General features: G+C 44.9%; 102 protein-coding genes, 7 tRNA genes, 4 pseudogenes and 1 riboswitch (1 of these 114 running past the window's edge). Of the genes and pseudogenes, 49 read left to right on the top strand and 64 right to left on the bottom strand.

From position 1 onward, the window contains the following. Positions 1-331: 331 nt before the first annotated feature. On the bottom strand, positions 332-526 hold the full coding sequence (locus OKC24_RS07095; protein ID WP_005011685.1) for a hypothetical protein: 195 nt from the start codon (positions 524-526) through the stop codon (positions 332-334). A gap of 560 nt (positions 527-1086) precedes the next feature. On the opposite strand from OKC24_RS07095, the gene sbmA reads away from it, so the two are divergent. Both sbmA and OKC24_RS07085 read left to right on the top strand, forming a co-directional pair. After that, on the top strand, positions 1087-2283 hold the full coding sequence (gene sbmA / locus OKC24_RS07090; protein WP_130146573.1) for a peptide antibiotic transporter SbmA: 1197 nt from the start codon (positions 1087-1089) through the stop codon (positions 2281-2283). Between the two features lie 278 nt (positions 2284-2561). After that, positions 2562-3539 carry a hypothetical protein gene (locus tag OKC24_RS07085; RefSeq protein WP_131276379.1) on the top strand — a complete coding sequence of 326 codons (978 nt, stop codon included), beginning with the start codon at positions 2562-2564 and terminating at the stop codon, positions 3537-3539. Between the two features lie 133 nt (positions 3540-3672). On the opposite strand, the gene OKC24_RS07080 is transcribed toward OKC24_RS07085, so the two are convergent. Continuing rightward, positions 3673-4251 (bottom strand): DJ-1/PfpI family protein, encoded by a 579-nt coding sequence (locus OKC24_RS07080; RefSeq protein WP_131276378.1) that lies wholly within the window; start codon positions 4249-4251, stop codon positions 3673-3675. A 230-nt stretch (positions 4252-4481) separates the two neighbouring features. Between OKC24_RS07080 and OKC24_RS07075 the strand changes: the two genes are divergently transcribed. Both OKC24_RS07075 and OKC24_RS07070 read left to right on the top strand, forming a co-directional pair. Then, a complete protein-coding gene (locus tag OKC24_RS07075) occupies positions 4482-5000 on the top strand; it encodes a hypothetical protein (RefSeq protein ID WP_131276377.1) in 519 nt (172 codons plus the stop codon). Positions 5001-5497: 497 nt separating this feature from the next. Further along, positions 5498-5722 carry a toxin-antitoxin system, toxin component, PIN family protein gene (locus tag OKC24_RS07070; protein ID WP_130146565.1) on the top strand — a complete coding sequence of 75 codons (225 nt, stop codon included), beginning with the start codon at positions 5498-5500 and terminating at the stop codon, positions 5720-5722. 249 nt (positions 5723-5971) lie between these two features. Here OKC24_RS07070 and OKC24_RS07065 read toward each other — a convergent pair whose 3' ends face one another. Next, the gene (locus OKC24_RS07065; protein WP_131276376.1) at positions 5972-6550 is read right to left on the bottom strand and encodes a hypothetical protein; all 579 of its coding nucleotides are present in this window, start codon (positions 6548-6550) and stop codon (positions 5972-5974) included. Between the two features lie 817 nt (positions 6551-7367). Between OKC24_RS07065 and OKC24_RS07060 the strand changes: the two genes are divergently transcribed. Continuing rightward, a complete protein-coding gene (locus OKC24_RS07060; protein WP_130146561.1) occupies positions 7368-7997 on the top strand; it encodes a DUF4145 domain-containing protein in 630 nt (209 codons plus the stop codon). A 48-nt stretch (positions 7998-8045) separates the two neighbouring features. Here OKC24_RS07060 and gatB read toward each other — a convergent pair whose 3' ends face one another. Genes gatB through gatC form a run of 3 tightly spaced genes read right to left on the bottom strand, consistent with a single transcriptional unit; the run spans position 8046 to position 11373 of the window. Next, a complete protein-coding gene (gene gatB / locus OKC24_RS07055) occupies positions 8046-9527 on the bottom strand; it encodes an Asp-tRNA(Asn)/Glu-tRNA(Gln) amidotransferase subunit GatB (protein WP_131276375.1) in 1482 nt (493 codons plus the stop codon). Further along, positions 9527-11005, bottom strand: coding sequence for an Asp-tRNA(Asn)/Glu-tRNA(Gln) amidotransferase subunit GatA (gene gatA, locus OKC24_RS07050; protein WP_131276374.1), 1479 nt, complete (start codon positions 11003-11005; stop codon positions 9527-9529). The genes gatB and gatA overlap by 1 nt, the downstream gene beginning before the upstream one ends. A gap of 53 nt (positions 11006-11058) precedes the next feature. Then, positions 11059-11373, bottom strand: coding sequence for an Asp-tRNA(Asn)/Glu-tRNA(Gln) amidotransferase subunit GatC (gene gatC, locus OKC24_RS07045; RefSeq protein ID WP_130146556.1), 315 nt, complete (start codon positions 11371-11373; stop codon positions 11059-11061). 132 nt (positions 11374-11505) lie between these two features. Between gatC and OKC24_RS07040 the strand changes: the two genes are divergently transcribed. The 6 genes from OKC24_RS07040 to OKC24_RS07015 all read left to right on the top strand — a co-directional run bounded on the left by OKC24_RS07040 (position 11506) and on the right by OKC24_RS07015 (position 16255). Next, positions 11506-12552 (top strand): rod shape-determining protein, encoded by a 1047-nt coding sequence (locus OKC24_RS07040; RefSeq protein ID WP_005011659.1) that lies wholly within the window; start codon positions 11506-11508, stop codon positions 12550-12552. Between the two features lie 16 nt (positions 12553-12568). Continuing rightward, positions 12569-13426, top strand: coding sequence for a rod shape-determining protein MreC (mreC, locus tag OKC24_RS07035; RefSeq protein ID WP_005011656.1), 858 nt, complete (start codon positions 12569-12571; stop codon positions 13424-13426). Then, entirely contained in the window at positions 13413-13904 is a 492-nt protein-coding gene (mreD, locus tag OKC24_RS07030) for a rod shape-determining protein MreD (RefSeq protein ID WP_265464908.1), read from the top strand. Before mreC ends, mreD begins: the two co-directional genes overlap by 14 nt. Then, a complete protein-coding gene (locus OKC24_RS07025) occupies positions 13892-14458 on the top strand; it encodes a Maf-like protein (RefSeq protein WP_265464907.1) in 567 nt (188 codons plus the stop codon). The genes mreD and OKC24_RS07025 overlap by 13 nt, the downstream gene beginning before the upstream one ends. A 41-nt stretch (positions 14459-14499) precedes the next feature. Next, a complete protein-coding gene (gene rng, locus OKC24_RS07020) occupies positions 14500-15954 on the top strand; it encodes a ribonuclease G (protein WP_131276371.1) in 1455 nt (484 codons plus the stop codon). Positions 15955-16081: 127 nt separating this feature from the next. After that, entirely contained in the window at positions 16082-16255 is a 174-nt protein-coding gene (locus OKC24_RS07015) for a PA1571 family protein (RefSeq protein WP_086211437.1), read from the top strand. A gap of 101 nt (positions 16256-16356) precedes the next feature. On the opposite strand, the gene OKC24_RS07010 is transcribed toward OKC24_RS07015, so the two are convergent. Beyond that, positions 16357-17736 carry a WS/DGAT/MGAT family O-acyltransferase gene (locus OKC24_RS07010; RefSeq protein ID WP_265464906.1) on the bottom strand — a complete coding sequence of 460 codons (1380 nt, stop codon included), beginning with the start codon at positions 17734-17736 and terminating at the stop codon, positions 16357-16359. 166 nt (positions 17737-17902) lie between these two features. Further along, positions 17903-18637, bottom strand: a complete 735-nt coding sequence (locus OKC24_RS07005) for a phosphoadenylyl-sulfate reductase (protein WP_131276369.1) — start codon at positions 18635-18637, stop codon at positions 17903-17905. A gap of 196 nt (positions 18638-18833) precedes the next feature. On the opposite strand from OKC24_RS07005, the gene thrH reads away from it, so the two are divergent. After that, on the top strand, positions 18834-19451 hold the full coding sequence (thrH, locus tag OKC24_RS07000; protein WP_005011640.1) for a bifunctional phosphoserine phosphatase/homoserine phosphotransferase ThrH: 618 nt from the start codon (positions 18834-18836) through the stop codon (positions 19449-19451). An 84-nt stretch (positions 19452-19535) separates the two neighbouring features. Here thrH and OKC24_RS06995 read toward each other — a convergent pair whose 3' ends face one another. Next, positions 19536-20690, bottom strand: coding sequence for an OmpP1/FadL family transporter (locus OKC24_RS06995; RefSeq protein WP_130146545.1), 1155 nt, complete (start codon positions 20688-20690; stop codon positions 19536-19538). A gap of 309 nt (positions 20691-20999) precedes the next feature. Further along, on the bottom strand, positions 21000-22259 hold the full coding sequence (locus OKC24_RS06990; protein WP_265464905.1) for an OmpP1/FadL family transporter: 1260 nt from the start codon (positions 22257-22259) through the stop codon (positions 21000-21002). A gap of 314 nt (positions 22260-22573) precedes the next feature. On the opposite strand from OKC24_RS06990, the pseudogene OKC24_RS06985 reads away from it, so the two are divergent. From OKC24_RS06985 to OKC24_RS06955, 7 genes and pseudogenes are all read left to right on the top strand, one after another. Continuing rightward, positions 22574-22714: pseudogene (locus OKC24_RS06985) on the top strand (IS3 family transposase); the annotation flags it as partial. Further along, a pseudogene (locus OKC24_RS06980) lies at positions 22704-22890 on the top strand (undecaprenyl-diphosphate phosphatase); the annotation flags it as partial. The pseudogenes OKC24_RS06985 and OKC24_RS06980, both read left to right, overlap by 11 nt. 177 nt (positions 22891-23067) lie before the next feature. Further along, positions 23068-24765, top strand: a complete 1698-nt coding sequence (gene kdpA / locus OKC24_RS06975) for a potassium-transporting ATPase subunit KdpA (protein ID WP_265464904.1) — start codon at positions 23068-23070, stop codon at positions 24763-24765. A 16-nt stretch (positions 24766-24781) separates the two neighbouring features. Next, a complete protein-coding gene (gene kdpB / locus OKC24_RS06970) occupies positions 24782-26794 on the top strand; it encodes a potassium-transporting ATPase subunit KdpB (RefSeq protein ID WP_265464903.1) in 2013 nt (670 codons plus the stop codon). 9 nt (positions 26795-26803) lie between these two features. After that, complete coding sequence (gene kdpC, locus OKC24_RS06965) at positions 26804-27439, top strand: potassium-transporting ATPase subunit KdpC (protein WP_130146537.1); 636 nt, start codon at positions 26804-26806, stop codon at positions 27437-27439. A 12-nt stretch (positions 27440-27451) separates the two neighbouring features. After that, on the top strand, positions 27452-30100 hold the full coding sequence (locus OKC24_RS06960; RefSeq protein WP_130146535.1) for an ATP-binding protein: 2649 nt from the start codon (positions 27452-27454) through the stop codon (positions 30098-30100). A gap of 11 nt (positions 30101-30111) precedes the next feature. Continuing rightward, a complete protein-coding gene (locus tag OKC24_RS06955) occupies positions 30112-30816 on the top strand; it encodes a response regulator (protein WP_265464902.1) in 705 nt (234 codons plus the stop codon). 96 nt (positions 30817-30912) lie between these two features. Here OKC24_RS06955 and chrA read toward each other — a convergent pair whose 3' ends face one another. The 4 genes from chrA to OKC24_RS06935 form a co-directional block, all read right to left on the bottom strand. After that, the gene (gene chrA, locus OKC24_RS06950) at positions 30913-32262 is read right to left on the bottom strand and encodes a chromate efflux transporter (protein ID WP_130146531.1); all 1350 of its coding nucleotides are present in this window, start codon (positions 32260-32262) and stop codon (positions 30913-30915) included. Between the two features lie 2 nt (positions 32263-32264). Further along, positions 32265-33185 (bottom strand): chromate resistance protein ChrB domain-containing protein, encoded by a 921-nt coding sequence (locus OKC24_RS06945; RefSeq protein ID WP_130146529.1) that lies wholly within the window; start codon positions 33183-33185, stop codon positions 32265-32267. 403 nt (positions 33186-33588) lie between these two features. Continuing rightward, positions 33589-33664: transfer RNA gene (locus tag OKC24_RS06940), tRNA-Arg, on the bottom strand. Positions 33665-33746: 82 nt separating this feature from the next. Next, positions 33747-35099 (bottom strand): amino acid permease, encoded by a 1353-nt coding sequence (locus OKC24_RS06935; protein WP_130146527.1) that lies wholly within the window; start codon positions 35097-35099, stop codon positions 33747-33749. Between the two features lie 328 nt (positions 35100-35427). Between OKC24_RS06935 and prpF the strand changes: the two genes are divergently transcribed. Next, complete coding sequence (gene prpF / locus OKC24_RS06930) at positions 35428-36618, top strand: 2-methylaconitate cis-trans isomerase PrpF (protein WP_265464901.1); 1191 nt, start codon at positions 35428-35430, stop codon at positions 36616-36618. A 407-nt stretch (positions 36619-37025) separates the two neighbouring features. Continuing rightward, positions 37026-37934: a polyprenyl synthetase family protein gene (locus OKC24_RS06925; RefSeq protein ID WP_265464900.1), complete on the top strand. Its 909-nt coding sequence runs from the start codon at positions 37026-37028 to the stop codon at positions 37932-37934. Positions 37935-38004: 70 nt separating this feature from the next. Here the strand turns inward: OKC24_RS06925 and putP are convergent, their stop codons facing one another. From putP to OKC24_RS06900, 5 genes are all read right to left on the bottom strand, one after another. Beyond that, positions 38005-39495, bottom strand: coding sequence for a sodium/proline symporter PutP (gene putP / locus OKC24_RS06920; protein WP_265464899.1), 1491 nt, complete (start codon positions 39493-39495; stop codon positions 38005-38007). 213 nt (positions 39496-39708) lie between these two features. Further along, positions 39709-40563, bottom strand: a complete 855-nt coding sequence (locus OKC24_RS06915; protein ID WP_130146519.1) for an SPFH domain-containing protein — start codon at positions 40561-40563, stop codon at positions 39709-39711. Further along, a complete protein-coding gene (locus OKC24_RS06910) occupies positions 40564-41046 on the bottom strand; it encodes an NfeD family protein (RefSeq protein WP_265464898.1) in 483 nt (160 codons plus the stop codon). It lies immediately after the preceding gene. A gap of 93 nt (positions 41047-41139) precedes the next feature. Next, positions 41140-42063: a patatin-like phospholipase family protein gene (locus OKC24_RS06905; RefSeq protein WP_130146515.1), complete on the bottom strand. Its 924-nt coding sequence runs from the start codon at positions 42061-42063 to the stop codon at positions 41140-41142. 65 nt (positions 42064-42128) lie between these two features. Continuing rightward, entirely contained in the window at positions 42129-42755 is a 627-nt protein-coding gene (locus OKC24_RS06900; RefSeq protein WP_131276356.1) for a 1-acyl-sn-glycerol-3-phosphate acyltransferase, read from the bottom strand. Between the two features lie 167 nt (positions 42756-42922). On the opposite strand from OKC24_RS06900, the gene OKC24_RS06895 reads away from it, so the two are divergent. The 5 genes from OKC24_RS06895 (at position 42923) to OKC24_RS06875 (ending at position 48893) form a co-directional block, all read left to right on the top strand. Further along, a complete protein-coding gene (locus tag OKC24_RS06895) occupies positions 42923-44200 on the top strand; it encodes an MFS transporter (RefSeq protein WP_131276418.1) in 1278 nt (425 codons plus the stop codon). A 54-nt stretch (positions 44201-44254) separates the two neighbouring features. Then, positions 44255-45025, top strand: a complete 771-nt coding sequence (locus tag OKC24_RS06890) for a sulfite exporter TauE/SafE family protein (RefSeq protein ID WP_131276355.1) — start codon at positions 44255-44257, stop codon at positions 45023-45025. Between the two features lie 172 nt (positions 45026-45197). Beyond that, entirely contained in the window at positions 45198-46862 is a 1665-nt protein-coding gene (locus OKC24_RS06885; RefSeq protein WP_131276354.1) for a phosphoethanolamine transferase, read from the top strand. A gap of 15 nt (positions 46863-46877) precedes the next feature. Further along, positions 46878-47552, top strand: a complete 675-nt coding sequence (locus OKC24_RS06880) for a response regulator transcription factor (RefSeq protein ID WP_005011581.1) — start codon at positions 46878-46880, stop codon at positions 47550-47552. A 21-nt stretch (positions 47553-47573) separates the two neighbouring features. Next, positions 47574-48893: a sensor histidine kinase gene (locus OKC24_RS06875; RefSeq protein WP_130146507.1), complete on the top strand. Its 1320-nt coding sequence runs from the start codon at positions 47574-47576 to the stop codon at positions 48891-48893. Between the two features lie 14 nt (positions 48894-48907). On the opposite strand, the gene OKC24_RS06870 is transcribed toward OKC24_RS06875, so the two are convergent. After that, on the bottom strand, positions 48908-49633 hold the full coding sequence (locus OKC24_RS06870; protein ID WP_131276353.1) for a phosphatase PAP2 family protein: 726 nt from the start codon (positions 49631-49633) through the stop codon (positions 48908-48910). A 179-nt stretch (positions 49634-49812) separates the two neighbouring features. On the opposite strand from OKC24_RS06870, the gene OKC24_RS06865 reads away from it, so the two are divergent. After that, complete coding sequence (locus OKC24_RS06865; RefSeq protein WP_130146503.1) at positions 49813-50508, top strand: HAD family hydrolase; 696 nt, start codon at positions 49813-49815, stop codon at positions 50506-50508. A 95-nt stretch (positions 50509-50603) separates the two neighbouring features. Here OKC24_RS06865 and OKC24_RS06860 read toward each other — a convergent pair whose 3' ends face one another. The 6 genes from OKC24_RS06860 to OKC24_RS06835 form a co-directional block, all read right to left on the bottom strand. After that, positions 50604-51791 carry an ammonium transporter gene (locus tag OKC24_RS06860; RefSeq protein ID WP_130146501.1) on the bottom strand — a complete coding sequence of 396 codons (1188 nt, stop codon included), beginning with the start codon at positions 51789-51791 and terminating at the stop codon, positions 50604-50606. A gap of 616 nt (positions 51792-52407) precedes the next feature. Continuing rightward, positions 52408-53133, bottom strand: a complete 726-nt coding sequence (locus tag OKC24_RS06855) for an amino acid ABC transporter ATP-binding protein (RefSeq protein WP_171457736.1) — start codon at positions 53131-53133, stop codon at positions 52408-52410. A gap of 14 nt (positions 53134-53147) precedes the next feature. Beyond that, positions 53148-53831 (bottom strand): ABC transporter permease subunit, encoded by a 684-nt coding sequence (locus tag OKC24_RS06850; protein ID WP_005011568.1) that lies wholly within the window; start codon positions 53829-53831, stop codon positions 53148-53150. Further along, a complete protein-coding gene (locus tag OKC24_RS06845) occupies positions 53831-54574 on the bottom strand; it encodes an amino acid ABC transporter permease (RefSeq protein ID WP_005011567.1) in 744 nt (247 codons plus the stop codon). The genes OKC24_RS06850 and OKC24_RS06845 overlap by 1 nt, the downstream gene beginning before the upstream one ends. A 68-nt stretch (positions 54575-54642) precedes the next feature. Then, on the bottom strand, positions 54643-55590 hold the full coding sequence (locus OKC24_RS06840; RefSeq protein ID WP_130146497.1) for a transporter substrate-binding domain-containing protein: 948 nt from the start codon (positions 55588-55590) through the stop codon (positions 54643-54645). A gap of 402 nt (positions 55591-55992) precedes the next feature. Beyond that, a complete protein-coding gene (locus OKC24_RS06835) occupies positions 55993-56529 on the bottom strand; it encodes a hypothetical protein (protein ID WP_130146495.1) in 537 nt (178 codons plus the stop codon). Positions 56530-56666: 137 nt separating this feature from the next. On the opposite strand from OKC24_RS06835, the gene OKC24_RS06830 reads away from it, so the two are divergent. Both OKC24_RS06830 and OKC24_RS06825 read left to right on the top strand, forming a co-directional pair. Next, positions 56667-57737: a molecular chaperone DnaJ gene (locus OKC24_RS06830; protein ID WP_130146493.1), complete on the top strand. Its 1071-nt coding sequence runs from the start codon at positions 56667-56669 to the stop codon at positions 57735-57737. A gap of 162 nt (positions 57738-57899) precedes the next feature. Then, positions 57900-58256: an endonuclease domain-containing protein gene (locus tag OKC24_RS06825; protein ID WP_130146491.1), complete on the top strand. Its 357-nt coding sequence runs from the start codon at positions 57900-57902 to the stop codon at positions 58254-58256. 117 nt (positions 58257-58373) lie between these two features. On the opposite strand, the gene OKC24_RS06820 is transcribed toward OKC24_RS06825, so the two are convergent. Both OKC24_RS06820 and OKC24_RS06815 read right to left on the bottom strand, forming a co-directional pair. Beyond that, the gene (locus tag OKC24_RS06820; protein ID WP_265464897.1) at positions 58374-59621 is read right to left on the bottom strand and encodes an SH3 domain-containing protein; all 1248 of its coding nucleotides are present in this window, start codon (positions 59619-59621) and stop codon (positions 58374-58376) included. Positions 59622-59681: 60 nt separating this feature from the next. Further along, a complete protein-coding gene (locus OKC24_RS06815) occupies positions 59682-62576 on the bottom strand; it encodes a valine--tRNA ligase (RefSeq protein ID WP_131276350.1) in 2895 nt (964 codons plus the stop codon). A gap of 204 nt (positions 62577-62780) precedes the next feature. On the opposite strand from OKC24_RS06815, the gene OKC24_RS06810 reads away from it, so the two are divergent. The 3 genes from OKC24_RS06810 (at position 62781) to OKC24_RS06800 (ending at position 65113) form a co-directional block, all read left to right on the top strand. Continuing rightward, entirely contained in the window at positions 62781-63452 is a 672-nt protein-coding gene (locus OKC24_RS06810; RefSeq protein ID WP_130146488.1) for a hypothetical protein, read from the top strand. 52 nt (positions 63453-63504) lie between these two features. Continuing rightward, positions 63505-64311 (top strand): SDR family oxidoreductase, encoded by an 807-nt coding sequence (locus OKC24_RS06805; protein ID WP_131276349.1) that lies wholly within the window; start codon positions 63505-63507, stop codon positions 64309-64311. Between the two features lie 121 nt (positions 64312-64432). Then, the gene (locus OKC24_RS06800) at positions 64433-65113 is read left to right on the top strand and encodes a hypothetical protein (protein WP_131276348.1); all 681 of its coding nucleotides are present in this window, start codon (positions 64433-64435) and stop codon (positions 65111-65113) included. A 185-nt stretch (positions 65114-65298) separates the two neighbouring features. Here the strand turns inward: OKC24_RS06800 and OKC24_RS06795 are convergent, their stop codons facing one another. The 8 genes from OKC24_RS06795 to sdsA all read right to left on the bottom strand — a co-directional run bounded on the left by OKC24_RS06795 (position 65299) and on the right by sdsA (position 75955). Beyond that, positions 65299-65733, bottom strand: a complete 435-nt coding sequence (locus OKC24_RS06795; protein ID WP_130146485.1) for a YbjQ family protein — start codon at positions 65731-65733, stop codon at positions 65299-65301. 4 nt (positions 65734-65737) lie between these two features. After that, positions 65738-66094: a YbjQ family protein gene (locus OKC24_RS06790; RefSeq protein WP_130146484.1), complete on the bottom strand. Its 357-nt coding sequence runs from the start codon at positions 66092-66094 to the stop codon at positions 65738-65740. A gap of 114 nt (positions 66095-66208) precedes the next feature. Beyond that, positions 66209-67663: a multidrug efflux RND transporter AdeIJK outer membrane channel subunit AdeK gene (adeK, locus tag OKC24_RS06785; RefSeq protein ID WP_130146585.1), complete on the bottom strand. Its 1455-nt coding sequence runs from the start codon at positions 67661-67663 to the stop codon at positions 66209-66211. Further along, complete coding sequence (locus OKC24_RS06780; RefSeq protein ID WP_265464896.1) at positions 67663-70842, bottom strand: efflux RND transporter permease subunit; 3180 nt, start codon at positions 70840-70842, stop codon at positions 67663-67665. The genes adeK and OKC24_RS06780 overlap by 1 nt, the downstream gene beginning before the upstream one ends. 12 nt (positions 70843-70854) lie before the next feature. Then, a complete protein-coding gene (locus OKC24_RS06775) occupies positions 70855-72111 on the bottom strand; it encodes an efflux RND transporter periplasmic adaptor subunit (protein WP_131276347.1) in 1257 nt (418 codons plus the stop codon). Positions 72112-72148: 37 nt separating this feature from the next. Further along, the gene (locus OKC24_RS06770; RefSeq protein WP_131276346.1) at positions 72149-72748 is read right to left on the bottom strand and encodes a phosphatase PAP2 family protein; all 600 of its coding nucleotides are present in this window, start codon (positions 72746-72748) and stop codon (positions 72149-72151) included. A 161-nt stretch (positions 72749-72909) separates the two neighbouring features. Next, entirely contained in the window at positions 72910-74952 is a 2043-nt protein-coding gene (locus tag OKC24_RS06765; RefSeq protein ID WP_265464895.1) for a site-specific recombinase, read from the bottom strand. Positions 74953-74977: 25 nt separating this feature from the next. Continuing rightward, positions 74978-75955, bottom strand: a complete 978-nt coding sequence (gene sdsA, locus OKC24_RS06760) for an All-trans-nonaprenyl-diphosphate synthase (protein WP_131276344.1) — start codon at positions 75953-75955, stop codon at positions 74978-74980. A gap of 452 nt (positions 75956-76407) precedes the next feature. On the opposite strand from sdsA, the gene rplU reads away from it, so the two are divergent. The 9 genes from rplU to OKC24_RS06715 all read left to right on the top strand — a co-directional run bounded on the left by rplU (position 76408) and on the right by OKC24_RS06715 (position 84816). Beyond that, the gene (rplU, locus tag OKC24_RS06755) at positions 76408-76719 is read left to right on the top strand and encodes a 50S ribosomal protein L21 (protein WP_005011534.1); all 312 of its coding nucleotides are present in this window, start codon (positions 76408-76410) and stop codon (positions 76717-76719) included. A 19-nt stretch (positions 76720-76738) separates the two neighbouring features. Further along, entirely contained in the window at positions 76739-76993 is a 255-nt protein-coding gene (gene rpmA, locus OKC24_RS06750) for a 50S ribosomal protein L27 (RefSeq protein ID WP_005011531.1), read from the top strand. Positions 76994-77219: 226 nt separating this feature from the next. After that, complete coding sequence (locus OKC24_RS06745) at positions 77220-78920, top strand: YadA C-terminal domain-containing protein (protein WP_265464894.1); 1701 nt, start codon at positions 77220-77222, stop codon at positions 78918-78920. A gap of 207 nt (positions 78921-79127) precedes the next feature. Then, positions 79128-79820 (top strand): outer membrane lipoprotein periplasmic chaperone LolA, encoded by a 693-nt coding sequence (gene lolA, locus OKC24_RS06740; RefSeq protein WP_130146473.1) that lies wholly within the window; start codon positions 79128-79130, stop codon positions 79818-79820. Positions 79821-80029: 209 nt separating this feature from the next. Beyond that, the gene (locus tag OKC24_RS06735; protein WP_130146471.1) at positions 80030-80815 is read left to right on the top strand and encodes an RsiV family protein; all 786 of its coding nucleotides are present in this window, start codon (positions 80030-80032) and stop codon (positions 80813-80815) included. A 119-nt stretch (positions 80816-80934) separates the two neighbouring features. Further along, positions 80935-82206: a serine--tRNA ligase gene (serS, locus tag OKC24_RS06730; RefSeq protein WP_130146469.1), complete on the top strand. Its 1272-nt coding sequence runs from the start codon at positions 80935-80937 to the stop codon at positions 82204-82206. A 73-nt stretch (positions 82207-82279) separates the two neighbouring features. Beyond that, a complete protein-coding gene (gene cysG, locus OKC24_RS06725; RefSeq protein WP_131276343.1) occupies positions 82280-83656 on the top strand; it encodes a siroheme synthase CysG in 1377 nt (458 codons plus the stop codon). Positions 83657-83696: 40 nt separating this feature from the next. Further along, positions 83697-84176, top strand: coding sequence for a tRNA (cytidine(34)-2'-O)-methyltransferase (locus OKC24_RS06720; RefSeq protein ID WP_130146465.1), 480 nt, complete (start codon positions 83697-83699; stop codon positions 84174-84176). Between the two features lie 175 nt (positions 84177-84351). Further along, positions 84352-84816 carry a hypothetical protein gene (locus OKC24_RS06715; RefSeq protein ID WP_130146463.1) on the top strand — a complete coding sequence of 155 codons (465 nt, stop codon included), beginning with the start codon at positions 84352-84354 and terminating at the stop codon, positions 84814-84816. Between the two features lie 117 nt (positions 84817-84933). Here OKC24_RS06715 and OKC24_RS06710 read toward each other — a convergent pair whose 3' ends face one another. The 6 genes and pseudogenes from OKC24_RS06710 to rpoD form a co-directional block, all read right to left on the bottom strand. Next, the gene (locus OKC24_RS06710) at positions 84934-86331 is read right to left on the bottom strand and encodes an APC family permease (RefSeq protein ID WP_130146462.1); all 1398 of its coding nucleotides are present in this window, start codon (positions 86329-86331) and stop codon (positions 84934-84936) included. A 266-nt stretch (positions 86332-86597) separates the two neighbouring features. Continuing rightward, positions 86598-87782, bottom strand: coding sequence for an iron-containing alcohol dehydrogenase (locus OKC24_RS06705; protein ID WP_130146460.1), 1185 nt, complete (start codon positions 87780-87782; stop codon positions 86598-86600). A 3-nt stretch (positions 87783-87785) separates the two neighbouring features. Beyond that, positions 87786-88319, bottom strand: a complete 534-nt coding sequence (locus tag OKC24_RS06700; RefSeq protein ID WP_130146458.1) for a hypothetical protein — start codon at positions 88317-88319, stop codon at positions 87786-87788. Positions 88320-88394: 75 nt separating this feature from the next. Then, positions 88395-89054 (bottom strand): lipoyl(octanoyl) transferase LipB, encoded by a 660-nt coding sequence (lipB, locus tag OKC24_RS06695; protein ID WP_130146456.1) that lies wholly within the window; start codon positions 89052-89054, stop codon positions 88395-88397. Between the two features lie 148 nt (positions 89055-89202). After that, the gene (locus tag OKC24_RS06690; protein WP_130146454.1) at positions 89203-89490 is read right to left on the bottom strand and encodes a YbeD family protein; all 288 of its coding nucleotides are present in this window, start codon (positions 89488-89490) and stop codon (positions 89203-89205) included. Between the two features lie 115 nt (positions 89491-89605). After that, positions 89606-91510: pseudogene (gene rpoD, locus OKC24_RS06685) on the bottom strand (RNA polymerase sigma factor RpoD); the annotation flags it as partial. Between the two features lie 405 nt (positions 91511-91915). On the opposite strand from rpoD, the gene OKC24_RS06680 reads away from it, so the two are divergent. Both OKC24_RS06680 and OKC24_RS06675 read left to right on the top strand, forming a co-directional pair. Further along, on the top strand, positions 91916-92122 hold the full coding sequence (locus tag OKC24_RS06680; RefSeq protein ID WP_005011498.1) for a PA3496 family putative envelope integrity protein: 207 nt from the start codon (positions 91916-91918) through the stop codon (positions 92120-92122). A 67-nt stretch (positions 92123-92189) separates the two neighbouring features. Beyond that, positions 92190-92714 carry a YecA/YgfB family protein gene (locus OKC24_RS06675; RefSeq protein ID WP_131276342.1) on the top strand — a complete coding sequence of 175 codons (525 nt, stop codon included), beginning with the start codon at positions 92190-92192 and terminating at the stop codon, positions 92712-92714. Positions 92715-92782: 68 nt separating this feature from the next. On the opposite strand, the gene OKC24_RS06670 is transcribed toward OKC24_RS06675, so the two are convergent. The 4 genes from OKC24_RS06670 to trhO form a co-directional block, all read right to left on the bottom strand. Then, on the bottom strand, positions 92783-93208 hold the full coding sequence (locus OKC24_RS06670) for an ABZJ_00895 family protein (RefSeq protein WP_131276341.1): 426 nt from the start codon (positions 93206-93208) through the stop codon (positions 92783-92785). A gap of 115 nt (positions 93209-93323) precedes the next feature. Next, on the bottom strand, positions 93324-93935 hold the full coding sequence (locus tag OKC24_RS06665) for a DedA family protein (protein WP_131276340.1): 612 nt from the start codon (positions 93933-93935) through the stop codon (positions 93324-93326). 174 nt (positions 93936-94109) lie between these two features. Beyond that, a complete protein-coding gene (locus OKC24_RS06660) occupies positions 94110-94400 on the bottom strand; it encodes a hypothetical protein (RefSeq protein WP_130146446.1) in 291 nt (96 codons plus the stop codon). A 201-nt stretch (positions 94401-94601) separates the two neighbouring features. Then, positions 94602-95534: an oxygen-dependent tRNA uridine(34) hydroxylase TrhO gene (gene trhO / locus OKC24_RS06655; protein ID WP_130146444.1), complete on the bottom strand. Its 933-nt coding sequence runs from the start codon at positions 95532-95534 to the stop codon at positions 94602-94604. 180 nt (positions 95535-95714) lie between these two features. On the opposite strand from trhO, the gene OKC24_RS06650 reads away from it, so the two are divergent. Then, complete coding sequence (locus OKC24_RS06650) at positions 95715-96203, top strand: DUF1289 domain-containing protein (RefSeq protein ID WP_130146442.1); 489 nt, start codon at positions 95715-95717, stop codon at positions 96201-96203. A 45-nt stretch (positions 96204-96248) separates the two neighbouring features. Then, entirely contained in the window at positions 96249-96860 is a 612-nt protein-coding gene (locus OKC24_RS06645; protein ID WP_130146440.1) for a LysE family translocator, read from the top strand. Here the strand turns inward: OKC24_RS06645 and OKC24_RS06640 are convergent. Beyond that, positions 96842-97420 (bottom strand): TetR/AcrR family transcriptional regulator, encoded by a 579-nt coding sequence (locus OKC24_RS06640; protein WP_130146438.1) that lies wholly within the window; start codon positions 97418-97420, stop codon positions 96842-96844. The two genes, OKC24_RS06645 and OKC24_RS06640, sit on opposite strands and share 19 nt — an antisense overlap. 139 nt (positions 97421-97559) lie before the next feature. Here OKC24_RS06640 and OKC24_RS06635 point away from each other — a divergent pair, with 139 nt between their 5' ends. Continuing rightward, a complete protein-coding gene (locus OKC24_RS06635) occupies positions 97560-98096 on the top strand; it encodes an HPP family protein (RefSeq protein ID WP_130146436.1) in 537 nt (178 codons plus the stop codon). 91 nt (positions 98097-98187) lie between these two features. Here OKC24_RS06635 and OKC24_RS06630 read toward each other — a convergent pair. Both OKC24_RS06630 and ribB read right to left on the bottom strand, forming a co-directional pair. Beyond that, positions 98188-98823, bottom strand: a pseudogene (locus OKC24_RS06630) (Bax inhibitor-1/YccA family protein). A 132-nt stretch (positions 98824-98955) separates the two neighbouring features. Then, on the bottom strand, positions 98956-99615 hold the full coding sequence (gene ribB / locus OKC24_RS06625; RefSeq protein ID WP_005011472.1) for a 3,4-dihydroxy-2-butanone-4-phosphate synthase: 660 nt from the start codon (positions 99613-99615) through the stop codon (positions 98956-98958). A gap of 103 nt (positions 99616-99718) precedes the next feature. Continuing rightward, positions 99719-99871, bottom strand: a riboswitch (FMN riboswitch). Between the two features lie 171 nt (positions 99872-100042). Between ribB and OKC24_RS06620 the strand changes: the two genes are divergently transcribed. Together OKC24_RS06620 and OKC24_RS06615 are read left to right on the top strand one after the other, a co-directional pair. Further along, positions 100043-101860 carry a DUF2157 domain-containing protein gene (locus tag OKC24_RS06620; RefSeq protein ID WP_131276339.1) on the top strand — a complete coding sequence of 606 codons (1818 nt, stop codon included), beginning with the start codon at positions 100043-100045 and terminating at the stop codon, positions 101858-101860. Continuing rightward, positions 101857-102438, top strand: coding sequence for a GDYXXLXY domain-containing protein (locus OKC24_RS06615; protein ID WP_130146432.1), 582 nt, complete (start codon positions 101857-101859; stop codon positions 102436-102438). The genes OKC24_RS06620 and OKC24_RS06615 overlap by 4 nt, the downstream gene beginning before the upstream one ends. Before the next feature lie 56 nt (positions 102439-102494). Here the strand turns inward: OKC24_RS06615 and panD are convergent, their stop codons facing one another. The 13 genes from panD to OKC24_RS06550 all read right to left on the bottom strand — a co-directional run bounded on the left by panD (position 102495) and on the right by OKC24_RS06550 (position 108803). Continuing rightward, positions 102495-102875 (bottom strand): aspartate 1-decarboxylase, encoded by a 381-nt coding sequence (gene panD, locus OKC24_RS06610; protein WP_265464893.1) that lies wholly within the window; start codon positions 102873-102875, stop codon positions 102495-102497. Positions 102876-103018: 143 nt separating this feature from the next. Then, positions 103019-103600: an aminoacyl-tRNA hydrolase gene (gene pth, locus OKC24_RS06605; RefSeq protein WP_005011462.1), complete on the bottom strand. Its 582-nt coding sequence runs from the start codon at positions 103598-103600 to the stop codon at positions 103019-103021. Between the two features lie 9 nt (positions 103601-103609). Then, a complete protein-coding gene (rplY, locus tag OKC24_RS06600) occupies positions 103610-103903 on the bottom strand; it encodes a 50S ribosomal protein L25 (protein ID WP_005011459.1) in 294 nt (97 codons plus the stop codon). 98 nt (positions 103904-104001) lie between these two features. Then, positions 104002-104955 carry a ribose-phosphate pyrophosphokinase gene (locus OKC24_RS06595; protein WP_005011457.1) on the bottom strand — a complete coding sequence of 318 codons (954 nt, stop codon included), beginning with the start codon at positions 104953-104955 and terminating at the stop codon, positions 104002-104004. Between the two features lie 36 nt (positions 104956-104991). Further along, positions 104992-105066, bottom strand: a tRNA-Gln gene (locus OKC24_RS06590). A 91-nt stretch (positions 105067-105157) separates the two neighbouring features. Beyond that, positions 105158-105232, bottom strand: a tRNA-Gln gene (locus OKC24_RS06585). Between the two features lie 21 nt (positions 105233-105253). After that, positions 105254-105328 (bottom strand) — tRNA-Gln (locus OKC24_RS06580). Between the two features lie 32 nt (positions 105329-105360). Further along, a tRNA-Gln gene (locus tag OKC24_RS06575) sits at positions 105361-105435 on the bottom strand. A gap of 32 nt (positions 105436-105467) precedes the next feature. Then, positions 105468-105542, bottom strand: a tRNA-Gln gene (locus tag OKC24_RS06570). A 32-nt stretch (positions 105543-105574) separates the two neighbouring features. Continuing rightward, positions 105575-105649 (bottom strand) — tRNA-Gln (locus OKC24_RS06565). A 1-nt stretch (position 105650) separates the two neighbouring features. Beyond that, the gene (ispE, locus tag OKC24_RS06560) at positions 105651-106478 is read right to left on the bottom strand and encodes a 4-(cytidine 5'-diphospho)-2-C-methyl-D-erythritol kinase (RefSeq protein WP_265464892.1); all 828 of its coding nucleotides are present in this window, start codon (positions 106476-106478) and stop codon (positions 105651-105653) included. Positions 106479-106499: 21 nt separating this feature from the next. Next, positions 106500-107081, bottom strand: coding sequence for a lipoprotein insertase outer membrane protein LolB (lolB, locus tag OKC24_RS06555; RefSeq protein ID WP_130146428.1), 582 nt, complete (start codon positions 107079-107081; stop codon positions 106500-106502). A gap of 9 nt (positions 107082-107090) precedes the next feature. After that, positions 107091-108803: a tetratricopeptide repeat protein gene (locus tag OKC24_RS06550; protein WP_130146426.1), complete on the bottom strand. Its 1713-nt coding sequence runs from the start codon at positions 108801-108803 to the stop codon at positions 107091-107093. A gap of 78 nt (positions 108804-108881) precedes the next feature. On the opposite strand from OKC24_RS06550, the gene hemA reads away from it, so the two are divergent. Continuing rightward, the gene (gene hemA / locus OKC24_RS06545; protein ID WP_130146424.1) at positions 108882-110165 is read left to right on the top strand and encodes a glutamyl-tRNA reductase; all 1284 of its coding nucleotides are present in this window, start codon (positions 108882-108884) and stop codon (positions 110163-110165) included. 222 nt (positions 110166-110387) lie between these two features. Here hemA and OKC24_RS06540 read toward each other — a convergent pair whose 3' ends face one another. Beyond that, positions 110388-112319, bottom strand: a complete 1932-nt coding sequence (locus tag OKC24_RS06540) for a DNA primase (protein WP_130146422.1) — start codon at positions 112317-112319, stop codon at positions 110388-110390. A 216-nt stretch (positions 112320-112535) separates the two neighbouring features. Continuing rightward, a protein-coding gene (locus tag OKC24_RS06535; RefSeq protein ID WP_130146420.1) for an outer membrane protein assembly factor BamD crosses the window boundary here: on the bottom strand, positions 112536-112663 show its final stretch. It continues 886 nt past the right edge of the window; 128 of the gene's 1014 nt are visible here — the last part of the coding sequence; the start codon falls outside the window, past its right edge; its stop codon occupies positions 112536-112538.

The raw sequence follows: 112663 nt of genomic DNA, 5'->3' as shown, positions 1-112663 counted from the left end.
GCTTAGGGAAACTCTATCTTTAAAGCCTTTATGCAACAAAGCCTATTGTATTTAAAATCGGGAAATTACGGCCTGTCCAAAATGAGGGGGGAAAGAAAATTAATGCTGAATAATATGCAGAGGAGGGAATAAATATTGTGAAATTAAAAAATAACTGCGCCCGGATTTGTCTATCCCTATTATTGGGTATATGGTTTAAAACATGAAGTTAATAAACTTTAAGTGAATAAAATAGGTAATGGTAGAAAGTTAGATGTAAAAGCGAGGCATACTGCACCTATTTAAGGGAATGAAAATTACAGATGCAGTATATCTATTTTAGAAAAACAGCTTAGATTTCGCGCCAAACAGTGTTTTGGTCTTTGAGTGAAATCATGAAGTTAAACTTATCATCATTGCTGACCAATAAGCCCTTAGGTGTGTGCATGACGACTTTCAGGACTGTGCCTTGTTCAAATGTCAGCGGTTCGCAGTTTTCTTTTTCCAATGTAACTGGTTTAAGCAGTTCTATAATTAAGTTGTCCATTTTAATCCCCTTTAAATTTATATGGTTTGTTTTATGATATTAGCACATTCTATTGTTTTTTAACTATTGTTGTAAATACTGCTGATCATGTCATATAAAAAACCATAAATGAAGGGTAGTTAATATAAAAAATTATTCAATTTTTAAGCCCCGCTTCATTTTAGAACTTTAGATTGAATCATAATGAATTTATTTTTGAACTGAATAGCGCTGGAATTCCACGGCTATTTTGAAAGCGCTATACGTGGCATGATCAGCCCAGTCCGTGCTGATACTTTCGCTGGCCGCAGACCGGGGCTGTTCTTATTCATACAATGCAGGAAGCATCCAAGCGAAAACAGGCAAAGGATGCAGTTTGAGAAAATGGCCTGCTCAGTCAGCTAATTTTTCATAGTTTAGATAAGCAACACCTTTTAAAAGCGTAATATCAAGCGCATGATGCAGAACAAACGCAACAAAATATCTGACAAAATTGCAAATTTTTAAAAGAAAAATTAAGGTTTAAGTTTTAAGATCGATTCATATTCTTCATAGCAATAATAAAGGACACCAGCAGCAGAATGTTTAAATCCTTTTTTCCTCATCCAAAATGGTTTTTTGGATCGTTAATCCTATGGTTCGTCATTAATATCGCGCTTTGGTACAGCGGAGGCAACAGCTGGGGAACATTTCTAGGGATGCCGCAGGGCTATGCCTCTGCAGAATTGCCAATCGGGGTGAGCCGCTTTTGGGCGCCATCTTTCCTTTGGTTTTATTTATGGTTCTTTATTTCGACCGTTATATTTGCCCTTTTTTGGCAATTCAAGTCCAATAATCCATGGCAAAGATGGTCTGTTTGGGGCTCGGCATTCATTCTGTTCAATATCTGGTTTGGCGTTCAGGTCAGTCTAGTAGTGAATGCATGGTATAACCCGTTCTATGACCTCATTCAAAAAATGCTCAGCAATGGCGGCGGGGATGTCATGCTGCTGTACAGCGGTGTAATGACATTCTTATATGTGGCAATGGTTTATGTAACGACTGCCGTATTTAACCTATTTTTTGTCAGCCATTATATATTCCGCTGGCGCACGGCAATGAATGATTACTATACGGCCAATTGGGACAAGCTGCGCCATATTGAAGGGGCTTCACAGCGTATTCAGGAAGATACCATGCGTTTTGCCAGAACCATGGAAGGGCTGGGGGTCAGCTTAGTGGAAGCGCTGATGACTTTATTGGCCTTTTTGCCAGTTCTATTTTCGCTTTCCTCTCATGTGAAGGTCTTGCCGCTTGTTGGTGAAATCCCGCATGCCTTAATGTGGGCGGCAGTAACTTGGTCTGTTGCCGGCACTGTCATATTGATGTTGGTTGGCTATAAGCTGCCGGGCTTAGAGTTCAATAACCAAAAAGTGGAGGCGGCTTACCGGAAGGAACTGGTTTATGGTGAAGATAATGCTGAGCGTGCAGATCCAGTAACCTTGAAAGAATTATTCAGCAAGGTGCGCTTTAATTATTTCCGGTTATACTTCCATTATGCCTATTTTAATATGGTGCGCATCTGGTACATGCAGCTGGATAATTTGTATGGCTTATTTGTACTGTTTCCAAGTATTGCCGCAGGGATGATTACTCTGGGCCTCATGATGCAGATTTCTAACGTATTCGGCAAAGTGCGTGAATCTTTCCAATATTTAATTGCTTCTTGGCCAACCATCATCGAACTGCTGTCAATCTATAAACGGCTAAAAGCCTTTGAATCCACCTTGGATCAATAGGGGATTTATTTCTTAAGATTCCATCTGATGATTGCTAAAAAAGCCCGCGACGAGCGGGCTTTTTATTGGGCGGCTCAGCAACGCATTTGTAAAAGAGATTTAAATTGCTGCTTTTTAAACAAATAAAAAGGATGCATGGTTCAGGTAATTAGATAAATGGCCTGCTTGCTTGGCAGTTGCCTTTTAAAAACATAGATTGGTTCAATCAAAAAACACATGAAAAACAAAGTGTTGTATTTGAGATTTAAGGGTATTTGGTATATGTTCATTTTCTCAGCATGATTGAGAATATATGCGTGAATTTCAAAACATTATTGTTGATGTTTAGTGCAGTCATGGCGCTGCATGGCTGCGCCACTGTTGGAAAAACAGGTTCAGAAGCCTTTGAAAAATATGCTTCGGCACAGCAAGTGATTGATCAAAAAAATATTAACGAAGCCAATGGCAGCGCCAAAGAATATGTCTATGCATGGGGAGCCAAGCATGGTGATGCTGAACCGCAGTCTCTGTATCCCCGCAAGTATTTAAGCAACTACTGCCATAGCCAAAATGGCAGCTTTTCATTGCTGTATAAAAGCACGCTAAGTTTGGTTAAAGAGGCGAAATCTAGAAATACTTTAGCTGCGCATGCCAATATTAAGCAAGGCATTGGCGCTTATCAGTGTGTGCAGAAAAATGGCCAGCATTGGATCGTATCGATTGAGCCTGTATCTGAATTGCGGTCATCACAATTTGCAGATGCACGAGCTGTGCGCTTAAAGACCGATATGATGAGTGCAGATGAAGCGCGGCGCTTTTATAAAAACAGCAGCGCCAACGTGAATACAAGTAAAAAAATGCCTGCCGCGCCTGCAGCAAAAAGCAGTACGGCGAAAGTTCCTGCCAAAGAGGTTGAAGAGAAAAAAGATACTGTTGCCGCAGAACCTGTGAAGCGGGTAGCGCAACCTGCACTGACTGAGCAGCAGCAGCAAATGCAATATTATGTGGCTGCACGCCGTGATTTAGGGAAAGGGCAAAATCAGGTCAATGCATGTAATAATGCGCAGCGTGCATATAACTATGGCAAGCTGCAGGGAACTGACGGCACGAAAGTCTATACAGAATCCGGCATGCTGGTAGCGCGCTGCTTAACCAGTGTACCCGCGTATAAAAACCGTTTTTCCAACTCAAAAGTGCAGGCAACGCGCATACTGCAGAATTTGTCCAATAATTACAATCATGCAGGCGCAAAGCATATGCTGGGCCAAATGAAGTAGTGTGAATGACGCAGCATCAATGAAGCCATCGAATGGTTCAGATGGCCTGAGGTGAATGTGCGGATCAGCAGATAAACGCTAAGCGCAGAAATGCTTAGCGTTTTTTAATTTTTGGATTTAAAAGCCTGATGGTTTAGATGCTGATTGAAGCGCCTAAGGCTTTTGCAAATTGCGCCATCCATGCAGGATGTGCAGGCCAAGCGGGCGCTGTCACCAAATGGCCATCGGTTACAGCTTCAGTCACGGCAATATCCGCATACGTTCCACCCGCCAGTTTTACTTCCGCTGCACAGGCCGGATAAGCAGAACATAGGCGGCCTTTTAGGACATCGGCTGCAGCCAAAAGCTGTGCGCCGTGGCAGACCGAGGCAATCGGCTTTTCCGCAGCGTCAAATTCACGAACAATCTCCACCACGCGGTCATTCATGCGTAAATATTCTGGCGCCCGTCCGCCCGGAATCACCAAGCCGGCATAATCCTGAGTGTTGACTGCGCTAAAATCATAATTGATAGCAAAGTTGTGGCCTCGTTTTTCGCTATAAGTTTGCTCACCTTCAAAATCGTGAATGGCGGTGGCAATACTGCCGCCGGCTTTTTTATCCGGACAAACTGCGTGTACGGTATAGCCAAGAGCCGTCAGGAACTGAAAAGGCACCATGGTTTCATAATCTTCGGCATAGTCGCCCACCAGCATTAAAATTTGTTTGGCCATGTTTTTTCCCTCTGTTTAGATGTGATTTATATTGCTTTTTCAATGACCATAGCACATGCGGGAGGTTTAGAAAATTCAGCGGGCATAGCTCTTTAGTCGAAGCAAGTAGCTGCATCAAATCATCAGGTTTTTATGCAGGATGCATCTCGGGTTTTATTTTACAGAGTCGTAACAGGTGTATAGCCATACTTTGTGATACAAAGAGGTGGATATTCACTGGAGTTTGCTTTATGTCACGCGATGTTTTCACTGCTGTACGCCCAAAAAAATCCCGCATGGGCTGCCTGAGCTTGATGGCTGTATTTTTATGTGGAGTCAGCCAAATTGCCGCAGCAGGGCCAACAGTGGATCAGCTCAGCGACTGTTTGGTGAAATCAACTACAGCGTCGGATAAAACTGCCGTGCTGCAATGGACATTTAGCGCTTTGTCGGCTCATCCAGACTTAAAGGCATACAGCCAGGTGACAGATGCGCAGCGGACTCAGCTGGATAAAAATTTAGCGCAGACTTTGCAGCGGATTTTGATGGAGCAGTGTTCAGCTCAGGCCAAAGCGGTGATTAAGGCTGAAGGCATGCAGGCCGTGGGTGAGAGTTTTCAGGAACTTGGCAGCATCACGGGCGAAGAAATTTTGAAGAATCCTGAAGTGAAATCGCAGTTGCAAGGCGTGCTGCGCTATGTGGATATGAATAAATTGGTGATGACCTTTTTGACGCCTGAGCTTTGGAATAAATTAGGTTCGGCTCGATAATAAATCCATCGGGTTATTTAAAGATTGAAAAGATAATTTTGAATAACCCAAAATAGGATAGAAGATCACCTCTATTCCATTGGGAAAATCTAATCCACGTTGTTTTCTGCGAGGCTCAGGTTGCATTTCAGATAGCCACTTACGGGTTTTGGGAATAATAAGCAAAATTACAATGACCACTGCGAATATGCCAATTGCAATTTGAATGATACTGAGTAAGCGTTCGGGCGTCATTTTTGTTTTTATTTGATATTTATTTAATTATATAACATCAAAAATAATCCTCTCCCTAGTCCTCTCCTAAAAGGAGAGAGAATATTAAATTCACGCCAGTATTTAATTGCTAGTGAAAGCTCCTTCTCCCATAGGGATAAGGCAGGGGATGAGGGGGCAGAAACCATGCACAAAGAAAGATTTTGAAAGCTTAATATGTCCTAAGTTTTCAAGTTTGATGATAGAAGATATTATTTTTTCAATCTGAGTTTTTAATGTGTTAGGTGAAGATTTCTATTGATCATGTCGGGGTATCTCAGGATTTACAGTCTAAGTTTTCGAATTTTGAAAATGCAATTCAGCCCTTTTCGGGTTTGAGTTTTGGCCGCGGTAAGACTGTGCTAAGGAATGTTCAATATTATACATTTGCTGAAATCAGTGTTGTTTTGCCGATTGAAGTAATTGAGAAAAATCGCAACACAAGATGGCAAGCTAAAGCGAAATTATGAAAATTCTGCAGTTTTGGCCTGCATATTTATTTGATGACTTCATGAAACCTCAACACGCCTTATTTTAAAACAATTTGAATTTCAGCAGCCATTTAACAGGCCGCTGAAAGGAGAGATGGTATATTTTCTTGCGATGGCCGATAGGCCTCTCTCAATCACAGCAGCTGGCACAGGCTTGTTTGGCCAGTCACAGGCAGAATCCCTTGATGCTTTATGCTTGGGCCGGAGCTGTGATGTGGATGTTGAGGCTCACTTTACCGGAATCATTAAGTGCTGATAAGGCGTTCCGGGCCACATGATGTACGGTATGCTGGTGTCCGGCTGGGCACTCTTAGGATACATATCATAAAAGCCGGGTTCCGCACCGACAATCATGACATGGGGGCCGGTCTTGATCCAATGGTTGCCTGCGGTTGGTTTTTGAGCATAAGGATCAACATTGCTGGCATCGGTTTCGCCTTCCAGCATGTACATAAAGCCAATTTTACCGGCTTTGGGCGGCTGGTGACCCATCCAGGCTTCTGCCCATTCCAAAGCCGCCTTGTCCATGCACATCGGGTCTGGGCCTGGGGTTGCTGGATTATCAGGCATGCAGGTAAAGTTGTTATGGCCTTTACGTAAGGTATGCATCTTGCCATCTTTGCCCATGGCCACAATGGTTGCTGCTGCAGCCACTTTTTTTGGCGCTGCGCTCATTGCGCTCGCAATAGCTTTTTGGTCAGTTGCTGCGGTGCTGCCGTGAGTAGCAGCCTTGGTCTGCACTGCAAAGAGGTTAGGTGCGGATAGGACAATACAACTGGTAAGAATTAATATTTTAGGGAAATTCATGGTCTGTTCTCCAAATAGGAGGTTATGTTTGTGACCCCTGACTCAAGTGATATGACACATTTGCCCTATAGTTAAAAATGAAATTAAGCGGCGCATCATTATTCTTGTTTGCTGGATTATTTTTAACCATATTCGGTGGTTTCAGCAATATGATGTACAGCAATGCACAAAATTCATAACAAATAAAATCACGAGGACACAAGAAGTTACCAACATAGAAAACTGCGGTTTTGCTCAGTTGGGCAAGCATCAAACAGCATTGCGTCAATTCAATGTTTTAGAATCTATTTTATGCCTATGAAATAGTTAACTTTTGAATCTAAAAAAAGGCGAAATCGAGTTGTGGGTAGATGTAAATGGAAGCCCTTCTCTTTTTGGGAGAAGGCGGGGGATGAGGGCTAAAGTTTTCATCTTTTCAATATAATCCTCTCCCTAGCCCTCTCCTTTGTTAAAGGAGAGGGAACAAAGCGTATTCAATTAATCACATGACAAAGTCTCCCTTTCTTAAAGGGAGATTTAGAGGGATTTAATAGTCACGCATAAAAAAGGACTCTGAAAGTTGAATAAGCCCTAAGTCTTTAAGCTTGGCGATGGAGAATACTTATTAGATATCAATTTATTTTTTGGTAATTATATAAACAAAATATTCTATTAATTTTCATAAGAATAATAGTTTTTAAACTTACTGATTTCTATGTAAACTTGTTAAATAAATAAAAAATTCAAGTTAGTAAACGTTATGAAGATACCAGAGTTACCAAAAACAATTCTTGATCAAAAAAGTTTTAAATGTCCCCATTGTGGAGCATTTTCATATATGAAATGGGATAATTTATCTTTACTTGTATATGATGACCAAGGTGCTGAACATAATGTTCTAACTAGGGTTCATCAAGCAAATTGTGCATCATGTAATAAGGATAGTATTTGGTACAACAATCGAGAAGTTACTGGTTGGTTAGCTTTACAGGGTATACCTAGACCTAGTGATGACACTGAGGTGCTAAGATTATTTCCAATTCAGGAAATCAATAATCAAGATATTCCTGATTATTTACCTGATACGCCAGAAGAAGTAAAAAAATTATATAAAGAGGCTGCTTTGATTTTTGAATTGTCACCACGTTCTGGTGCTGCTCTTATACGCTTGGCTTTAGAAAAATTATGCGAGCATTTAGGTGTTAAAAAGAAGAATATTAGAGAGTCAATTGAAGAGTTGGCAAAACAACAAATTATTCCATTAAGAGTTGCACAAGCTGCTGATAATATTAGATTGATTGGAAATGCAAATGTACATCCAGGGATTATCGGTGATGAAGTTTTAGAAGATATTAATGCAGCTATTTTCACTTATATTAATTTAATAGTGGATTATGCTATTACAAAACCAAAGGAAATTGATGAAATTAACTCCTTATTTCCAGAACAAAAAAGAGCTTCATTATAAGTATAAAAAAACCCGCTTTCGCGGGTTTTCTTTTAAAGAAAGATCAGATCAACCAATCAATTTCTTCATTAATTCATTCACTTGAGCAGGGTTAGCTTTGCCTTTCGCTGCTTTCATCACTTGACCCACAAGACCGTTGAAAGCTTTCTCTTTACCAGACTTATACTCTTCAACCATCTTCTCATTGGCAGCAAGCACGTCTTTAATAATTGCTTCAACTGCGCCTGTATCAGTTTCCTGTTTCAAGCCTTTTTCAGCAATAATTTCGTCCGCAGTTTTGCCTTCTTCCCACATAAAGCCGAACACTTGCTTCGCGATTTTACCGTTAATTGTGTTGTCCACAATACGCGCGATCATACCGCCAAGTTTTTCTGCTGTTACAGGAGAATCTTGTAGTTCTAAGCTTGCTTTGTTTAAAGCGCCCGAGAATTCGCCCATCACCCAGTTGGCAGCCACTTTACCTTGCGCAGCGCCGCCGGCAGCGTTTACAACGGCTTCGTAAAACTCTGACATTTCACGAGTCAGCGTTAAAACGTGCGCATCGTATTCAGTTACGCCAAAGTCAGCAACAAAGCGTTCACGGCGTGCAGCAGGCAACTCAGGAAGGGCAGCGCGTGCCGCTTCAATTTGCGTATCTGCAATCACAACAGGCAATAAGTCAGGGTCTGGGAAGTAGCGGTAATCGTTTGCTTCTTCCTTAGAACGCATAGAACGCGTTTCCATCTTCACAGGGTCGAACAAACGCGTTTCTTGGTCAATGGTGCCATCCCATTCTAGGATTTCCATTTGACGTTCAATTTCAACGTTAATTGCTTGTTCAATGAAACGGAATGAGTTGAGGTTTTTCAGCTCACAGCGTGTACCAAACTCATTGCCCGGACGGCGTAAAGACACGTTGCAGTCACAGCGGAACGAACCTTCCGCCATGTTGCCGTCAGAAATGCCTAACCAGCGTACCAACGTGTGAATCGACTTAATATAAGCCACAGCTTCTTCAACTGAACGCATATCCGGTTCAGAGACGATTTCAAGTAAAGGTGTACCTGCACGGTTCAAATCGATGCCTGACATGCCTTCAAACTGGTCATGAATTGATTTGCCTGCATCTTCTTCAAGGTGTGCGCGTGTCACGCCAATGCGTTTTACCGTGCCATCTTCAAGCTGGATGTCGATATGGCCCAAGCCCACAATCGGGTTGTCCATTTGGCTGATTTGGTAGCCTTTAGGTGAGTCTGGGTAGAAGTAGTTTTTACGCGCAAACACAGACGCTTGGTCGATGTACGCATCAATCCCCAAACCAAAGCGAATCGCAAGATCAACCACTTCTTTGTTCAATACTGGCAATACACCCGGCATCGCCAAATCGACAAGGCTGGCTTGAGTATTTGGGTCTTGGCCGAAAGTGGTAGAAGAGCCGGAGAAAATTTTGGTATTGGTGGCAAGCTGAGTGTGAATCTCGATGCCAATCACCACTTCCCAGCCATCAATCAGGTTAGATTTTGGTTTAGCCGCTTTTTGAGCTTGAGCCATTATGCATTCTCCTCAGCAATTGCCGCGCGTTTTGTATGCCAATCGGTTGCTTGCTGGTACTGATGCACCACAGACAATAATTGAGATTCTGACCAGTAGTTGCCAATCAGCTGTAAGCCCACAGGCAGGCTGTCTTTGTCAAAACCGACTGGGGCATTGATTGCAGGAAGGCCTGCAAGGTTGACTGCGATGGTATAAATGTCGCCTAAGTACATCTCAACCTGAGACAGGTTTGCACCGATTCGATAAGCCGTCGTCGGTGCAGAAGGCGCTGCAATCACATCGACAGATTCAAAGGCTTTTAAGAAGTCTTGCTGAATTAAACGGCGTACTTTTTGCGCTTTTACATAGTAGGCGTCGTAATAGCCAGCCGATAACGCATAGGTGCCGATCAAAATGCGCTGCTGAACTTCTTTACCAAAACCTTTAGAACGTGAGCGCTTGTACAAATCCATCAAGTCCACAGGATTTTCTGCACGGTAGCCGTAACGCACGCCGTCAAAACGTGACAAGTTTGAAGAGGCTTCAGCAGGGGCAATCAGGTAATACGTCGGCACATAGCTTTCAGTCATGTTGAGGTCAATTTCAACCAAAACGGCGCCCATGTCTTCCAATTTTTTCAAAGATTCTTCAACGCGCGCTTTTACGTCTGCATCTAAACCAGCAGCATTGAAGTACTGTCTAGGAATGCCAATGCGCAAGCCTTTTACTGATGTGCTGTTCAAGTTCGCCACATAGTTGTCTGCGTCTTTTTCAATTGACGTTGAATCTTTGGCGTCATGGCCCGCCATCACGTTCATCAGGTAGGCACAGTCTTCAGCCGAACGCGCCATTGGGCCGCCTTGGTCTAAAGAAGATGCATAAGCGATCATGCCAAAACGAGAAACACGGCCATAAGTTGGTTTCAGGCCTGTCAAACCGCAGAAAGATGCAGGCTGACGAATAGAACCGCCTGTATCTGTACCTGTTGCAAACGGAGCAAGGTCAGCTGCAACGGCTGCAGCCGAACCGCCTGAAGAACCGCCCGGAACGTGGTCCAGCGCCCAAGGGTTTGCCGTTGCGCCAAAGTAAGACGATTCAGAGGTAGAGCCCATGGCGAATTCATCCATGTTCACTTTACCCAACGTCACCAAACCGGCAACTTTGCCTTTCGCTACAACGGTGGCGTCGTAAGGAGAGATAAAGTTGTCCAGCATTTTAGAGCCGGCTGTAGTTTTGATGCCGTGTGTACAGAAAATATCTTTATGCGCAATCGGCACGCCAGTCAGTACCGTTGCGCCGCCAGCTTTACGCAAAGCGTCGGCTGCATTTGCTTCAGCCAAAGCCTGTTCAGCGGTGACGGTGACATACGACTGTACTTGTGCATCGATTTTTTCAATGCGTTTTAAATAGTGTTCAGTAAGTTCGCGAGAAGAAAATTTAGCCGCAGCTAAGCCTTCTGTCAGTTCACGAACGGATAAGCGGTGTAAATCGGTCATGAGAAATAATTCTTTACGTTTAATTTTGAGAAAATAGATGAACTGAGCAGTAATTACTCAATTACGCGCGGAACAAGGTATAAGCCGTCTTGCGTTGCAGGTGCAACAGCTTGATATTCCTCACGATGATTTTCTTCAGTCACCACATCTTCACGCAATGGCTGCGGGTTGTCGAATGGACTTTTCAGTGGTTCAACACCGTCAGTATTGATGCCTTTTAAAGTTTCCATCATGCCTAAAATTTTATTTAAACTTTGAGCATATTCAGCAGATTGCGCTTCATTCAGCGATAATCGCGCCAAATGGGCAATTGCTGAAACTGTTTTTGCATTGAGATCTGCAGACTGCTGTGCATCCGATGTAGACATAACATTACCTAATCAGTATTAAAAAATTTCAAATTATCGTGCGTTATAATAAGCGATTGACTTGTTCAAATCATCACATTTAGTTAAAGTTGCGACCTTGCGTCCACATAAAGTTTAATCGAGAACGTCTCCGTGATTCTAAAAAGACTAATTGGCTTGTTTTCGCCCGATCTAGCCATTGATTTAGGTACAGCAAATACACTTATTTATGCGCCAGGACGAGGCATTATATTAAATGAACCGACGGTTGTGGCGATTCGTCACAGCGGCTCACAAAAAATTGTTTCGGCAGTCGGCCTTGATGCAAAGCAGATGCTTGGCCGTACACCCGCAAATATTTCTGCAATCCGCCCAATGAAAGACGGTGTGATTGCGGATTTTGAAGTGACGGAAACCATGCTGAACCAGTTTATTGGCAAAGTGCATGAAAAACGCCTGTTTCCGCCTGCGCCGCGTGTCGTAGTCTGTGTGCCGTGCAAATCAACCTTAGTAGAGCGCCGCGCGATCCGTGAAGCGGTCTATAACGCAGGCGCGCGTGATGTGCGTTTAATTGAAGAGCCGATGGCGGCGGCGATTGGTGCCGGCATGCCAGTCGAGCAGGCTTGCGGTTCGATGGTGGTTGATGTGGGCGGCGGTACAACAGAAATTGCCATTATTTCATTGCAGGGCTGTGTCTATGCAGACTCATTGCGTATTGGCGGCGATGTCTTTGATGAACAGATTATTAATTATGTCCGTAAAGCGCATGGCTGTGTCATTGGTGAAACTACGGCTGAAACCATTAAAAAAGAAGTAGGCATGGCGCTTCCTGAAGAAGGTGCAAAAGCGCTGGAAATCGAAGTCCGCGGCCGCAACCTAGCAGAAGGCGTGCCTCGCGCAATTACCGTCACTTCGGATGAAATTACCCAAGCGATTTCTGATCCATTGCAAAGCATTGTGTCCGCAGTAAAATCTGCGCTGGAACAGACGCCTCCTGAACTGTCGTCAGATATTGCAGAGCGCGGTATCGTATTGACTGGCGGCGGCGCATTGCTTCGCAATCTGGATAAACTGCTAGCAAAAGAAACAGGCTTGCCAGTAGTGGTTGCCGAGGATCCATTAACTTGCGTCACTCGCGGCGGCGGTAAAGTACTCGATTTCTTCGATAATCCAAATCACGACATGCTGTTTGTAGGCTAAGACAAGGACTGGGCGGGTGCAAACTCAACTGTTTTCAAGACAGCCGCCATCTTTTCGCTCATTTATCATTGCGGTGATTGCATGTCTGGTGGTGCTTTTCTTTGATTGGCGCATGCCGCATGTAATTCAACCGGCAAGAGACGTTTTGTATGCAGCCTATAATCCCATTTATGCTGCTGCAAGCTATCCAGTGTTATCGCGAGAATGGCTGAATCAACAAACCAAGTCAGAAGCTCAACTGCGCCGTGAAAACACCGCGATGCAGGCTGAACTGCTTCAGGCGCAAGTCCGACTGCAAAAACTCTCTGAGCTCTCTGCAGAGAATACCCGTTTGCGCGGCTTATTAGACACGCCTTTAATTATTGACGGCCGCATGGAAATTGCAGAAGTCATTGGCACTGATGCAGATCCGCTGCGCCATATTATTGTGATTAACCGTGGAGCCAGCAGCCAGCTGAAAGTCGGGCAAACGGTGCTGGATGATAAAGGCATTATGGGGCAGATTGTCAATGTCTACCCGCATAGCAGCCGAATTATGTTGCTGTCTGATAAGGAACATTCTTTATCTGTGCGTTTGGAACGTACGGGCATGCGCGCAATTGTAACCGGCACAGGTGATCTTGGGCGCTTAAAAATGGAATATGTTCCAACCAGCGCCAATATCAAAGTAGGTGAAAAAGTGTATAGCTCTGGCCTAGGGGCACATTTCCCGGCAGGCTATTTAGTCGGTACGGTGTCTAAGGTGCAGCGTCATAACTCAGGTGAATTTTCACAGATTGATGTAATTCCTGCTGCGCAATTAGCGGGCGGACACCATGTGGTGGTACTGTTTTCAGACTCATTAGCGATGGAGCAGCCGAATGCCGATCGCTAAACTGAACCGTCCGACAAGCAGGGATCCGCTGTTTGCTATTATTATTTCGGTGATCATGGCATCGGCGCTGATGGTTTATCCATTGTCCTATGAGCTTTCAGGCTGGCGTCCGTTATTCATGCTGATGATTACGCTGTTTTGGGTGCTGTGCCAGCCTACGTGGTGCGGGGTATGGTTTGCTTTCGGCACGGGTCTTTTTGTTGATCTATTGGTCGATGCGCCATTGGGCATGAATGCGCTGAGTTTTGTGCTGATCACATTTATAGCCAGATTTTTGACGCGTGAACGCCGCATTTTAACCTTCAGCAATCTATGGGTTATTTCGTCGATTGCAATTCTTGCGCATTTGTTTTTTATTTGGATCGCGCAAGTGATGAGCGGCGTGCATTTTTCTTTTGCGCGTCATTGGCAGCCGCTGCTAAGCAGCGTATTGGTCTGGCCTGTCATTTATTATTTGCTGAAAAAATGGCGCATTTAATTCTGGCTTCCAGTTCGCCTCGGCGCAATGAGCTGCTCAGCCAGCTGGGGCTGACATTTGATATTTATAGTCCGGACATTGACGAGTCTATACTGCATGGTGAAACTGCCGCGGTATATGTCGAGCGTTTGGCCAGAATGAAAGCCAAAGCTGTACAGGTGCGCTTTCCAGATGCAGTCATTGTGGCTGCGGATACCAGTCTTGGTGTTGACGGGCGTATTTTAGGCAAGCCTGAATCCAAACAGCATGCCTTTGAAATCTGGGCGCAAATCTCAGGCCGAAAACATGATGTTTTTTCAGGTGTTTGCGTACGTACAAAAGAACAAATTTGCAGTATAGTAGTGCGTACACAGGTTGAATTTCAGGTGCTGAGCCTCAGGGATATGGAAGATTACTGGGCCACGGGTGAACCTTTGGGCAAGGCGGGAGCCTATGCGATTCAAGGTATTGCCGCCCGCTATATTCCGCGCATTGACGGCAGCTATTCAAATGTTGTCGGATTGCCTCTGCATGAAACCGCACAGTTATTACAGACAGTTAAAGCACTAAATTAACTGCTGAAAAAAAGAATTTTTATAATGCTTTGAGTTTTATTATGTCTGACGAGTTGCTGATTAACGTCACACCGATGGAGTGCCGTGTCGCGTTAATCGAAAATGGTACAGTCAATGAATTATTTGTTGAGCGTACTGTTAAACGCGGTTTAGTGGGCAATATTTACAAAGGAAAAGTGGTTCGCGTGCTGCCCGGCATGCAGGCGGCTTTTGTTGATATTGGGCTGTCACGCACTGCATTTTTGCATATCAATGATATGGTATGGCCAAAAAATCAGCCGACGCCCAATGTCTTTGAACTGCTGCAGCCTGGTCAGGTTCTGACGGTTCAAGTCATGAAAGATATGCTGGGCACGAAAGGCGCCCGTTTAAGCACCGATCTTTCCATTCCGTCCCGCTATTTGGTTATGATGCCTTTTGGCAGTCATACAGGCGTGTCGCAGCGGATTGAATCTGAAGAAGAGCGTGACCGCCTGCGCAGCATGATTGAGCGCATTCAGGCAGAGCATAAATTGCCAGGCTCAGTCATTGTGCGGACTGCAGCGGAAGGCATTGCTGAAGCCGAAATTGCTCAGGATATGGCCTATTTGGCGAAATTGTGGGAATTCATTCAGCGCAAGCAAAAAATTATCGCGGTGCCTTCCTTGATTTTTGAAGAATTGCCGTTGCCGCAGCGGGTGATCCGCGATTTAGCCAATGCAGAGACCTCTAAGATTCATGTCGATTCGCGGGAAATTCACGCCAAGCTGACCGAGTTTGTCGAAGAATTTGTGCCGACTATGCGCAACCGCCTGATTCATTATCCGGGTGAGCGTCCAATCTTTGATTTATACAATGTTGAGGAAGACATTCAGAAGGCTCTGCAGACCCGTGTTGCGCTGAAGTCTGGCGGTTATCTGATGATTGATCAGACCGAAGCGATGACCACCATTGATGTGAATACGGGCTCTTATGTCGGTGGCCGCACATTAGAAGATACTGTTTTCAAAACCAACATGGAAGCGACACAGGTTATTGCGCGCCAGCTGCGCCTGCGCAATTTGGGCGGCATTATCATCATCGATTTCATTGATATGCAGGAAGCGCATCATCGTGAACAGGTGATGAGCCAGTTTGACAAAATGCTGGAACGGGATCATGCCAAAACCAAGATTACCCAAGTTTCAGAGCTGGGTTTGGTGGAAATGACCCGAAAGCGTACCCGTGAATCTTTGGAGCATTTGCTGTGTGAATCATGCCCGACCTGTCAGGGACGGGGCTATGTGAAAACGGCCGAGACAGTGTGTTACGAAATCTTTCGGGAAATCCTGCGCTATGCGCGGGCTTTTGAAAATCAGAGTGGCTTTACTGTCGTTGCGCATCCATCTGTGATTGACCGCTTGTTAACGGCGGAAGCGCCCGCTGTCTCTGATTTAGAGCACTTTATCAGCGGCGTGATTAAGTTCCAGGTGGAAAATCTATATACGCAAGAGCAATACGATATCATCTTGAGCTGAAATTGTAACAGAATGTCGTTAAACACTTGTTACAACTGAAATTTTACTTTTGAACTGTATTTTTTATACTTAACACATCGAATAGCCAAAACCTTTTTTGAACAGGTTTAGCAATGTGAGGTGTGATATGGGTGTAAGTAAAGCAGTAATGAGTACAGGTTTAAAGCACATGCTGGACGCTAAAACAATGCATTCAGCTTATATCGTAGATGAGCGCGGCAATGAAGTGCAAATCACTGCATCGATGATCCGCACAGCATGCCATCAATTATTAAAACAATGCCGAAATATTAAAAATTAAGGGGCAATTTAAAAGCCCCTTTTTTTTTAATCAATTTTTTGAAATATTAATGACAATATTCTGCCAAACCTAATTGGCAATTTATTCCAGCGGGGCTGCGGTCAGCTGACCGCCTGAAGCTTTGGGTTGTTTTTATTCACGATTTCTTCAAATCTCTGAATTTCTTCTTCCAAATGTGTCAGCAGGTTTTGCATTTTCGGCAATGCATTGCGGCATGCTGTGAGGCCCACTTCCAATTTGTCCAAGTAGCTGGTCATGGTAATGTTCAGCGCTTGACCGTCTAAAACAATAGAGGCAGGGTAGAGCGCATCCAGTCGCGCGCCATTCCAGTATAAAGGTTCACGCGGTCCCGGCACATTAGAAATCACCAAATTGAATGCCTGGCGTTTTGGTATTAAGCCGGAAGCGATATTTAAGCCGGCAGCGCCATAAACAAAAGCGCTGTAATTTAAAATCTGATTGGCATTCATACGCTTAAAACGTTCTTTGGCATTCAGTACGCTGCGGCGCACAATTTTAAGGCGCTCAAGCGGATCCTCTTTGTGAGTGCCTAAGTTTGCCAGAATCATGGTAATGCGGTTGGACAGATCTGAATCATCCGTACGCACAGACGCGGGAACCATGGCAATCAAAGGTTTTTTCGGCAGTGCATTTTGGCTGATGAGATATTCACGCAATGCGCCTGAACAAATGGCCAAAACAATATCATTAATGGTCACGCCCAATTCTTTGGCAATATGCGCTAATCTTGCAAACTCAAAGGATTGAGCAGCGAAACGGCGCGACGAACTGACACGCTGATTCAGAATGGAACTCGGCGCCTGAAAGCTGGAGACATAATCAGGATTGCGCCCCATGTCTTTCATGACAGTCTGAGACAGTTCATAGATCACACGCGGTGTCGATTCCAGCTGGCCTTTTAGTCCATCCATTAAGCCCTTGATACGGCTGACTTTGGGTGCTTTTAAACGTTTAGCGCGCGGGCCTTCGACACACCAGGGCGGAACAATGCGTTTCGCATTCGGGTCATCTGAAAGCGATTTTTCCACTAAGCGCATGCCTGCAATGCCGTCGACCATGGCATGGTGGATTTTAAAATACATGCCAAAACGGTTGCCTTCAATGCCTTCAATAATATGGCAAGTCCACAGCGGCTTAGCGCGGTCAATCAGCGTACTGTGCTCTTGCGATATATAAGTCAAAAGCTCACGAATGCGGCCCGGGTGCGGCAGGGCAATGTGGCGGAAATGGTGATCTAAATCGAACTCTTCATCTTCATCCCAAAAAAAGCCATTTAAGCGGTTATTGAAGGGCGGGATTGGAATTGATTTAGAATTTCGGATATCTGTAACCAGATCTTGAATAAAACTGGATGGCGCATTATCTGGAATCGTAAATAAAAATAGTCCGCCAACATGCATCGGCTGCTGACGCTTTTCTAAAGTGAGAAATATAAAATCAATCGGATGTAATGGACGCATAGCGTGGATTGCCTCACTGCAATGTCTAGGGACGCTCCTATATGAGCTGCCTTGTTAGAATTATAAATTACTCTGAAATTATAGCTGTTTTCCATCAGAATAAAACTGCTTTATATGTATCAATACGTTGAAAAAAACCACTGCTCAGGCAATGGTTTAGGCTTGATTATTTCTTTAAGTTTCCAGCGTGTAAACCGCATTCTTTATGTGTGGCGTCTTCCCACCACCAGCGGCCTTCGCGTTCATGCTGATTTGGCAATACAGGCCGGGTGCATGGTTCACAGCCGATGGAAATAAAGCCGCGTTCATGCAGTGGATTATAAGGAATTTCCATCAGGCGGATATAGTTCCAGACATCGGCGCTAGACCAGTTGGCTAAAGGATTATATTTAATCAGCTGCTTGCCTGGGCCTGAAAAACCTGGGTCAGCTTGCACGACCGGAATCTCATTGCGGGTGCCTGGGCTCTGATCTTTACGCTGGCCGGTAATCCAGCCATCTAAAGTCGCCAGTTTTTTACGCAGAGGCTGAACTTTACGGATGCCGCAGCATTCTTTATGGTCATCCTGATAAAAGCTGAAGAAGCCTTTTTCAGTCACTAATTGCTGAATCGCTTCAGTTTCAGGGAAGCAAATCTCAATATCAATATTATAGTGTTTACGCACTGCATCAATGAATTGATAAGTTTCGGCATGCAGGCGGCCTGTATCTAGGCTGAAAACACGAAAAGGCTTGCCTAAATGCGAGGCCATATCAATAAGAACCACATCTTCTGCGCCTGAAAATGAAATGGCAATTTCGCCTTCTTGGCTCAGTGCAAGTTCAATAATTTCGTTTGGAGATTTATCTGCATATTCAGCTGCAAGTGCATCTACAATATCGATCGTTGGGATTGTTGTCATGATTGTCCTGGCGATAGGCTTGGAAACATTAAGCCTATATTAATTTATTTCACAACTATTTTAATAGAATTGATAAATACGACTTATCACTAAAAAATAGATACTTATGAAAAAAATAGATTTAAAAAAGAACAAGGCAAAAGCTATTTCTTAAGCTATGATAGTGCAAATTTTTTCACTGAGATTGGGAGAGTCCATGGAAATCGTATGTCTTGATTTAGAAGGTGTTTTAGTTCCGGAAATCTGGATTAATTTTGCTAAAAAAACTGGAATTAAAGAGTTGGAAGCAACTACACGTGATATTCCAGACTACGATGTGCTGATGACTCAGCGTTTGAATATTTTAAAAGAGCATGGCTTAGGCTTAAATGATATTCAAGCGGTTATTGCAGATATGGGGCCATTTGAAGGCGCGAAAGAATTTGTAAAATGGGTGAGCACGCATTTCCAGCTGATTATTCTTTCTGACACATTCTATGAATTTGCGCATCCGTTAATGAAGCAGCTAGATTGGCCAACGATTTTTTGCCATAAATTAGAAACAGATGAAAACGGCATGATTACCGATTATAAGCTGCGTCAGCCGGATCAAAAGCGTCAAGCAGTAAAAGCATTGCATGGCTTAAACTTCCGCGTTATCGCTGCCGGTGATTCTTATAATGATACAACCATGCTGGGCGAGGCTGATCATGGCTTCTTGTTTGATGCGCCTGAAAATGTCATTGCAGAATTTCCGCAGTTCCCGCCGATTCATGGCTATGAAGCACTGAAAGAAGCAATCCGTAAATCATCTGTGCGCAATATTCCTGCTTGATTTAACCCTGCAGACATTTTATTGCTGAAAAAGAGAAGGGCGCCGTTGGCGCCCTTTTTTGTATTCTAATTTAAGCAATATCAATTAGAAACGGTAACCGATTTTCATGCCGTAAGCGATTGCACTGTTGTCTTCAAAGCTGCCAACGACATTTCCGCCTGTTTGTGCTTTAGCATCACCTAACCACAGGTATTTGACACCAGCGGCGATGAAATAGCTTTCAGCAGGGCTGTATTGACCGCCTAAGCCTACACTCCAAAAGCCTTCTGTTGGGCCAAGTGTAGTTACAGGGTTGCCTGCGCCAGAATCATAACCGACTGAAGCAGTCCCGGCCCATTTGTCATTAAACTTGCGGGAAATACCTGTGTTAATAGACCATTGGTCATCAGAGTAGTCGATCAGATTTTGCGCTTGGCCTTTGGCTAATGTCGCTGCTGCTAAATATGCAGGTTTTACAGCAAATTGATCCCAATGTACCCAACGGATATTAGCAAAAGCCAAAGTGTTTTTTGCGATACCTGACTGTAGGTCTAAATTGACAGATTGAGGCGTAACAACTTCCGTCTGGCTATTTGGATAAATGACAGAACCAAAACCGAATGTTTCAGATGACTCTAATTCATGTTTGATTTCAGAACGGTAAGTGACGGCGGCTTTCAATGCAATTTCAGGAATAGAGTATGCTGCGCCTGCAATCCAGCCGAATGCATCATCTTCTTTAAGGTTAATGTCATAGCCGCCTAGCTTAGCTGGGCCGCCGTAGGCTTGACCGCGCAGTGACACTTGGCCTTTAACTGTTTGGTAAACAGGGCCTGCATAAAAATTCCAATTTTCATTTGGCTGGTAGCCAATTAATGCCGTGATGTTATTAGTTCTAACTTCTACATGTGTTCCTTGGTTTTTTGACTTTTCTGCAAAAATACTGTTTTCGGTTACATAAGTTGCATCGGCGCCATAAGGCTGATCATAAATTAAACCTAATGAAATTTTATCAGCTGCCTGCACTTTGATTGCAGCAGATGGAAAGTAGTAATCATCGCCCATATCACTTACTTTATTGCCAGCGATGTCTTTACCTTCTACTGTCGGGTCAAGGACAGTAAAACCTGCCTCAGCATAATTTCCAGGTTGAAGGAATGCTGAAATAGACTGACCAGAGCGGTCTAATCCTGCTGCAAAAACAGAAGTGGCTGGCAATAAGCTGATGAGAATCGCTTTAGATAACTGGCTGAGCTGCATAGTTTTCCCTGTTTGTAACTTTTAGTAATCGATCAATGCAGGGAAAGTAACATAATATAAAAATGAGTAAATACTCAGGAGTGCTCTAGAAATGAACGCGGGAATGCAAAAAAAGTAGTTGTATAGAGTAAAAAGTCTATTTGGAGTAATCTATCTAAATGATTTTTAATAGGAAAATAGAGTATTTATTTTAATTGTTATATTTCATTATCAAAATTTTTAAATGGGTATTTTTAAAGCAATTGATTCGCTGTGAAGAAATGAGAAGAAAACCCTAGCAAACTAGGGTCTTCTTACGATTTTAATTAATTAGAATTTATAACCGATTTTTAAGCCATATGCCAAAGCATGGTTATCTTCAAATTCTGCAATAGCATTTGCTGTATTAAACATAGATGCTGGTTGTGCTGCTGCATCACCTAGCCAGAAGTATTTAACACCGCCTGCAATAAAGTAATTTGGAGCAGGGCTAAATTGCACACCTAAACCTACATTCCAGTAACCTTCGGTTGGACCTAAAGTTGTAACAGGGTTACCAGCACCTGAGTCCCAGCCTACAGAGACATTACCAGCCCATTTTTCGCTAAGTTTACGGCCAACACCCACAGTTGCAGAAATCTGGTCATCTGTATAGGCAACTAAATCAAAGCCATTTGGGTTGTCAGGAGTTTTACCTGCGGCGCCTAATTTCTCTGCAACTTTTCCAAATTGTTCTGGGCGGATTGAAAAGTTTTTCCAGTTCACCCATCGTAAGTTTGCAAATGCGACTGTATTAGCCATGATGCCTGTCTGTAAGTCTAAATTTACAGATTGTGGTGTTGTTATTTTGGTATTTGTTTGAACATCATAGGTTGGTAATGCTGCAGGTGAACCCGGTAGAGCAACTCCTAGAATATTACTTTGACCAGATTCACGAGTACTTGCTTCATGATCAATTTCAGAACGGTATGTAACAGATGCTTTTAATGCAATTTCTGGAATTTGGTAAGCAAAACCAGCTAACCAGCCCACAGCTGAATCTTCTTTCATGCTTGCATTGTATTTACCAAGGCCATCTGCTGCACCATAAGCTGCCCCACGCAGATGTACATCACCTTCCACAGTTTGATATACAGCACCACCATAAATATTAATACTTTCGATAGGTTGGAAACCTAGAATGAATGACAAATTTTGTGTTTTTACGGCAACTTCTGTTGATTCACCATTCAAATGAAATAAACCAGTACCTGCTCCTACTAATGGATCTTGTGCTGAATAAGTTGCATCTGCACCAAATGGCTGATCGTAAATCAAACCGAATGAAAAGTGCTCAGTTGGCTGTAGTTTTAACGCGGCACTAGGGAAATAATAATCATCGCCCATATCTGATAGATTGCCACCACCATAATTTGCTTTTGCTTTACCTTCAACAGTTGGATCTAAAACTGAAATGCCTGCTTCAAAATAGTTGCCAGGCTGTAAAAATGCAGCAATGGATTGACCAGAACGATCTAGCGCTGCTGCAAATACGCCAGTGGCTGGTAATGTTGCAAGAATTAATGCTGTCGTTAGCTTTTTTAATTTCATTCTTCATCTTTCCTTGGTGTACAAATTGAAGTTACTGCATTTTTATTTGAGTTACAGGGGCATTGGGTATGGATAAATCTTTGGCTTCCAATGCCCTGAATTGTTACTCCATGTGACAAAAATAGCACAAAAAAAATAAGAGTAAATGCTCTAGATAAAAAAATCAGAATAAAAATGCGTCTGTTTGGAGTAATTACACTAATTATTTAAGGTGTGATTTTATAACTATCTGTTTTTAAATTGGAAAAAATAAATTTAAATGAGAACTAGCGAGTTATAAAAAAAACAAAAATATGTGAATTTTAATCTTAATCAATGCTGTCATTTTTGATTCTGTTGAGCGTTATGGCAATTGGATCAGAAGGCATTCTGCAAATGGCTGGCTAAGTCCTGAAGCTTTTGAGCAGAAAGATTTTAAGAATTTAGAGGGAAATGTTGTCCGCGATACTGTCTAGGATCAGTGTTCTGACTCAAGATAACTTAGGGAGCATCATATTCTGCTGTATTGCTGCATTTATTTTAGCTTTGTTTATGGTAAAAGCGCGGGTTCGATTTGTTGAAAAAACCTACCTTAAGAGTGTTTGCTTGGTACAGGATCATACTTGGGATTGTCACTATGCTTGTATCGTAAAAAACGCATGATTCTAAAAACAAAAGCAGCGATTCAGCTGCTTTTTTCTTTGGATGAAAAAATAAACTTTTTCTTTCAGAATTTACGCAAAATTTACGCTATCCGCATTTTTGAATATAGAGAATTTACGCCCTCAATTTCCATACTTACGCTGACCTATTTTAAATGGCATTTGCTATGTGGGAATTTATTTCTGTATTTGTCTTTTCATTGCTGCTGGCTTATCCGCTTGGTGCTTATCTTGCGGATGTGATGCAAGCCAAGCCAATGAAAAGTGACCATTTTTTTAAATGGATTGAACAACCGATCTACGCCGTTCTCAATGTGAAGCAGGTCGGTATGAACTGGCGGCAATATCTGGGCGCTTTTGTGCTGAGTAATGTTCTATTGCTTGGAGCGAGTGTCACTATTTTAATGACACAGGCATGGCTACCATTGAATCCTGATCATATCCCGAATATGAATTGGGATTTGGCTTTACATACCACTATTTCATTCCTGACCAATACCAATCAACAGCATTATTCAGGACAGGCCCAACTGTCTTATTTATCACAAATGACAGTGATTGTAGGTCTGCAATATTTGTCGCCAATTATGGGACTTGCCTTATTAGTCGCTATGTTAAGAGCATTATTTTTACAATCAGCTCAACAACAAGACCTAGATCAAAACAAATGGAATCGCATTAATCTGGGTAATTATTGGATGGATATCATTCGACCACTATTTCGATTTTTCATTCCTTTGGGGTTTATTTTTTCTTTACTGCTCACTTTTCAAGGTGTGCCAGCAACCTTATTTGCGGGGCCAACAGCGCAAGTTTTAGAGCAAAGCACAGAAGTCAAAACTCAACATATTCCACTCGGCCCAGTTGCACCGATGGTGGCGATTAAACAACTGGGCAGTAACGGTGGTGGTTGGTATGGCCCAAACAGTAGTGTGCCTTTAGAAAATCCAACACCACTGTCCAATGTGATTGAGATGATTGCGATTTTACTGATTCCACTTTCTGCGGTGTTTATGGTTGGGCGTTTTATTCAACGTAAAAAACTGATGTGGATGATTTTTGGCAGCATGTTGCTGATGTCACTTTCTTCAACGCTATTGACCCTGTGGGCTGAAAAGTCTTCGTTAATTTCAAACACAGCGTTGATGGAAGGGAAAGAAATGCGTTTCGGTGCGGATGCATCTGCATTATGGGGAAGTTTGACCACGCAAGTGAATAATGGTTCGGTCAATATGATGCATGATTCCGCCTCACCACTCACAGGCTTGGTTGAACTGTGCAATATGCTGATCAATGCCATTTGGGGCGGGATTGGTTGTGGGCTATTACAGTTCTTTATTTATCTGTTTCTGGCAGTATTTATCGCAGGTTTGATGACAGGGCGTACCCCTGAATTATTTGGGCGAAAAGTTGAAGTGACTGAAATTAAGTTATTGGCACTGGTGATTCTCTTACAGCCTGTGGTGATTCTTGGCTTGACTGCGATTGCTATTGCATTTCCATCGATTACAGGGAATTCAAATCCAGCGTTCCACGGCATTAGCCAAGTGTTTTATGAGTATGTCTCTGCCTATGCAAACAATGGTTCAGGTTTTGAAGGCTTAGGCGATAACACTTTATGGTGGAACCTGAGTGCCAGTGTGGCGTTATTGGCAGGGCGTTATAGCGTGCTGATCATTCCAGTCTTAATTGCAGTCAGTTTGGCAACCAAACCGCAAGCAGCCGAAAGCAAGGGTTCTTTACAGATTGAATCTCCAACCTTTGCGTTGACCTTGATCGGAATCGTGCTGATTCTGACCTTGTTGCAATTCATGCCCGTGTTGGTGATTGGACCAATTGCTGATTATTTATCGATAAAAGTTTAAGTGTGGAGCGATAACAATGAAACATTCAAATGCGACACAACAGATGGATATCTTAAATAAAGAAATTATTCAGCAAACTTTCCATAAATTGCTCCCTCAACACGCGTTTAAAAATCCAGTGATGGCATGTGTGTGGGTGGGAACAGTTTTAACCCTTGTTGCCACTTTGATGGGAAATACCAGCTTAGGTTTTGGTTTAGTCCTAAGCTTGATTTTATTGGTCACGGTCTTATTCGCCAATTATGCCGAGGCGGTTGCAGAAGCAAAGGGACGTGGACAAGCTGCATCTTTACGTCAGGCGCGTGAAAATTTAACTGCAAATCGTATTCTCGATTTAAATGCCGTACCGACAGTGATTTCTGCCAATCTCCTTAAAAAAGATGATCTTGTCGTTGTCAAAGCAGGTGAAATTGTTCCTGCAGATGGTGAAATTATTCAGGGTTTTGCGACCATCAATGAATCAGCGGTTACAGGTGAGTCTGCACCCGTACTGCGTGAAGCCAATACCGATCGTTCAGGTGTGATTGGTGGAACTAAGGTCTTGTCCGATGAAATTATTATTCGAGTCAGTAATGAGGCAGGGCATAGTTTTTTAGACCGCATGATTGCCTTGGTGGAAGGTGCTAATCGTCAGAAAACCCCGAATGAGATAGCACTGAGTATTTTACTCAATATCATGACTATCACTTTTATTGTGGTGGTGGCAACCTTACCTGTTATTGGATCAATGGTTGGGATCAAAATCAGTATGGTCTTGCTGATTGCCCTATTGGTGTGTTTGATTCCAACTACGATTGGCGGCTTGCTGCCTGCAATCGGTATTGCGGGGATGAACCGTGCTTTAAAAGCCAATGTCTTAGCAAAATCAGGGAAAGCGGTTGAAGTTGCGGGTGATATTGATGTGTTGCTCTTGGATAAAACAGGCACGATCACCTATGGAGATCGCCAAGCCACCGCTTTTTATCCATTGGCAGGCGTGACATCCACTGAGTTGCGTCAAGCAGCAATGCTCACTTCTTTTGCCGATCCAACGCCTGAAGGTAAATCGGTGGTGAGTCTTGGGAAAGAGTTAGGTGAAAGTATCCAAGAGCCAAAAGATGCTGAGTTCATTCAATTTAGTGCCTCAACTCGTCTTTCAGGAGTAAATCTAGCAACTGGACAAACGATTCGTAAAGGTGCTGTCGATGCCATTCTTAACTTTACTCATCAAGAAATCAAAGACAACATCGAGCTTAAAACTCGTGTAGAGCAAGTGGCTTCTAAAGGTGCAACACCATTGGTGGTGGCTTCAAATCACAGTATTTTAGGCGTGATTGAACTGTCTGATGTGATCAAACAAGGCATTAAAGAACGCTTTGCGCTGCTACGTGAGATGGGCATCAAAACCATTATGGTCACAGGCGACAATCCATTGACTGCGGCAGCAATTGCAGCCGAAGCAGGCGTGGATGACTATATTGCAGAAGCGAGACCTGAGGACAAATTGGCGTGCATTCGTAATGAGCAAGCAGCAGGAAAATTGGTCGCAATGGTGGGTGATGGCACTAATGATGCACCAGCTTTGGCGCAGGCAGATATTGGCTTAGCCATGAATTCGGGTACGCAAGCAGCCAAAGAAGCAGGCAATATGGTGGATTTGGATTCCGATCCAACCAAATTGCTAGATGTGGTCGAAATTGGCAAGCAGCAATTGATTACCCGTGGGGCTTTAACCACTTTTTCTTTGGCAAATGATGTATCCAAGTACTTTGTGATTTTACCTGCATTGTTTGCCGTGGCGATTCCACAACTTGGGGTGCTGAATATTTTGCAATTGAGTAGCCCGAGCAGTGCGGTGATTTCCGCTTTGATCTTTAATGCCTTGATTATTCCAATGTTGATTCCATTGGCACTCAAAGGCGTTCAATTCAAACCTGCCAGTGCGCTGCAATTGTTACGCCGTAATATGCTGATTTACGGTGTAGGTGGGGTGATCTTTCCGTTTATTGTGATCAAGCTGATTGATCTTGTTGTGTCCTTGTGGATTTAGGAGTGAGATATGAATACTTTATTGAAGCATGAGCAATTGAATCAGCAGGACTTAGCATTATCTAGTCAAGGACATTCAGTCCTACGTCCGAGTCTTGGTTTAGTTGCAGTTGGTTTCTTGATTGCCGGGGTGTTGTACGCTACAGCAAGTGTCTCCATTGCACAGTTGATTTTTCCAGAGCAAGCCAACGGCAGTGTCATTGAACTGAATGGTAAAGTAGTGGGGTCAAGTTTGGTCGGACAAAACTTTGTTAGTGAACAATATTTCCATGGACGACCAAGTGCGGTAAGTTACAATGTCGATGGCATGGCAGGCAGTAATTTGGCAATCTCTAATCCTGATTTACACAAACAAATTAAAGAGCGAACAGTGCAATTTGCCCAGAATAATCATATTACTGAGCAACACGTGCCGAATGAGATGGCGACGGCATCAGGAAGCGGAATCGACCCAGATATTTCACCTGAAAGTGCTTTATTACAGGTGAAACGCGTGGCACAGCAACGCCATTTACCTGAGCAGCAAGTGCGTGATTTGGTACAACAACAAATTCAGCCTGCACAATTCGGCGTCTATGGGCAAGCGCGAGTGAATGTGTTGCAGTTAAATTTAGCCTTAGATCAATTGTCATCTACACCTCGTTGATAGAGCGTAATTATGCAGATCGACCGTAATAACAAAGCAGATGCATGGTTGGCACATAGTCAACGTGAACAATCTGGACGTTTGACCATTTTCTTAGGTGCAGCACCAGGGGTAGGGAAAACCTATGCCATGCTGACCCGAGCGCATGAATTGACGCAACAAGGGCAGCATGTGATGGTCGGCGTGGTGGAAACTCACGGTCGATCTGACACCGAAGCTTTGATTCAAGGGCTGAATGTGATTCCAAGGAAGTCTGTGGAATATCAGGGGCGAATGTTAGACGAGATGGATCTCGACCAAATTCTTAAATTAAAGCCTCAAATTGTGCTTGTTGATGAACTTGCCCATCGCAATGTACCCAATAGTCGGCATGAATATCGTTGGCAAGATGTCAATGAGTTGTTGGATGCAGGCATTGATGTCTATAGCACCTTAAATATTCAGCATTTGGAAAGCCTCAATGATGTGGTTTTTCAAATTACGGGGATTCGGGTAACTGAAACTGTCCCCGATGCACTACTTAAACGTTTGAAAGATATTCGACTGGTTGATTTACCTGTTCCTGAATTATTAGAACGGATGAATCATGGCAAGATTTATTTCGCCGATGTTGCCTCCCATGCATTACAAGGTTTTTTTAAAGCTGCAAATTTGACAGCATTACGTGATCTGGCAATTCAAACTGTTGCAGGGCAGGTCGATATTGATTATCGAGAAAAATTTGTTGCGCAAGGGCAGATTATTCCGATTCAAAATCATGTGATGTTGGCGATAGATGGTTCTGAGTTTTCAGAAGATTTGGTACGCCGTGCCCATCGGATTGCGGAAAGGCGCAATGCAACGTGGAGCGTTATTTCAATTCAAAAAAGTAAGGTTGAAACGACCCAAGCCTTTGCAGTGACTAAAGCCTTTAATCTAGCGCGTAAGCTCGGTGCAGATACCTATTTGCTGTATAGCAATCATATTGCATCGACCATTTTACAGGCGGCTTATGATTATGGTGCATCTAATATTTTGCTCGGTAAAAGCCCTCAAAAATCGCTATGGCAACGCCTATTTTCAGATCATATTGCCGATCAACTGTTAGAGAAACAGCATCCTTTTGAAATCACCTTTGTTCAGCCTTTGAAAGCCAAAAATAATGAAAAGCGTTTGCAGACAGATGTGGCTCATTCATCTTGGCTAGAACAAGGATTGGCATTTAATCAACGTGAAGTGTTTGAAAGTATTATCATTGTGTTGCTAGGACTGATTGTGGCAGCAATCAGTGATCATTTTATTGGATATAGTGATTTAGCCTTAATTTTTATTGTGACCGTATTACTGGTTGCGATACGCGCCCGCATGTTGATCACGATTATCAGCGTATTCATCTGTTTTCTACTCTACAACTATTTTTTTATCGAACCTCGATTTACCTTTATGATTAGTGCTGAACGAGGCGTGATTACCATCATTACGTTTATTGTCTCAGCCTTACTGGTTGGGCGTTTAGCCAACCAATTACGCGCTCAGGTGCTTAGCCTGCGTGCTGCAAATTCAGTCTCGTTACAATTACAGGAATTAGAGCGCAAGCTATCGACCTGTGTAGATATTGAACAGGTGTTAAATGTCGCCAAACAACATTTGGAAACTTCATTAAATGCCACGGTTTGGTTAAAAGTTGAAAATCAGTCTTTAGGTGATCCATCCGTCTTAAATGAAAAAGATCAAATTGCCGCAGATTGGACGCAGAAGAATGCGAAACCCTGTGGACGCTTTACCAACACACTGACCAATTCTGAATGGTGGTTTATTCCACTGAATTTAGTGAAAGAATATGGGGTGATTGCAATTCGCTTTCATCAAAATGCTCAGACCATCAGTTTTGAATTGCAACGTTTAACTGAGTTGATGATTGAGGATATTGCGCAAACTGTTGCTCGGGTTCAACTGTCTTTACAGTTGGAAAACTCTCGTGTGGTGGCTGAAACGGAAAAGTTGCGTTCAGCTTTGCTTTCTTCGGTATCGCATGATTTACGTTCACCCTTAGCCGCGATGATTGGTTCAGCAGATACGCTTAAATATTATGGTGAACAAATGCCTGAAAGCGATCGGCATGAATTATTAGACACCATTCACATTGAAGGGGAACGACTGGATCGTTATATTCAGAATCTGTTGGATATGACTCGATTAGGTCATCAGGGTTTGACTTTAAGTCGCGACTGGATTGGTGTCGAGGAACTGATCGGTTCTGCGACGCAACGACTGAAACGCTATCAGCCTGAGGTGAAAATCGAGGTTGCTTTGGCGGAAGAACTTCCGCAATTGTATGTGCATCCTGCTTTGATTGAACAAGCCATTTTTAATGTCTTAGAAAATGCCGCCAAGTTCTCACCAGAGAATGTTCCGATTGAAGTGAAGATTCAGCAAGAGGAACAGTTTCTGCAAATTGACATTATCGATCAAGGGATCGGCATTCCTGAACATGAACGCGAGCAAATCTTTGATATGTTTTATACCATGCAGCGCGGCGATCGCGGTAAAACCGGAACAGGTTTAGGGCTGGCGATTGTCAAAGCCATTATTGGCGCACATATGGGCAGTATTGAAGCTTTTGCTGGAACAGGTGGTCAAGGTACTTTAATTCGCATACGATTACCGTTACATCAGGATTAAAATTATTATTTATGCCACAAACAATTTATCCGAATGCATCAATTTTAATTATTGATGATGAACCTCAAATTCGAAAATTTTTAGACATTGCTTTACGTGCGCAAGGTTATCAGGTGCATGTTGCTGAAAATGGCATGAAAGGCTTAGAAATTTTGGCAACACGAGGTGCGGATTTACTGATTTTAGATTTGGGTTTGCCTGATATGGATGGGATGGAGGTTTTACAGGAATTACGCCAGTGGTCAGATATTCCTGTGATTGTGTTATCTGCCCGTCCTGATGAAAATCAAAAAATTAAATTGCTCGATGCAGGCGCGAATGATTATGTGACCAAACCATTTAGCATTCAGGAATTATGCGCTCGTATTCGAGTGATGTTTCGCAATAAACCACAACAGTCTGAACAGAACATTGTATTTGATGATGGTCAATTATCTGTGGATGTGGCTGAGCATGTGGTGACGTTTGCCCAGGAAGAAATTGTCCTCACCAAAAAAGAATTTCAACTATTAGCACTATTGATTCGCCATCAAGGCAAGATTGTCACACAAAAACAAATTATGACTGAGTTATGGGGCATTAGCCATGAAGAAGATACGCATTATCTTAGAATCTTGGTGAAAAAACTCCGCACCAAAATTGGAGATTCTGCGGTCACTCCAAAATATATTTTTACCATTGCAGGCGTGGGGTTGCGTTTTTTGGGTGAATCCTAGCGATTAATTTCAATAGAGCATATGGGACTTAAAAATAGTGTGGGATTGATGCAATGAAATCCCACAACAGAATAGCTTTATTCAATTGATATACCATTAGAAAAAGCTAAAACAAAGCAAGCCGATGGCTGCAGAACCTGCTAGGACATACATGACTTTCAACTCAAAATAGAACAGTCCAATCAGGGCTACAAAGGCAATGAGCGCCGCAACGAAATCAAAGGAACCACCAAATCCTGCCGGCCAAAGCACATGATAGCTAAAAAATAGCGCAAGATTGAGAATCACGCCAACAATCGCAGCCGTAATGGCGGTTAGTGGCGCCGTAAATTTGAGTTCGTTATGTGTCGATTCAATAATCGGTGCGCCTGCTAAAATAAAAATGAAAGAAAATAAAAAGGTAAACCATGTAACGATGATGGCGCCTATTGCTCCAGCTAAAAATAAATGCTCACTTCCTAATAATGCATGATTATATCCGCCTAAGAATCCCACAAATGCCACCACCATAATCAGTGGCCCAGGGGTACTTTCACCCAGTGCAAGACCATCGATCATTTGCGTGGGGCTTAACCAGCTATAATAGTTCACAGCCCCTTGATAAACATAAGGTAAAACGGCGTATGCGCCGCCAAAGGTCAGAAGCGCTGCTTTAGTAAAGAACCACGCCATTTGGGTATAGGCATGATCCCATCCAAGCATTAAGCTTAGACTGATGCTCGGAATCAGCCACAGTAGAGCGCCGAACAGCACAGTACTCCCCAATCGTTTCCAGCTAAAGATCGCATGCGCCGGTGTGGGAGTATCATCGTCAATCAATGCACGCCCATAGTCTTTTTTACTCTGTTGATGCGTGTTTCCATTAGCAAAAAGGCTCGGATATTTTTTACTGGTTAAATAACCAATAATAGCGGCAGAGAAAACGATTAAAGGAAAGGGTAAGCTGAAGAAAAAAATCGCAATAAATGAGAGCGCGGCAATCAGCCACAAAAAATTATTCTTGAGTGATCGGCTGCCGATTCGGTGAGTTGCATGAAAAACAATGGCAACCACGGCAGGCTTAATACCATAGAACAGTCCAGCGATGATGGGGACATCACCAAATTTGACATAGACCCATGAAAGGCCGATTAAAATAAACAGGGAGGGCAAGACAAAAAGAATTCCTGCAACTAATCCGCCAGCGGTTCTGTGCATTAACCAGCCGATATAGGTCGCTAATTGCTGTGCTTCAGGTCCGGGCAGCAACATGCAGTAGTTCAGCGCATGCAAAAAACGTTTCTCGGAAATCCAGCGCTTCTGTTCAACCAGTTCTTGATGCATGACCGCGATTTGACCAGCGGGCCCGCCAAAACTAATAAATCCTAATTTAAGCCAAAACAGAAAGGCCTGCCAAAACGAAACAGTTTTTATTTCTGCTTCTGGGGGGATTAGTTCTTGCGCCATGATTATTCTCTAGAGAGGTTGGCATAAAGGCCATCAAAAATGTGGTTGGATAATTCAAATAATTGGTCATCATTGCTTATTTGGCTTCGGAGGCCCTGAATGACTTTCTCAATACCGATGGCTTCAGGCGGCTCAATCCCACCGACATCAAGGTAGTGAACAATTTCAGCAACCTTTTTGAGTGCTGGTGTTTCTAAATTAAAACTATGTAAAAGAACTTCAAAAGTGACCCAGTGATTCACGTGGCTGAACCTCGCGCCATCAAAATCGAAACCTAAGGCTTCTTCGGGGCAATCATCGGGAGTTTCTAACCAAATAAAGGTGGGTGTGGCATCGATAAAAGTCTTAATCAGCCATGCGGAGGCTAGCCGATCAATCCAAGGTCTTTTTCGCGTTGCCCAAATTTGGTTTTGATAATCTGTTTTGTCTAAAAGTTGAATATGAGTTTGTATTGCTTGGGGTTCGTTAGCTTCATCGAGTCGGGCAATAGAACGTTCCAATAATGAAAGTTCGTTGAGCACTTGTGCCTGAGTTTCATTAGGGTAATAGTCAATATCTACAAGCGCATTGATACTTTTTCGGAGTTTACGAACTTGCTTGAGCAGTTCTTTCTTTTCATCTTTAGTCTGGCGGTCTCTTAATGCTGTGAGCTGTTTATAGAGAGTGTCATATTCTTCTTTTCGGCTGAAAATAGTCGAAAGATCAAGATTTGAAAGGGACTCTGTATGGAAGATATAAGCAGTTCCTTGCTCTGAAACAATATCGTGAGTGATAGGGTCAAATTTCTCGCGATGAGCAATTGGGAGTACATAGACCCCATCTCTAAGGGTTGCAGCACCGCTTGCCTTAAGAGATCGCCATACCCTCATGCGCGCTGTGGTGCTTTGTGTCGGAAGTGATGAGATGAGCAAAGATATTTTCATGTTATATAATCAACATATTTTGTTAAGTATATTTTGTTTTTATAGTCAGTAGATCATATTTTCTGCAAAGAATATATGCAAAATAGATATGAACCTAATCGTTAACAAAGCTTATTTCTGATTTATTTTAGAAACGGAGATGAGCAATCGATTTGAAAACTTTGAGAATAATTTAAAGATCGCTGTATCTAAGCTTATTGTATGGCAAGAGTTGTGACCTAATGATGTCAAATGGTCATTTTATTTCATCCGAATAAAATTGTCGTGAATAGACTCTTTTCTATTTCTTAAGTGTTGTATGCGGTTAAGGGAGCAGGTTTACTGGACTCACTCAAAATATAATGTCTATTCTCTGTTTATATTTAATTTAGAGTGTTAAAGACTAAAATCCACCATAATAAAATGGTACGCCCTGCGGGACTCGAACCCACGTCGGTCGCTTAGGAGGCAACTGCTCTATCCAGTTAAGCTAAGGGCGCGTAAAACGCAGTTAATTTACTCCAATTTTTAACAAAAAAAAAGTTATTGCCGAAACAATAACTTTTTAAATGCTTAAGAAAATTACACTTTTCTATAAAGTATTTTGAATAGAATAAACATGAGCGTAATCCAAACTGGAATCATGATCACGGCGCCGCTTAAACCTTGCGTCCACATGATGTAGAGCACAATCGCAATGAAGGCAAGAACAAGGTAATTGCTGAATGGCGACCAAAGCGCAGGGAATTGCGATACCTTTGCTTCTGCTTTCATTGCTTTAATGAACTTAAGGTGCGTTAAGCTGATCATTGCCCAGTTTAAGACTAAAGCGCCAACCACGATATAAATCAGATTGCTTAAAGCATCTTCCGGTGCGAAGTAGTTTAATAATACACAGCCAAAAATAAGCAAGGCAGAGAACAGCACGGCAGGAATTGGCACACCTTGCTTATTGGTCTGCGTAAAGATTTTCGGCGCATTGCCTTGCTGCGCTAGACCAAACAGCATGCGGCTGTTGGCATACATGCCGCTGTTATAAACAGAAAGCGCAGCCGTTAAAATAATAAAGTTAAGCAAATGCGCTGCCCAGCCAATACCCAGCTGGCTGAAGATCATCACAAATGGGCTTTTGTCTAAACCACCCAGTTGCAGTTCGTTCCATGGCACAAGCGACAGTAAAATCGTCATTGAACCGACATAGAAAACCAGAATACGCAAAACGACTTGGTTAATGGCTTTTGGAATGGTCTTTTGTGGATCTTTGGCTTCAGCTGCCGCCATGCCAATCAGCTCAATACCGCCAAAAGCGAACATGAGGAAGGCCAGCATGTAAAATAAACCTTCAAAGCCGTGCGGGAAGAAGCCGCCATGCGTCCAAAGATTGCTGAAAGATGCGGTGGAATCCGGGCCTGCTGTAACCAGTAAGTAAATACCGAATACAATCATCGCGACAACAGCAGTGACTTTAACAATAGAGAGCCAGAATTCAGATTCGCCATAAAATTTTACGTTGCCAAGGTTCACTAAGGTGATAATGACAAAGAAGGTCAGCACCGATGCCCAGGCAGGGATGTGAGGCCACCAATAGTTGATGTATTTCGCGACGGCAGTCAGTTCAGTCATGGCAACGAGGACATATAAAATCCAATAGTTCCAGCCTGCAAGAAAACCGGCGAATTTGCCCCAGTATTTGTTCGCAAAATGACTGAATGAGCCTGCTACAGGCTCTTCAACAATCATTTCCCCAAGTTGGCGCATAATTAAAAAAGCAATTAATCCGCCAATCGCATAACCCAAAATAATGGATGGACCGGCAGATTCAATCACGTGTGCGGAACCTAAAAATAAGCCAGTACCAATTGCACCACCCATGGCAATCAATTGAATATGACGGTTTTTTAAGCCACGCTGAAGTTGAGACGACTCTTTATTCAAGTTATTTCAGCCCGACAATGAATATGTGATTTGGATTGTAATAGATCAAGAAGAAATAGCCTAGTAGCTCAAAAAATATGAAAAAAAGTTATATGTTTTATTAAATTTTTTTTAATAAAATTAATCATTAAACAATAAATGAATCAATAGATTAATTTTATTTTATTTATGAAAGATGAATCTGTGTTGCTGGAGGAAATCTGACAGATGCCGTTTTTTTATACTTAAGTCCTGTAGCTAATATATTTTCAGTAAAAGCCGCTATGATAATGCGTGATCAATATCGGATTGGTATTGTGCAATACAATGATAAATAAGGATTCAAAATATGCCGTTTGCTCCCCAAATTAAAATTCCAGCAACTTATATGCGTGGCGGCACCAGTAAGGGTGTATTTTTTAAGCGCAGTGATTTGCCGGAGGCCGCGCAGCAGGCAGGCGCTATTCGTGATCAGCTGCTGCTTCGTGTCATTGGCAGTCCAGATCCTTATGGCAAGCAAATTGACGGCATGGGCGGCGCAACATCCAGCACCAGTAAAACAGTTATTTTAGATAAAAGTGCGCAGCCGCATCATGATGTGGATTATTTATTTGGGCAGGTGTCCATTGACAGCGCTTTTGTAGACTGGAGCGGCAATTGCGGCAACCTAACTGCTGCTGTAGGCGCTTTTGCAATTTCAAATGGTTTAGTGGCTGCGGAAAAAATACCGGAAAATGGCATTTGCACGGTGCATATTTGGCAGGCCAATATTCAAAAAACCATTATTGCGCATGTGCCAATTACTCAGGGGCAGGTGCAGGAAACGGGCGATTTTGAACTGGATGGCGTCACTTTTCCTGCGGCAGAAGTGCAGATTGAATTTTTAGATCCAGCAGATGACGGTGAAGACGGCGGCGCGATGTTCCCGACAGGCAATATTGTTGATACTTTGCTTGTACCGGAGGTTGGCGAGTTTCAAGCGACCTTCATTAATGCTGGCATTCCAACAGTTTTTTTAAATGCAGCAGATATCGGTTATGAAGGCACTGAACTGCAGGATGCAATTAACGGTGATGCAGCCGCCTTGGCGCGTTTTGAGAAAATCCGCGCGTATGGCGCCAAGCAAATGGGTCTAATTCAAGATATTGCTGAAGCGGAAAAACGCCAGCATACGCCAAAAATTGCCTTCGTCTCTGAGCCGAAAAGCTATGTATCTTCCAGCGGAAAAGCCATTGGCGAGCAGGATACAGATCTTCTGGTACGCGCATTGTCGATGGGCAAATTGCATCATGCGATGATGGGGACTGCCGCTGTCGCAATTGGCACAGCCGCGGCGATTCCCGGCACTTTGGTGAATTTAGCCGCTGGCGGCGGCGAGCGGGAAGCTGTACGTTTTGGCCATCCGTCCGGAACTTTGCGTGTTGGCGCGCAAGCCGTACAGGAAAATGGACAATGGGCTGTGAAGAAAGCGGTAATGAGCCGCAGCGCGCGCGTGCTGATGGAGGGCTGGGTGCGCATTCCGCAAGATGCCTTGAAATAATCATCGATTGATATCGCGTGATTGCACATTGAATTAATTAAAAATATTTTAAAGCTCCTGAACAGGGGCTTTATTTTTGAGATCAGTTTAAGAACGTTCTATGAGCTGTTACGCAGAGCGCTGAATTCATCGTTTCAACAGTATAGATATAATAACAATCAGCATCGAATCACCCGCTGCAGCCTTTCACCTCCAGATCAGCTTCACGACTTCAGAGTAATTTTCGGTTCGTTTAGCAGAAAGAGCATCGATTATAGATTTAAGTTTTAAGAATTCAGTTTCGTGATAGAGAAAACAAGGCAAAAGCAGTATGATGCAACAAGACAGAAACTGATGCAGGCCAAATTTTTAAGGCCCTATGCAGCGCCAGTTTGTCATACCGCTTAGATAAAAAAATTGAGGTGAACGTGTCGTCTTTAACTGATGTGCAGGCTCATGCACTGACAGAAGCACAGAACCGCATTCAGCAGGATTTACTGACTGCGCTGGATGCCTTTGCAATTCCAGAACCGTTAAAAGGCGCAGTGCACCATGCCGTTATGCTGGGCGGCAAGCGGGTGCGTCCAGCGCTTTGCTATGCAGCCGGCGCATTAAAGCAAAATCCGAATGCCGCTGCGGTGCGCCGCGCAGCGGTTGCCATAGAGTTTATTCACTGCTATTCATTGGCGCATGACGATTTGCCCTGCATGGACAATGATCTGCTGCGCCGCGGCCAGCCGACATGCCACGTGGCTTTTGGCGAGGACACGGCGCTATTGGCTGGAGATATTCTGCAGTCGATGGCTTTTGAAATTTTAGGCAGCCGCTTGTTTGATCAGGGGCCAGCCGTTGAAGCGTCTATTGTGCTGAAACAAATGCAGATTCTAGCGACAGCGTCTTCAAAAATGGTGAATGGCCAAGTTCTGGATTTGCAGGCTGAAGGTAAACAGATTACCCAGGATGCATTAGAAAACATTCACCGCAATAAAACTGGGGCGCTGATTACGGCAGCCGTGATGATGGCTGCGGTAACGCTGTTTGAAGGGACTGATCAGGCGATTCCGAAACTGCGAGAGTATGGGCAGGCGATTGGGCTGGCTTTCCAAGTTCAGGATGATATTTTGGATATTGTTTCCGAGACTGAAGTTCTGGGAAAAACGGCTGGCAAAGACCAGCAGGTTGAGAAATCAACTTATCCCGCCTTGATGGGGCTGGAGCAAGCCAAGGCTTATGCTCAGGATTTGCACAATCAGGCGATAGGCGCATTGGCATATTTTGGTGATCAAGCTGAGCAATTAAGCCAAATCACCCAATTTCTGCTGTCGCGGAAAAGCTGATCCCAGTTGAGATCAAAGAATGAAAACAAAAAAGGAGAACACGCTGTTCTCCTTTTTTTGTTCAATACGCTTATAAGCTTTCTTTGTAAATCCGTTCCGCTTCTTCAAAACGCTCGGTAATGTCTTTACCAGGCGCTTTGCCCATTAAGCTGACCGCAATAATGGCGATGAATGAGCAGATAAAGCCAGGAATAATTTCATAAACACCGGTATCGCCCCAAACATTCTTCCATAAAATCACCATGACTGCGCCAACGACCATGCCGGCTAAAGCGCCATTTAAGGTCATGCGTTTCCAGAACAGCGAAAGAATAATCAATGGGCCAAATGCCGCGCCAAAACCGGCCCATGCATAAGCCACTAAGCCTAAAACTTTAGATTCAGGATTGCCTGCCATCCAAATGGCCAGCAAGGCAATCAAGAGCACCATCAGGCGGCCGACCCACACCAATTCTTTCTGTGAAGCATGCTTACGCAGGAAAGATTTATAGAAATCTTCTGTCAAGGTGCTTGAGCACACTAAAAGCTGACAGCTTAAAGTACTCATGACTGCAGCCAAAATAGCCGCCAGTACAATGCCGGCAATCCACGGATTAAACAGGATTTTGGTCAGTTCCATAAACACGGTTTCAGGGTTCGCATTTACTGCGCCCGCCAGTTCCGGATGCTGCTGGAAGTAGGCGATGCCGAAGAAACCCGCTGCGACTGCGCCGCCTAGGCAGAGAGTCATCCACGTCATGCCGATGCGGCGTGCCTTGGGAATGGACTTCACCGAATCCGCGGCCATGAAACGGACAAGAATATGCGGCTGACCGAAATAGCCCAAGCCCCATGCCATGAGTGACATAATGGTAACAATGCTTAAATTGCCGATGATATCGGTGGCTTGCGGACGGGCGGCTTCAAGCGCCAAAGTCACCTGGCTCATGTCTGAGAAAGACATGAGCGCAACAATCGGGGTCAGCAGCAAGGCGAAAATCATTAAGCCTGCCTGAATGGTATCTGTCCAGCTGACAGCAAGAAAGCCGCCGATAAACACATAGCTGATGGTTGCAATCGCGCTGATCCACAGCGCGGTGCTGTAGGACATGTCAAACATGCTTTCGAACAGGCGTGCGCCGGCAACCATGCCGGAAGCGCAGTAAATAGCAAAGAACACCAAGATGACAATTGCTGAAACGATGCGTAAAACTTTTTTCTGGTCGTTAAAGCGGTTGGAGAAATAATCAGGCAGGGTTAAGGCATTGTGCTGCACTTCAGTATGCACGCGCAGCCGTCCGGCAACGAGCAGCCAGTTCAGCCATGCGCCAATAATTAAACCGATGGCAATCCACATTTCAGATAAGCCTGAAAGGTAAATGGCGCCCGGCAGGCCCATCAGCAGCCAGCCGCTCATGTCAGATGCGCCTGCAGAAAGGGCGGTAACAAAACTTCCTAGACGGCGGCCCCCTAAAATGTAATCGGAAAAATTGCTTGTTGCCCGGTATGCCATCAAGCCAATCACGATCATGGCGGCAATATAAAAAAGAAAGGTGATTAAGGTTGGATTCAGGGAGCTCATACAATATCCATTTTCGAGTTGGACAGCAGATCGAAATATGAATTGACAGCAAAGGGAGAGCCAATTGAAGGCAAAATAACTGCCATCAATTCAAGAGATTTCAAAAATTAACGCGAAATTTAACCATAGATAAACAAATTTTGCTGGCTTTTATCAGCTTAAATAAAAATAGACAGCAAAAAAGCTGTCTATTGTTTTGAAAAGCATGATGAATTAGTTATTTCGGCCCATCACGCCGCGAATAGTATTCATAATGTCTGCAGGTAAAACCACTGTTTTAGCATTATTGGATTTCGACATATCCTGCATGGCTTTGACGTACTGCTCTCCTAGAAGGTAAGCGACCGGAATTTCTTTGTCGCCTACTGCCGAGGTCACCATTTCAATGGCTTTTTGCGAGGCTTCCGCCAAGACCACCTGCGCTTCTGCATCGCGGCGTGATGCTTCCAAGCGGCCGTCTGCTTCTAAAATGGCGGCTTGTTTTTCACCATCCGCTTTGGTGACCGTTGCGCGGCGCTGACGTTCAGCCGCTGCCTGTTCTTCCATTGCGGACTGCATGGTGCTGGATGGTTTAATATCTTGAATTTCTACGGTTTTTAAAGTAATTCCCCAATCCGAGATATCATCGGAAATACTGGCTTTCAATCGGGCTTTGATATGATCGCGCGATGAAAGCGCATCATCTAAATCCATTTCACCGACAATGGAACGCAAGGCTGTCTGCACGAGGTTCTGAATCGCCCATGTGTAGTTTTCGATTCCGTACACAGCTTTTTCAGGCGTGGTCAGATTGATGTAGGCCACAGCATTCATTAATAAAACAGCATTGTCGCGGGTGATGACTTCCTGAGATGGAATATCCAGCACAATGTCTTTGGTGGTGACTTTGTAAGAGACTTCATCGACATAGGGAATGACAAAGTTCAAGCCCGGACTGAGGGTAGTGTGGTATTTGCCTAAACGTTGAACAATCCATTTATAGCCTTGCGGCACAATGCGCACACCTTTAAAAATGGTGACGGCAACAAAGGCCAGCAGGGCAAATATAACAATCGTAGCTGCGCTCATTTATTTACTCACTTTTTCGTTGTCAGTTTGATTGTGCAATTGCACAACGAAGTCATTGCCTAAAATGTCGACGACTCGGACACGGTCACCCACTTGAACTGGAGATAAACTGCGGCAGTTCCATTCATCTGAGCCCAAGACCGGCATTGGAAAGCGCACCTTGATTTGCTCATGCTCTAAATTGGTTTGAATCACCATGCCGACTTGGCCAATTGTGGCTTCGCGGGGCAAACCGGCTTTGGTTCTGTCTGTCGATAGGGGTTTAATGAATTTGAACCATGCGATAGTGCATAGCACAGACAGAATGATCCAGGTCACAAACTGGGTAGTGGTGCCCATCATTGGAAAAAGAAAATATAAAACGCCAACCATGATGGCGCCAATGCCAAACCACAGCGCCGCAAATGCAGGCAGCAGCAGTTCTGACAGAATCAGCAAAACGCCTAAAACAAACCAGTGCCAAGGTTCTAAAACAAATTCCATACATCTGCCCGTGTATTGCCGTAATTGATATAGATGACCAAGCATCTATATCAATGTAGCAGATGAATAAGTTTTTGAATATTTAAAAAAATACTAAATTTTAAATTTAGAAGCCGGCGCAGGCTTGAGTGCCGCTGGAGAAGCCTTAAAATCTGCAATGGCTTTTTGGATGGATCTGATTTTCAGCTGAGCGGCTTTTTCACCTTCTAAAATGGTTTCATTGCTGGCTTTTAAATCCAGTGTGCCAATGTGGCCGACTTTGGGCTGAATCACAATATTCGCGCGGTCCAATTCTTCATTAATGCTTTGCTGGCCCATAATATTCAGGGTTTGATCCAGCACGCCAAGCATATTCAGCGCCTTGCTTCCGTCTGGGCGGGCAGAAATATCGACGGCAATGACGATGTCGGCGCCCATATCTTTTGCTGTTTTGACAGGAATAGGGCTGACCAAGCCGCCATCAACATATTTTAAACCGCCTATCGTGGCAGGAACAAAGACATTGGGAATACTGCAGGAGGCGCGCACGGCTTGTCCTGCATTGCCTTTCATAAAATCGGCTTTTCGGCCGTTGTCTAAGCGGGTAGCTACAGCGGCAAAACGGATTGGAAATTTTTCGATTGGCTTATGGCCAACGTTTTTATTGACATAGTCTTGCAGTTTTTGACCTAAAATTACCCCTTGGCGGTTTAAGGTAAGGTCACGGATATCGGACTCTTTGAAGCTAAGAGCAATTTGCTGCATCTGATACGGTGTCTTGCCGCTGGCGTACAGGCTGCCGACAAAACTGCCGGCGCTGGTGCCAGTGACGATTTTTGGCTTAATGCCGTGCGATTCCAAAACTTTTAAAACGCCGATATGGGCAAAGCCTTTGGCGCCGCCGCCGCCAAGCGCAATGGCAATCACGGGTTCACGGGCTTTAATCGGCGTGGTTTTGACGGGGGTGTTCACAGCTTTGTCACAGCCTGCAAGGCCAAGGCCCAACAGCCCAATCAAAGAGTAATGCAATAATCTCATAAAATTAAAACTGATTAAGTTCTGTTCAAATAGGCGCACATCTCAGCAAAAAAATGCAGATATAGCTAGTGTTTTTTCCATTGCTTTTGTAACGGCTTGGCCAGCCAATCTGGATTTTTAGGGGAAAACTTGCCTACATAGCGCTGCAGAATCTGCTCTAAATCCTGTTCAAAATGGCCTGTCGGCTCAAAAACGCCTAAGCAATGAATCGTTTTATTTTCATAATCAAAGGAGAACATCACAATCGGAATATGGGCCTCATAGGCAATATAATAAAAGCCGCTTTTGATTTTATCGGCTTCTTTACGGGTGCCTTCTGGCGCCATGCCCACCCAGATCCGGTCTTTTGCGTGAATAATCTCGGCAATCTGTTTGGTCAGGCCCTGCTGACTGGCACGGTTGACAGGAATTACGCCAATCCATTCCAGCAGCGGCTTTAAAGGGGTTTTAAACAAGGTGTGCTTGCCAAAGATGGTGATTTGAATGCCCAGCCCGAGCAAGGCGGTAAAGCCATGCCATGCATCTATATTGGAGGTATGCGGCGAAATAATGGCGACCGCTTTAGGCAAATTGGGAAATTCGCCTTCAAAGCTCCAGCCTTGAGCCAAAAAAATTTGCCTGAACATCCGTTTGGTTAATGCAGAACCGCGTGCAGGCACTTGGTCTGGCAATGCTGGAAAATACTGGGTCATTGTTTTTATCATTGATATCTATTTATTTAAATTATCATAGGCTGTTGATCTTGGGACTGCATTGGCAAGATTGTGCAGTCTGACCAATGGCCCTGATCAGCTGTGTCACGTGCTGAAGTAGTCTCTGCCGATGCTTTCCAAAACCGCAAGGAAATTTCATGCTTCAAATGCGCAATGTCTATCTGCTGCTGTTTTCACTGTATTGGGCGCAGGGTTTGCCTGTAGGCTTTATGACGCATGCGCTGCCAGTGATTTTAAGAGCGCAAGGGGTATCTTTGGCGCATATTGGCGGTTTTGGCCTGCTGATGCTGCCGTGGTCAATCAAGATTTTCTGGGCGCCTTGGGTCGACCGCATTGGCAGCACGAAGCAGGGCCATTACCGGTCATGGATTATTCCAGCACAGCTGCTGACAGTATTTGTGCTCATCGTACTGTCTTTTTTACCCATTCAGGCCTTAAATCAGCCGCTGTATCTGCTGGCATTTTTCGCGGTTTTGCTGAGCATGAATTTGATTGGGGCAACACAGGATGTTGCGACAGACGGCCTGGCTGTCAATATCTTGAAAGGCGAACAGCAGCATTGGGGCAATACGTTTCAGGTGGTGGGATCCCGACTTGGCTTCATTGTTGGCGGCGGGGCGATTTTATGGGCCTTAGACTGGCTGCAGTGGCAGCCCACATTTTTAATTTTGGCTGGCTTGGTGCTGATCAATACTTGGCCTGTTTTGATGTATGAGGAAGCGCCGCGCACGAGTGCAATTGCGCATGATGCGTCCGCATTAATTGATGCTAAACAGCCGGCTCCATTACAACAAAAGTGGGCGGAGATCCGGCATTATCTGGCTTATTTCGTTGAAAGCGCTGAGCTGAGGCGATGGCTGTGGGTGCTGATCACTTTCAAAGCAGCTGATGGTTTGGCCGGACCCATTTTAAAGCCGCTGATGGTGGATATAGGGCTGAGTTTCAGCCAAATAGGCGTTTATGTCAGCATGCTGGGGGCCGCTGCTGCGCTTGCAGGCGCCGGTTTGGCAGGCATTGCTTTAAAGTATTGCTCGCGTTTTCAGGCGCTGCTGATTTTTTCCATATTTAAAGTATGCAGTTTAGCGGCTTATGCATGGCTGGCTTGGCAATATGATGCGCAGCAATGGGTGCCGCCGCAGGTCATTTATGTCATTAATGCATTGGAAGATATGGTGTCTGCCATGCTTCTGGTGGTGATGCTGACGGTGGTCATGCAATATAGCCGCAGGCATTTTGCTGCTACAGATTTTACCTTTCAGGTGTCACTGCTGGCGACCGTCAGCGGCGTGCTCTACAGTTTAAGCGGTATTGCGGCAGATGCTTTGGGGTATAGTAATTATTTGATTATTATTACGCTGGTTGCTGCGGTGTGCTTAATTCCGATGTATCGCTGGGGCGCTGTATTTTTAAAACACGTGAATTGACAGAGCCGGCAGAATAGCCAAAGATAGCTGAGTATATTTTGCGCATATTTCAATATGGATATTGAACCGGTATTTATCGCGTTAGGCTTTTTTGCATTTTGCGGCGGATTGATTGATGCCGCCGTGGGCGGCGGAGGGCTGGTTCAATTGCCGGCATTGATGTATGCCTTGCCTCAATACAGCCTTGCGACAGTGTTCGGCACCAATAAACTGGCGGTTTTAGCTGGAACCTTTTCATCGTTCTTCAGCTATATGCAGAGGATAAAAGTTGTTTGGGCGCTGCTGCTGCCGACTATGCTGGCTGCCTTTATCTTTGCATTCTTTGGCGCAATGTCTGTGGCTTATATTCCAAAGGCTTTGATGCAATATGCGGTGTTTTTTCTGCTGATTGTGATGGCTGTTTACACCTTTATAAAAAAGGATTTGGGCAAGCTGCACACGCAAATTCAGTGCGGAAAAAAGCAAATTATGCTGGGCATTGGCTTTGGCGCGCTGATTGGTTTTTATGACGGTGTATTTGGCCCCGGCAGCGGCAGTTTTCTGCTTTTCTTGTTTGTGAAAGTATTTGGATTTGATTTTTTGAATGCTTCTGCATCGGCCAAGCTGGTCAATTTAGGCACATTCAGCGCATCCCTCTTGTTCTTTATTCCTTCTGGACATGTACTTTGGATGATCGGCAGCATGGTGGCGCTATGCAATATTGCTGGTTCTATCAGCGGTACCTTTTTGGCGCTGCGTTACGGCAGCGGTTTTATCCGGATTTTTTTCTTTATTCTGCTATTGTTCTTAATTGGCCGAATGGGACTGGAAATTTTTGCAGGCTAAATCTGCTGATGAATGCGCGCAAGCCTGATATCGGCGTTCAATTGAAAAGAGTGAAAAAAAGCATTCCATCGGTGCATGCGCGCGTCAAAGGCTGGCCTGAAACACAATTAAGCCAGTTTTAAGTTTGGACATTTACCTTAAGAGCATCCATGAAAGCCCATGATGAATTTAGATGCTGACACAGTTAACGAACTTGAAAAACAAAATTCCGCCAATCTCTTTAGGCTGGTTTAATTTTTTTGTAGCGCTATGGCTTGGCTTGGCGCTCAATGTGGTTTTTTATCAAAAAATTCAAGCGCTCACGCCCTATCAAGGGATGAAGGCGCAGCTCTTTATTGCGGCTACGGTTGCAGTGGTCATTGCACTGTATAATGCGCTGCTTCAGCTGCTGCAGTGGCGCTGGAATGCCAAGATTCTGGCTTTCATTTGGGTTTTTATTGGCGGCTTCAGCGCATATTTTGTGGCGAGTCTGGGCGTGGTCATTTCTCCTGACCAAATTCAAAATGCGATGCAAACAGATCCCAATGAGCTAAAAGATTTAGCCTCTGTCCATCTGCTGTCTTGGACTGTGCTGATGGTGATTTTGCCGATCGCTGTTTTTTCGCAAATCAAAATTCAAAAAGAGCAAATATCAAAGGTGCTGCTGAAAAAAGCGCTCAGCATTGTTGCGTCATTTGCAGTCATTGGCGGGCTGCTGTTCGTTTTTTATGTTGATTACGCCGCCATTTTTCGTGAGCACCGGGATTTGAAAGGCATGCTGTCACCGCAAAATGCCATTGCATCAGGCTTGTCATATTACCGTCATCAGGCGCCAAAAGAAAACCTGCCTTTGGTTGCTTACGGCACAGATGCGCACCGCAATGTGCCTGCATCGCATGGCGGCAAGCCTAAGCTGATGGTGCTGGTTGTCGGTGAAACGGCGCGGGCTGAAAGCTTTTCCTTAAACGGCTACGCGAAAAATACCAATCCTCAGCTCTCTCAATTAGACATCATTAATTTCAGTCAGGTCAGCTCTTGCGGCACTGCAACGGCGGTCTCTGTCCCGTGCATGTTCTCTGGCATGCCGCGCAAAGACTATGATGAGCAGCTGGCCAGCCATCGTGAAGGGCTCTTGGATATTGCTAAGCGCGCAGGCTATAAAGTGGCTTGGCTGGACAATAACTCAGGCTGTAAAGGGACATGCAACCGCATTGAGCAAGTGCAGTTCAGCCCCGAATTAAAGAAAAAATGGTGCAGCGATGCCCAAGGGGAATGCCGAGACGAAATTCTGGCAGACGGTTTAAAGCAGTATATTGATGCCATTCCAGCGAATGACTTGACGCCGCGCCTGATTGTGCTGCACCAAATGGGCAGTCATGGGCCCGCGTATTATGCCCGCACCACCGCGCAGCATCAGCCATTTAAGCCGACTTGCGACACCAATGCCATTCAGGGCTGCACGCAGGAGGCTTTAATCAATACATATGACAACTCGATTGTGTATACGGACTATGTGCTGAGCAAAATTATCGGCACATTGCAGGACAGCCAAAAATACCAAACAGGGTTCTGGTATTTGTCAGACCATGGTGAATCAACCGGTGAACATGGCATGTATCTGCATGGCGCACCGTATGCTATTGCCCCTGAACAGCAAACGCATGTGCCGATGCTGATGTGGTTTTCGGCAGACTGGAAAACGAAAAATGCACAGCAAATTGCTTGCCTCAGCGCGCAAAAAAGCAAAGAATTAAGCCAAGACAATTTATTTCCGAGCTTGTTGAGCCTGCTGGATGTGCAAAGCAACGTCATTGACGAAAAAAATAACATGCTGCAGCACTGCGCGCCGGCTGCTTAAGAGAGTACTGAACTGATGAGCAAGATACTAATCATTGAAGATGACTTTATGATTGCTGAATCGACTCAGACCCTGCTGCAATATCAAGGTTTTGAGGTGATTTGGGTGAATAACGGCATTGATGGCCTTAAAAAAATCCAGCAGGAGCAGGTCGATGCTGTATTGCTGGATTTAGGCCTGCCAATGATGGATGGCATGCAGGTGCTGAAGCAGATCCGGCAAATCCACCCGGCACTGCCTGTATTGATCATCTCGGCGCGCGACCAGCTGCAGCAGCGGGTGGATGGCCTGAATCAAGGGGCCGACGACTATCTGATCAAGCCATACGAATTTGATGAGTTGCTGGCGCGCCTGCATGCACTGCTGCGCCGCAGCGGAAAAGTACAGCTGCAAAACAGCCAGTCAATTTTAAGCTACGGCGATTTGATCTTGGATATTGAACAGCATTTGGCCAAATTTAAAGGCGAATATATTGATCTCTCGAATCGGGAGTGGGCAATCCTAATTCCCTTAGTCACGCATCCGAATAAAATCTTTTCCAAAACCAATTTGGAAGATAAGCTTTATGACTTTGACAGTGAAATCAGCAGCAATACAATCGAAGTCTATGTGCATCATTTGCGTAACAAGCTGGGTAAAGATTTCATCCGGACAATCCGCGGCTTGGGTTACCGTCTGGGGCAGCTTTAAACCTTTAGGATCTCTCAAAACATGGCGCTGCTGACAGGCAATTCGTTAAAGCGGAAGCTGATTCTGTATACTTCATTTTTCAGTGTGGTTCTAGGCTGCCTGCTGATGGTGTCTGCGTACAAAATTTCATTGGAAGAGACCAAAGAAATTTTGGATGCGCAGATGAAAAATTTGGCAGAGCGGGTTGCTGCGCATTCGCCAGAATTGATGCAGAGTCAGTTTGATCCCGAAAAGCATTATCATGAAGAAGATTTATTTGTAGATGTGTGGCCTTATTCGCAGCAGTCGCACCAGTATCATGAATTCAATTTGCTGATTCAGCCTATTCAAAAAGCCGGCTTTTATACTCATAAAACCTCCCATGGCACATGGCGCACATATGTTCTGCCTCTAAAAGACTATCAGGTTCAGGTCAGCCAGCAGCAGTCTGTGCGTCAAAATCTGGCGATTGAACTTGCGGGCAGCATGTTTGTTCCATATCTACTGTTTATGCCTTTCATGCTTTGGGGGTTAGGCTGGATGATCAGCCGGATTTTACAGCCGCTGGATGACTTTAAAGCAGAGTTAACGCAGCGCGATTCCAAAGCATTGAACCCGATTCAATCGCAGCATTATCCTATTGAAATTGCGCCCACCATTGAAGAAATGAACGCTCTGTTTGAGCGCATCTCATTGGCGCAGCAGGAACAGCGCCAATTTATTGCCGATGCCGCGCATGAGCTGCGTACGCCAATCACAGCTTTAACATTGCAAGTTAAAGTGCTGCTGCAGGAATTTCCAGAACATAAAGCATTAAATAATTTAGCTTTAGGCTTAATCCGCATGCAGCATTTGGTTGCGCAGCTGCTGAGTTTGGCAAAACAGGATGCGTCTTTGCCTGAACTGGAAAACAAGCATCTATTTTATTTAAATGAAACCGCGGTGCATTGCGTTGAAGCTCTGATGCATTTGGCTATGCAGAAAGATATTGATCTGGGCATGGAGCGCAATGAAGCGCTCATGGTTAATATGCAAGAAACGGCGGTGCATTCAGTGATTTATAATTTAATTGATAACGCCATTAAATATACACCAGAGCATGGCGTGATTAATGTGTCTGTCTTTCAGCAAGATGGCATGGCTATCCTGCAGATAGAGGACAGCGGGCCGGGGATTGATCCCGCCCTGCATGCGCAAATTTTAAAGCGGTTTTACCGCGTGCATCATCATCAGGAAGTGGGCAGCGGACTGGGGCTTTCAATTGTCGATAAAGCCGTAGAGCGTTTGAATGGCCGTTTAAGTTTTGGCAGCAGCGCCAGTTTGGGCGGTTTGCAAGTCAATGTGCAGCTGCCCAAAGCCTAATATTTAATCAAGGATCAGGGCAGAGGCGTATGAGCCTCTGCTCCGCCGCTCAAGTGAATGACCGGCTGAGCCTGCAGCGCGATGCGCTTATAGAAAATGCCGTAAATAATGACATTGACCAGCCACACCACCCATGCCGTCCATAGATTATGGCTGAGGAAATGCGCGCCGCGCATCATTTGCGCCCAGCCCATGGCAAAACCTAAAATAAATCCAGAAAATAAAAAGAAATAGGCGCGTTTGGGATTGGAGAGCCGATAGACAAAATATCCTGTCATAAAAGCAAAGCCAGTAGAAGCGTGCCCGCCAGGAAAGCAGTGTCCGTTTTCATTTTTAAGCACCCAAAGAAATCCGTGCGGCAAAGCAGCGGTCATCGACCAAGGGCAGGCATGCGCAGACTGAGACTTTAAAATACCAACGACAGCCGTGCACAGCATGGCCGCCCAAAAGAAATAGCCTAATTCAAATCGTTGAGGCTTTAAGGGGGCAAATTTAAAGGAGGCCAGCCATTGCAGAAGGATCACCACATAGGCGGCAATCAGCACATTTTTGACCCAGCTGTGATTCAATACGGCCAAGGCCCAATCATAGCGCAGCGGGAATTCACCGGCTTCACTCATCCATGGTTCAATCAGGCTTAAGTCCAGCGCGCCGCCGACAGGAAAAAACACCCAAAGTATGGAGCTGCAGCAGAGCAGCAGGCTGGCTTGAATAAAAATAAAACGCTGTTGATCAGTCATGTAACGTATATGAATTTTAAGGATGCTTCATTGCAGCAAAGTCAGCTTAAATTGCGCTTAAAATGGCAGCAGAAAAAGCTATTTTCAGCTTCGTAATATGCTTATCAGACATGCGGCAAAGGCGCGAAAGCCAGCCATGCTAAAGTAAGTCAAAACATGCCAATAGCGAATGAATCCTTATGAGCATCCAAGCCGTACTGTTTGATTTGGACAATACCTTGACTCACCGCGGGCAGAGTATCATCGCTTATAGCCAGTTTCTTGCGCAGCACTATGCTGCACAGCTGCTGGAGATGGATTTGCCTAAAATCCAGCGCATTATTAACTGCATAGACAATGGCGGCTATCCTAAAAAAGAAAAGTTAACGCATCCCAGCATTGGCGCATCGGTTGCCTATGCCTTGCTGCAGGAGCTGCATTGGAAAACCGTGCCGGATTTGAAGGAATTGAGCGCGTTCTGGTTTGAATATTTTGGACGGCATGCGGTTGCAATGCCGGGTGCAGAGTTTTTACTGCAAAATTTAAAGCAGAAACGCTATAAATTGGCCGTCATTTCAAATGGCGGTCATGCCACACGGCTGAATATTTTGCAGGGTTTAGGCTTTACGCATTATTTTGATGAAATCGTCAGTTCTGAATTGGCGGGGATCAGTAAACCGGAACCTGAAATTTTTCTGCAGGCCAGTGCGAAGCTCGGCATAGCGCCAGAGCGCTGCCTATTTATTGGCGATCATCCCGTGAATGATGTGCAGGGGGCCTTAGGCGCAGGCATGCAGGCCATTCTGCTGGAAGGTTTTCACCTGGCAGATACAGATCAGCTGATGGTTTCTAACCGCATACAGCAGCTGGATCAGATCTGGACATTTTTAGGCTAGGCTGATCATCAGGCTGCAATCAAAAGGCAGGCAAGATCAAGCAAAGCGGTTGAATTTGGCTGCTTTGCTTAAACAGCAAGACTGGATTCCATTACTCAGAACATGGCATCTTCTGAGTTGGCGCTGATACGGTGGATAGAGAGATCTGCGCCGCGGAATTCTTCTTCTTGGCTGAGGCGGATCCCCATAGTGATTTTCAGCAAGCCGTAGACAGCAAAGCCGCCTGCAAGCGCAATAATAATGGCCAAAACGGTGCCAAAAATTTGTGAAATCAAAGAAACGCCGCCGAGGCCGCCCAGCCATTGCTGACCGAAAATTCCCACAGCAATGCCGCCGAACGCGCCGCATACGCCATGTAAAGGCCATACTCCTAAAACATCATCAATTTTCAGCTTGTTTTGGGTATATGTGAACAGTTTGACAAAAATAATGCCTGCCGCCGCGCCAATGATTAATGCCCCTACAGGATGAACAATATCTGAGCCTGCGCAAATAGCGACGAGGCCTGCCAGTGGGCCATTATGCAAAAAGCCGGGGTCATTTTTGCCCATGAAGTTTGCTGAAATCGTGCCGCCCACCATGGCCATCAGTGAATTAATGGCCACCAGCCCTGAAATGGCATCTAAACGCTGTGCGCTCATGACGTTAAAGCCAAACCAGCCGACGATTAAAATCCATGAACCGAGAGCCAGAAATGGAATAGAAGAGGGCGGGTGAGCACTGATGCGGCCATCTTTTTTGTAGCGTCCATAGCGCGGGCCAAGCAAAAGCACCGCCGCCAGCGCAATCCATCCGCCCATGGCATGCACCACGACGGAACCTGCAAAGTCATGGAAACTGGCGCCAAAAGTATGCTGCAGCCAGCTCTGGAAGCCAAAGTTGCTGTTCCAGATCATGCCTTCAAAAAATGGGTAAACCAGTGCCACCAGCAGTAAAGTGGCCAGCGCCTGAGAGCGCATTTTGGCGCGTTCCGCGATGCCGCCTGAAATGATGGCAGGGATGGCTGCAGCAAAGGTCAGCAAAAAGAAACAGCGCATTAAGTTGTAGCCGTGATCGGCTGCAAGGGCTGCGCCTGCATGGAAAAAATGCTGCCCGTAGGAGATATAATAGCCAATAAAAAAATAGGCAATCGCGGAAAGGGAAAAGTCCGTTAAAATTTTACTGAGCGCATTCACCTGGTTTTTATGGCGTACAGTACCGAGTTCAAGAAAGGCGAATCCAGCATGCATTGCAAGCACTAAAACTGCACCAAGGAGGAGAAAAAGTAAGTCAATATTTTGCATTGTGAGTCCCAATTTAGTGCGTAGTGTCACAAAAGAAACCCAGTATATCGATGCAGGCGATTTCGAAAAGAGGATTGATTAAGGGAAATTTTGATTAATTCAGATTAAAAATATGCAAGACTCGATATAAAGCAAATACTTAGATAGCGCACTTTATTGGTGCGTTTTTTGTGTTGGTTAATCTCTATAAATTTATTTTATTTCATATATTTATATTTATTAAATAGTGGATTTTATTTCCGTGTTTTGCAAAGGTGCATCATTGTCCCCAATTTAACGAATGTCCGCTGCATAAACAAAATGCAAAATTATTCAGCGCTGTCCGTGCTTAATGCACTGAGATAAGCCAATTTAAGCTCAAGGCTGCTAACATCTATTTTTTGTGATGTGAATTTTAAGCGCATTGGGCGCAGAGATTTAAAAAAACAGCCTGCCACCCCAATGAGTTGTATCTGCACGTGAAAACCATCCCTTATGAAAAAACTCAGCAATAATGTACTTTTAGGATTGCATGCTGTACAGGCGAATGCATGGGGGAGATTTTGCTTTCAAGATGCTGAGGTCTGATGATGGATAAAAAAAGCAGACCCGCAGATCTGCTTTTGATGGTGCTGGATCAATGCAAAATTTTGTTGAGGAACTGCTGCGCCCGTTCACCGCGCTGAGTATTAAAGAACTCATCTTTGGTGCAGTCTTCGACAATTTTACCCTGATCCATAAAAATAATGCGGTTGGCCACTTGGCGTGCAAAGCCCATTTCATGCGTGACGCACATCATGGTCATGCCTTCTTTGGCCAGCTGCACCATTACATCCAGCACTTCATTAATCATTTCAGGGTCTAAGGCAGAGGTCGGTTCATCAAACAGCATGGCAATCGGGTCCATGCTGAGCGCCCGTGCAATGGCAACACGCTGCTGCTGTCCGCCAGACAGCTGGGCTGGAAATTTAGCGGCATGCGCGCTGAGGCCGACACGGTCTAAATAGGCAAGGCCTTTTTTCTTGGCGTCTTCTTCCGAACGGCCTAAAACTTTGACTTGCGCAATGGTCAGGTTTTCGGTAATTGACAAATGCGGGAACAGCTCAAAATGCTGGAATACCATGCCGACACGGCTGCGCAGCTTATTCAGATCTGTTTTAGGATCATTAATCGAAATGCCGTCCACTAAAATGGTGCCGGACTGAAAAGGCTCTAAGCCATTCACTGTTTTAATGAGGGTAGACTTTCCAGAACCTGAAGGCCCGCAAACGACTACCACTTCACCTTGGCAAATCTGCGTAGTGCAGTCAGTCAATACCTGAAAGTCTTTATACCATTTGCTGACATTTTGGAGGTCAATCATTACTTTTTGATCTGTCATACACTTAACCTCCGCTGCAATTTTTTAACTGCATACGTTGCGATCATGCTGATGGTGAAATACACCAAACCAGCGAATAAAATATATTGAGTGAGCAGGGACATTAAGTCACCGCGCACGTAGTTGGTGCGGAAAAAGTCCAAAAGGCCAATGGCGTAAACCATGGTGGAATCCTGAAATAGAATGATGGTTTGCTGCAGCAGCAAAGGCGTCATTTTGCGGAATGCCTGAGGCAGAATGATCAAACGCATGGCTTGACTGTAACTCATGCCCAGCGCATAAGCCGCTGAAGTTTGTCCTTTAGGGATGGACTGAATGCCGGCGCGCACAATTTCAGAAAAATAAGCCGCTTCAAACAGCATAAAGGCCACAATGCTGGATACCAGCGCCGTGTCGATGGTGAGGTAATTGCCTGTAATTCCGGTATAGATAAAAGGCACTGCAAAATAAAACCACATCAAGACCAAAAGCAGTGGAATGGAGCGGAATAAATTGACATAGCCTTTGGCAAACCAGTTCAGCGCTTTAATGGAAGACAAACGCATCAATGCGAGCAGTGTGCCAATAAAGACCCCGCCGATCGTTGCGCTGATCACGACTTTGAGCGTGATGCTTAAACCATGCCACAGAGCAGGGCCAGACTGCTGCAAATCTTGAATAAATGAAGTCAGCCAATCCATTATTTATCTCCTGCAATTAGGCCCGGAACACGCAGGCGTTTTTCCAGATAGGTCATAAAGCCAATCAGGCAGACATTGATGACCATGAAAATAATGGTGACATAGGTATAAATTTCGATGGTGTTTTGCGTGTACTCACTGATGGTTTTCATCTGCGCAATAATTTCTGCGACCCCCACCAAAGAGGCAACAGAGGTGTTTTTTACACAGTTGGTCAGTTCAGAGCTGAGCGGCGGCAAAATGGTGCGGAAAGACTGCGGCAAAATAATGTGGCGGTACAGCTGAGCTGTAGAAAAACCCATCGCATAGCCCGCATTGGTTTGCCCGACAGGCAAAGCTTCAATACCCGTACGCACCTGTTCACAAACGCGGGCGGCGGTGAATAAGCCTAAGCCGACACTGGCCGAGATTAACGCCGTGGTGTTGGCGCCTAAATCATTCATCCACCAGTTTTTAATTCCAGCCGGCAGAAAATTAGGCACCACATAAAACCAGATAAATAATTGAATCAACAGCGGCACATTTCGGAAAATGGTCACGTAGGCTGTACCGATGCCGCGGGCAACCGGGCTAGGCAAAGTCCGCATGATGCCTAAAATGCTGCCGAGCACCATGGCAATGCTCCATGCCACCAGCGCAATCACAAACAGCCAGCCCAGGCCAATTAAAATCCATTCCAGATATGTGGAATCTCCCACACCTGTGGATTGGAAGAGTACACCCCAATTCCAGCTATAATTCATAGAAACTCCCTTTTTAGCTTAAGCCAAATTCCTTTTGGCTTAAGCATTTACAGAATGTTTAGGGATGATTATTCGTCACGGTCATGCGGGTTGCTGATAAGCGTCTTCAGCTGATCGGACATTGGGAAATTTAAGTTAATATTTTTAGGCGGAATTGGCGTTTGGAACCATTTCTTATACATTTCGTTGATTTCGCCTGAGCTGTAAGTTGCTTTAATGGCATCATCAACAACCTGCTTAAAGCCTGTATCGCCTTTACGCATCATGCATCCGTAAATCTCATGAATCGGCGCAGTGCCCACAATTTCCCATTTATTCGGATCTTTGGCTTTCGATTTTTCACCCGCAAGTAAAATATCATCCATCATAAAGGCCGCTGCACGGCCGTTCTGCAGCATCAAGAATGATTCTGCATGGTCTTTGGCAGAAATGACTTCGCCAATGCCTAATTCTTTTTCATGCTGGCGGATATAGCGCTCCGATGTTGTACCCGCAGTGGTCACCAGTTTTTTGCCTTTGAGGTCAGCAAAGTCTTTGACACCGGAATCTTTGGCTGTAAGTAAGCGTGAACCTACTTCAAAGAAGCCTGTAGAGAAGGCTACTTGCTGCTGGCGCTCTTTGTTGTTGGTGGTAGAACCGCACTCTAAATCGACAGTGCCATTAGAGACTAAAGGAATACGGTTTTGGCTGGTAACAAGGTTATAGCGGACTTTTAAATCCGGCATGTTTAATTTCTTTTTGACCGCTTCTACCACTTTCAGCTGCAGATCATGCGCATAGCCAACCGGCTGGTTTGGATTATCTGCAATATATGAAAAAGGAATAGAGGAGTCGCGGTAGCCTAAGACAATGGTGCCGGACTTTTTGATTTTATCTAAAGTCCCTGAGTCGGAAGCTGTTGCTTCGCCGCCCGCAGGCTTATCAGAAGATGGAGCTTTATTGTCGCTGCAGGCACTTAGACCGAGCATGAGAGCACTTGCACAGAACAGGGAGGTCATGGTGCGTTTATAGATCATTGGCAAAACTCCTTTTTATTGCTTGTTCATCAATTGCTTTAATTGTCGATGCTTTAAAGCCATCAGGTTGTTGCAAAGATGATTTCTGATATGTACAAAAACCGTACATTAGATTTCATCTTAAGCGAGATTTGAAGAATTGCTCAAGCAAATTTTTTTACGATTTGTTAACGGTAAATGGTTATGATTTAAACAGTTTTTATGGCGCATAAATATAAGAAAAGTACAGCACAATATGTGCCAGCTATGTTGATTTTTAAGTTTGATTTAGACAAAAGTAGTCTGCTGAATCGGGCTGCTATTTTTAAAAAAATAGAACTATGGGATGCAGAAGTAAAAAGGTTAAGGCCCTCTGTGATTAAAATAAACTATTCTGTTGAATCGATTATTCAGATGTTGCCTTTATTTAGATGTTTCATAATATTGTTCTATGTGTTCAATTAAAGTCATGCTCAGGCGATGAATATGCTGTCCATGCTCTATTAATGCATTTTGATGTTTAATCTGTTTTTTGTCGTTGGCTAACAATAAATGCTGTTGCAGGATTTCTTCAGAATGAAACAGTTCAAAAGCCAGCTGGTTTAAATTGGCATCGTATATTTGGCTATGTACAAAAATATGCAGTTCTTTGGCAAAGACTGGAATGAGTTCTAAATATTCGGTTTCTAGGGTATGCAAAATATTTTCGGTACTTTGTTTATTTTGCTGCATTTGTATGAGGAAATCGTCACTGTAGCGCTTAATGCGGTAGAGCGTGGGCAGGAGTGTCACAAAATATTTTTGCTTTTGTATGTTTTGCAATGTGCGGTCACGCTGCAGTTCTAAATGGTTTAAATATAGAGGCACACTAATGGCCACGAAAATGGCTATGACGGAACCGACGGCTTGCACCCACGCGGCCAGTTCTTGATTAAATATTAAATCTGCTTGTGTTGGCATTGAATATTCTCATTTTATTGTTGTCTTGATTGTGCCAACTATTGCATGGAAACGATATGGCATTAATGGCCGATTCAGGCTTTGGGTATTCATTCATAAAGTTGCGCTATAATCGCTCTTTTGCTTTGCATTTACTTATGTCTTTTGATTTAAAAACCACGGTTCAGCCTAATATTGAGCGCTCTACTCCTGAGAAAAAGCTCAACCGTTTAATTGATCAAATTGAACAGCTGAAACGGGAATTGGCGGCATGGGAAAATGCAAAATCAGAAATTCAGAGTTATAGCCGCAAGCGCTTTGTGCCTGTATATGCAGAGCTGCATGATGTGTTATTTAAGCAATTAGAACAGCTTTGGAATAGCCTAAGCAATTATGAGTTCAGCAAATCCGATGCTGCGCAGCTGGATGATAAAATTTATGCCTTAGCCAAAATACTGAAATCTACAAAGCTGCTGAATCAAGCGCAGCTGGAAAAGGTGGATGAGTTATATGCGTACTATCAGCAAACGGCTGAGTATGAGCTCAATAAGAAATTTAAAAAGAAAAATGATGCAGCGTATTCAGATCTGAATGGTGATTTTAAAGAAGCCAATGAAATGGACGAGGCTGAGGATTGGGAAAATACCGAGTGGGGGCGTGGGGATTGGAACGGGGAGCATTACAGTCAAGCGCGTGAACAGGCCAAACTCAAACGCCAGCAAGAAAAATGCGAACAGGCAGAAAAGTTAGTTGAGCAGTCGCTGAAAACAGTGTATTTAAAAATTGCGGCCAGCATTCACCCAGACCGCGAACCTGATGAATCTAAAAAATTAGAAAAAACCGAATTATTCCAGCGCGCCAATGAAGCCTATGAACAGCAGGATTTATTTTATTTGCTGAAATTGCAGCTGCAGGTGGAGTCCAGTCAAAGCAGTTCGCAAAAGGGGTTAAGTGCTGAGCAAGTCAAGTTTTATAAAATGGCCTTGGATGCGCAATGTCTGAAACTGCAAAGCCAAATAGATGATTTGATTGATGCTTTGGTGTGGTCTGAAAGCGCCAAAATTACCGTGCAGAAGTCGAAAGGCAAACTGAAGATTGAGGACTTGTATAAGCAGATTGATGAAGATACTGCGGTTTTAAAACAGCAGATTAAAGCGGAAAAGCAACGGTTAATGTATATGGGGAAAGAGAGTGGGCTGGGGATGTTGTTGGAGCATGGGGTCTTGTGATTTTTAAAATCACCTCTCCCTAGCCCTCTCCTAGAAGGAGAGGGAACTTCTTTGTGTATCAAATGGTAGGTGCATATTTAATGGATTCTCCCTCTCCCTTTGGGAGAGGGTCGGGGTGAGGGTAATCTGCTATAATTTTCAAAAATAAAAACTAAATCCTAAATGAACAATACAGTCGATCCCCAACTATTAGAATTCGCCAAATCTATGCGCAACACCGCCACGGATGCAGAGCACCTTATGTGGCAAATACTCCGTGCCAAGCGTTTTATAAATCTGAAATTCCGTCGTCAGCATGTGATTAAACCTTATATCGTGGATTTTTACTGTCATGAACTTGGTTTGGTGATTGAGTTAGATGGGAGTCAGCATGGAACGGATGAGGCTATTGAATATGATGCTGAGCGGACAAAATTTTTAGAGACTTTGGGTTTAACTGTTGTGCGGTATTGGAATCATGATGTGTTGAGTCGGACGAATGTAGTTTTGGAGGATTTGTGGCTAAGGGTTCTGAAATGAAAGAAAACCACGAATGGAAAACTCCCTCTCCCTCGGGGAGAAGGCGGGGGATGAGGGTTAATTTATAATGGAAAAACTAAAAGTACCTCTCCCTATGGGAGAGGGCTGGGGTGAGGGCTATTTAATAGGTGATGTATAACGTCTTAATACATAGCCTTCAACTTCGCTTTGATCTAAAGTAACTTTTACTTTTAACCAAGATTTATGAATATTTTTGTCAGGTATGACCGTCAGCAAAGTACCTGGTGGCAAGTTTTCAATAATTGAGCTTTTCTTTTTGGGCAATTCAAAAAAATTTAAAGTAGCTGTAATAACTCTTTTATTTGAAAGGAATGTATTTAGAGTTTCTTGGTTAGAAATGTCAGTTGATGTTTTAGTATCACACTTATCTTTTTCAGAATCATTTTTTATGGCCTCATCAGCTAGAGGTTTCAAAGCATATTCAAATACAAAAGCGATACTTAAGTCAAAAAGCGCATCAACTGGCCATTTTTTAAATATTGGACTTGAAGTAATACTTAGAAAAATCCAAAACAAAATATGGATAAGTGTTGAAGCATAATTTTTTTCTTCAGATGTATTAGGTGAGCTAACAGCTAAATCATCACTATTTTTGGAGTTCTGGTCACTAGATGATTCTAAATTTTGAATAATTAGTTGAGCAGAAAAGTAATCAATTAAATTTTGATTTAGAACGGAACTAATATTATTTTGTTGAGCTGCACGAAAAGCACTTAGAATATCTCCAAGCCTTAATTGTGATTCCAAGCTTTTACCAATAATTGATCCAAAGCTTTTCTGTTGAGCTGCACGAAAAGCGCTTAGAGTATCTCCAAGCCTTAATTGTGATTCCAAGCTTTTACCAATAATTGATCCAAAGCTTTTCTGTTGAGCTGCACGAAAAGCACTTAGAGTATCTCCAAGCCTTAATTGTGATTCCAAACTTTTACCAATAATTGATCCAAAGCTTTTCTGTTGAGCTGCACGAAAAGCACTTAGAGTATCTCCAAGCCTTAATTGTGATTCCAAACTTTTACCAATAATTGATCCAAAGCTTTTCTGTTGAGCTGCACGAAAAGCACTTAGAGTATCTCCAAGCCTTAATTGTGATTCCAAACTTTTACCAATAATTGATCCAATGCTTTTCTGTTGAGCTGCATGAAAAGCGCTTAGAGTGTCTCTAAGCCTTAATTGTGATTCCAAACTTTTACCAATAATTGATCCAACGCTTTTCTGTTGAGCTATACGAAAATCGCTTAGGGTATCTCCTAACGCCATTGGTGTTTCTAAATTTTTATCTAATTCCGTCCTGTCGTCTGAACTATTTTCTTCATTTAAAGCATCATCACAAAATTTATTTGTCATTAAAAAATCCCCTCAATAATGAAGGGATTTTAGCTTATTTTTTAATTAGTTAGTAATAAATTAAAGCGCTGCAATTTGCTCCATATTCGCTTTAATCTTCGCTAACTGATCGGCAAATTCAGCAAGTTTCACTTTCTCGCCTTCAACCACTGCAGCAGGCGCTTTTGCTACAAAACCTTCGTTAGCAAGTTTAGTTGCAATTTGGTCATGCTGTTTTTGAACTTTGTCTAAGTCTTTTTGTAGACGGCCCAATTCCGCTTTAGGGTCAATTAAGCCCTTCATTGGAACGAATACAGACACATGCCCCACAACAGAAGAAGAAGACAATGGCGGTTGCTTGCCATCAGCAAGGAAAGTAATGCTTTCAACTTTTGCTAATGCTTTGAACAATGGCTCAATACGAGCGATCTGTGCCTTTTCAGCATCCGTCGTGTTTTGCAGAAGTACAGGCAACAAGCGAGCATTACCTAGACCCATCTCACCACGTATATTACGCACCGCACCAATCAAACCTTGCAGCCATTGCATATCTGCTTCAGCTTGTTCATTGATTTTCGCTTCATCGGCAACAGGGTACTGCGCCAACATAATCGTTTCGCCAGAGATACCGAGTTTCGGTGCAAGCGTTTGCCAGATTTCTTCTGTTAGATAAGGCATCAACGGATGCGCTAAACGCAAAGATGCTTCCATTACTGCTAACAACACACGGCGAACTTCAGCTTTACGCTCTTCAGATACATTCTCATCATTCAGAACTGGTTTGGTTAATTCTACATACCAGTCACAGTATTCATTCCAAATGAACTCGTAGATTGCTTGCGCAGCCAAGTCTAAACGGTAAGTTGTAAACGCTGTTTGCACCGCTTGTTCCGCTTTTTGCAGGCGGCTCACGATCCACTGTTCAGGCAATTCCCAAAGGTCTTGACGAACATCAGTACCAATGGTTTGGCCTTCAATGTTCATCATTACAAAACGGGTTGCATTCCAGATTTTATTGGCAAAGTTACGGTAGCCTTCAACACGTTTCATGTCGAATTTAATGTCACGGCCTGTATTGGCAAGCGCACAGAAGGTGAAACGAACCGCATCTGTACCGTAAGACTGAATGCCTTCAGGGAATTCTTTACGCGTTGATTTCTCAATTTTCGATGCCTGTTTTGGGTTCATCAAACCTGTTGTACGTTTTTGTACTAAAGTTTCAAGATCCACACCGTCAATCAAGTCTAATGGGTCAAGCACGTTGCCCTTAGATTTAGACATCTTCTGGCCTTCACCGTCACGAACCAAACCGTGTACGTACACAGTTTTGAACGGAACTTGCGGCGTACCGTCTTCATTCTTCATAAAGTGCAGCGTAAACATAATCATACGTGCAACCCAGAAGAAGATGATGTCAAAACCGGTCACCAATACATCCGTCGGGTGGAACGTATTTAAGAAATAGTTTTCTGCATCTTTTTTCGCGTCGCCAGTCCAGCCCAATGTTGAGAAGGTCCACAGCGCAGAAGAGAACCAAGTATCCAGCACATCTTCGTCTTGGCTCAGTGCAAGGTCGGCAGGAAGATTGTGTTTTGCACGCACTTCAGCTTCATTACGGCCCACATAGATGTTGCCATCCGCGTCATACCAAGCAGGAATGCGGTGCCCCCACCACAATTGACGCGAGATGCACCAGTCTTGAATGTTGTTCATCCAAGCCATGTACATGTTGCTGTACTGTTCAGGGACAAATTTGATGTCGCCGTCTTTCACCGCTTTAATTGCAGGCTCAGCCAATGGCGCAATTTTTACATACCATTGGTCTGTCAAAAGTGGCTCAACGATTACGCCTGAACGGTCACCGCGAGGCGGCTTCAATGTGTACGGTTGAATTTGGTCTAACCAGCCTTCCGCTTCCGCTTGTTCTACTAGCTTTTTACGCGCTTCAAAACGCTCTAAGCCAATGTAGTCTGCTGGCGCAGGAATGGTTTTAGAAATCTGTTCGCCCGCTTTTGCGATGTATTCAAACTCAGCCAGCACTTCAGCATTTTTGTTGAAAATGTTGATGATCGGAAGTTCGTTACGTTTGCCGACTTCATAGTCATTAAAGTCGTGCGCAGGGGTGATTTTTACACAGCCTGTACCAAATTCTTTGTCGACATATTCATCTTTAACGATTGGAACCGCACGGCCTGTAATCGGCAGGATGATGTTTTTGCCAACCAATGCAGCATAGCGTTCATCATCCAATGCTACAGCAACTGCTGTATCGCCAAGCAATGTTTCAGGACGAGTCGTCGCAACAACAATGTGATCTTTGCCGTCGTGCGTACGCAGTGACTTGTCTTCAAAGAAGTATTTGAAGTGCCACAATGAACCCGCTTCTTCTTTATCTGACTCAACTTCTAAGTCAGAAAGGGCGGTCTGCAGTTTAGGGTCCCAGTTGACGAGGCGCTTGCCGCGGTAGATCAAGCCTTCTTCATGAAGTTTTACAAACACTTCTTTAACCGCGTTTGAAAGGCCTTCATCCATGGTGAAGCGTTCACGAGACCAGTCTACAGATGAACCTAAACGGCGGATTTGGTTGGTAATATTGCCGCCCGATTGTTCTTTCCATTCCCATACTTTTTCGATGAACTTTTCACGGCCCAAGTCATGACGGCTGACACCTTGCGCGCCCAGCTGGCGCTCAACCACCATTTGCGTCGCAATACCGGCATGGTCAGTCCCCGGCTGCCACAAGGTATTTTTACCCGACATGCGGTTGTAGCGGGTCAGGGCATCCATGATGGCATTGTTGAAACCATGACCCATGTGCAAATTGCCTGTGACGTTAGGCGGCGGAATCATGATGCAGAATGATTCTCCTTTTTTAGAGGGCTTAAAGTAGCCGCGTTCTTCCCAAGTCTTGTACCATTTTTTCTCGATCTCGGTAGGATCGTAGGTCGTAGCAATATTTTGCGCTGAATCAGTCATAGTCTAAACAGATCAAAAGTAGATAAAAAATTGCGTCTATTGTAGCAAAAAAAAACGGGGTTTAGGCACTTTGCGCGCATGGAAACTTTATCCGTTTTCAGTCTGAAAATAAGAACCAGTTGGCAGTATTCATCTAAGGCTTTATGATAGGGGCAGATATAAGCGCAAGGTTCGCAGCACATTATAAAAAAAGGAGTTCAGTGCATGAGTTATTCTATCTCTTTGAAAATTTTGCCGGAAACACATCAGCGTTTTACGGACTTGCATCGAAAGCTGAATGCAGGAGATCAAGAAAGCCTGGCGAAACCGCTCGGGGAGAATTTGGCGGATATTGCCTGTGAAATTATTGATCAGGTCTTTGGCAATATTGCCAAAATGTCGACCTCTGGGGATCATGAATCTGAAAAAATCATTCAGCAGATTTTAGACACCACCCGTAAATATATGCCTTGGTCGGTCTCATTTTTCGCTAATGAACGTTTGGTGCCGATGGTGAATTATCTGCGTGATTTGACCATAGAAAAGAACGGGCACTTTTATGTGACCTATCCTATAGACCATAGCTTGGCCAATGAGCTGCTGGGGCATGTCGAGAAAATGAAAGACGGCAATAATGCCTGCGTTCCGCCAGCATTAAAAGCATTTACAGCAGTGGTGGATCAAGGGGTCACGCATTTAATCCGCGAGCCGAAAAAAATGCTGAAATTTAATGTGGTGGTGGATAAAACGCTCAATGGCGTGATTCATGTGACGACCCAGCTGGGCTATAAGCGTTTTGATAAATTGGGTAAAATTTATGATGCCAACTCGATAAGCGGCTATTTTGACCACTTTTTGGTTTTTTTGAATAATGAGCAGACACAAAAAAACGATTAAACTGCAGGATAGCAACTTTTTAATAAAACAATGATTTCATAAGGAATGCATCATGGCAAAGCTGGATGATTTAAAGGGTAAGGTCGTATGGATTACAGGCGCTTCATCCGGTTTGGGCAAAGCCTTGGCGCAGGAATGCGCTTTGCAGGGCGCGCAAGTGGTGTTAACGGCGCGCCGTTTTGAGGAGCTGGAAAATGTCCGTGTCAGTTTGCTGAATCCGGATCAGCATGTATCTATTCCCGCCGATATTACCGATGAAAGCCAAGTCCGCCATGCCTATGAAACAGTGCTGGAATGCAAGGGCCGAATTGACTGGCTGGTGAATAATGCAGGCTTAAGCCAGCGCGCTTTGATTGCCGACACCACCATGCAGACTGAACGCGCCATTATGGAAGTGGATTATTTTTCTCAAGTCTTTTTAACCAAAACCGTATTGCCAGCTTTCTTAAAGCAAAAATCCGGACGCATTGTCTTTGTGTCCAGTGTGGCAGGTTTATTAGGCACGCAATTCCGCGCATCTTATTCTGCAGCCAAAGCGGCGATTCACATGTGGGCAAACAGCTTGCGTGCAGAAGTTGCTGACGACGGGGTAAATGTTTCGGTGATTTTCCCCGGTTTTGTTAAAACCAATGTGTCGATTAATGCGCTCAATGGTGAGGGCAAGGCGCAGGGCTATGATAATGAGGCGACAGCCAATGGTTTGGAAGCGGATGAATTTGCGCAAATGGCAGTAAAAGCTTTGCTGAAAGGTGAGGAATATATTGTTGTCGGCGGCCGTAAAGAAGTCTTGGGGACTTGGGTCTCGCGTTTATCGCCAAGCATGTTGTATAAAATGATCCGTAAAGCGCAAGTGAAGTGATTGGTTTAAATTTTTTAGTATGAACTTTTCAAGGTTTAAGCAGGGTATGAAACAAGTGTCACATCAGTTTTATAGATTCGTCAGCTGTTTCGTAATTTGCTTGTGCTCAATGGCAGTTTCAATGTTGTCCACAGCTAAACCGATTGATCGATTCGTTGAAGAGGCGCGGGCGTATGCAGAGCCTTCAGAAGAGCAGAAACAAGGCTGGCGCCCGCGTGAACATTTTTTTGATACGCAGAAATGGCTGAAATCGACATTTTATAACTCTAAAAACTCGAACATTAATACACGGTTGCCATCAGCTCAATTGGATACCCGCCAAATCACCTATCGTTTTGAGATTTTAAATCATCAGCAATATTTAAAAACTCCATCTGCAGATGCTAAAAAATGTCCAGTTCAATGTATTTTATTAAATGGACATATCTTTTCAGAGCAGCTGTCAATTTTAAAAAGCAGCTGGCTTAAAGAAGAGGGGCGTTTTGTGTATGACAATACCAGCGTTCATATTATCGATATGCGCAATCATAAGTCACAGTATTATGGCGGAATAGGCTTTTTAAGCATTCAGAATAATCAAATCAATTTTTATTATTTTGATGGATTTAGAAAGGCAGTTGGAAATACGATGTATCGGATTAAAGACAGCGGTTTAGACATTAAAATGGATGATGGTACATATCAATCCATTATTCGTTTTGATCAGCAGGAATTTCATCTTACAGAATTGACCAATTATCCTTTAGTAATGGAAACATGCGTTGAAAAAGCGGGTCAATGGGTGTGTGAAATGGCGCGTTAGTTTAGAAATGTTGATCACTTTTTTTTAAATTAAACGGAGTTACTTTTGTATGCTTGCCTTATCTTTGCTGCTAAATAGAAAAAGACCAATTCAAATTCTGATCAGTGTGTAAGAGAAAGTTTTATGATGAAATTTGATGGCTGATTTGATCAAATTTCATCATCGTTTAAATTTGGTTATTAATATTAAGGTCTAATCGCCGTGCCATAAGCAAAGACTTCAATCATGCCGCCTTGCATGCCTAATTCAGTGGTGCTTAAACGCAGCCCCATGATATGGGTGGCGCCCATTTTTTCAGCTTCCAGCTTTAAACGCACGACAGCTTCACGTCGTGCCCGGTCCACAATACTTTCATAGCTGGTCAAACGCCCGCCAAAAAAGTTTTGTATGCTGGCAATGACATATTTAAAGTAATCGTGCGAGATCACCACATTGCTGCTGACCATTTGACCAAAATTTTCACTGGTCTGAAAGCGGTTATTGTCTATGCGGATATAGGCCAAACGCTTTTCCTGTACTTCAAGTTCGTTTAAATGTTTGCGCTCTGCATGGCGGCCAAAGGTCCAGCCCACAGTAAACAAAATCACAAAGACAAGGACTTTAAATAAAAAAGCATCCATCACTTTAGCCTTGAGCAGGGAATGGGTCTGCCAGTTTTGGCGCGTTGGCTTCTACGCGTACCGCTGTACCATATACAAAAAGCTCAGACGCGCCCTGTGCAATATTTGAGGTCGAAAAACGGATGCCGACCACAGCATTTGCGCCTAGGCCTTGCGCTTTCTCAATCATACGGCTCATGGCTTCCTGACGGGATTCTTCTAGCAGTTCGGTATAGCCTTTAAGTTCGCCGCCCACAATATTTTTTAGGCCTGCCATAAAGTCACGGCCAACATGCTTACTGCGCACGGTACTGCCATAAACGACATCCAGCTGCTGTGTAATGGTATGGCCAGGAACGGTTTCTAAATTGCTTAAAATCATAAAGTGCAGGTTGTATTTAATTTGAATACTTTTGAAGATAGGCAATGCGCTTTTAAAAAGCAATAAAAAAGCCCACCGAAGTGAGCTTTCCTTATCGATTTTCAAGGATCTAACTTATTTTGCAGTATCTGCTTTGCGTTCTGCGCTAGACAGCTGAACCTGAGGTGCATCACCAGAATTGGCTTTGATGCCGCCACCAAGTGATTTATACAGCTCTACTTGGCTGTTTAAATTTGCTTGTTCAAGCAACAGCAAGCCTTGTTCAGCTGCATATGAGGTACGCTGCGCGTCCAATACGGTTAAGTAGCTGTCGATACCTGCACGGAAGCGGGCATTCGACAGTTTGTAAGTTGTGTTGGTCGCATCCACCAAGCGGCGCTGGGCAGACAAGCGGTCACCAATGTTTTGACGCACAGCTAAAGCATCGTTGACTTCACGGAATGCTGACTGGATTGATTTTTCATAATCAGACAGCGCAATTTGCTGGTCTGTTTCTGAAATTTTGATGTTGGCTTTGCGTGTGCCCCAGTCAAAGATTGGAATATCCAAGCTTGGCCCTAAGCCCCAGACAAAACTGCCTGATTTAAACAAATCACTCAAATCAGTCGATGCATAACCCGCAGTGCCTGTCAGGCTGATGGTCGGGAACAGACGCGCTTTGGCTGCGCCAATGTTCGCGCCAGCTGCAGACAGTTTGTATTCCGCTGCGCGCACATCAGGACGGTTGTTCAGCAAGTCGCTTGGCAAGCCAGAGCCGATAGCGCTGGCTGAGGTAATGCGGGTGACCCGCTGATTTGGCATCAGGTTGTCAGGCACTTGCTGGCCAACAAGAAGATTCAGCAAGTTTTTTGCTTGCGCCACTTGAGTCTTGTAGTTTGCAACGTCATTGCGGGCGGTTTCTACAGAAATTTGCGCCTGGCGAACAGGAACTTCACTGTCAATGCCGACATCAAAACGTTTTTTGTTCAGATTGTAAGATTCAAGCTGTGTTTTTAACGTTTGATCAGCCAGTTTCAAATTTGCGTTTGAAAATGAATAGCTCAGCCATGCTTGTGCAACTTGGCCGATCAATGCAATTTGAGTCGCATCGCGTGCGCTTGCCGTTGCAAGGTAGCTGTCCAAGGCATTGTCTTTTAAGCTGCGGACACGGCCCCATAAGTCCAGTTCATACGCTGTCACACCTAGGCCAACGTTATAAGACGTGATGGGCTTTTGTGAGCTTAGGGTATCTTGGCGCAGCACACTGCCGCTTGCGCCAATGGTCGGCAGCTGGTTATTTTCAGTGATTTGGTATTGCTGCTGCGCGCGCTGAATATTCAGCGCTGCAGTGCGCAAATCACGGTTGTTTGCCAGTGCTAAATCCAGAACTTGAACCAAACGCTGGTCTGAGAAAAAGTCCTTATAGCCTTGCTCTGCAGCAGAAGTGCCAGACGCGCTTGCTGTATAGCCTTGCGGAATGTTTGCTTGTGCTGCTGGTTCTGGACCGCGCATGCTTTGGCAGGCAGCCAAAGCAAGCGCAAGTGAAGAAACCGCAATGCTACGACCTGTAATAGACCATATATTTTGCATCACGATGTGTGCTCCTGATTATTTTGTTGTTTTGGTTTGTACTTAAAGATGCTTCGAATCCATACGTAGAACACAGGGATAAAGAAGATACCTAATAAGGTCGAGCTGATTACGCCGCCAAGTACGCCATAACCTACAGAGTGCTGGCTGCCTGCACCCGCGCCAGATGCTAACGCAAGCGGAAGTACACCAAAACCAAAGGCAAGGGTTGTCATAATGATTGGGCGCAAACGCATTCTTGCGGCATGCATTGTCGCTTCAAACAGATCTTCGCCTTTTTCCTGAAGTTCTTTCGCAAATTCTACAATCAAAATCGCGTTTTTGGCAGCCAAACCAATGACTGCTACGATCGCGACTTGGAAGTAGATGTTATTTGAAAGATTTGAATCTTTAAGCAATACCATGCCAAGGAAGGTTAATGCGACTGCACCGACAACGCCTAGAGGGACAACTAAAAGTACAGAGAATGGAATTGACCAGCTTTCATACAGCGCAGCCAGGCACAGGAATACGATCAATAAAGACAGTGCGTAAATAATTGGCGCTTGAGCACCAGATTCACGCTCTTCAAGTGATAAGCCTGTCCATTCATAATCAAAGCCTTTTAGGCCCATAGACGGAAGTTTCGCAATAATTTCTTCCATAGCCGCCATTGCATCGCCAGAGCTGACACCCGGAGCAGGTGTGCCTTGAATGTTCATGGATGAAATGCCGTTATAGCGTTCCAGACGCGGTGAACCATAAGTCCATTCGCCTGTTGCAAATGCCGAGAACGGAACCATGGTGCCTTGGTTGTTGCGGACATACCATTTATTCAGGTCTTCAGGCATCATGCGGGAATCCGCTTCGCCCTGAACATAAACTTTCTTCACGCGGCCGCGGTCAACAAAGTCATTGATGTAAGAACCGCCCCATGCCATACCCATTGTGGTGTTGATTTCAGAGATGCTTACACCTATAGCGCCAGCTTGGGCTTGGTCAACAATGATTTTGTACTGAGGGGTATCTTCCTGACCGTTCGGACGCACGCCAGTTAAGCGCTTGTCTTGTGCAGCCATGCCTAAAATGGCATTACGCGCATTCAGCAGCTGCTCGTGGCCTAAACCGCTTGAATCTTTCAGCTGCAAGTTAAAGCCAGCAGTCACACCCAATTCAGGCATTGCAGGAAGCTGCAATGGCATGATGTAAGACGCATCTTTAACGATCATGTTCAATGCCATGCCGCGCTGAATAATCTTACCGATTTGAGCTTCCGGTGTTGTCCGCTCTTCCCAGTCTTTTAATTTAATAAAAGCTAAACCAGCATTTTGACCGACACCTGTAAACGAGAAGCCCGATACGCTGAATACTGATTCAACGTAATCTTTTTCCTTGTTCAGGAAGTAGTCAGTCATGGTGCTGATGGTTTTGTCTGTCCGGTCCAATGTCGCGTTTGGCGGCAATTGCACCAGTGTCATCACGACACCCTGGTCTTCATCTGGAAGGAATGAAGACGGCAGTTTAGTAAACAGAAGGCCTAAAACCACAATCACAGCACCATACAATAAGCCAGAAAACAGCTTATGGTGCGTCATGCGGTTTACGCCGTTTTGATACTTGCCGGCGACTTTGTCGAATGTTTCATTAAACCAGCGGAAGAAACGCGCAGGCAAGCTGTTGCTTGGCGCCGCATTTTTGTCATGCTGTTTCAGGATGGTCGCACACAGGGCAGGGGTAAAGGTCAGCGCGACAATCAGTGACAGGATCATGGCTGTAACCAGCGTGATCGAGAACTGACGGTAAATTACACCTGTTGTCCCGCTCATGAATGCCATTGGTACGAATACCGCAGACAGTACGGAAGTAATGCCGACCAATGCGCCGGAAATTTGCTTCATCGAGATCTCTGTGGCTTCCACAGGATCCAGATGCTCTTCGGCCATAATCCGTTCAACGTTTTCCACGACGACAATTGCATCATCGACCAGAAGGCCAATCGCAAGCACCATGGCAAACATGGTGAGCGTGTTGATAGAGAAGCCGAAGACATTAATAACAGCAAATGTGCCCAATACTACGACTGGCACAGCCATTGTTGGAATGATGGTCGCGCGCCAGTTCTGCAAGAACAGGAACATGACCAGGAATACAAGAATCACCGCTTCAACCAAGGTGTGAACCACACTCTCAATTGACAATTGAATGAACGGAGTTGTATCAAATGCAAGTTTGTCCTGCATGCCTGTAGGGTAGTTTTTACGAAGGTCTACAAGGCGGGCTTCAACTGCAGCGGCTGTATCTAAAGCATTCGCGCCAGTAGCAAGCTTGATGGCCACACCGCCGGCAGGTTTGCCGTTGAATTTAGAGTCAAACTGATAGTTGTCTGCACCCAATTCGACGCGGGCAACATCGCCCAAACGCACTTGTGCGCCGCTTGTTGTGTTTTTCAAGAAGATGTTTTTAAATTCTTCAGGCGTTGTCAGCAGGCTTTGCGCATTCACAGTCGCGTTCAGCACTTGGCCCTGCACAGACGGTGCGCCGCCCAGTTGGCCGACAGCCACTTGAGCATTTTGCGTTTTCAGCGCTGCGGCGATATCGCTTGGCGTTACTTGAAGGCTTGCCATTTTGGCAGGATCCATCCAAATGCGCATCGCATATGAACCGCCGAATACCTGTACTTCACCGACACCGGCAACACGGCTGAGCGGTTCTGAAATATTCGAGTTTACATAGTCTTTAATGTCATCTGCAGATAAGCTGCTGTCAGGCGAATAGAATGCAATAACTTGCAGGAAGCTTGCGCCTGATTTAGTGACTTTGACCCCTTGACGCTGAACATCTTCAGGCAAAAGCGCAGTTGCAGACTGTAATTTGTTCTGCACCTGAACTTGCGCGATATCCGGATCAACACCTTGGTTAAAGTTCAGCTGAATAGATGCCTGGCCATTGCCTGCGCTGTTTGATGAAATATAGCGCAGACCGTCAAGGCCATTCATTTGCTGTTCGATGATCTGCGTTACTGTATTTTCAACAGTCGCTGCAGATGCACCTGGATAAGTTGCAGAAATCGTTACCGTTGGCGGGGCAATGGTTGGATACTGCGCGATAGGCATTTTTGTCAGCGTGAGAATACCCGCCAGCATAATGACTAACGCAATCACCCAAGCAAAAATTGGGCGATGGATAAAGAATTGAGCCATTCAGTCTACCCCTTATGAATTTGAAGTAGCTTTTTGTTCAGGCTTCGCAGCAGCTTGAGCAGCTGGTTTTGCTTGGCCAGCGGCGCCTTGAGCAGCTTGCGGCGCAGCAGCTTGAGGCTGGTAAGGTTTAGCTGTAACTTGCTGTTCAGGCTTCACTTTCGCAATGCCGTCTACAATGACTTTATCGCCGGCTTTTAAGCCGTCAGTGACAATCCAGTCTTTGCCTTGAACGCCAACAGTGGTTACTGGGCGGGATTCAACAGCGCCTTTTGCATTCACTAACATAGCCATTGCTTGGCCAGTCGGTGTGCGGGTAAGCGCGGCTTGCGGAATCAGGTACGCATTTGGAATAACGGCCTGTACAATTTTTGCGTTCGCGAACATGCCTGGAAGCAGCAAGTGGCTCGGGTTGGAAAATACGGCACGTAAAGTGACTGTGCCTGTATCTGGATTCACGCTGGCATCAGAGAATGCTAAACGGCCTTCCACAGGGTAGTCACTGCCATCTTCCAGCTTCAGCTGCACTTTGGTGTTGTTGCTGCTGTCCACTGCGCCTTTGCTCAGCTGCTGACGCAAGCGAAGCAATTCTGCGCTGGACTGGTTGATATCCACATAGATTGGATCTAAGCGCTGAATGGTCACCAGCGGTTCTGCCTGATTGGCGGTTACCAATGCGCCGACAGTGACTGTTGAGCGGTTGGTTTGACCTGAAATTGGCGCACGGACAGTTGAATAGCCCAAGTTGATTTGCGCATTCTTTAACACCGCCTGGTTAGCATTCAGCGTTGCTTCAGCCAGTTTTACCTGGCCGACAATATCGTCATACTCTTGCTTAGAAATGGCATTTGAACCCACCAACTGGCGGTAACGCCCTTCTTTTACACGCAGAACATTTAAATTTGCTTCAGCGCTGGCAATCGCCGCGCGCGCATTGTCAACATTCGCACGGTTTGAGCTGGAATCGATCTCGTAAAGCGCTTGGCCTTCACGGACATAGCTGCCTTCAGCAAATAGACGTTTCAGAACGACACCGCTGGTTTGCGGACGCACTTCAGAAATTTCATATGCTGTAGTGCGGCCTGAAAGTTCTACAGACTGTTCTACGCTTTGCGGCTGGGCAACAAGCACGCCAACTTCAGTTGGAGGCATCTGCTGAGCAGCGCCAGCTTGCTGTGCGTCTTTTGGATCTTTGCTACAACCGACAAGTGCAATACTTGTTGCTAATGCGCAAGCAGTCAGGGCAGGAGCCCAAAGCTTTGCAGACATCATTCTTTCACCTCTATATTAGATTTTTATCTAAAATTATTTATTTAGGCTGCTGGTATTTTACGAGTGCGAAATACAGCAGCGTGATCCAAATAAAACTTATGCTCCAGCCAGAAAAGACATCGGAAGGAAAATGCACGCCGGCATAGACTCTTGAAATGCCCATCAGCAAAATCCATAGACTTGCAATGAGGCAGATCAGTTTATGCCGCGGATGCTGCTGGGAAATGTACATCGCCAAACAGCCTAAAGCAGCCGCATAAAGGCTATGTCCACTTGGAAATGAATCTCCATAGGTTTTCACCAAGAAATACATTTCAGGTGGACGCGGTCTAGAGACGAAATACTTAAGCACCCAAGCGATGCAAATACTTCCAACCAATCCTATACTGATAAAAACAATATCTGAATATTTTTTATACCATGCTTGGCGTAAACACCATAGTGCGGTTAAAAATAATACAAATGGCATGCCGCCTGCTATAGAAAACCCTTGAGCTGCGATATTTAAGACAGGGGTTCTGTGTTCGTACATCCATGCCACAGCGCTTAAATCATAAGCGCTAAAAGCATGTGATTTGTATAGCAACATACTGATTGTCAATGATAACAAACTCAGGAAAAGCAAGAGTTTCGGCATGCTTGAATCCTTGTTGTTTTATAAGGAACAAGTCCGAATAAATTAAGTGGTAAAGTGTACTCATCAGTACACTTTATTTCAAGTGTGTGTAAATTATGCTAATTTCTTTTTTGTGTTTTTTTAACACTTGATAATATAAATTAACAATTTTTTTAATGACTTTACTTCTGCCCATGGGATGAATCTTCAATTTCCAAAGGCTGTTTCGGCGGCCAAAAAAAGTCGCTAGGGCGGGTCAGGAAATGGGTCAGCACCAATTTTGCCAAGGGTTTCCATTGCTCAAAGCGCACACGGCGCGCCCGCAGAGCCACAATAATGGTCAGGGTAAAGCTGACAAATAAGTTGGTCAGGCCGATGCACAGCACTCCTAAGAAAGAGACAATTGCCAAACCGATTTCAGGTCCGCCATTGATGCACATCAAGCCCTGAATAAAATTGGCGGATGCAAAGGCAATATGGCGGATATCCAGCGGCAAGCCGAGAATATACCCAAGCGTTCCCATGCTGCCGAGCATGATGCCAAACAAGAAGTTGCCTGCCAAAGCTCCTAAATTGCGTTCGATATAAGCCGCGAATGCATTTAAGCGCTCTTGCCCCATTATTTCTCTAAGTGCAGGGTGGGCTTGAATGCGTGGCCCGACTTTGCGGTAAATGGCCATGTTGTCAAAATATCCAGCCAGCAAGCCAGACAAGAACAAGCAGATGCCAGCAATCGCAGCATGTGGTATCGCTAGTGAGGTAAAGGGGTCTAAGCTGTGCAGCAAGTGAGAGGCTTTGGCATGGTTCAGCAAAGGCTCATCCATGGCGGCTTGCCAAAAATAAGTAATCAGTGCGGCCGTTGGAATTGCAATTGAGATATTGCCCAAAATGGCGATAAATTGTGTCCGTATAATATTGATAATCAGCGCAGCCAATTCTGCTATTTGCGCATTTTTTGAGCCCTTTCGATGCTGCACCGTGGCCGCCAATGCGGCTGCAGTCATTGCCGGCTGTTTGGTCGCAACGGTAAAATGCAGCACATGAATTAGCATAAAGCCAAAAGAGTAGTTCATGCTGAACAAAAAGGCCTGCATCAGCGGCGCCAATGTTAAGCGGGCTGCCAGTATTTTCAGTGACGCCATGACCGCGATAATAACGCCGGCGCCAGCAGCAGCTTTATACATGGCAATAAAGCCTTTTTTATCGCTGCTGACGTAATGTTCACCTGTCTTGCTGGCATTTTCGGTGACTTGCAGCGCCATCAATTCACTGTTTGTCGCTAATAAAGAGCGGACGCTGCGTTCACTATACAGGGCGTCGGTAACATCAACCAGCAATGCGCCAATCGAGCTGTAGCGGACATCATCTTCTTCCACAATCAGGTTCAGCAGAATTTCAATGCGTTCCAAACATTGTTCCAGTAACGATAGTAAATAAGTCAGGCTAACGCTGACCCCGCTGCGTTTGGTGGCTCTGCGGATTTTAAGCGTCACTTCACGGCATTGATCCAGCATCACCAGCGCTTGCGATGCATCTGGCGGCTCGACGGCGCTCATTTGCTCCGCATTTTGGTGCAGATACTTATATTGTTGAATAAACTCATTGATTTCACGATTCTGAACTAAAAACGGCGATTCATACTCGGTCAGTTCTGGATGCGCATTGATAAATTCAGGGTATAAGCCGATGCCGCTGACGCGGTATGACAAAATTGTGATGGCCTTAATCAATTCACGGCGGATTTGCTTTTTTTCATCCTGATTGCCATGGCCTTGATTAAACAGCCTAAACAGATTTTGCCATTCTGCATCGTCAATTTCATCCAGCCAGTATTTATCGCTGCGTTGATGAAAAACTTGACGCAAGAGCTCCTGCAGCTGGCTTTCGTCATGAATTAAAGGTAAAAAGTGTGCGCCCAAACGCTGCATAAGCTGATTAAAGAATCCATCTAAAGACAAAATTCCGGTATCCGCATAGAGGCTGGTTTGCTTATAGCGGCTAATTAATTTAAGAACGAAACTTTGCAGAGTGGAGGCGGCATCCGGCGTCAACAATAAGGCCGTGTAAAAGGCTTTAAATGTTTGATGTATTTCTTCTGGGTTTTTGGTGTCTGCCGGACGGATGCGGTTCACCAGCTCGATCAATAGATTGTGATCCAGCACAGCCTGACGGGTGTCAAGCTGGTGCTGCATTTGCAGGAATAAATCATTCAATTTTATATGCATAAGCAAGCGGTTACGATTCTTTAGTTTATTGAATGCGGTGCAATGCCAAATTTGCGAGATTAATCAGCGCTTGACGGTATTCACTGTCAGGGAGCGCATTCAATGCATCCAGCGCTGCGTTGGTTTCTTCGGTGGCGCGCCGGCTGCAGTAATCCAAGGCGCCAGAAGTCTGAACTATGGAAATTACCTGTTCTAAGTCTGCAGTGCCGCCAGTAGCGATGCTGCGGCGGATTACGTCGTGCTCTTCACCAGAGGTATTCTTCAGTGCAGAGATTAAAGGCAAAGTCGGTTTGCCTTCCATTAAATCATCACCGATATTTTTACCTAATGTTTCAGCATCTGAGGTGTAATCTAAAATATCATCAATGATTTGGAAGGCATTGCCGAAGTGGCCGGCAAATTTTCGCAGCGGCTCGCGGTATTCAGGTTTACCTGAAAGAATAGCTGCGCCTTCTGTTGCCAATTCAAACAGGCGTGAAGTTTTGCCGTGAATAATATCTAAATAGGTCTGTTCCGTAGTATCCGGCTGATGCTGAGACTGCAGCTGCAAGACTTCGCCTTCTGCAATTTCACAGGTGCCTGTAGAAAAGTCTTTCAGCAGCACCATGTCATTCAGGTCGACCAGCAGGTCGAATGCGCGTGAAATCAGGAAGTCTCCGACCAAAACTGCAGTCTGGTTATTCCAGGTGGCATTGGCTGTCGGGCGCCCGCGGCGCAAGCCTGATTCATCGACAACATCATCATGCACCAGAGTTGCAGTATGCAGCATTTCAATAATGGCAGCTAATTTGCGGTGTTCTGCGATATCTTCTGCGCCGCAGGCTTTGGCGGCCAGTAAGCACATAATGGGACGCATGCGTTTGCCGCCAGCTTCAACCACATGTTTGCTGACGGCCATGACTAAAGCAACTTTTGAGGTAATCCCTTCATTGATAAATTTGTCCATCGCGGCAAAGTCAGTAGCAACAGGAGCGAGAATGTCTTGCTTGAAGTCGATGGTCATGTGAAGAAGAACCTCAGTAATTTTGAATTGCCGCTATAGTTTAGCAATTTCGTATAATAATTACAGATATGAAGCTCGGCGGCTGATTTAAAATAAGGTGATAATTTTAAATCAGGCTAAGTTCAGATCACCTGATGTGAATATAAAATGCTGAGTTAAGTAAATCTGGCTGGCATTTTGTGATTCATCTTAAGCCTTATAGTAGCGAATTGATTTTAAAAATCTATTTGAATTTTTGAAAGATGTTTTCTGCAGTTGCGCGAATGTACAGGCGCTAAAAACAATTGCTTATAAAACAGCCGCTGTTTTTGGATAATTTTTTGTGCAAATGGCTTGTTGTTTTTATACAGATCGCTTAAAATCCTTGCCCTTGTATGACCCCAGTGGCGATCGTCTTAAGATCGGTATCTTCCTTTACCGGCACGGCGACACGGGCATGTTTGGAGTACATTATGTACGCAGTTATCCAAAGCGGTGGTAAACAACACCGTGTGGTTGAGGGTGAAACCCTTAAAGTAGAATTATTGAAAGCTGAAACTGGCGCAACAATTACGTTTGATGACGTGTTGATGCTTGTTAACGGTGACAGCATTCAAATCGGTGCTCCAGTTGTTGCTGGCGCTACTGTTACTGCTGAAGTAGTTAGCCATGGTCGTCACGACAAAATCCGCATTATCAAAATGCGCCGTCGTAAACACTATCGTAAACAACAAGGTCACCGTCAATGGTTCACTGAGTTGAAAATTACAGCTATTTCAGGCTAATTACGAGGAGTAAATAGACATGGCAACTAAAAAAGCCGGTGGTTCGACTAAAAACGGTCGTGACTCGAATCCTAAAATGTTAGGTGTTAAAATGTACGGCGGTCAATCTGTGACTGCTGGTAACATTATCGTTCGTCAACGTGGTACAGAATTCCACGCTGGTGCAAACGTAGGTATGGGCCGTGACCATACTTTGTTCGCTACTGCTGACGGCGTAATCAAATTCGAAGTGAAAGGCCAATTCGGTCGTCGCTACGTATCTGTTGAAGTTTAAGCTTTAATAGAAAAAAAACCCGCAAATTTTGCGGGTTTTTTTTGTCAAACAAATCATTCCAAAAAGATTTATTTCAATAAAAAAAATAAAAATTCACAAGAAAAATAAATAATAACCTGAAATCTTTACTAATAATTAAATCTCTAATCTGTAATTAAATGTGATTTACGTCACATAAATGAATGTGTGTAATAGGAGGGGAGAAGTACAAAAAAAGGATAATGACATGAATAGAATATTAAGAAAAGTATTCATAAATACCTGCTCCAAAAGTAGGAAACTTCCTGAAAATGGTTTGAGAGTTACAGGGCTTGAAGATTCAACTCATTTCTCAAACAGCATGATGCATGAACCAAAACCATATTCACCAGTTACGCAAGCAATGCCTAAAATGCTGGCTGTAAGCATTCTATTGGCAATTGGCAGTGCGGCATGGGCAGGAAACAGTATAGATCCTGTTACTGCTGATAATTCTTGCTATACGGGATGCGGCTCAGGCCATGATGGTCATGGTGGCAGCGGTGGCGGGCATGAAAATGGGCAAGGTGGCCATGGCGGTGGCGGACAGGGTGGTCATAATGATAACGGCAACGGCAACGGCAACGGCAACGGCAACGGCAACGGCAACGGCAACGGCAACGGCAACGGCAACGGCAACGGCAACGGCAACGGCAACGGCAACGGCAACGGCAACGGCAACGGCAACGGCAACGGCAACGGCAACGGCAACGGCAACGGCAACGGCAACGGCAACGGCAACGGCAACGGCAACGGCAACGGCAACGGCAACGGCAACGGCAACGGCAACGGCAACGGCAACGGCAACGGCAACGGCAACGGCAACGGCAACGGCAACGGCAACGGCAACGGCAACGGCAACGGCAACGGCAACGGCAACGGCAACGGCAACGGCAACGGCAACGGCAACGGCAACGGCAACGGCAACGGCAACGGCAACGGCAACGGCAACGGCAACGGCAACGGCAACGGCAACGGCAACGGCAACGGCAACGGCAACGGCAACGGCAACGGCAACGGCAACGGCAACGGCAACGGCAACGGCAACGGCAACGGCAACGGCAACGGCAACGGCAACGGCAACGGCAACGGCAACGGCAACGGCAACGGCAACGGCAACGGCAACGGCAACGGCAACGGCAACGGCAACGGCAACGGCAACGGCAACGGCAACGGCAACGGCAACGGCAACGGCAACGGCAACGGCAACGGCAACGGCAACGGCAACGGCAACGGCAACGGCAACGGCAACGGCAACGGCAACGGCAACGGCAACGGCAACGGCAACGGCAACGGCAACGGCAACGGCAACGGCAACGGCAACGGCAACGGCAACGGCAACGGCAACGGCAACGGCAACGGCAACGGCAACGGACATGGTCATGGACATGGCCCTCAAGGTGAAACAGGCGCTGCTGGGCCAGTTGGCCCGCAAGGCCCTCAGGGTGAAACAGGCGCTACAGGTCAAACTGGCGCAACAGGTGACATGGGGGCAAGTGGTTTGAGTGCTTATGAGATTGCAGTTGATAATGGCTTTGAAGGCACGCAAGGAGAATGGCTGCTGAGTTTGAGGGGGGCTGCTGGGCAGGATGGCGGAAACGGCTTGAATGAGGCGAAAAGCTATACAGACAGCCGTGCCGATGAATTGAACCACAGGATTGATCGTCTAGAGGATGGGGTATATGCCGCAGTCGCATCTAGTATTGCAATTGCATCTCTGCCGCAGCCGACAGAAGCCGGCTATAATATGTTCAGTGCCGGTGTGGGAACATGGGAAGGCGAGCAAGGCTTTGCAGTTGGTTTTAGCGGCGTGTCAGAAAATAACAAATATGTTTATAAACTGGCTGCCACAACCAATACTGAAGGTGACTTTGGTGCAGGCGCCTCAATAGGGTGGCAGTGGAAATAATGCTGAATCATTTAACTGAATAAAAGCTCCCCATTGATCGGGAGCTTTTTTATATTGTGCGCATTTCTCCATCATGATGAATAAAATCTCCTGATTTGCATTAATAACAATACAAAACTTATTGTTTTCGCTCATGTTCGTTTGAGAAATTGGTTTAAGATGGGCTATCTGACAAATTGCAATACTGCAAATATAAAAGGTGAATCTATGAATATGCTTCGTAAAACCATGTGTGCTATGGCATTGGGTGCAGCGACATTGGCACCTGTGATAAGTACAACAGTTTTTGCTGCCGCCGCAGCATCGGAGCAGCAAGCGACAGCCAGCCTGGTTCAGCAGCTGAGCGGTGTGAAAAGTTTTTCTGCAAATTTTGAACAGACGACGAAAGTCACTGGCGGCAAGGCTGTACAGAAAAAAGGCCTGTCTGCTCAGCATATGAATCAAACCTTTAAAGGGGTGATGAAGGTTGAGCGTCCAGGTAAATTCTTCTGGGAAACCTCCAGTCCATCAAAACAGACGATTGTGACGTCTGGCAAGACTGTATGGATTTATGATCCTGACCTGCAGCAAGCCGTGCGCCAAAATTTAGATGATCAAGTGGCGAATACTCCGGCGTTGCTGCTTTCAGGTAATACCAGTCAAATTATGAAGTCATACCGCGTGACGCAGCCGGATAAAAGCAAAACCTATTACACCCTGTATCCAAAACATGGTGATGGCGCTTTCCAAAGCCTAACCATTAGTTTTGGCGCAAATAAAGCGCCAACGCTGATGATTCTGGCAGACTCATTGGGTCAAACCACGTATGTGCGCTTTAACAATATGAAAGTGAATGCACCCATTCCTGCATCAACTTTTAATTTTACCCCGCCTAAAGGGACTGACATTATTGATCAGTAAGCCAACATTAGTCAGTTAGGTGAATAAGTCGGCTGCAGATGTTGAAATATCTTGAAGCAGAATTAAAAAGCAGGCGAAAGCCTGCTTTTTTTGTCAGTGCGGTTTTGGTACAGAATTGCAGATACATTTCGTAATGTTATCAGGTGTATAGACTAGGTATAGTGGGATCGTTTTATTTGTTTTCCGCTTTTGGCAATAGGGATTGAGTGATGAATACAGTTTATAAAAATGTTTGGGCTGCTGCAGGCGTTGCTTTTCTTTCACTGAGTCTGCTGACTGCATGCCAGCCGCGGAATGAGCCTGTACAGGACAATCAACAAAAAGCGCAGGTGAAAGAGCAAAGCATTCCTCTGATTCAGTCTAAAACAGTTGCAATGAAGCTGGCTAAGCCGGAAGCCTGTGATGCAGAAGGCTGCACCCAATATTCTATTCAAACGGTCGAAACCAATGTGGACTGGATCAACCAGTATTTTGCAGAGCGCATTAAGAAAGCAGACCCGATTGCATTTTCAACCGCGCCGAATGAAAAAGTGAATTTGGCCGAAGGCGCAGAACCTGGGCTGGGACAAAGCACAACCCATGTGCGCTATATCAGTCAGTGGAGTAAAATAGCGACATTCGCTTTAGAAAGTTATACGTATACAGCGGGCGCTGCGCATGGCATGTATCATGTGGAATACGTCAACTTTGATTTACAGGCAAAGAAACGTTTGGCGCTGCAGGATGTATTGGCAAAAGGCGCTGAGGCTAAGGTACTGAGCGCGCTGTATGACGCCAATTCGATGTGGCTGGAAGAGCATAATATCGAACGCGGCAAGCTGCAGCTGAGTGATAATTTTTATTATGGCGCCAGCGGCATAGTCTTTGTTTATCCGCTGTACGAATTAGCCAGCTATGCCGAGGGCATGACAGAGCTGAATTTGCCTTATCAGATGACTAAGGGCCTGTTTAAGCCTGAATATCTGCCGAATTTACCCAATTATGAAAATCAGTAAACTGTAAAAATCTTGCAGTTTATTGTATTAATAAGCCCCAGCTGTAAGCTCGATTACTGTATTTTTTAGCGTTAAGAGCTTACACTATAGCCAGTTTTTTTCTTTGCAAATGATTGGCTATGATCGACCCGAAATTACTCAGAAATAATATTGAGGCTGTAAATTTAGCCTTGGCAAAACGCGGCGTTCAGCTGGACGCGGCAGAATGGGCCGCACTAGAAGCGCGCCGTAAAGAAATTCAATCTAAAACTGAAAGCTTGCAGGCTGAACGCAATGCGGGCGCAAAACAAGTTGGTCAAATTAAAAAATCGGGCGGCGATGCGTCCGAAATCATGGCGCGCATGTCTGCCATTGGCGATGAAATTAAAGCTGCAGAAACTGCGCTGACAGAACTTCAGGCAGAAATTGAAGTTAAGTCTTTATCTATTCCGAATATGCCGCATGAATCTGTGCCTGAAGGCAAAGATGAAAGTGACAATGTTGAAATCTTAAAATGGGGCACGCCGCGCGAATTTGATTTCGAGATTAAAGATCATACCGATCTTGGCGAAATGATGGGCGGTTTAGAGTTTGAAACGGCAACCAAACTGACTGGCACCCGCTTTAGTGTGCTCAAAGGCCCACTAGCGCGTTTGCAGCGCGCCATCACGCAGTTCATGCTGAATACCCATACCGATGTGAATGGCTATACTGAAGCGTATGTGCCTTATTTGGTCAATGCCGATTCTTTGCGCGGCACAGGCCAGCTGCCTAAATTTGAAGAAGATTTATTCAAGTTGCAAGGCGAAAAAGAATATTACCTTATCCCGACTGCAGAAGTGCCGGTGACCAATTTTGTCCGCGATGAAATTATCGATCCGGCACGCCTTCCTTTGAAATATGCAGCGCATACCCCATGCTTCCGCAGTGAAGCGGGTTCATATGGCCGCGATACGCGCGGTTTGATCCGCCAGCACCAATTTGACAAAGTTGAGATGGTGCAAATTGTGAAGCCAGAGTATTCAATGAATGCGCTGGAAGAGCTGACTGGCCATGCAGAAGGCATTCTGCAAGCTTTGGGCTTGCCATACCGTAAGATTATTCTGTGCGGCGGCGATATGGGCTTTGGCGCAATTAAAACTTATGATTTGGAAGTTTGGGTGCCAAGCCAAAATACTTACCGTGAAATCTCATCTTGCTCATGCATGGGTGATTTCCAGGCGCGCCGCATGAAAGCGCGCTACCGTGCAGATCAAAAGAAAACTGAATTTGTCCATACGCTGAATGGTTCTGGTTTGGCCGTTGGCCGCACTTTGCTGGCTGTAATGGAAAATTACCAGCGTGCAGACGGTTCAATTGAAATTCCAGCAGTACTGCGTCCATATATGGGCGGTGCTGAATTTATCGATTAATTATCGATAAGGTGCACGCATTTGTGCACAAAAATTGCTTAAGACAATCAGATTTAAACTATTGAGGTAGTGTGTGGATATCTTTCCAATCTCTTTGAAGCTGCAGCAGCAGCCTTGTCTGATTGTCGGCGGCGGCCATATTGCCTACCGTAAGGCCGTGCTGCTTGCAAAAGCGGGCGCTGCGCTGCATGTGATTTCGCCGGATATAGATGCCAATCTGCTTGAAATTGTGGAACAGAGCGGCGGTCAATATACAAAATCTGCTTATAGTTCAGGTTTTGCGTTGCGCGATTACCGTCTGGTGATTGCGGCAACGGATGATAAGGCAGTCAATCAGGCCGTATTTGAAGCTTGTGAAGCTGAAAATGTTTTGGTTAACAGTGTTGATGATCCGCCGCATTGCCGTTTCATGGTGCCGGCTATTATTGACCGTTCGCCGCTGGTGGTGTCTATCGCCACGAATGGCGCATCGCCTGTGTTATCCCGTCAGATCCGGACGCAGCTTGAAGCCAGCATTCCTCACGGCATGGGCAAGCTTGCTGATTTTTCAGGCAAATGGCGGGCAGCGGTTAAAGCCAAGATTGAAAATCCAGATGAACGCCGCATTTTTTGGGAGGATTTGTATGCAAGTCCGCTCAAAGAGCAGGTGTTTAATGGCAATGCTGCTGAAGCTGACCGTTTAATTGAACAGGCGTTAATAGAGTGGAAACAGCCCAAAGGTGAGGTGTATTTGGTGGGAGCAGGCCCAGGCGATCCTGAGCTGCTGACCTTGAAAGCCTTGCGTTTAATGCAGCAGGCCGATGTGGTCATTTATGACCGGCTGGTGTCAGCGCCTATTATGGAATTGTGCCGCCGCGATGCGGAAAAAATCTATGTCGGCAAAGCGCGTTCCAATCATGCTGTGCCGCAAGACGGCATCAATGCCTTGCTGGTTAAATATGCATCTGAAGGCAAGCGGGTCTGCCGCTTAAAAGGCGGAGATCCTTTTATCTTTGGCCGTGGCGGTGAAGAAATTCAGGAGTTGTTCGCAGCGGGAATCGCATTTCAAGTGGTGCCGGGTATTACCGCTGCATCCGGCTGTTCAGCTTATGCAGGTATTCCTTTAACCCACCGGGATTATGCACAAAGTGTGCGTTTTTTAACGGGTCATTTAAAAGAAGGTTCTCCTGAACTGCCTTGGAATGAGTTGGTTTATCAAAACCAAACTTTGGTGCTGTATATGGGTTTAGTTGGTCTAGAAAAAATCTGTGAAAATTTGATTGCTCATGGCCAGCGCCCAGACATGCCGGTTGCACTGGTTTCTAAAGGCACAACACCAGAGCAGAAAGTCGTGGTTGGCACGCTTGCAGATATTGCATCTAAAGTGGCCGAGCATCAGATACAGGCGCCAACATTGACCATTATTGGCGATGTGGTCAGCCTGCGGGAACAATTGCAGTGGCAAGGCTAATTCAGCCTTGCTGCATTATTTAAAAGAGTAGAGAAGTCCAGTGATCCATGTAGTGTTATACGAGCCAGAAATTCCAGCGAATACAGGGAATATCATTCGTTTGTGCGCCAATACAGGGGCGCAGCTGCATTTGGTTAAGCCTTTAGGATTTGAGCTGGATGATAAGAAATTGCGCCGTGCCGGTTTGGATTATCACGAATGGGCGCATATGAAAGTATGGGAAAACTTTACTGAATGTCTTGCATATTTAGAAACGCAAGGCATCGCCCATGATGCGGTTTATCCTTTAACGACCAAAGGGGTTGAAACACCGCATACGTCTCATTTGAACCGCCCAGTCGCATTGCTGATGGGGCCGGAAACACGCGGCTTGCCGGAAGCTGTGCGCATGATGTTTCCAAAAGAGCATTGGATTCGCCTGCCGATGGCTGAAAATTCCCGCAGCTTGAATTTATCCAATGCAACGGCAGTAATTTTGTATGAAGCATGGCGGCAGCAAGATTTCAAAACATTGGCTTAAGCCTGTTAAGCTATCAAGAGAACCGCTCAATAGAGCGGTTTTTTTTTATGAGTCAACACGGCATTGCACGTTTTACAGTGATGAGATTTTGTAAAATTAAGAGCAAGGATGCTTCTGAACAAATCTAAAACTGTGTATAACAAAAATGAAAGAATTAAAAACAGGCACTTAGAACTTGAAATTTATAAATTTGAATGTATGTGCAGCGATGCTGGCGGCAGGATTGACGGCTTCATTTGGCTGGGCGGCTCAAACAGAAAATCAGTCTGCGGCTGCAGTTGTTGAAAGCATTCAGCCCACTGATATTAAACCCTTAGCTCAAGAAGAAATCCAGCAAGGCATGTTGGACTTAAGCGCCCGGCAAAATCAGCGTATAGAAGAGTGGGGCAAAACACTAAAGCCTGAAGATTTTGAAAGAAGCTGGTTTGGGCGGATTTTAAAAAAGCCGAAACGCCAAGAGGTGTGCGGCATCTATCAGGGGGTGCTGGATGAAACTTTAAAATTGGCTGTGCAAAATCAAGACCGGTTGTCTGAAGCGGACCGTAAGCTTTTGCAAGACCGCAATTTGTTTATTCAAGCTCTGGGTTATAAGAATAATATTGTTGATACCCAAATGGGGTTTAACTGCCGGTTGAGATAGCTTAGCCTTCGTCTCATACTTGGTGATTTCAGAAGTGAAAATGGCAAAGGCGGTTTTCCTCTGAGAGGAAAATAAAAAGGCGCATGATGCGCCTTTTTAAGGAGGGTTCTTCATTCATCAATGATGAGTATCATCAAATTCGTTATGCTGCGGTGCAGGGTGCTTGAAGCCTTTGGTTTTATAGCCAAGGTACAAGATGCCGAACATTGCCCACCATAGGCCAAATTTCAGTGCAGTTTCTTCAATTTCCAGCCACATCGCAAAGATGCTGATGAAGCCGAGTAAGGGAATAACAATGAAGCTGACAATGTCTTTCAGGTTTTTGGTGCGGCCGTCACGCAGGGCATAGCGCGAAATTACGGACAAGTTGACGAAAGTAAATGCGGTTAATGCGCCAAAACTGATCATTGAAATGACAATGTCCAGATCCATAAAGCCTGCAGTCAATGCTACTGCGCCGACGATCATAATATTGTATGACGGTGTGTAGCTTTTATGGCTGATATGTCCGAAGATCTTTTTGTTGATGACGCCATCACGGCCCATCACATACATTAAGCGTGAAACGCCGGCATGTGCAGAAATACCTGATGCCATTACTGTGACAATTGCAAAATACAGCACAACGGTTTTGAAAGCCGCGCCGCCGACAGCTTGAAGAATATCCGGCTGTGTTGCAGCAACATCTTCAAAATAAGTCTTTGGATCATTCGGGAAATAAATCTGCATAAAGTAGGTGCTGATAATGAAGATGACACCGGCAAGCAAAGCGGTTAAGAAAATCGCTTTAGGCAGTGTTTTCTCCGTATCTTTGGTTTCTTCAGCAAGCGAACTTAAGGAGTCGAATCCTGTGAATGAGAAGCAAAGAAGAGTAGCGCCAGTAATTAATGGGCCAATTTGAGTCAGTTCATTCCAGAATGGCTCTAAGCTCCAAAGCTGGTATTTTGCATTGACTAATGTGCCGTCAGCATTTACGCCGCTGGCCAGCAAGCTGTAAACCAGCCATGTAAAGTATGCAATCACGCCCAGCTGAACAAATACGATCAGGCTGTTAAAGTTGGCTACAAACTTTGCGCCGCGTAAGTTCACAGCAGTCATGAAGGCGGTGAGGCCAATGACCCAAACCCAGTGATTAATATCTGGGAAAAGCGCTTCCAGGTAAATTACGGCCAAAATGATGTTGACCATTGGCGATAATAAATAATCCAGCCAAGATGACCAGCCCACCATAAAGCCAACATTCGGGTGAATGGATTTTTGCGCATAGGTGTATGCAGAACCCGAAGATGGATAGCGGCGGATCATATGTCCGTAACTGATGGAAGTAAACAAAATTGCAACTAAAGCAATAATATAGGATGTCGGCACATGGTAATGACTTTCTTCCGAAACGAGGCCGAAAGTATCAAACAAGGTCATTGGCTGAATATAAGCTAAGCCAATAATAATAATGTGCCAGAGCCCTAGTGTTTTTTGCAGTTTAGCTGCAGATTGAGTCCCAGAGATATTTGTCAACGGCGTTTCCTCTTAATCGTTGATCAAGGATCAGTCATACTAAATAAGGATCGTTTGAGACGAACGACCCCTCCCTATGTTTAATTCAAAAGCGCGCCAATCTACCCTAAAAAGGCGCATTTTGTCAGTAACTTTGCAAATTTTATTAGCAGAAAATATGCCAGTTTGCCTAAAAGCGGTAAAGTTATCCGATCTGCAACATAAAAGCCTGATGTTTAAAAAAACATCAGGCTTATTTTTCGCTATATTCGCTTATTTTTCAGTAATTACCAAGCTTTTTCTAAGATAGTCTTTAAATCTTGAAGCGTGGCTTCTTTCGGATTATAGATAATCGAACCGTCGTTGAGCGCTTTCTCTGCAATCTCTTCAAATTGCGCCTCGGAAACCTTACCCGTTTCACGCAATGTGCGAGGCAATTTGGTTAACGCATAGATGCGGTCACGCATGGTTTGAAGGGTGGAAATGGTTTTATCTGCGCGCAAATGGGCAGGGGTTTGCGCATAAATATCTGGGCCAGCTAAAGGCAGCAGTAGATCTGCTAATTTATCGGCATTGATTTCTTTATTGTATTCGAGCACATACGGTAAGAACAGGTTCATGCATAGGCCATGCGGCAGGTGAGCCACAGCGCCTAAGGAATGGCCTAAGGAGTGCACGAGGCCAACCATGGAGTTGGAGAATGCAATGCCTGCCATGGTGGAAGCCTGAGCTAGCTCTAAACGGCCATTCGCCTCAGTCGGGTTATCCAGCACATTAAATAAGTTGGCGCTGATTTTTTTGATCGCCGCAGTGGCATAGGCATCTGAAATTGGATTGGCTGCCAGACAAGTGTAGGCTTCCACGGCATGGGTCATGGCATCCATAGCGGTCATCGCAGTTAAATGCGGCGGCAGCGTTTGGGTCATGCGCGGATCTAAAATCGCCGCATGCGGCATTAAATAATAGGATGCGAACGGCATTTTTACATTTTTCTGATTGTCTGAAACCACGGCAACCATAGTGACTTCAGAACCTGTGCCGGATGTGGTTGGAATCACAAAAAAAGGTTTAAGCGGTCTTGGCAGATTATGCGCGCCTGAGTATTTCAGCAGGTCGTCACCGCCTTCGGATACTAGGATATTCGTGGCTTTGGAGGTGTCAATGACTGAGCCGCCGCCCACGGCAATAATGGCGTCACAGTTGTTTTCACGGTAGAGCTGCGCGGCTTTGCGCACCGTTTCAAGGCTTGAATCTGGCGGCACATCATCAAAAATACAGCCAATGACTGCATCTGTTGATTCAAAAGCCGCTTCTATCGGCGCGAGCAGATTGTTGCTGCGCACGCCTTTATCGGTAATGATCAGCGGACGGGCTGCGCCTAAGGCTGCAAGTTCAAACGGGATATGTTCCAAGGCTGCATGGCCAGCAATCACTTTTACTGGACAGAAAAATTCGTAATAAGGCTTAGCCATGAGTTAGGCGCTCCGTTTGAAATAAGATTGAGCTACTTTTAAGTAGATGCCGGCAGCTCCAGTTAATTTTTCTTTTAGGCTTAAATTGCTTGGATATTCTTTGACAGCCAGCTCTGCAACCAGCTTTGGCAAAATCAGCGCTTCCATCTTATTTAAGCACCGCACAAGGCGGATGGCGTAGGAAATATCGCCGTCTGCAATCATGCGGTCATTGGCAAAGGCCTGCGCTGTGCTCTCTTGGAAGGAAAATACTAAAAAAGCATGATTCAGGTGTTTGAAAGTAATGGTCAGATCTGGCTTGATGTCTAAATCGGGCACCAGTTCAAGCTGCTTGCTGTCAGTTACTCGAGCAATAAAAGCGGGGCCATGCGGAAAAACTTTCATTGACAGGGTAAAATGATCTGGAAATTTGGCAACTTCCTGTTTGACTTCTTCATCGACTTGGCTCGCCATGACTAAGCCTCTGCCAATCACGTCCATCATGAGTTTGACATAGGCTAGTTGCAAAGCGGGCTTAACGGATTTTGCTGCAATCACGCGTTCATCCCTTTTTTGAATATTATTTATTTAGAGTAAATACTCTAATTTATTTTTATGCTGAAAGCAAAAACTTTATCGCTGTTCGACTCGAACTTCCTTAAAGTAACCGCTGTTCTGTAATGTTGCAATCATATCGACGCATAAGTTCTCAAATTTAGGATAGTTTTCTACTAAATCCTGAATGCGGACCATCTCTAGTCCAGCATAACCGCAGGGGTTGATGGTGTGAAAGCCAGACAGGTCACAGTCGATATTCAACGCCAGGCCATGATATGAGCGGCCTTTGCGGATTTTAAAGCCCAGTGAGCCGATTTTGCGCTCATTCACATATACGCCGGGCGCATCCGGTTTGGCATAAGCTTCAATACCGTATTTCTTGACCAGTTCAATCATTAGATTTTCTGCATAGGACACCAGTGTGCGGACATTCCAGCCAAGGCGGTTTAAGTCAAACATGAAATAAGCCACCAGCTGACCTGGACCATGCCATGTCACTTGTCCGCCGCGGTCGGTCTGCACAACAGGAATGCTGCTGGCCATCAGGATATGTTCTGGTTTTCCGGCTTGGCCTTGGGTCAGCACATCGTGGTGCTGCAGAATCCATAATTCATCAGGCGTGTTTTCATTGCGCTGTTCCGTCAGTGCCTTCATTTCTAGAAAACGGTCTTCATATGGAGTCAGCGAGTTGTACTGGCGAATGATTAAAGACGGTTTGACAGCAGAATCAGTCACGTCGGCAGCATCCTTTTTGGGAATGATTGGTATTCATCACATTATAGGGAATTGTTTTGCGCAAGGGGATGCAGATGCATGTTTTTTGCGCTGTAAGGCCAAAAAAAAACACGCCCTAAAGCGTGTTTTTCCAAGACTGGATGAATGCTTACAGGGCAGTCCGGATATGGTCACAAGCGGCCAAGTCTGCATACAGCGCATGCACCTGTTCAAGCTCTTCGAAACGAAGCTGCGCAGTAATAGAGTGATATTTGCCTGTACGCGATGGCTGCACTGTTAATGTAGCTTCATCAAACTCTGGGAAATGTTTCACTAAAATTCCTACGACAGCGCCGTGCAAATCTGCACCTGCATTACCAATGAGTTTAATCGGGTAGTCCATAGGGAATATCCAAAGATCTTCACGGAGTTCGCGAGATGGAGTGCGGTCTATCATAGTTCACCTCAAATTTTATAGACAAAGCCTGCAACAGTGCAGGCTTTGAGTTTTCACATAAGTACTTAATGGAGGCTGGCTGAAAAAAATCAAGCCTGCATTGCATGCTTAGCTATCAGTCATTTTCCAGGAATGAACGCAAATGTTCAGAACGGGAAGGATGGCGCAATTTACGTAAAGCTTTCGCTTCAATCTGACGGATACGTTCACGGGTCACATCAAACTGTTTGCCGACTTCTTCCAGAGTATGATCTGTCGGCATGTCGATACCAAAACGCATTTTCAGAACTTTCGCTTCACGTTCAGTCAAGTTTTCCAGCACTTCACGGGTTGCTTCTTTCAGGCCTTCTGAAGTCGCAGCATCAATTGGAGATGTGATGTTGCCATCTTCAATGAAGTCGCCCAAATGCGAATCTTCATCATCGCCAATCGGTGTTTCCATTGAAATCGGTTCTTTGGCGATTTTCAGCACTTTACGGACTTTCACTTCGTCCATTTCCAGACGTTCGCCTAATTCTTCAGGCGTCGGCTCACGGCCCATTTCTTGAAGAAGCTGACGAGATACACGGTTGATCTTATTAATGGTTTCGATCATGTGTACTGGAATACGGATGGTGCGCGCCTGGTCGGCAATCGAACGGGTAATGGCCTGACGGATCCACCACGTTGCGTATGTCGAGAACTTATAGCCGCGGCGGTATTCAAACTTGTCTACCGCTTTCATCAAGCCGATGTTGCCTTCTTGGATCAAGTCCAGGAATTGCAGACCGCGGTTGGTGTATTTTTTCGCAATCGAAATAACCAAACGCAAGTTGGCTTCAACCATTTCCTTTTTCGCGCGGCGCGCTTTCGCTTCACCCACCGCCATGCGTTTAGAAATGTCCTTGATTTCCTTGACGTTCAAAACCAGTTCTTTTTCGATATCCGCAATTTTCTGCTGGAATGCCAAAATGTCTGGACGGACTTTTTCCAAGTAGCCTTTTTGATCTGGCGAAGCTTTCGCAATCTGTTCATCCAGCCACGCAAAGTTCGATTCCTGACCTGGGAAAGAGGTACGGAATTGCGTGCGGTCCATACGGCCACGGCGGATCGCATAGCGCATCACTTCACGCTCAGAAGTACGGATCTGCTCGTGAGTGCCGCGGATTAATTCAGAGATAATATCAAACAGGCGCGGGGTAAATTTGAACATCATGAACACGGATGCCAGAGCTTCAAGCGCATCAGCGCCTTCTTGGCTGTTGCGGCCGTGCTTTTCAATGGCTGCTTTGGTATTTTTCCAGGCATTTTCAAGTTCGGTAAAACGCGCTTTAGCTATTTCAGGATCTGGCCCCGATTCGCCTTCAGAATCATCATCGCTGCTTTCAGATTCTTCTTCTTCGTCATCATCATCCAATTTTACATCTTTGGTTGATTTGCTGTCTGAAGATTCATCTTCGTCAATGTCAGATTCTTCTTCTAAAACTTCAGGAATCTCTTCATCTGATTCAGGATCTAAATAGCCTGAAAGGATGTCGGCAAGACGGCGTTCGCCCGCTTCATAATCTTTGTATTCCTGCAATACCACTTCTACAGCATTTGGCCAGTAAGCAATAGAATGAAGAACGTCACGAATGCCTTCTTCAATGCGCTTTGCAATGCTGATCTCGCCTTCACGCGTTAACAGTTCAACTGTGCCCATTTCACGCATATACATGCGGACAGGGTCAGTCGTTCGGCCTGGTTCATTTTCTACAGATGCAAGTACAGCAGCAGCTTCTTCTTCAGCAACTTCGTCAGCCGCTTCATTGCCGCCTTCGAACATCGCATCATCAGTTTCAGGCGCGCGATCGTGTACAGGAATACCGACGTCATTCAGCATTTGAATGATGTCTTCAATCTGTTCGCTTTCCGTGATCGAGTCCGGGAGATGATCGTTAACCTCGGCGAAAGTCAGGTAACCTTGCTCTTTGCCTCGGCTAATCAGAGCCGCTACTTGGGAAGTAGGGGAAGTCATATCGCTCATCTTTTGCTTACTCTTCGTTGAATCTGTGGCAGTAAAAAACTGTGCATTTCAGCACAATTCGCTTAATCAATTTATCAGTGGATAGCTTGCGTATTTCATCAGGAATATTCAGCGCTTCGCTGCCTGACGAAATATTAAAAAATAAATTCAGTAATTTAGATGGGGGTGAAATTGTTGTTTTCAAGTTCATCCCTAGCGCGCTTCTATTTTCCATTTTACGGCATAAACATAAAAAGGTCATAAAACTGAAAGACGCAGGGTGGATTATATCATGCCACAGAATTTGGTCAGAATAAAAGAGCAAAATTCAATTTAAATGCAAATTAAATTGGTTAAATGCAAATAAAACTTGACAAGGCTTTATAACCCATATAAATAGCGCCTAGGACCCTTCACATTTTTCATTATGAGGTAGTTTTAGTGTCTTCTACAGATTTTGAACTAGATGATAACTACGGTGATGATGACGTTAATTTCGATGAAGCCGGCAGCAAGATAAGTGCAAAGGAATCGTTGGAAAAACGCCGCTTAATCGATGATCTTTTGGCCCAGCGCCGTTTAGAAAGAGAATTAAAAGAATTTGATTACGATTTCGACGATGATGATCTGGATGATGATGAGGAATAAAATCTGATTCTGCACAGGCCATGAAAATGCTATGCTACGGCTTTAAGTTTCTATGTTTGGATGTGAAATGAGTGCTTTAGATTTAGACCTATTAAGTGAATATCTCGACGGTGATGACAATGAACACGGTCTAGATTTTGCTGCGACTCATGGTTTTCTTTGCGCAATTGCGGTTGGCCCGGCATTTGCTAAATGGCTGGACGAACTTTTTGATAATAATCAAAAGAAAGTGCCGGCTGAAATTATTGCGCAAGTCAAAGCATGGCTGGAATCTATTCGTCAGAACTTGGCGAATGAAGAAGGAATTGAATTTCCTTTTGAAATTGAAGAAGCGGATGTTGAATCCAGCTTAGGCGACTGGAGTGTGGGCTTTGTTGATGCCATGTTCCTGAATGAAGAAGCTTGGTTTACAGAAGAATTCGAAGAGCAGCTGGTCGATCTGACATTGCCGATTATGGTATTCAGCGGTATTGACGACGAAGATCCGCAAATGGAAACTTTCCGCCGCAACGGGCAGTTAATGGACGAGTTGGCAGAAGAAATCCCAGAGAATTTAAATGAATTGTATTTGATGTATCACACACCGAATTAATTTTTTAAAGTTAAAAAAAGCGCCGTTCAGGCGCTTTTTTTATATTCTGGGTTGATGAGTTTGTAAAATTAGCGTTGACGTTTCTTCTGCTGTCCTTCTAAGCATTTTATTGCAAACCAGCCATAACTAAAATAAAACACTGCAAACTCAATGAGAATGATAAAAGCTATGGCAATCAGCCAAATCCACATTGGGATAAGCTGTAAGCTTGCAATGACGGCTTGGCTTGTTCCTGTTGCTAAGACAAAAATAAAAACCAGCAATGCGCTGATAATGAATGTACAAGCGATAGATCCCCAAATGAGTTGAACCTTTTCATCTGCATTGGGTATGCGCTTTTCCCGTTTAACAAAATGCCAAGCTGTAAAAAAACCGCCGGCAATAAGTGTTGGAACACTGCTGCTGCTTCCTATATGAATAAATATAGAGATGACTCCAAATATCATCAGGGCTACGGTGTATGCTCCTGTAAATATCCATAAATACGGTTTCATATGTTTTTTATCCCCCCCCTTGAAAATTTTAAAATTACAATGGATTAACTAGGTAGTAAGTTGAAAATAGGCTTTATTAAAAAAATTATGCTTTTCAAGCACACTGAGCGGCGTGCTAAATATTCTTGTTTTTTAGTTTGCGATAGCAATGCCATAGCAGCACTAAAACGACGATCATAATAATGACATAACCGACACGGCTGAAGATTTCATGCATCAATGCCTGATTTTCACCAAAATAAAAACCGACACAGGCCAGAAATGTGGTCCAAATAATCGTGCCGAGCGCGCTGTAGAACATGAATTTCCAAAAGGGCATGCGGCTCATGCCGGCAGGGATGCTGATCAGTGAACGTACAGCAGGCATCATGCGACCAAAAAATACAATGCGGTGGCCGTATTTCTCAAACCAAAGCAGTGATTTTTGGATGTCTTCAGATTTTATAAATAGATATTTTCCATAGCGGTCTGTGAAGCGGAAAATGGCATCATGATTAAATTGATAGCCAATCCAATACAGCAAGGCCGCTGCAATCAGAGAACCGATGCAGCCGGCAATAATAACGCCGCTGAGTAGCAGCTTACCTTGTGATGCGGTATAGCCTGCAGAAGGCATAATAATTTCAGAAGGAATCGGCGGAATTACATTGTCTAAAAACATCAGCAGGGCAATGCCTAAATAGCCCAGCTGTTCCATGATGGACAGTATCCACTCGGTTAAATTCATGCTTTAAGTGTTCAAATATATCCAAATTATCCTAAGCGTTATTGCTGCTTCCGTAAAGCATCAATATCAGTGAGTCCGCCTGTGATTTGGCGGCGGACTGAGTTGCACAGTGTGGTTCAAAGACCGCGTGCGCTTCATGTGCAGCTGTACTCTCCATGAAAATGAGTCTGGCCTTTAATACTCACCATCGTCTTGTATATGAATGAGTGTGTAGATATAGATTTCACGCAACAGGTAGGGAAGCGCAAAAGGAATCCAGCTGAGCAATAGAACATTGGCAGTTGTTGTTTTAAGGTGATAAGCGATAAAAAGCGCGATCAGTGCGCCAATGAGTGTCCCCAAGGCGACAATAAAAAGATGAGATTGCTGATGCAGCATCTGATTGATTTTATGTAATTCCGCATATTGGTGATGATGCGGCAGACGGTGGTTGTGCTGTATTGGTGCAGCTAAATTTTTAGGCATTTTACGTTCCTTTTCAATTAATTGTGAATCGAAATGGCGATTTATAATTCAAAATATATAGAGCAGGAGCGCCGCCGCAAAGTGTTTAAATTGTGATTTTTGTCACTTTTTATTTCTATTGTGTATGTCGGGTGTAAAAAATCAGGCCCTGCTAAGAGGGCCTGATGAATAAAATTTCACATTGCCTGCCGGCAGTAAGCGTTATAGGCGCTTGCGTTTGGCCGCTAAAATTTGGGACTGGCGCATGCGGAAGCCTGCTTTTTGCTGTTCAGATGTTTTGTCGATGCAGTATTTACATGATACGCCATGTTCATAGCTTGGCAGTTCGACTTCTGCAGGAAGCAGTGGCCAGCCGCAAGCGTGACACTTGATATTTTCGCCTTCTTCCATGCCATGTGTAACCGCGGTACGGCCGTCAAAGACGAAGCATTCGCCTTCCCACATGCTTTCTTCTGCCGGGGTTTCTTCTAAATATTTTAAAATGCCGCCTTTGAGGTGGTAAACCTCATTGAAACCTTCTTGAAGAAGCAGAGAAGTTGATTTTTCACAGCGGATGCCACCTGTGCAGAACATCGCAATTTTCTTGTCTTTGTGCTGTTCCAGCTGTTTTTTTACGTAGTCAGGAAATTCGCGGAAAGTTTCTGTTTGAGGATCAATCGCGCCTTTGAAGGTGCCTGCTTTATATTCGTAATCGTTGCGGGTATCAACCAGGATCACGTCATCACGGGCGATCAGTTCATTCCACTCTTTCGGGTCAAGATAGTGTCCGACCAAATCACGCGGCTTAACTTCTACGCCCAAGGTGACAATTTCTTTTTTGTGTTTGATTTTCATCTTGCGGAATGGCTTCTCAGAGCTGTGAGACTCTTTATATTCCATGGATGCAAAACCTTCATTCAAAAGAAATTGATGAATAGCGTCAACCGCTTGACGGTCACCCGCAACAGTGCCGTTAATGCCTTCATCTGCAACAATCAGAGTACCGCATAAGTTGATGGTTTTTACCAAATCCAGCAGGCGCTGCTGTAAATCAGCAGAGTCCTGTACTTCTTTGAATTGATAAAGCGCTGCAACAACCCAGCCATCGGCCGCATGCTGTTCTACAGGTGCAAGCTGTTCTACAGTAGCGTTCATGGATACTCCAATTGAAAATTAAGAATTTTGAAAGGCGCATATTTTAACGTGAATTGCCGCAATAAGCGAGTCATCCGATACAGATTCATGGCTTCTCATCCAGCAGCAGAGCGTGTATATTCTTGACCAGCCGGCAAAATGCCGGCAGTGCAGATTTGATGAATCATATGGGAGCTTGCATTGACTACGGATCGCCGGATTGCCTCATTAACCCCTTGTGCGGGACGCTGTTCGACGGTATTTGGTGATTCAGTCTGCCGCGGCTGCAGGCGCTTTAATCATGAAGTGATCAGATGGAATGCCTACACGCCGGAACAGCACAGTGCAGTTTGGCATCGGCTGGATGCACAGCTGGATCAAATTTTAGTGCCGCTGCTGCCGCTGGCGAATCTGCGGCATGTGGAAGGTTTTGTCCTGTCGAAGCGTGTGAGACTGCGTCCAGATGCAACACGCGGCCGGAAACTTTATCATGCATTAAAGCTGTGTGAAAAAAACCGCCACTTTACAGATGAAAGCGGTTTAGGCATTCATTATAAGCAAGTCCGTCCGCTTTGGGATGAGTTTGAACGCCGCATTTTGGCTTTAGCAACGGCCAGCTATGATCTGGCTTTTTTAAGAGCGGATGGCATGAGTATGCATTTGCTGCAAAGCATGGATGAAGAGGACTAAGTCCTCTTTTTTTATGAAATTAAAAATGAATAATGGGGGCATAAGGTGAATTTTGCGGAATATTTTTTATATTGCGCGGCTGTTGTGGTCATGATCGCGACGCCAGGGCCAGTAATGCTGCTTGTCGCCAGTGCGGGGCTGCAAGGCGGCTATAAGCGTGCGCTGCAAACGATTTTTGGAACGAATTTTGCTTCGCTGGTGCTGATTATGCTATCGGTGCTGATTTTAAAAGGCGCACTGAATATTAATGAACAATGGCTGAATGGCATTAAGGTGCTGGGCTGCTTATATATTGCCTATATCGGTTTTGATATTATGAAAGAAGTGGCGTCACGCACTTCTGCCGAAAATGAAATGACACTCAATGCAGTGTCTGGCGGTTTTAAAAAAGGCTTTTTAGTGGGGATCTCTAATCCCAAAGATATTATCTTTTTTGCATCATTTTTCCCGCAATTTACCGGTGTTACCGCCGATTTAAACCTCAGTTTAATCGTCTTGACCATGAGCTGGATCATCTTGGATTTTGCAACATTAAGCATGGTCTATTTGTCATTTAACCGCTTAGCCCAATCCGCATGGTATCCAAAGCTGCTGGCCTTATGTGGGCTGATCTTGATTGCTGTTGCGATCTATGGCATTTACGGCGTCTGGTTTTGATCCTCGGTTTGCGTCTGAAAAGATTCAATGACATCAAAAATCAGAGCTCTGCTCATTGCCGCTGTTTGTGCTTGAAAGCCTTCGACCAGAAATTGATTGATTAAGCCCTCCAGCTGTAAATACATCAGCTGCGTAATGTCTTGACCGCGTTTTAGCTTAAGGGTCTGCGTTTGAATCAGAGAGCGAACCCATTGTTTATGCTGCTGGGCGATGGCAATGATGCTGTGATCGTTTGGGCTGGATTCGCCAACTGCGCGGACAAACAAACAGCCTTTGAAATGGTCGCTTTGAAACCATTCAATATGCCAATCATAGATTTTTTTTAAAGCGTCCACGCCTTGCAGGCCGTCCACAGCAGCTTGCAGGCTTTCCCTAAAACGCTGATCGCGGGCTTGCAGCACACTCTGAACCAATTGATGCTTATTGCTGTAATAGGTATAGAGTGTTGTTTTCGAACAGCCCGATTCATCGCGGATTAAATCAACGCCTACACCGCTGAAACTTTGCTGATTAAACAGCTGTTCCGCAGTTTTCAAAATTTTATCTGCCGATTTAGACATGCATTTGCGCTCGCATTGGGTCCAATGAATATTATCGCATTGCCAATTTTTTAAATCGGCTATTTACAAGTAGTACAGATCTGTACTATTTTGATTTTAGCGCGCGCCATATCTGAAATCAATATCGAAGGGCTGCATTATGTTTTTATTGTCAGGCAAAGAAAAATTAGCGCCTAAACCCAGTGCAGGCATGCTGTTGCGCGGGTTTGCAGGCGGTATGCTGAGTATTTTTATTTTATTGCTGCTGAGTGGTTACGCGCATCAGCCTTGGATTATGGCGCCGTTCGGCGCGAGTTGTGTATTGCTGTATGCCGTACCGCAATCGCCATTGGCGCAGCCGCGCAATGTGATTTTTGGACACGTGGTGTCTGCGGCTATAGGTTTATGTGTTGCACTGTATTTTCCAGTCAATGCTTTCAGTATTGCTATAGCTGTTGGTTTAGCCATTTGCTGTATGCAATTTTTGAGATGTGTACATCCGCCAGCCGGCGCCAATCCTTTGGTCATTTTATTGACGGCGCAGGCCGTGCACTATGATTGGGGATTTTTGCTGTTTCCGGTTTTATCCGGTGCGGTCAGCCTGGTGGCTGTGGCATATGTGATGAACAATTGGCGCAGCGCCAAACCATGGCCGGAGTATGGATTGGCCTTATGGCATAATAAAATGAAAGAGTGAATTGCTGCCGCGAAAGCAGCAGCTATATTTTAGGATGAGGCCATGCAGATGTAGCGTATATGCATCTGCTAGCTATACTTTTCACACTGGATTAATCATCAATGAAATTAAATAGATGACGAACAAAGCTGAACAGGCCGATAATGTTCATAAATAAATCGAAAGCACCCATATGCGCGTTATAGTTCAATTGTTCTGCACGCATTAAAATTTGGCTGGTATCGTAAAGGATCCAGCCAATAAATATGACTGAGCCGAAAATACCGATAAATAGAGATAAAGCGCTGATATGAACAAATAGTGAAACAACAGATAGGGCAAGAATGACCTAAAATCCGATATTTAAACTAGCGCGTAAAAAGGAAAAATCTTTTTTACTGAAAAAAACATAGCAGCTGGTTCCTGCAAAAATCGCCATGGTGGTTACAGCAGCTGTCATAAATACATCTGGACGGTATAAATGCGCAATTTGGCTTAGGCATAATCCTGTGATGATTAAAAAGATTGGAAAAACCGCTTTAATCGGGTTGCGTAAACCAAACCAGCCGCATGCAATCCAGATAATAGAATCTAAAAGCATCAGCAGGCCAGCGGAGGCGGGCGGCAGCTGGGTGTAGGAAAATATGCCTAATAGAGTCATTAGTGCCAAAGCGCCGAAAAGCACCTGATATGTACGCTGGATGAATTGGCTGTCTTCATGGCTTAAATCTGAAAAATAGCTGAGCATGATTGAACCTTATTTATTTGTAATTATTGGTTATATTCTTTTATTAAATTAAATGTGCCTAAAAAGCAAACATTTTTCGACCTGCAGAAAAAAGCCCAGCGTACAGGCTGGGCTTTATGCTAGAGCTTTATATTAAATTTGGTGCGCAAGCCGATATTGCACAATTTCTTCAATGGTAATGAGAGTGAGATTGTGTGTTTGCGCATAAGACAAGACTTGAATGCCAGAAGCCATTGAGCCATCTGGATTGGTTACTTCACAGAGGACGCCTGCAGGTTTGAGGCCAGCTAAACGCGCCAGATCTACACTGCCTTCAGTATGACCGCGTCGGGTGAGAACGCCGCCATCACGGGCGCGTAAAGGAAAGACATGTCCCGGACGGTTTAAATCACTGGCTGCTGCGCCATCTTTAACGGCGGCATGAATGGTGGTGGTGCGGTCTTGGGCTGAAACCCCAGTGGTGACGCCTTCAGCAGCTTCAATCGTGACAGTGAATGCGGTTTTAAACTGGCTTGAGTTGTCTGTCACCATAGGCGGCAATTCGAGATGGTCGGCTAATTCATTGGTCAGCGTTAGGCAAACGATGCCTGAACCGTCTCGAATCATGCGAGCCATGGTTTCGACATTCAGTGTTTCAGCAGCGACAATCAGGTCGGCTTCATTTTCGCGGTCAAAATCATCCATGACCAAAACGGGTTTGCCTTGGCGCATATCTTCAAGCGCTTGCGCTATGCGCTGCTCAAATGGAGGAAGGGCTGAAAAGAAAATTTCGGGTTGAATTAAACTGGACATTGAAACGCTCTCGTAAGTTTTAAAATACGGTTGAACATTTCAGGACATTGAAAAATAGGCGCAGCAGATCAATTGCAGCCGAGGCTGTAATTGAAACTTTTAACGTCGTCTTCTTTCATCCGGACTATACCGTCGGCTTTGGTATTTCACCAAATCTGCGAATCGCGGTTAAGCGATAGGCTCGTGGGCTGATTCAGTCATGATCAATTGCTGAACTTACCACCGGTGGGGAATTGCACCCCGCCCTGAAGCGATGTGCAATGAGTATATGCCTGTTTCAGTCTTTAATGGGGGATTTTTTATCGTGAATCATTGCAAAATTTAAGATAAGCAAAACAGATAATTTGATTTGTAAGCTTTTTTATTAAATCCGCAAAAGCGTGCTATCTTGCCAAAAGATCTTTAAAACGGATAAATAATCATAAAAATGACTGATTCCGAATTTTCAGCACCCAAAAATGAATTTTCTCCGCGCTTATTTTGCAAAGCCCAAGTCATTCAATATTTACAGGTTATTGGACTGTCACTGATTGCGGCCAGCATCGTGTATTTAATCGCCGCGAATTGGCTGATGATTCCAAAATATCTGCAGTTGGCTATTCCGATGACTCTGCTGCTGTGCAGCGCCTTGTCCAGCATTTATTTTACAGCACACAGCTGGATTCGGCAGAGTTTAGACTGCATCAGCGGGTTAATGCTGGGGATGAGCATGGCGGTCATTGGGCAAGTGTATCAGACAGGCGCAGACAGCTATTTGCTGTTTTTAATCTGGGCTGTGCTGCTTTTGCCATGGCTTTATCGGCCTAATATTGGCGTATTCACGCTGTTTTGTGCAGTAAGCCAGCTGGCGCTGTCTCTATTTTTTAAACAAAATTTTCTTTTTGAGCAGAAGGAGCTGCTGTATTTGTTCGGCATGAATGTGCTTACAGCGCTAAGCGCCGCGTTTTGTTTAAAGTTTTATCCAGCTTTGCGTTTTGTTTTTATTGCGTTTATTGCGGCGATATCAGCGTATTGCATGTTTAATTTCTGCAGCGGCCAAGCACCGTATCAATGGCCGTATCTGGCGCTTTCGATTCTTTTGCCGCTTTGCCTATGCGGGTATTTTTATAAACAGCGATTATCTTTAGAAACCAGTTTGCAGGCAGCCGGGCTGGCGGCCAGTGTCAGCATTTTAATCTTCCATTTTGCCGAACATCTGCTGGATGATTCTATTGCCGGCTTGCTGGTGCTGGCTTTACTGATTTTTGCCTGGTTTGCGGTGATCAGCTTGCTGCTGATAAAAATGCTGCCTAACACTCAATTTGCCGTGATCCCTCTGGCGATCGGCGCTTGGTTTGCAGGCATTATTTTGGCCTCTTTGCTGTTGACGTATTGGCAAACGTTTTCAATTTTGATGGGGCTGGCCTTTGTTGCCCTCGCTTGGTGGATGATCCGCCGTGTTTCCTGTGTATTCGCCCGGCAATTTGCTTATTGCTTGTGGTTATGCGGGCAAGTCGCTGTATTGGTGCACACGCAAATGCTGACAGATAGCTTTACCCTTATTTTGTTGATTCAGCTGGGTTTTACGCTGTTGTGCATGCTTAGCCGCATGCATTGGCTGATTGTGCTGATTCAGCTGGCGGCCTGTTACGGATTGAGTATTGCGACTTTGGGCAGGGGGAATCTGTTCCGTGCGGATGAGCATTTGTTTTTCAGTATAATGATCCTAAACGGCCTGCTGTTGATTGGCCTGCTGTGTACAGGAATTTGGTGGCTAAAATCCATGTACCGCCAGACATTTTCACTCTGGATGCTGTTTATTGTATGGGCCGCGGCAGTGTTGCAAACGCTGCTGAGTAATTTTATGCACTTGGATTTTTCATTCAGTCCGGCGGTGCAGAATACGATTGTCTACGGTCTGCCACTGTTATGGCTCTGTCTGTATATCGGGCTCTCAGATCAGCATGATGCCGGTTTGGAAAAGTGGCTGGCGGGGGCTTTAGGCTTCACCCTGATCTTGATGGGCTATTTTGAAATTTTCCTGCTGCTGGTATTCCTGTCATGGGCTGTCGCGTATCAACAGCGGCTGGTGCAGGGGCTGACTATTGTTCTGCTGATCTTGATGTTATGGCTGCTGTATTACAATTTGGACTTGAGCTTTCTGCTGAAAAGTCTGAGCATTCTTGTGTCTGGCGCGCTGCTGCTGGCTATGGCTCAGCTGCTGATGAAATCTTCAGCTGTGAAACTGCAGGGAGCTGCACCATGAAGAAAATGATTCCATTATGGCTGGCGGCATTCAGTATTGCGCTCTTTCTGATTATGATTGGCCGGCATGAATGGCATTTGGCGCACAGCGGCAGCATTTATGTGAAACTCAAGCCTGTTGACCCCCGCTCGATTTTACAAGGGGATTATATGGCGCTGAATTATGAGCTGTATCTGGCTGAGCAGCCGCCTGCGATGGAATTGATAGAAGATCATTTACCATCCGATGCGGAAAAAGCGTATTTTTATAATCAATCCAGCATCTTAAGCTATGTACAGCTTGATGCGCAGCGCAGAGTCATTCAGACCCGCTTTGATCCGCAGCTGCTGAATGACTATCCCGGTGCATCTGCAAAATTAGTGCTGCGGAATCCTCACAATACCTTTGAAGGGCTGTATCCGGCAGCCCGCAGCTTTCTATTTGCAGAAGGTTTGGAGCCATGCTATCGCAATGCGCAATTTGCTGAGTTGAAAGTGCGTGAAAACGGGCAGCCGCTGCTGGTGAATTTGGTGGGTGAAAACTTGAAAGCGCTGAATTGCGAACAGCAAAATGACTGGTGGCAGGGCAGTCACAACTAAAATTTTGAGTTTAAAAAAACCCGCATTCATGCGGGCTTTTTTAAAGAATTCGGGTATTACGCAACTTGAACAGGAATACAGTTCGCAGTGTGGTTCACAGTATTGTTTGGATTTGCATACACCAAGCGCGGCTTATGCGCATTTGCTTCGGCTTCTGTAAAATCACCAAATGTGGCAATAATCATTAAATCGCCAACATCTGCTTGATGCGCTGCACCGCCATTGACTGAAATGATGCCGGAACCTTCTTCACCGCGAATCGCATACGTGCTGAAACGCTTACCATTAGTCACGTTCCACATGTGAATTTTTTCATATTCGCGGATACCGGCTAAATCCAATAAAATGCCGTCAATTGCACAAGAACCTTCATAATGTAATTCTGCTTGTGTAACGACGCAACGGTGAATTTTAGCTTTTAATAAACGAGATAGCATGGCTAGCGTCTCCTTAGTGGACCTAAGATTTTCATCTTGTGGTTGAATCAAACTGAACTTGCTGGATCAGCAATCAGGCAAGCGCATTTTGCCTTTAAAATGGCAGCATGGCAAGCAGCATGGTTCAACAATTTATTGACTTATCAGTTTGGTTTGTAAGCATTGATTTGATTCATGGCAGGCTGAATTTCACCATTTACCAGCATATTGATGCGGGCTAAAGCATGGCTGATTGCATCGTCCATTAAATCTTGTTCGCTGCTTGGCGCTTTGCTTAAAACATGTCCTGAGACACGTTCTTTAGAACCGGGGTGGCCTATTCCAATGCGTAAACGGTGGAAATTTGGACCCGTGTGCGGAACGATGTCACGCAAACCGTTGTGACCGCCGTGACCGCCGCCAGTTTTTAGGCGGATAATGCCGGGGTTCATATCCAGTTCATCATGTGCGATGAGCATGGTTTCAGGAGAGATATTGTAGAATTTTGCGAAGGGGACAACACTTTTACCGGAGAGGTTCATAAATGTTGTAGGCAACAACAGACGAACGTCATGGCCTTCTATATTGCCGCGCCCGCTGATTCCATTGAATTTCGGGTCAGCTTTTAAATTTATGCCATATTGCTCTGCAAGGCGTTCTACAAACCAGAAGCCTGCATTATGGCGGGTTTGGGCATACTCTTTACCAGGGTTGCCCAAACCGACAATCAGTGAAATATTTGACACTAATTACACTTATGCGCGAACAAAGTCAGCGTGCATAGGCGTGTTTTTAGCTGGGTGACGCTGTAACGCTTTGATTTTAACGCTTTCAGTTTTGTCGCCAACTTTGATTTCTACAACTTCTTCAAAGAATGCGTTGTTTTCTAAAGCTTTAACAAGCTCACGAAGTTCTAAAGTTACAGCAACAGGTTCGCCTGAACCGTAGATGATTGCTGGTACTTTGCTTTGCAGGCGAAGGCGGCGGCTCGAACCTTTCCCTTGAACTGCTTCTTCACGTGCTGCTGCGTTTAATACGAAGTTTGCCATGATAGACATCCTATTTAAGTTTAATTGAGCTGAACTTTCGACCAGTTCAGCGATAGAAAACCCTGCTAAGAGCAGGGTTTTGAAAATTTAGCGCTATATTATAGATAAGAATCAAACATTGCGCTAATAGATTCTTCGTTGTTAATACGACGAATTGTTTCAGCAACCATGCTTGCTACTGAAACTTGGCGAATCTTGCCGAGTGCTTGAGCTTCTTCAGAAAGCGGAATGGTATCAGTCACAACCAATTCATCAATCACTGAGTTTTTCAAGTTCTCGATCGCTTTGCCTGATAAAACAGGGTGAGTTGCATAGGCAACAACACGGCGCGCGCCAAATGTTTTCAGCGCGTCAGCAGCTTTACATAAAGTACCCGCTGTATCAACCATGTCATCGACAATAACGCAGTCACGGCCTTTCACATCGCCAATCAAATGCATCACTTGTGATTCATTCGCTTTTTGACGGCGTTTATCAATGATTGCAAGATCAATATCGCCCATTTGCTTCGCAACTGCACGAGCGCGGACTACACCGCCTACGTCTGGAGAAACAACCATTAAGTTGTCATGAGACTGTTGGCGTAAATCAGCAAGCAATGCTGGCGTACCGTAGATGTTGTCTACAGGGATATCGAAGAAGCCTTGGATTTGGTCTGCGTGCAGATCAATCATTACAACACGGTCAATACCTACAGTAGTCAGCATGTCTGCAACAACTTTAGCGGTAATAGGAACACGTGATGAACGAGGACGACGGTCTTGACGGGCATAACCGAAGTAAGGAATAACGGCAGTGATACGGCCTGCACTTGCGCGGCGAAGCGCGTCTGCCATAACTAAGATTTCCATTAGGTTATCATTAGTCGGGGCACAAGTAGGCTGTACAACAAATACGTCTTTACCACGCACATTCTCAGTGATTTCTACAGCAATTTCACCATCAGAAAAGGTTGAAACAGCAGCAGCACCTAGTGGGATATGTAAGTGGCTAACGACTTTTTGAGCGAATTGTGGATGCGCGGTTCCACTAAAAACGACAAGATTGGGCATGAAGCACCCTTGGCGGTTGATATGTATGGAAATAGATGGCAGGGGCGGCTGGATTCGAACCAACGGATGCCGAGATCAAAACCCGGTGCCTTACCACTTGGCGACGCCCCTAATGCGGCAGAACTTTAATATTTTTGAGCTGTTTTGTCAAGATGATTTAACAGGCTAGCCACAAAAGAATGTTCTGTCTTTTTTGAGAAAATGGCAGGGGCGGCTGGATTCGAACCAACGGATGCCGAGATCAAAACCCGGTGCCTTACCACTTGGCGACGCCCCTAAATTGATGTGCTGTATTAAATGGCAGGGGCGGCTGGATTCGAACCAACGGATGCCGAGATCAAAACCCGGTGCCTTACCTCTTGGCGACGCCACTTTAATACCACATACATCTACAGGTGAATTTACTGGCAGGGGCGGCTGGATTCGAACCAACGGATGCCGATCTCAAAACCCGGTGCCTTACCTCTTGGCGACGCCACTTTAATACCACATACATCTACAGGTGAATTTACTGGCAGGGGCGGCTGGATTCGACCCAACGGATGCCGAGATCAAAACCCGGTGCCTTACCACTTGGCGACGCCCCTTTAATACAACATACATCTACAGGTGAATTTAGTGGCAGGGGCGGCTGGATTCGAACCAACGGATGCCGAGATCAAAACCCGGTGCCTTACCACTTGGCGACGCCCCTATCAAACTTCAAAATGACGCAATGGAGATTCTGTTAAACTGTTGACCAAGTAAGATTTACATGGCGCGTTTTTCAGAATGTCATTCACATTCATATTTTCCGTTACCTCAGCAAAAACACAAGCACCTGTACCTGTAAGCTTTGCTGTACCGAACTGATCTAAATACTGCATTGCTTCGTTTACTTCAGGGTATAAACCTCTTGCCACTGGCTCAAAGTTATTTCCAAAACTAAACGGCGTTAGCTGATAGGCGCAAAATTTAGTAGGCTTCGTGTCTCTTGTCAATGTTTTTTGTGAAAAAAGCAATTGAGTGCTGATAAAACAGTCAGGTTTCAGCACTATGTATTGTTTTTGATCTAAGTCTATGAATGTTAAGTGTTCACCAATGCCTTCCGCCCAGGCATTGCGGCCATGAACAAAAATAGGCACATCAGCTCCGAGTTTAAGTCCGAGTCTTGCCAACTGTTCAGTAACTAAGCCGCATTGCCATAATTTATTCAGCACGATCAGCGTGGCGGCCGCATTTGAAGAACCGCCGCCGAGTCCGGCACCCATTGGAATATTTTTTTCGATGCGGATATTGATGCCGCCCGGCTGTTTTGCGTAAGGCAAAAGCGCTTGCGCCGCGCGATAGATTAAGTTTTGTTCCAGATCGACACTGTTTAAGCCATCAATGCTGATTTGCGGTGATTCTGTTTGTGTAAATTCCAGCCAGTCATATAAATCAATCAGCTGAAAAATGCTTTGCAGTTCATGGTAACCGTCTGCACGGCGCCCAGTAATATGCAAGAACAAGTTAAGTTTGGCAGGAGAGGGAACTCGGATCATAACAATTCAAATTTTGTTGGCTTAGCGGTTTTGAATGACCATTGTAATACGGTTTTCTTTGCCAGTTTCAAGCGCTTGCTTTAAAACCAGTTTATTGGGCAATGGGTCGCTGTTTTCATAGCTTAAATCGACTTGCCAGCCATCTTCAAGAATTTGCGCAATACGGCCGCTGCCATCTTTGTTGAGCTGCGCATGCTGAGTGGCGGGTTTTGCTTGTACCCATTTGACTAGATGGGTGATAGGCGCGTTCCAGCCTGTGGCGCGCTCCAGCAGCTCTTCAGGTGAGGCCGCGCTGATCAGGCCTGTTTTCGCGCTGTTCAGTGTTACTTCACCGGGTTTTCCGGAAATTTGGGTTTTGCCTACGCCTAAAATCCCGCTCAGTTCGATATCAAACTCATCCTGTTCCTGCGCCCAGGTAAAGAAGGCGCTGCCGGACTGCTGCGGAGTGCGTACGCCAATTTTGCCTTGCAGGTTAAATTGATTTGGTGCTTCTGCCGAAGGGGCCGGCAGCGGCTCCTGAGGCTGAATGTACTGTTGGCAGCCGGTTAAAGCCAAGGTGCTGCCAGCAATAACAGACAGGCAGAATTTAGAAAGGATATGCATAAACTAGGGTTAACTCTTTTTCATGTGCTGAGGCAACAATAACGTATTCAATTGTTCCAATTGAGGATCATTCGGGTGTTTTTGTTTGAGTTGTTGTAACACTTGACTAAATTCTGCAATGTTGCCCTGCATATACACAGAGCGGGCATAGTTCACCCCAATTTTAACGCTGCCACTCAATTCGTAGGCTTTTTTCAATACTTCTGCAGAGGTGACAAAATCGTTCTGCAAATAGCAGATATAGCCCAGCGTATCCAAAATAGAAGCCTGCTCTGGGGCAAATTCTAAGGCATGCTCTACAAATCTGCGCGCATCATCCAGCCGCCTGTTTTGCAAGGCTAAGGTATATGCATATGCATTCAGATACGTCGGGCTGTTCGGTTCAATCGCAAGCAGGCTGTTTAGCCGCCTATCCAGCTTATCCCGTTCTTGATAAGGGTCTAGAATCAGAACCTCTGCATAAATCAGCTCAGGGTCATCAGGCAAGTTTTTAATGGCTTCATCCAAAAGCCGCATAGCCGCTTTTTTATTGTCCATGCGTTTTAAGATGTCTGCCTGCGTTAAATACAGAAAACTGGCATGCTGAGGGTAGTTGACGCGTTCTTGCGTCAAAAAGCGCAGCGCATCATGCAGTTTGTTTTGCTGGGTAAAAATATTGACCATGCTGCGCCGCGACACGGTATAGAGGCTGCCATCCACTAAGCGGTAATAGGCTTTTGCCGTCTCAAAATGCTGTTTTCGCTCAGCATTAACCGCTAAATAATAATAGGCTTCATTTTGATACTGGGCAGAGTAGCGCAGTTCAACCAAGTATTTCTCGGCTTTTTCATACTGCTCTAAATCAATGCTGGTAAGGCCGCCTAGAAACAGCGCTTCTTCGGCTTTGGGCCATTTTTTGATAATGTCTTCCAGTTTTTTCAGCGCGAGCTCAGATTCATTGATTTTGACTAAATACTTTGCTTCCGCTAAGCGGACATCCAGATTGCTGCGGTGCTTGCGGCTGGATTTTTCATACCATTCACGAGCAGCCTCTTCATCACCTAAGGCGGTGAGCAAATTGGCTTTCATTAAAATATAGCCCGTTGTTTTCGGGCGTTTTTTTAAAGCGAGATTGACCGTATTCAGCGCATCATTCAATTGTCCATTCTGCGCTTCTAAAGCGGCAATCAGCACAAGGATGGATGGATTGCGGTTCTCTTTGCTGGTCTGCAATGCATTGATCAGAAAGTCGCGGTCATCGGCTGATTCAGGCGAAATGCCTGCTAAAATCTGTTCCAAATCTGCATTCGGGTCAATATTTAAAATTTTATCTAAGGTTTCTGCCGCCAGATCATATTCATGCGCTTTTAAGGCAATATGCGAAAGATAAAACAGGGCAGGAACATCTTCCGGCTCCTGCACCACCCAATGCGTGGCAATATCTAAAGCGGCCTGCAAATCATTTTGTTCCAGCGCGACATTCAGGGCGCGCTGCTTGACCGAGGTAGAGTTGCTTTTAATAGCAAGCACAGTATAGTTATGCAATGCCGTCGGGATGTCGTCATAGGCTAGGGCAAACTCTGCAATCATGCTTTGTTTTATGGCATCATAATTTGAATTGGCGTGGTAAACTTCTCCAAATGCTCGAACTTGAGCACTGGAAGCCATGCTACCGACCAGCAAGAATGTGGTAGAATACTGCTTAATTGTCGAGCCGCTGAGCCGGCTATTTGTTTGACGCAATTTTTCTTGATCCAAGTAATGCTTTTTATGACACCGATGTTGCACAATAGCATAAATTTAGCGAAATGATGATCTGATATGTCTTTCTTTGCATTGGGTGTCAACCATCAAACCGCTTCTGTAGAGCTGCGTGAAAAAATCGCATTTAACCCTGAAAAGTTAAGTGCATTGCTTGCACAGCAAAGCCATGCCGAATATCTGAGTGATATGGTGGTGGTGTCTACATGTAACCGTACAGAAGTTTATGCCATGTCTGATAATCCAGATATGGTATTAAATTGGCTCGCCCAAGCAAATCATATTGATGTAAAGCAATTGTCAAACCATGTCTACCGCTACGAAAACGCGCAGGCGGTGACACATCTCATGCGGGTTGCCAGCGGACTCGACTCACTGATGCTGGGCGAACCGCAAATTTTAGGCCAAGTCAAAACCGCGCTGTCTTTAGCAAAAGATGCAGAAACGGTATCGTCCAATTTAAACCGAATTTTTGAATATGCTTTTTATGCAGCCAAGCGCGTGCGTTCAGAAACCGCCGTCGGCAGCCATGCGGTTTCCATGGGCTATGCAGTTGCGCAACTGGCTTTGCAGGTCTTCAGCAAGCCTGAGCAGTTAACTGTTATGGTGGTTGCAGCCGGTGAAATGAACAGCCTGGTGGCAAAGCATTTAGCGGAAATGGGCGTGGGCAAAATCATTATTTGCAACCGTACCCGCAGCCGTGCAGAAGCGCTGGCGCAGGAAATTGCGCATCGCGCGGAGGTTGAGATTATTGATTTTGCTCAGCTGGCGGAGAATTTGCACCGCGCCGATGTAATTTCCAGCTGTACAGGCAGTTTGCATCAGGTTATTTATTTTAAAGATGTGAAAGCAGCGTTAAAAAAACGCAAATATAAGCAGATGCTGCTGGTTGATTTAGCCGTGCCACGTGATATTGAAGCGAAAGTTGAAAGTTTGGATGGCGTCTACCTGTATGGTGTCGATGATCTGCAAAGCGTGATTGATGAGAACCTCGCGCAGCGCCGCCAAGCGGCAGTTGAAGCCGAGGTCATGGTTAATCAATTGGCGACTGAGCTGGTCATTCAGCAGAAGGTTAATTTGGCTGGCGCAACAATTCATGCTTATAGAGAGCATGGTGAGAGTTTAAGACAAGAAGAGCTGGCGCTGGCCTTAGAGCGTTTGCAAAAAGGGGAAGCTGCAGAACAGGTGCTGCAGGAGTTTTCTTACCGTTTGAGCAACAAGCTGCTGCATCCGACTTCGATCGTGCTGCGCCATGCAGCTACTGCTGAAGATCCGGCCTACTTTGAAATGCTGGAGCGGGAGTTGGCGGACGTTGCGGAAAAGCGCCGTAAATCTAAGCGCTGAAGTTAAAAAACAGTTTTAAAAATGGTAGTCAATTTAAATAAAGATGAAGTGAAGCTGTTTAGGCTTTTTCTTGATTTTTAATGTTTCTTAGATGCATACAATCATACATTATGGTTGCAGGGCTTTATGATTTTGTCATGCATGCGCCTGTATCGGCGAACCGAATGAAACCGGATTTTAAAAAGTATCACTTAGACGGCTTGTATTGGCTTCCGTCTGAGCTTATTCATCTAAGAGCGTCAACGATCTTTTTTTGCTGATCTCATAAATTTTCTGTTTCAGATTGCGCATTTCAGCAAGACTGGAAAATTTCTTTGATTTGATCTTTTGCTGCAGGCATTCGTATTGCAGTTTGATTGAAAAATCTGCGGCCAATTTGTCTGCCTGTTCAGGAGACGACGTATAATCGCTGATATTGGCATTTTCCAAAATATGCTGCAATTCATGGTGATATGCTGAACATGCGCCTAAAACATAATAGCGGGACAGTTCAGGGTCATCCGGTAAATCATCAAAAATAGTATTGAAAATATTCAGAATATTAAACAGCAATAAGTCGGATGAAATCAGCGCGCGCAGCGGCTCAAAATGAATGTACAGATAGGGGTGATTGATTAAAATCGCTATGACATATTCTTCAGCATCAATTTTGGTGCTGAAGCTGAGTGAAGCGTCATTGTTGACTTGCGGCTGCCATTTACGGCTGAAACCGAGCTTCTCACGGAAATACTGCTGCAGCAGATAACGGTATGACCCCGTTTTCGGCAGCAATTCTGTCAGCTGTTTAAGTTCACCCATCACTTGGCTTTTGCCTTCAGGTTTGGTGACATCAAAATTTTGAGTTAAATGCGCAAAGACAAATTCAGACAGCAAAGGCGCTGTATCTAACAGCCGTCTGAAGTTTTCAATGCCTTCACGGCGGATTAAGGAATCTGGATCGTGATCATTCGGCAACACAAAGAATTTCAGCTCACGGCCGTCATTCAGCAGCGGCAGGGCAATTTCTAAAGTGCGGCGGGCGGCTTTTTGCCCGGCAGCGTCACCGTCAAAGGCAATGGTGATGCGGTTATTTTGTTTGAATAGAATATTCAGATGTTCAGTGTTGCTTGCTGTGCCCAGAGTTGCAACTGCGCCTGCAATGCCATACTGCTGCAGGGCAATCACATCCATATAGCCTTCCACCATCAGCCAGTCTTGGGCTTTTTGCTTTCGGCCTTCATATAAGCCATACAGCAGCTGGTTTTTATGGAAAACTTCAGAATCTGGCGAGTTAATGTATTTGGGTTTGATTTCGTCATTCAGCGCCCGGCCGCCAAAGCCAACCACCCGGCCTTTCGGGTCACGGATTGGAAAAATGACCCGGTCGCGCAGCAAGTCAAAATCACGGCCGCTGTCACTGGTGCGGATCAGGCCCAGCAGTTTTAAGCCTTCAATATCCTGCGGAAAAGCTTTTTCTAAATGCTGCCAGTCTTCTGGCGCATAGCCTAAGCGCCAATACGCAATGGTTTCCGCAGACAGCCCGCGCTGTTTAAAATACTGCTGCGCTGTTTTGCTGTGCGGCAGTTGATGCGCGTAAAATTGCGCAATATTTTCCAGCAAGTCGTACAGATTGCCGTCCGGCTGGGCCTGTTCAAAGGCTGCAGGCTGATCAAAGGCCGCAAAAGGGTCATTGCCGTAAAAGGCGTCATCCTGAGGCTGAAATTCTGCAAATGGATCATGCTCAAATGAGGGCTGCTGTTCGCCGGCTGCAGGCGCAGTTTTTGCCCGAACCGGGCTGGACTGTGCTGTTTGTGCTGATTCTGCAGGCGCTTTCGGTTTCTGCGCTTCCCGTTTGTATTTTAATTTGTTGGAGTCAAAATTATCTTTTGGCAGTTCAATGCCGGTTTGACTCGAAAGGTCCTTCATGACTTCAATGAAATTTCGGCTGCCGATATCCATTAAAAAACGGATGGCATTGCCATTGGCCTGACAGCCGAAGCAGTGGAAGTACTGCTTGTCGCGGTATACGTGAAAAGATGGCGACTTTTCCTGATGAAACGGACAGCAGCCTGAATAGGTACGCCCAGTCTTTTTTAATTTCACAAATTGACCGATCACATCGACAATATCGGTACGGTCTAAAATTTGATCAATGGTATGCTGAGGAATCGCCATGCTGTATCAATATGTCTTCAAAGTCTGCGGAAAATAGAAAGAGTCAATTTTTGCTGATTGCATTTAAGTGCAAGCCAGCAGCTGGCGGACATGCCGATCAGTCAGTTGTATCCTTTTTAAGCATTTGGATCAAGCGGTGATGAATGCCAAGCCCGAAATGATAAAGGGCAAGTATGATAACTTGCCCTTTATGAAAAATCATCCTAAATGCCGGATTTATTCGGCTGGCTGCGCTGCATCCGATTCAACAGGCTGCTGAATCTCAGCCGCTTCGGCTTTAGGGCGGTCCAGCAAGCCAAAAGATAAGCGGTTGGTTAGGCTGCGCTTTTCTTCGCTGTCTGTGT

Source organism: Acinetobacter entericus (genome assembly GCF_026168575.1).
Taxonomy (GTDB): domain Bacteria; phylum Pseudomonadota; class Gammaproteobacteria; order Pseudomonadales; family Moraxellaceae; genus Acinetobacter; species Acinetobacter bouvetii.
Note: the sequence above shows the minus strand (reverse complement) of the source record. Positions and strands in the feature narration are given on the sequence as shown.

Coding starts and splice junctions, on each gene's coding strand:
- OKC24_RS06810 (WP_130146488.1), top strand. CDS start 62,781: ATGAGTTATTCTATCTCTTTGAAAATTTTGCCGGAAACACATCAGCGT.
- lolA (WP_130146473.1), top strand. CDS start 79,128: ATGAATATGCTTCGTAAAACCATGTGTGCTATGGCATTGGGTGCAGCG.
- mreD (WP_265464908.1), top strand. CDS start 13,413: ATGCCGATCGCTAAACTGAACCGTCCGACAAGCAGGGATCCGCTGTTT.
- rplY (WP_005011459.1), bottom strand. CDS start 103,903: ATGGCAAACTTCGTATTAAACGCAGCAGCACGTGAAGAAGCAGTTCAA.
- OKC24_RS07075 (WP_131276377.1), top strand. CDS start 4,482: ATGTCACGCGATGTTTTCACTGCTGTACGCCCAAAAAAATCCCGCATG.
- ispE (WP_265464892.1), bottom strand. CDS start 106,478: ATGATCCGAGTTCCCTCTCCTGCCAAACTTAACTTGTTCTTGCATATT.
- OKC24_RS06865 (WP_130146503.1), top strand. CDS start 49,813: ATGAGCATCCAAGCCGTACTGTTTGATTTGGACAATACCTTGACTCAC.
- OKC24_RS06670 (WP_131276341.1), bottom strand. CDS start 93,208: ATGAAACCGTATTTATGGATATTTACAGGAGCATACACCGTAGCCCTG.
- rplU (WP_005011534.1), top strand. CDS start 76,408: ATGTACGCAGTTATCCAAAGCGGTGGTAAACAACACCGTGTGGTTGAG.
- lolB (WP_130146428.1), bottom strand. CDS start 107,081: ATGCATATCCTTTCTAAATTCTGCCTGTCTGTTATTGCTGGCAGCACC.
- OKC24_RS06820 (WP_265464897.1), bottom strand. CDS start 59,621: ATGACAAATAAATTTTGTGATGATGCTTTAAATGAAGAAAATAGTTCA.
- ribB (WP_005011472.1), bottom strand. CDS start 99,615: ATGTCCAGTTTAATTCAACCCGAAATTTTCTTTTCAGCCCTTCCTCCA.
- OKC24_RS06840 (WP_130146497.1), bottom strand. CDS start 55,590: ATGATCTATAAACGCACCATGACCTCCCTGTTCTGTGCAAGTGCTCTC.
- OKC24_RS06790 (WP_130146484.1), bottom strand. CDS start 66,094: ATGATTTTAAGCAATTTAGAAACCGTTCCTGGCCATACCATTACACAG.
- OKC24_RS06860 (WP_130146501.1), bottom strand. CDS start 51,791: ATGCAAAATATTGACTTACTTTTTCTCCTCCTTGGTGCAGTTTTAGTG.
- OKC24_RS06660 (WP_130146446.1), bottom strand. CDS start 94,400: ATGCCTAAAAATTTAGCTGCACCAATACAGCACAACCACCGTCTGCCG.
- OKC24_RS06665 (WP_131276340.1), bottom strand. CDS start 93,935: ATGAATTTAACCGAGTGGATACTGTCCATCATGGAACAGCTGGGCTAT.
- OKC24_RS06780 (WP_265464896.1), bottom strand. CDS start 70,842: ATGGCTCAATTCTTTATCCATCGCCCAATTTTTGCTTGGGTGATTGCG.
- OKC24_RS06615 (WP_130146432.1), top strand. CDS start 101,857: ATGAAGAAAATGATTCCATTATGGCTGGCGGCATTCAGTATTGCGCTC.
- OKC24_RS06960 (WP_130146535.1), top strand. CDS start 27,452: ATGCAGATCGACCGTAATAACAAAGCAGATGCATGGTTGGCACATAGT.
- OKC24_RS06875 (WP_130146507.1), top strand. CDS start 47,574: ATGGCGCTGCTGACAGGCAATTCGTTAAAGCGGAAGCTGATTCTGTAT.
- OKC24_RS06690 (WP_130146454.1), bottom strand. CDS start 89,490: ATGATAGACCGCACTCCATCTCGCGAACTCCGTGAAGATCTTTGGATA.
- gatC (WP_130146556.1), bottom strand. CDS start 11,373: ATGTCTACATCGGATGCACAGCAGTCTGCAGATCTCAATGCAAAAACA.
- OKC24_RS07095 (WP_005011685.1), bottom strand. CDS start 526: ATGGACAACTTAATTATAGAACTGCTTAAACCAGTTACATTGGAAAAA.
- trhO (WP_130146444.1), bottom strand. CDS start 95,534: ATGAACGCTACTGTAGAACAGCTTGCACCTGTAGAACAGCATGCGGCC.
- OKC24_RS07085 (WP_131276379.1), top strand. CDS start 2,562: ATGATTGAGAATATATGCGTGAATTTCAAAACATTATTGTTGATGTTT.
- OKC24_RS06880 (WP_005011581.1), top strand. CDS start 46,878: ATGAGCAAGATACTAATCATTGAAGATGACTTTATGATTGCTGAATCG.
- OKC24_RS06955 (WP_265464902.1), top strand. CDS start 30,112: ATGCCACAAACAATTTATCCGAATGCATCAATTTTAATTATTGATGAT.
- chrA (WP_130146531.1), bottom strand. CDS start 32,262: ATGGCGCAAGAACTAATCCCCCCAGAAGCAGAAATAAAAACTGTTTCG.
- rpmA (WP_005011531.1), top strand. CDS start 76,739: ATGGCAACTAAAAAAGCCGGTGGTTCGACTAAAAACGGTCGTGACTCG.
- kdpA (WP_265464904.1), top strand. CDS start 23,068: ATGTGGGAATTTATTTCTGTATTTGTCTTTTCATTGCTGCTGGCTTAT.
- sdsA (WP_131276344.1), bottom strand. CDS start 75,955: ATGACCATCGACTTCAAGCAAGACATTCTCGCTCCTGTTGCTACTGAC.
- OKC24_RS06640 (WP_130146438.1), bottom strand. CDS start 97,420: ATGTCTAAATCGGCAGATAAAATTTTGAAAACTGCGGAACAGCTGTTT.
- OKC24_RS06705 (WP_130146460.1), bottom strand. CDS start 87,782: ATGGCTAAGCCTTATTACGAATTTTTCTGTCCAGTAAAAGTGATTGCT.
- OKC24_RS06905 (WP_130146515.1), bottom strand. CDS start 42,063: ATGAGATTATTGCATTACTCTTTGATTGGGCTGTTGGGCCTTGGCCTT.
- OKC24_RS06775 (WP_131276347.1), bottom strand. CDS start 72,111: ATGATGTCTGCAAAGCTTTGGGCTCCTGCCCTGACTGCTTGCGCATTA.
- sbmA (WP_130146573.1), top strand. CDS start 1,087: ATGTTTAAATCCTTTTTTCCTCATCCAAAATGGTTTTTTGGATCGTTA.
- OKC24_RS06910 (WP_265464898.1), bottom strand. CDS start 41,046: ATGGAATTTGTTTTAGAACCTTGGCACTGGTTTGTTTTAGGCGTTTTG.
- OKC24_RS06850 (WP_005011568.1), bottom strand. CDS start 53,831: ATGGATTGGCTGACTTCATTTATTCAAGATTTGCAGCAGTCTGGCCCT.
- prpF (WP_265464901.1), top strand. CDS start 35,428: ATGCCGTTTGCTCCCCAAATTAAAATTCCAGCAACTTATATGCGTGGC.
- OKC24_RS06595 (WP_005011457.1), bottom strand. CDS start 104,955: ATGCCCAATCTTGTCGTTTTTAGTGGAACCGCGCATCCACAATTCGCT.
- OKC24_RS06835 (WP_130146495.1), bottom strand. CDS start 56,529: ATGCCAACACAAGCAGATTTAATATTTAATCAAGAACTGGCCGCGTGG.
- gatA (WP_131276374.1), bottom strand. CDS start 11,005: ATGACCGATTTACACCGCTTATCCGTTCGTGAACTGACAGAAGGCTTA.
- OKC24_RS06765 (WP_265464895.1), bottom strand. CDS start 74,952: ATGCATATAAAATTGAATGATTTATTCCTGCAAATGCAGCACCAGCTT.
- kdpB (WP_265464903.1), top strand. CDS start 24,782: ATGAAACATTCAAATGCGACACAACAGATGGATATCTTAAATAAAGAA.
- OKC24_RS06845 (WP_005011567.1), bottom strand. CDS start 54,574: ATGAATTATAGCTGGAATTGGGGTGTACTCTTCCAATCCACAGGTGTG.
- OKC24_RS07065 (WP_131276376.1), bottom strand. CDS start 6,550: ATGAATTTCCCTAAAATATTAATTCTTACCAGTTGTATTGTCCTATCC.
- OKC24_RS06795 (WP_130146485.1), bottom strand. CDS start 65,733: ATGGATGCTTTTTTATTTAAAGTCCTTGTCTTTGTGATTTTGTTTACT.
- kdpC (WP_130146537.1), top strand. CDS start 26,804: ATGAATACTTTATTGAAGCATGAGCAATTGAATCAGCAGGACTTAGCA.
- OKC24_RS06800 (WP_131276348.1), top strand. CDS start 64,433: ATGTTGTCCACAGCTAAACCGATTGATCGATTCGTTGAAGAGGCGCGG.
- OKC24_RS07060 (WP_130146561.1), top strand. CDS start 7,368: ATGAAATGGGATAATTTATCTTTACTTGTATATGATGACCAAGGTGCT.
- putP (WP_265464899.1), bottom strand. CDS start 39,495: ATGAGCTCCCTGAATCCAACCTTAATCACCTTTCTTTTTTATATTGCC.
- OKC24_RS06885 (WP_131276354.1), top strand. CDS start 45,198: ATGCTGACACAGTTAACGAACTTGAAAAACAAAATTCCGCCAATCTCT.
- thrH (WP_005011640.1), top strand. CDS start 18,834: ATGGAAATCGTATGTCTTGATTTAGAAGGTGTTTTAGTTCCGGAAATC.
- OKC24_RS07010 (WP_265464906.1), bottom strand. CDS start 17,736: ATGCGTCCATTACATCCGATTGATTTTATATTTCTCACTTTAGAAAAG.
- OKC24_RS06635 (WP_130146436.1), top strand. CDS start 97,560: ATGTTTTTATTGTCAGGCAAAGAAAAATTAGCGCCTAAACCCAGTGCA.
- OKC24_RS06620 (WP_131276339.1), top strand. CDS start 100,043: ATGACTGATTCCGAATTTTCAGCACCCAAAAATGAATTTTCTCCGCGC.
- OKC24_RS06990 (WP_265464905.1), bottom strand. CDS start 22,259: ATGAAATTAAAAAAGCTAACGACAGCATTAATTCTTGCAACATTACCA.
- gatB (WP_131276375.1), bottom strand. CDS start 9,527: ATGGCTCAAGCTCAAAAAGCGGCTAAACCAAAATCTAACCTGATTGAT.
- OKC24_RS06745 (WP_265464894.1), top strand. CDS start 77,220: ATGAATAGAATATTAAGAAAAGTATTCATAAATACCTGCTCCAAAAGT.
- OKC24_RS06890 (WP_131276355.1), top strand. CDS start 44,255: ATGGATATTGAACCGGTATTTATCGCGTTAGGCTTTTTTGCATTTTGC.
- OKC24_RS07005 (WP_131276369.1), bottom strand. CDS start 18,637: ATGACAACAATCCCAACGATCGATATTGTAGATGCACTTGCAGCTGAA.
- OKC24_RS06675 (WP_131276342.1), top strand. CDS start 92,190: ATGAGTGCTTTAGATTTAGACCTATTAAGTGAATATCTCGACGGTGAT.
- OKC24_RS07080 (WP_131276378.1), bottom strand. CDS start 4,251: ATGGCCAAACAAATTTTAATGCTGGTGGGCGACTATGCCGAAGATTAT.
- OKC24_RS06825 (WP_130146491.1), top strand. CDS start 57,900: ATGAACAATACAGTCGATCCCCAACTATTAGAATTCGCCAAATCTATG.
- OKC24_RS06540 (WP_130146422.1), bottom strand. CDS start 112,319: ATGGCGATTCCTCAGCATACCATTGATCAAATTTTAGACCGTACCGAT.
- OKC24_RS06900 (WP_131276356.1), bottom strand. CDS start 42,755: ATGACCCAGTATTTTCCAGCATTGCCAGACCAAGTGCCTGCACGCGGT.
- panD (WP_265464893.1), bottom strand. CDS start 102,875: ATGCTATCTCGTTTATTAAAAGCTAAAATTCACCGTTGCGTCGTTACA.
- serS (WP_130146469.1), top strand. CDS start 80,935: ATGATCGACCCGAAATTACTCAGAAATAATATTGAGGCTGTAAATTTA.
- OKC24_RS07025 (WP_265464907.1), top strand. CDS start 13,892: ATGGCGCATTTAATTCTGGCTTCCAGTTCGCCTCGGCGCAATGAGCTG.
- OKC24_RS06855 (WP_171457736.1), bottom strand. CDS start 53,133: ATGATTGACCTCCAAAATGTCAGCAAATGGTATAAAGACTTTCAGGTA.
- hemA (WP_130146424.1), top strand. CDS start 108,882: ATGTCTTTCTTTGCATTGGGTGTCAACCATCAAACCGCTTCTGTAGAG.
- OKC24_RS06995 (WP_130146545.1), bottom strand. CDS start 20,690: ATGCAGCTCAGCCAGTTATCTAAAGCGATTCTCATCAGCTTATTGCCA.
- OKC24_RS06915 (WP_130146519.1), bottom strand. CDS start 40,563: ATGAGCGCAGCTACGATTGTTATATTTGCCCTGCTGGCCTTTGTTGCC.
- OKC24_RS06895 (WP_131276418.1), top strand. CDS start 42,923: ATGCGCAATGTCTATCTGCTGCTGTTTTCACTGTATTGGGCGCAGGGT.
- OKC24_RS06870 (WP_131276353.1), bottom strand. CDS start 49,633: ATGACTGATCAACAGCGTTTTATTTTTATTCAAGCCAGCCTGCTGCTC.
- OKC24_RS06945 (WP_130146529.1), bottom strand. CDS start 33,185: ATGAAAATATCTTTGCTCATCTCATCACTTCCGACACAAAGCACCACA.
- adeK (WP_130146585.1), bottom strand. CDS start 67,663: ATGCAAAATATATGGTCTATTACAGGTCGTAGCATTGCGGTTTCTTCA.
- rng (WP_131276371.1), top strand. CDS start 14,500: ATGTCTGACGAGTTGCTGATTAACGTCACACCGATGGAGTGCCGTGTC.
- OKC24_RS06830 (WP_130146493.1), top strand. CDS start 56,667: ATGTCTTTTGATTTAAAAACCACGGTTCAGCCTAATATTGAGCGCTCT.
- OKC24_RS06770 (WP_131276346.1), bottom strand. CDS start 72,748: ATGCCGAAACTCTTGCTTTTCCTGAGTTTGTTATCATTGACAATCAGT.
- OKC24_RS06735 (WP_130146471.1), top strand. CDS start 80,030: ATGAATACAGTTTATAAAAATGTTTGGGCTGCTGCAGGCGTTGCTTTT.
- OKC24_RS06805 (WP_131276349.1), top strand. CDS start 63,505: ATGGCAAAGCTGGATGATTTAAAGGGTAAGGTCGTATGGATTACAGGC.
- OKC24_RS06815 (WP_131276350.1), bottom strand. CDS start 62,576: ATGACTGATTCAGCGCAAAATATTGCTACGACCTACGATCCTACCGAG.
- OKC24_RS07015 (WP_086211437.1), top strand. CDS start 16,082: ATGGGTGTAAGTAAAGCAGTAATGAGTACAGGTTTAAAGCACATGCTG.